54 protein-coding genes are annotated in these 81,753 nt (G+C 46.1%); 31 read left to right on the forward strand and 23 right to left on the reverse strand.

The window, feature by feature from the left end; all coding sequences use genetic code 11:
* Window positions 1–270: 270 nt before the first annotated feature.
* The 3 genes from vapB to NGM62_RS10065 form a co-directional block, all read right to left on the reverse strand.
* A complete protein-coding gene (gene vapB, locus NGM62_RS22195; RefSeq protein WP_390936981.1) occupies window positions 271–480 on the reverse strand; it encodes a type II toxin-antitoxin system VapB family antitoxin in 210 nt (69 codons plus the stop codon).
* Window positions 481–534: 54 nt separating this feature from the next.
* Window positions 535–1,551 carry a helix-turn-helix transcriptional regulator gene (locus tag NGM62_RS10060; RefSeq protein WP_262247718.1) on the reverse strand — a complete coding sequence of 339 codons (1,017 nt, stop codon included), beginning with the start codon at window positions 1,549–1,551 and terminating at the stop codon, window positions 535–537.
* A gap of 80 nt (window positions 1,552–1,631) precedes the next feature.
* A complete protein-coding gene (locus NGM62_RS10065; RefSeq protein ID WP_262247636.1) occupies window positions 1,632–3,713 on the reverse strand; it encodes a peptidase domain-containing ABC transporter in 2,082 nt (693 codons plus the stop codon).
* Window positions 3,714–3,806: 93 nt separating this feature from the next.
* Between NGM62_RS10065 and NGM62_RS10070 the strand changes: the two genes are divergently transcribed.
* A complete protein-coding gene (locus tag NGM62_RS10070; protein ID WP_262247638.1) occupies window positions 3,807–4,448 on the forward strand; it encodes a rhomboid family intramembrane serine protease in 642 nt (213 codons plus the stop codon).
* Here the strand turns inward: NGM62_RS10070 and NGM62_RS10075 are convergent, their stop codons facing one another.
* Window positions 4,449–4,637: a hypothetical protein gene (locus tag NGM62_RS10075; protein WP_262247640.1), complete on the reverse strand. Its 189-nt coding sequence runs from the start codon at window positions 4,635–4,637 to the stop codon at window positions 4,449–4,451. It abuts the gene before it with no gap.
* A gap of 153 nt (window positions 4,638–4,790) precedes the next feature.
* On the opposite strand from NGM62_RS10075, the gene NGM62_RS10080 reads away from it, so the two are divergent.
* The 6 genes from NGM62_RS10080 to NGM62_RS10105 all read left to right on the forward strand — a co-directional run bounded on the left by NGM62_RS10080 (window position 4,791) and on the right by NGM62_RS10105 (window position 7,661).
* Window positions 4,791–5,102 carry a helix-turn-helix domain-containing protein gene (locus NGM62_RS10080; protein ID WP_262247641.1) on the forward strand — a complete coding sequence of 104 codons (312 nt, stop codon included), beginning with the start codon at window positions 4,791–4,793 and terminating at the stop codon, window positions 5,100–5,102.
* Window positions 5,103–5,293: 191 nt separating this feature from the next.
* On the forward strand, window positions 5,294–5,638 hold the full coding sequence (locus NGM62_RS10085) for a hypothetical protein (protein ID WP_262247643.1): 345 nt from the start codon (window positions 5,294–5,296) through the stop codon (window positions 5,636–5,638).
* A 358-nt stretch (window positions 5,639–5,996) separates the two neighbouring features.
* A complete protein-coding gene (locus NGM62_RS10090; protein WP_262247645.1) occupies window positions 5,997–6,665 on the forward strand; it encodes a DUF6266 family protein in 669 nt (222 codons plus the stop codon).
* 61 nt (window positions 6,666–6,726) lie between these two features.
* On the forward strand, window positions 6,727–7,209 hold the full coding sequence (locus NGM62_RS10095) for a DUF5675 family protein (protein WP_262247646.1): 483 nt from the start codon (window positions 6,727–6,729) through the stop codon (window positions 7,207–7,209).
* A gap of 58 nt (window positions 7,210–7,267) precedes the next feature.
* The gene (locus NGM62_RS10100) at window positions 7,268–7,501 is read left to right on the forward strand and encodes a hypothetical protein (RefSeq protein ID WP_262247647.1); all 234 of its coding nucleotides are present in this window, start codon (window positions 7,268–7,270) and stop codon (window positions 7,499–7,501) included.
* Window positions 7,485–7,661, forward strand: a complete 177-nt coding sequence (locus NGM62_RS10105) for a hypothetical protein (RefSeq protein WP_262247648.1) — start codon at window positions 7,485–7,487, stop codon at window positions 7,659–7,661. The genes NGM62_RS10100 and NGM62_RS10105 overlap by 17 nt, the downstream gene beginning before the upstream one ends.
* Before the next feature lie 198 nt (window positions 7,662–7,859).
* On the opposite strand, the gene NGM62_RS10110 is transcribed toward NGM62_RS10105, so the two are convergent.
* On the reverse strand, window positions 7,860–9,107 hold the full coding sequence (locus NGM62_RS10110; protein ID WP_262247649.1) for a glycosyltransferase: 1,248 nt from the start codon (window positions 9,105–9,107) through the stop codon (window positions 7,860–7,862).
* Between the two features lie 320 nt (window positions 9,108–9,427).
* Window positions 9,428–11,032, reverse strand: coding sequence for a hypothetical protein (locus NGM62_RS10115; RefSeq protein WP_262247651.1), 1,605 nt, complete (start codon window positions 11,030–11,032; stop codon window positions 9,428–9,430).
* A 323-nt stretch (window positions 11,033–11,355) separates the two neighbouring features.
* Here NGM62_RS10115 and NGM62_RS10120 point away from each other — a divergent pair, with 323 nt between their 5' ends.
* The 9 genes from NGM62_RS10120 to NGM62_RS10160 all read left to right on the forward strand — a co-directional run bounded on the left by NGM62_RS10120 (window position 11,356) and on the right by NGM62_RS10160 (window position 23,228).
* A complete protein-coding gene (locus NGM62_RS10120; protein ID WP_262247653.1) occupies window positions 11,356–12,033 on the forward strand; it encodes a TolC family protein in 678 nt (225 codons plus the stop codon).
* A 21-nt stretch (window positions 12,034–12,054) separates the two neighbouring features.
* Window positions 12,055–14,202 carry an exopolysaccharide transport family protein gene (locus tag NGM62_RS10125; protein ID WP_262247655.1) on the forward strand — a complete coding sequence of 716 codons (2,148 nt, stop codon included), beginning with the start codon at window positions 12,055–12,057 and terminating at the stop codon, window positions 14,200–14,202.
* 24 nt (window positions 14,203–14,226) lie between these two features.
* Window positions 14,227–15,657, forward strand: coding sequence for an O-antigen ligase family protein (locus NGM62_RS10130; RefSeq protein WP_262247656.1), 1,431 nt, complete (start codon window positions 14,227–14,229; stop codon window positions 15,655–15,657).
* Window positions 15,658–15,770: 113 nt separating this feature from the next.
* Window positions 15,771–16,970, forward strand: coding sequence for a glycosyltransferase (locus NGM62_RS10135; RefSeq protein ID WP_262247658.1), 1,200 nt, complete (start codon window positions 15,771–15,773; stop codon window positions 16,968–16,970).
* Between the two features lie 92 nt (window positions 16,971–17,062).
* Window positions 17,063–18,151 carry a glycosyltransferase family 2 protein gene (locus NGM62_RS10140; protein WP_262247659.1) on the forward strand — a complete coding sequence of 363 codons (1,089 nt, stop codon included), beginning with the start codon at window positions 17,063–17,065 and terminating at the stop codon, window positions 18,149–18,151.
* Complete coding sequence (locus NGM62_RS10145) at window positions 18,138–18,740, forward strand: gluconate 2-dehydrogenase subunit 3 family protein (protein ID WP_262247660.1); 603 nt, start codon at window positions 18,138–18,140, stop codon at window positions 18,738–18,740. Before NGM62_RS10140 ends, NGM62_RS10145 begins: the two co-directional genes overlap by 14 nt.
* 21 nt (window positions 18,741–18,761) lie before the next feature.
* Window positions 18,762–20,285: a lipopolysaccharide biosynthesis protein gene (locus NGM62_RS10150; protein WP_262247661.1), complete on the forward strand. Its 1,524-nt coding sequence runs from the start codon at window positions 18,762–18,764 to the stop codon at window positions 20,283–20,285.
* A gap of 55 nt (window positions 20,286–20,340) precedes the next feature.
* The gene (locus tag NGM62_RS10155; protein ID WP_262247664.1) at window positions 20,341–21,540 is read left to right on the forward strand and encodes a glycosyltransferase; all 1,200 of its coding nucleotides are present in this window, start codon (window positions 20,341–20,343) and stop codon (window positions 21,538–21,540) included.
* A 5-nt stretch (window positions 21,541–21,545) separates the two neighbouring features.
* Window positions 21,546–23,228, forward strand: a complete 1,683-nt coding sequence (locus NGM62_RS10160) for a GMC oxidoreductase (RefSeq protein ID WP_262247666.1) — start codon at window positions 21,546–21,548, stop codon at window positions 23,226–23,228.
* Between the two features lie 7 nt (window positions 23,229–23,235).
* Here NGM62_RS10160 and NGM62_RS10165 read toward each other — a convergent pair whose 3' ends face one another.
* The 8 genes from NGM62_RS10165 to NGM62_RS10200 form a co-directional block, all read right to left on the reverse strand.
* Entirely contained in the window at window positions 23,236–24,126 is an 891-nt protein-coding gene (locus NGM62_RS10165) for a glycosyltransferase family 8 protein (protein WP_262247668.1), read from the reverse strand.
* 135 nt (window positions 24,127–24,261) lie between these two features.
* Window positions 24,262–25,116, reverse strand: coding sequence for a glycosyltransferase family 2 protein (locus NGM62_RS10170; protein ID WP_262247670.1), 855 nt, complete (start codon window positions 25,114–25,116; stop codon window positions 24,262–24,264).
* A gap of 113 nt (window positions 25,117–25,229) precedes the next feature.
* Complete coding sequence (locus NGM62_RS10175; RefSeq protein ID WP_262247672.1) at window positions 25,230–26,690, reverse strand: hypothetical protein; 1,461 nt, start codon at window positions 26,688–26,690, stop codon at window positions 25,230–25,232.
* Between the two features lie 139 nt (window positions 26,691–26,829).
* The gene (locus NGM62_RS10180; protein ID WP_262247674.1) at window positions 26,830–28,170 is read right to left on the reverse strand and encodes a flippase; all 1,341 of its coding nucleotides are present in this window, start codon (window positions 28,168–28,170) and stop codon (window positions 26,830–26,832) included.
* A 25-nt stretch (window positions 28,171–28,195) separates the two neighbouring features.
* Window positions 28,196–37,219, reverse strand: coding sequence for a non-ribosomal peptide synthetase (locus NGM62_RS10185; RefSeq protein WP_262247675.1), 9,024 nt, complete (start codon window positions 37,217–37,219; stop codon window positions 28,196–28,198).
* 5 nt (window positions 37,220–37,224) lie between these two features.
* Window positions 37,225–43,746 carry a polyketide synthase gene (locus NGM62_RS10190; RefSeq protein ID WP_262247677.1) on the reverse strand — a complete coding sequence of 2,174 codons (6,522 nt, stop codon included), beginning with the start codon at window positions 43,744–43,746 and terminating at the stop codon, window positions 37,225–37,227.
* Between the two features lie 192 nt (window positions 43,747–43,938).
* Window positions 43,939–50,514, reverse strand: coding sequence for a polyketide synthase (locus NGM62_RS10195; protein ID WP_262247678.1), 6,576 nt, complete (start codon window positions 50,512–50,514; stop codon window positions 43,939–43,941).
* Window positions 50,515–50,599: 85 nt separating this feature from the next.
* Window positions 50,600–55,885, reverse strand: coding sequence for a non-ribosomal peptide synthetase (locus NGM62_RS10200; RefSeq protein ID WP_262247679.1), 5,286 nt, complete (start codon window positions 55,883–55,885; stop codon window positions 50,600–50,602).
* Between the two features lie 358 nt (window positions 55,886–56,243).
* Between NGM62_RS10200 and NGM62_RS10205 the strand changes: the two genes are divergently transcribed.
* Window positions 56,244–57,158, forward strand: a complete 915-nt coding sequence (locus NGM62_RS10205; RefSeq protein ID WP_262247680.1) for a glycosyltransferase family 2 protein — start codon at window positions 56,244–56,246, stop codon at window positions 57,156–57,158.
* Here the strand turns inward: NGM62_RS10205 and dapA are convergent.
* From dapA to NGM62_RS10230, 5 genes are all read right to left on the reverse strand, one after another.
* Window positions 57,145–58,023 (reverse strand): 4-hydroxy-tetrahydrodipicolinate synthase, encoded by an 879-nt coding sequence (gene dapA, locus NGM62_RS10210; protein WP_262247681.1) that lies wholly within the window; start codon window positions 58,021–58,023, stop codon window positions 57,145–57,147. The two genes, NGM62_RS10205 and dapA, sit on opposite strands and share 14 nt — an antisense overlap.
* Before the next feature lie 93 nt (window positions 58,024–58,116).
* A complete protein-coding gene (ligA, locus tag NGM62_RS10215; RefSeq protein WP_262247682.1) occupies window positions 58,117–60,138 on the reverse strand; it encodes an NAD-dependent DNA ligase LigA in 2,022 nt (673 codons plus the stop codon).
* 13 nt (window positions 60,139–60,151) lie between these two features.
* On the reverse strand, window positions 60,152–60,886 hold the full coding sequence (locus NGM62_RS10220; RefSeq protein ID WP_262247683.1) for a hypothetical protein: 735 nt from the start codon (window positions 60,884–60,886) through the stop codon (window positions 60,152–60,154).
* Window positions 60,887–60,984: 98 nt separating this feature from the next.
* Entirely contained in the window at window positions 60,985–62,022 is a 1,038-nt protein-coding gene (locus NGM62_RS10225; RefSeq protein WP_315975861.1) for a glycosyltransferase family 2 protein, read from the reverse strand.
* Window positions 62,019–62,891, reverse strand: a complete 873-nt coding sequence (locus NGM62_RS10230; RefSeq protein ID WP_262247684.1) for a lysophospholipid acyltransferase family protein — start codon at window positions 62,889–62,891, stop codon at window positions 62,019–62,021. Before NGM62_RS10230 ends, NGM62_RS10225 begins: the two co-directional genes overlap by 4 nt.
* Window positions 62,892–63,020: 129 nt before the next feature.
* Between NGM62_RS10230 and NGM62_RS10235 the strand changes: the two genes are divergently transcribed.
* Entirely contained in the window at window positions 63,021–63,632 is a 612-nt protein-coding gene (locus NGM62_RS10235; RefSeq protein ID WP_262247686.1) for a WbqC family protein, read from the forward strand.
* Window positions 63,633–63,642: 10 nt separating this feature from the next.
* Window positions 63,643–64,305, forward strand: coding sequence for a hypothetical protein (locus NGM62_RS10240; protein WP_262247689.1), 663 nt, complete (start codon window positions 63,643–63,645; stop codon window positions 64,303–64,305).
* Here the strand turns inward: NGM62_RS10240 and NGM62_RS10245 are convergent, their stop codons facing one another.
* Both NGM62_RS10245 and NGM62_RS10250 read right to left on the reverse strand, forming a co-directional pair.
* The gene (locus tag NGM62_RS10245) at window positions 64,306–64,950 is read right to left on the reverse strand and encodes a hypothetical protein (RefSeq protein ID WP_262247690.1); all 645 of its coding nucleotides are present in this window, start codon (window positions 64,948–64,950) and stop codon (window positions 64,306–64,308) included.
* Window positions 64,951–65,028: 78 nt separating this feature from the next.
* Window positions 65,029–65,649, reverse strand: a complete 621-nt coding sequence (locus NGM62_RS10250; protein WP_262247692.1) for a C40 family peptidase — start codon at window positions 65,647–65,649, stop codon at window positions 65,029–65,031.
* Between the two features lie 223 nt (window positions 65,650–65,872).
* Between NGM62_RS10250 and NGM62_RS10255 the strand changes: the two genes are divergently transcribed.
* The 10 genes from NGM62_RS10255 to cmk all read left to right on the forward strand — a co-directional run bounded on the left by NGM62_RS10255 (window position 65,873) and on the right by cmk (window position 78,599).
* Window positions 65,873–68,260 (forward strand): LTA synthase family protein, encoded by a 2,388-nt coding sequence (locus tag NGM62_RS10255; RefSeq protein ID WP_262247694.1) that lies wholly within the window; start codon window positions 65,873–65,875, stop codon window positions 68,258–68,260.
* 79 nt (window positions 68,261–68,339) lie between these two features.
* A complete protein-coding gene (locus NGM62_RS10260; protein ID WP_262247697.1) occupies window positions 68,340–69,170 on the forward strand; it encodes an ABC transporter permease in 831 nt (276 codons plus the stop codon).
* 78 nt (window positions 69,171–69,248) lie between these two features.
* Window positions 69,249–70,412: an ABC transporter ATP-binding protein gene (locus NGM62_RS10265; protein ID WP_262247699.1), complete on the forward strand. Its 1,164-nt coding sequence runs from the start codon at window positions 69,249–69,251 to the stop codon at window positions 70,410–70,412.
* 18 nt (window positions 70,413–70,430) lie between these two features.
* The gene (locus NGM62_RS10270; RefSeq protein WP_262247700.1) at window positions 70,431–72,482 is read left to right on the forward strand and encodes a glycosyltransferase; all 2,052 of its coding nucleotides are present in this window, start codon (window positions 70,431–70,433) and stop codon (window positions 72,480–72,482) included.
* Window positions 72,483–72,499: 17 nt separating this feature from the next.
* Window positions 72,500–73,531 (forward strand): glycosyltransferase, encoded by a 1,032-nt coding sequence (locus NGM62_RS10275; RefSeq protein WP_262247702.1) that lies wholly within the window; start codon window positions 72,500–72,502, stop codon window positions 73,529–73,531.
* 35 nt (window positions 73,532–73,566) lie between these two features.
* Window positions 73,567–74,187: a ribosome biogenesis GTP-binding protein YihA/YsxC gene (gene yihA, locus NGM62_RS10280; protein WP_262247703.1), complete on the forward strand. Its 621-nt coding sequence runs from the start codon at window positions 73,567–73,569 to the stop codon at window positions 74,185–74,187.
* A 24-nt stretch (window positions 74,188–74,211) separates the two neighbouring features.
* The gene (locus NGM62_RS10285; RefSeq protein ID WP_262247705.1) at window positions 74,212–75,060 is read left to right on the forward strand and encodes a UbiA-like polyprenyltransferase; all 849 of its coding nucleotides are present in this window, start codon (window positions 74,212–74,214) and stop codon (window positions 75,058–75,060) included.
* Between the two features lie 130 nt (window positions 75,061–75,190).
* A complete protein-coding gene (topA, locus tag NGM62_RS10290) occupies window positions 75,191–77,521 on the forward strand; it encodes a type I DNA topoisomerase (RefSeq protein ID WP_262247707.1) in 2,331 nt (776 codons plus the stop codon).
* Window positions 77,518–77,931 carry a hypothetical protein gene (locus NGM62_RS10295; protein ID WP_262247708.1) on the forward strand — a complete coding sequence of 138 codons (414 nt, stop codon included), beginning with the start codon at window positions 77,518–77,520 and terminating at the stop codon, window positions 77,929–77,931. Before topA ends, NGM62_RS10295 begins: the two co-directional genes overlap by 4 nt.
* A 5-nt stretch (window positions 77,932–77,936) precedes the next feature.
* Complete coding sequence (gene cmk, locus NGM62_RS10300) at window positions 77,937–78,599, forward strand: (d)CMP kinase (protein ID WP_262247710.1); 663 nt, start codon at window positions 77,937–77,939, stop codon at window positions 78,597–78,599.
* A gap of 14 nt (window positions 78,600–78,613) precedes the next feature.
* Here cmk and NGM62_RS10305 read toward each other — a convergent pair whose 3' ends face one another.
* Window positions 78,614–79,810, reverse strand: coding sequence for a pyridoxal phosphate-dependent aminotransferase (locus NGM62_RS10305; protein WP_262247712.1), 1,197 nt, complete (start codon window positions 79,808–79,810; stop codon window positions 78,614–78,616).
* A 106-nt stretch (window positions 79,811–79,916) separates the two neighbouring features.
* Entirely contained in the window at window positions 79,917–80,303 is a 387-nt protein-coding gene (locus NGM62_RS10310) for a DUF1573 domain-containing protein (protein WP_390937009.1), read from the reverse strand.
* Window positions 80,304–80,480: 177 nt separating this feature from the next.
* Here NGM62_RS10310 and NGM62_RS10315 point away from each other — a divergent pair, with 177 nt between their 5' ends.
* Window positions 80,481–80,894 carry a VOC family protein gene (locus NGM62_RS10315; protein ID WP_262247713.1) on the forward strand — a complete coding sequence of 138 codons (414 nt, stop codon included), beginning with the start codon at window positions 80,481–80,483 and terminating at the stop codon, window positions 80,892–80,894.
* A 446-nt stretch (window positions 80,895–81,340) separates the two neighbouring features.
* Window positions 81,341–81,753, forward strand: a 413-nt coding sequence (locus tag NGM62_RS10320) for an Arm DNA-binding domain-containing protein (protein ID WP_262247715.1), incomplete at its 3' end; no start/stop codon positions are given.

Below are 81,753 nucleotides of genomic sequence, written 5' to 3' on the forward strand. Positions count from 1 at the left end.
ATTGACTTCAAAAAAGAAATATTGGGCTTTTTAAGGGTTGACTATGTAGATAGCGGATGGCTTTTCGTGGATAAGATTAATGATAAGGTGAAGAAGAATCGGTTCAGTCTGAGTGAAATTACCAAAGTAGGTTTACCTCGTATTTTGGAAATTTTTCGTCCTTGGTGACGATAGACAAATCGTCGGCAATGGCCTGACCGATAATCATACGGTCGAAAGGGTCATAATGATGAAAAGGTAAAGAGGTTACTTCCGTGTCCAGCAAAAGATTCATTTCGTATAATCCTCAAAACCAGGTATGGGGTCATCAAAATCTGATTTCATTGTAATCAATCCCTTAGCCTTCCCTACAGTCCTTGGCTTTGCCTTGCTTTTTTTATGCTTCGATTTATATACAAGGAAATCAATAAAATCAGCGACCTCGCTCTTGAGTGATGAGGGGAGGCTTGACAACTTCGTATATAATTGCACGTCTGACATGGCACTAGTTATTTGTTATCACAAAAATGGCTTAAAAATCATTAATTTACAACTCTATTCGCTCGGTATATCCAACGTTTTGAGGTACTCCCGCGGTGATAGTCCATACTGCTTTTTGAACTGCCTGCTGAAAACGCTGGTTTCGGCATAGCCGATGGCCAGCGCGGCCTCGCTGATCGTAAGGTCTTCTTCAACCATGAGCCGGAGCGCTTCAGCCAATCGGCTTTCCATGATGTACGTTTGCAGTTTCTGGCCCGAACCCGCCCGATATCGCGCGCTAAGTGACCTTGCACCCAACCCATTCTGGTAAGCGATTGTGGCAACGGAAGGTATATGGCCTGCTTTGATGTGGTTGTCTACCTGGCGGCGGATCGTTTCAACGAATGCCGCCTGCGCGTCTTGCGCCTGAGCGGTGGCCGGACTACGAGCGAGCCTCACCAGATGGCCCACCGGCGCGGCAATCGCAGCGTCCATCGGCTCACCGTCCAATTTGGGAAGCGACAATAATTCGGCAAGGTGGGGCATTGCCGAGGCAATGGCGGTATCTTGCGAAGTAACACACCGGTCCGCTTGCTTCCGTAAGGAAGCAACGAGCTTTTCAATAGGGTGGGCCTGATCCGCTTGATGGCGAATGAGCCACTTGGCTTTGGCTGCGATGGACACGCTGAGCGTATGAGGCTCGCTGATGTACATGGTTGCTTCCATCTTTGGGCTATATACCTGCACTTGCCTACCCGCGGCCAGCTCAAGTTTGCAGCCTGTACCATCACGCGCGGGCTCGACTGTCAACCGCCCTTTAATCTGGTATAGCCAGTGCAGGTCGCGGTGCAGCGTTTCAATAGGAATGGCGAGCGGTAATGCATCGGGCTGCCTAACCTTGGTCTCCAGCACCACGAGGTATACATCAAAGGCGTCGTATTGTTGCAGGATAGCACCGCCGATTGGAGATTTGAAGTAGCTGGTTTGGTCGTGGGCGTAGGGTACTGTATAAGTAGGGAAAAAGGGAGCTGCCCTGACTTGTACTGCTGCCGGCAACGCGGCCTTGAGGTGTATGTTGATTGTGGGGTGCATCACATCAGTGTTCTAATTTTTATGTCGGCCAGCGCTACGCCGCCCGGGGCATCGCGGGAGGCGCGGCACTGGCCGACGGGTTAATGGATAGGATATAAGGGCTGTCTTTCGTGAATCGGCGTGAGATGGATACGATGGTCGGCAATGGCGAGCGACTGCGGCCGGTGGCTGATGAAAATAACGGTCATTCCTCGGCCGCGGCAGTTTACCAAGCAGCGGTGAACAGCAGCCTCTGCGTCGGCATCGAGTGCCGCCGTGCCCTCGTCGAGTATGAGTACCTCCGGTTGCTTGTAGAGTGCACGGGCAATGGCAATCCGCTGGCGTTCACCCCCGGACAATGCCGTGCCGCGCTCGCCCATCGGCGTGTCCCAACCCAAGGGCAGGGCGTTGACGAGTGCCGTTAACCCGACCTCTTCAAACACGTCGGCCAGTCTGCCTGTATCGGGCAGGTCGGGTGCATATACATTTTCGGCGATGGTGCCATCCATAAAATCGGGCTGCTGGGCAACGATACCCATGCGCCGCTGGATGGTTTGCAGGCTGATGAGGTGCAAAGAGTGGCGGCCCAACCGGATACTGCCGCTTGATGGCGCGTAGCGCTTGGTGAGGAGATGCACCAAGGTGCTTTTTCCCGATCCGCTCTCGCCCGTAACCACCGTGATGCGGCCGGCGGGAAAATGGCAATCAAACCCTTCGAATACCGGCAGCCCGCGGTCGTATGCAAACCCAACACCTTCGAAACGGATGTCGCCGATGCGGTCGGGCTGGAGTAGCGTGGCATGGGCGGTTTCAGCGGGTGGTATGGCCTGCAGGTCCTGCAGGTGGGTGCTGGCCGTGCGTGCGTCGTGCCACGTTTGGCTCAGGTGGGCCAGTTGGTAGGCTGCCCGGTGGAAATAACCGCTGAGGGCATATACGGCCAGCACCTCGCCAAATGTTAGGGCGCCTCCGAGCACCAATGCAGCGCCTGCCCACAAAAGGGCCAGCGTGGTGCCCTGGGCGATACCGTCTGCAGCGGTTTCTGAAAACACACGGTTCAACCCGGACCGGTAATCCGCCCGCAACACCTTATCCAACCGGGCTTCGAGTTTGTTAGCAGCGAGGGGTTCCGTGCCACTGAGGCGGTGTGTATGTATGGTGTGTAGCGTATGGGCAAGCTCGGCCTCAAAATCTGCTTGTGCAGCGATGAGCCGGTGCTGGCTGTGCCGGTTCCACCGGCCGGCGAGCGCATGGACAATAACGTAGCATACCAGTGCCCCGGCAAAGAGTAGCGCCAGCCGATAATGGCTGGTCAGCAGCAGTGGCAGCAGAACGGCAACAGTAAATAGGGGCATGGTGCATTGGATGAAAAGATCGCAAGCAAAGTTGCGCAGCTGCACGGCATTGCCTACACGTGTGAGTAGCTCGCCGGTGCGGTACCGATCGAAGACCGGTAATGGCAAACGCAGCAGGTGGCGGCAGAAGCTACCGATAAGCCGCGCGTCGAGCTTGCGGCTGATACGCAGCAGGAGTGTCGTCCGCCACACGTTGCTGGCCTGCTGTAGGCAGAAGGCAGCCAACATGGCAACGCCAAGCGTCACCAGCAGGCCGGTGGCTGCCCGGGGTAAAATATGGTCGGTGATGGTGAAAATGAAAAATGCACTGGCGTACGAGAATAATGTATAGCAGGCGGTGGCTGCAATAGCCAGGGCCACGGGCTTGCGATGGGGGTAAAGCAACAGCCAAATGCGCCGCAGCAGCGAGGGCGGTCCATCCTGGAGGCCGAAGCCGGCATTGGGTACCAGCAGGATAAGCACATGCTGCCACACTGCAAGGAATGCGCCGCGGCGATGGCGATGGAAATCCCCCATGGCCGGATCCATGACATGGATCCAACGGGATGTTACCTTTCTTACCACCACGTAGTGGGGCAGCCCATCTTGGCCTGCCAGTAGTGCAATGCAGGGAAGCTGCACTTCAGCCAGGTGGTCGTCTGTGGCCCGTATAGCGGCGTGCTCGAAACCGAGCGCATCAGCGGCATACTCCATGTCGGCCACGGTAGCCTGTCCCGGGGGCAACAACAAGCGCACTTCAGCCAATGAAACAGCACAGCCATAGTGTGCCGAAATGGCTGCTAAGCAGGTCGCCCCGCAGTCGTGTTCACCCTGTTGTTGAATGCGTCGCATAACTATAGATTTGGTAGTTTAAAAGCGGATTAATATATTTGTGAAAACGAATCGCTGGTCTTCAGCATCAATTAAAACTTAGGTTACAAACACATGATTCCTCACTTCCATGAAGCGATGGTGAGTTATTTGTTTTTGGCATTGGTATTCGTTACCAGCGTCGTGGGTCTCTTTCATCGCTCATTCTATTATGCCAATATTTTCCAGCCTAGTCAGGTTTTTTCGGGCAAAAGGGTATGGACCTTGTTTTCTTCGGCACTGGTACACGGTAGTTGGATGCATCTGCTGGTCAACGTAGGGTTTTGCCTCGTTTTCATGTCGGAGGTGGAATATATGTTGGTAGATGATTTCGGCCCATTGGCAGGGCGAGGGTATGCCGTTGCGTTGGCGCTTATCATCATAATCACCAGTAACCTGATCGACGGTTTCCGGTTGCGCGCCAACAGCATGTCGGCAACCGTCGGCATCTCTACCCTGGCGTGTGCTATGGCTGTGTTTTATTTCATTTACTTTCCGTTGGATGGAGAAGATACGCCAAGTTATATTTTTCCTTCGTTTAAGGCTTTTCATATTGCATTAGGTCTTGTGGCTACGTTCAGTCTGGCAGCGATTTTTCGTGTAAAAGGAAACCAATTCAGCCACTTAGTCGGGTGCCTGCTCGGCATGATGACCGCGGTCGTTATACGGCCCGCCTTGATTGCTGAAATGGCTTCCTACATATTCACTGGGTCTTGATCAGAGCGCAAACAGAATGCCGCCTATTCCAAATAGATTTATACCGATAAGGAGTTTGCCTGCTTTCCACGCGATGGAATTTGGCCGGCGAGCGCCGCCGTTGAGTAATTCTTTTTCCGCATTGTCAATAAGCATGGCCCCAGTAGGGATGCGCAATGTTTGGTGGTTTTTTACTGAACACTTTTTCATGATAATAAGTTAAATGCCGCCACCATTAGCGACTCTACAAAGGTCTGTTGTTTTTGTTTAAATAATTATTATTCAGGTTGTTGCGGTAGAACTGGCGGTTCTTAATTCAGAACTGGCAGTTCTACAGTTATATCAAAAAAACTTGTTTTAATCATGGAAAATCTCGATAAGATACCCACGGTGGGTGGGCGGATTAAGTATATCCGCGAAGCCAAAGGTTATATGCAGATTGGGGTGGCCATGGGTGCTGGGATTTCACAGAAGGCTCTGTCTAAAATCGAGCTGGATCAAACCAATCCGTCGATTTACCGCATATACCGCATTGCTGAAAGCCTGGGCGTGGATGTGTATACGCTGATTCCGAAGGAGCGATGGAATTCGGCTTATTCCGTTAGCGGCATATTCGGGCATGTGTTGATACGGGTATTGAAATGGACGAGAAAGAGGAATACGAACCGCCGATAGCGCCGCCTCCGGATTTTGTAATCAGAGGATTGCGGGTTATCTTAGTCTCCAATTGATAACCCGCCACCTCATTTGGTGCGGCTGCATTGTTTCCTAAGCTGGGGCTGTTTGGCAGGCCTGAAGGTCGGCCGTTTGCTAGGGCAACGTGGCTGCCGGGCATACAGTTGTGTTGGCCTTTAACAACTACTGTTATGTTAAACCATTTTGAAGAATTTGATGGACGATTGAAGTCCATCGCGGAAAACTTACGCCCTATCGCCGCGGTTGCTACCTACCTCCTAGAAAGTGGCTTACTGGGACAGCTGGCCAATAACCTGCCGGAAATCATTTCTTTTATCCGCCGTAATTTCCCAACGGAGGAACCCAAATTTTTCATGGCTGACGTACTGAAGCACCTGGGTATCAGCGAGCGTTCGTATTACCGCAAAGTGGCCGAGGGTAAATTGGTGCCCCGCAAGTGGGAGGGCCCGGATTTCTTCTACCGAAGCGACCTGGAAGAAGAGCTACGGGAGAGCAAGCGCCGTGGCCGCGTCTGATCGCGGTAGCCTATGCCCCTGAGATGGGCCGGACCTGGCTAAGCCCATGTCCGGGGGATGTCCGATCGGTCTCCGGCTTTTCTTCGGCTGCTTGCCGAAGGGCAGCCGAACCGTTCCCGAACGATTCCCGAAGCAGTCCCGAAGGATTGTCGAAGCGTTGTCGAAGACCACTCGAACAACTGTCGAACAACTGGCAGTAATTGGCAGGAATCACTGCCAATTACTGCCAATTACTGCCAAAAATTGACGAAAGGCTTTTGTCAATCTACGTTTGTGACCAGAAAGCAGCGAATACCGGTATACTGTGGCTTTCATGGAACAAAGAACAGATTAATTAATTTTTTAAATTTTTTCAATTATGGCAGTATTCAAAAAAGGGATCAACGGTGCATTCTCAGGCACCATTGGCAACACCGTAGGCAGCAGCTGGCGCCATATCGATTACATGCGCAGCTTGCCTAAACCCAGTAAGAAACCGGCTTCGCCGGCGCAACTTGCCCAGCGGGCCAAGTTTGCATTGGCGGTCAGTTTCCTGCGGTCGATAAAGCCGCTGCTCAACCTGGGCTTTAGCGACAAGATGAGGGGCAAGCAAACGGGCTACAACCAGGCATTGAAGGTGATGATTGCCAACGCAATAGTGGGTGAATACCCCGATTTCACCATAGACTATGCCAACGTGGTGCTGGCACAGGGCGGACTCAATCCGGCCCCGTCAGCGGTGCTGGAACAAACCGCACCCGGGCAGCTGGCGCTGAGCTGGGAGCCCATAACCAATAAATACACCAGCTTTGCCGACGACGAGGCGGTAGTGGTGGTGTACAATGTTTCCAAGCGCTTCATGAATGTGTACGATGGTATCGAGCGGAGTGTGGGGAGCATGGACATCGCTGTGCCGTCGTCGTTCGAGGGCGATGAGCTGGTAGCATGGGTCTTTATGGTGCACCGCGACGGGGAGAAAACCTCCGATAGTGTATTCGCCGGTACTTTGGTGCTGGCCGGGGAGACTGAACCGGATCCCGAACCGTAATCTATTCAGCAGCGGGGTATCTCTACTCCGCTGCTTTTTTCACCTATTGAGAAATAAAAAGATGGAAACGAAAATAATCCGCGTGGCCCAAGGGAAGGACAGTACCCTGAGCCACCTTTATATCGGCGGCCTGTTCTGCTGCTACTTGCTGGAGGATACCATCCGCAAGAAGAAGATCCCGGGGCTTACGTGCATCCCCGAGGGGGAGTATGGCCTCTCGCTCAACCACTGGGCGGGGATGAACGCCAAGTATGCGCTGAGGTACCCCAAGATGCATGAAGGTATGGTGGAAATCACGGAGATACCAAATTTCCAGCTGGTGTTCTTCCATACGGGCAACTACCACACGCAAACGGCGGGCTGCCCGCTCACGGGGTCGTACTGGCAGCGGCTGGATGGCGACTATCAGGTGATGGGATCGCGGGCTGCGTATCAGTATGCGTACCCGATGTTGGTAAAGGAGATCAGGAGGGGGAATGATCGGTTGACGGTTGTGAATGAAGTGGTGTTTAAGTGGGGGATGGGGGAGGCGTGGCAGCCGTAAACAGTGGTGGGGATGGTTTGGGATATGGAGATATTAGTTAAGCAAAAAAACAAAAACAATGGAAGAAACAACAAAGACGGTCGGTCTTCCCGAAGCGGGGAGGGCGACATTATACGAACGGATCAAGGAAACACTGGCGGTGGCCAGCCAGTTGGTTATCGCCGCACCGGTGAAGCTGCCGCCCAGGGTGGTGGCTGTAGCCAGGTACGTGGCGTTGGCGCTGGGTGTGCTGGAGGCGGTGGAGGGTGGTGTGCGTAAGGATGGAGGGGGAGCCGATGAAAGCGACGACTAATTTCCAGCTGGGCATCGGCACGGGTGGCGGCACGCTGCTCAGCGTGGTGGTCCAGCTGGGTATGCACGATATGCTCAAAACCGCCGTGCTGGCCGCCATCGGCGCCGCCGTAAGCTTTGCGGTAACGTGGGCACTGCAGCGGTGGGCCCGTAAACGGTAGCTATTGATGGCTTGACTTTGACCCAAAGTGGTGGCGGTCTCCTACATTTGTCTCCGACAAGCATAGGGGACCGCTTCATTAAATAGCGGTTTCCTCGTAATAGGCGGCTGCTTCGAAGTATCAGGATTAGGCAGCCTCATCGTAAAAAAAATAGGTAAAATAATTCAAACAGTTTTTATTACCATTATTTTAGATACTCTAGAAATTTGAGATGGCCTGATAGTAGTAGTTTTCCATCTGCTGTCCCAGAATGCGCGAATCGAAATTATGTTTTACATACTCCCTGCCAGCTTTACCCATCGTTGATCTAAGGTTTGGATTGCTTGCCAATAATTCTATTTTGTCACAAAACCCCTCAAGATCTTGTTCTTTCACTATGTATCCTGTGATACCGTTTAGTAAGCCGTATTTCATGCCGCCGGCGTCTGAAACAATTACTGGAAGTTCCATAGCTTGTGCTTCCTGGATAACTAGCCCTTGATTCTCAGCTCTTCCTGAATTTTCAGTTATTCCAGGGAGGATAAATATATCTGCTTGGTTCATTAATTCTATTACCTCATCTTGTGTTCTGATACCCAACAGCTGAACATATTCAGCTAAATTATATTTACTGATTAATCTTCTGATGTTATCATATTCCTCGCCGCTTCCAATGAGTTGAAAAGACAGATTTTTATGGTTTTTGTCGTTTATCAGGAAGTTTGCGATTTCGACAAGAAAGAGACATCCTTTAAGGGCGATTAATCTACCACAGAATAATATTGTTATCGGATTCCTCGGTTTTAGGGTTTTGTTTGGCTGATAGTATTGAGTATCTAGTCCGACTGGTAGTAATCGGATATTATTGATCATAGGGTGTATTTTTTTTAAAAGTGATTTACCATATTCATTATTTACTGTTATAATAGCATTATGCCGAAATAGCCTTTTGTAACGCTTCCGATTGTACGATACTTCATTAGGCATCATGTCATACCCATGGAATGTGGTAATTAATTTACCCGTTTTAAAGAAGCCGAAGAACCTGCCTGTAAAAAATAAATCACTTGCGAAGCCGAAATGAGCATGTATAATGTCATAATCATCATCCACCGCTTTCAATGCTACATACTTAAAGAGCGGTGAAAGTTTGAACACATCATGCTTAAATCGGAATATGTTAAAGGAATATATTGATTTGATATTTAAGTTGTGGAATAATATCTGGGCAAATTTTACTATCTTTTTGATGGGCGATCGGGGGATGTTTAAAAAGGTGGTTCTTTCCAATAGCTGATATTCGGTTACTTTACTATTTATTGGATTAGTAGCTTGGTTATAAGCAAGCAATTTCACATCGTGACCGCTATCCAAGAGAAAAATAAGCTGATTAACAATAAAAGTTTCAGAAATGAGTGGAAAATCCGGGAGAATAAAAAGGACCTTTAACTTTTCTTTTGGTAGCATGAGATTGAATAAGTATTTAGCGCAGTATTGCTTATTTTTTCATGGTTAGCAAAGATACTACTACTCCTTTTTCTTTTCTTGCTAAGTCGGCTGCTATTTCACTTTTGTAGTTTTTCTCCTACAAGTTAAATCCTCTGTTTTTGATGCACCGCAAGTCAGTTAGTGGGGTGAACCAATTACCTCCGTTACGCAACGATGCTCATTCGGTGTTTCGGCGCAGTCCCCCCGGACGAAGCCAGAACTTTTTGGTCCAATGATCCATTATAGACACATATTGGGAAAGTCTTAAAAATAAGACTTAACAACGACTAAATAGGTTGTCATCTAAGCAATTCCACAAAGATCGGCGTTTCTGTCACCGTTAGTTTAATTTTTCCGTTTTTTACTGAAGTGATAACAGATTGTGCTGAAATTGCTTCTGCATCTAACTGATATATCTTAACTTGTTTGGTTTGGTTACCTAAATCCAACTCATAGTCAACACTGCGTCCCTGCTCGTCAGGCACCACCAACGAATAAATTGTCCGATCGTCTAATACATACTTGTCAACAAAAGGATCATCGCTGATAGTAGATTGATAATAGAACTCTCCAAGGATCTCTTTTGCCTGTTGTAAATAATTCCAGGATGGTTTAGTCGTCCATTCGGCACTTTCTTTGTCAATGAAACCGGAAGACATATATTGTGTTGTACTGTTTGCGTTAACATCATGCAGCATGTAAAAGAATAATTTGCTAACACCATTTCGTGCATAAAGTAGTGAGGTACGAAGAATCCAATCGGCCTGTGTAATCAATGCTGACTTATTTTTTATTGGGATCGCTTTCTGGTAACTATTCTGATTGATATCATATCCAGACTCTGTATTCCACACTGGAATACTATTCGTGTGTCCATTGGATAATATCACGAATTGTTGTGCGATGCTGGCTGCATTTGATAGTTCTGGAGCAACCCCCCGTTGCTTAGTTGGATTGTTTTCAGTTTCTCTGTTTCGAGCATAATGATGATAGTTTATCACATCAAAACATAGGTCAATCGTCCCATCTGGTTTTCTACCGCGGTATTTTTCACACCAATCGATTATCTCTTGGACGTAACCTGGATCAGGAGTTGCTATCCCTGCCATTACCACCTGCATATTAGGATCTGCATTCTTGACGCCTACGTCGTGCCCCAATTCTCCTTGGTGACCGTCATAAAAAGCAGAAAGGTTGGCCGCATACTCCGAAGGAGTTTGCCGCGCTACCTTAGTTGGCTTCCATATACGATCCGGCTCATTGTTACATTCGATGTATTGAATAAGCCCAGATCCAATAATCTTTTTGTTGGGATTGTAATGTGGAACTGGTTCTACGTGAACCAAAGAGGGGTCAACGTCCTGATTGCTGCCGTACCTCGCCGCATACTGAAATGCCAGTTTCCCGAAATCAATATAGGATGCGGGGTCCGATAAATCGGCTCCGAAAACGGCCGGCACATTCTCTACATCACGCTTTTCTTCCGGATAAGTTTCCAAAAGCCAGTCAGGTATTGTTTTAATACAGGCGAGAACTGTAATATCGTTTGCTTTACACCATTCGTAGATTTCATCGTATTTCCATCCTCCCCTAGGCGTCGGATTATAACCATATTTTCCCTTTTCTGACTCAATCTGCCGCCAATCCAAGTAATGCCTGACATTAGAGAACGGTTTAAAGAATCGAGAATCTTCGGTTGGATTATTCTGTGATCCGAAATTCCATTCGAACGCATTTACACCGAGCATATCTTTAAATTTGACTTTCGAATGAGGTATGCCAGGCAATTCATTATCGGTGATATCGCCACTTGCAATCGATTTTCTTGAACAATTACTTCCCAAAAGCATCAGTAAGCCCGACAGTAGAATCCAGTATCTTGGGAATGAGAAGGACATTTTCATATAAAGTGTTTATTGAATACGCAAATTGAATAATTAATTCGTAAACGAAATTAATATTTTCATGAATATATTTTTGTCATTTAATGAACGGTATATATTTAGTAACGAAAATAAATTTCTTTAATTATCTTCTTTTTAAAATGCTATTACAGGATGGGAATTCCAAATCGCGTGCCTGAGTCACTTGTTTGTAGTTTATATGCTACAATCGCTAATTATGTGCAATAAAAACCATTTAAGTCAGTCTGATATCCGATACTTTTGTTTTGACTAATATGAAAAACATTATTGAATCTGTCTAAAATAAATAAAAGAAAAAAGGCATGAAATACTGGATACCCATTTTTTTTGTATTTGCGAGCACCGTTACATTAAGAGCGCAGGAGTCGATCATTAGCGAGATCAACTATCCGTATTTGGAGAAGTTGATCGAATCGGCACGCGAGAATAATTTCAGAAAGAAAATATTTGAGGCGTCGGAAGTAAGCTCAAGGGCAAGTGTAACTGCAGCCAAGGCTTCTTACTTGGATATGTTCAACGCCGCGTATTACTACAGACCAAATCAACGTCCTTCAGTTAATGTGGACAACCCGTATCTTGTCAATGGGTTTCAGCTTGGGGTGCATTTAAGTTTATCGACATTGATAAAAACACCAGGGATTGTAAGGCAAGCCAAACAACAGCGTGAGATTTCGGAATTGGAGCGTAAGGAATATGAAGTCACTTTAGAAAATGAGGTCAAGTCCAGATATTACAACTATGTGATGTTAAACAACCAACTCGAAATAAGTACACAGGAGGTTCAGGATAACAAGCTTATTCTTAATCAATTGCAAAGTAAGTTTGAGTTGAACGAAGTGGATTTGGAAACCTATAATTCGGCAAAATCTGCTTTGGCTGGATCCAAGTCTGCTTTGATGCAAACCGAAGTTCAATTCCTAACTGCGAAGGATGCACTGGAGGAAATTATTGGTGTCAAGTTGGAAGACATAACTGATTAAACATTTTAACTATTATCATTCATGATTGACTTTGGTGGTTTATTCAAATACTTATTAAAGCATATCTGGCTTATATTGGTCTTGACACTGGTGGCCGTCGGCGCGACTTATTATTTTACGAAAGACATGCCCGATTCCTATTATTCCGAGGCGCAGATATCTACAGGTATTACCGATCTGGCAAAGATTGACGGAAGCTTGGCATCGAATTACATGCAAATCAGACAGACCTATGATAATATCATGGGCATGATGTCTATGAAACGCGTTCTGGCGATCGTATCGCATATCTTGGTTATCCATGACCTGGAAACACCTGAACATGCGTTTAGACCTTATCCGGAAAATCTTCAAGCACTGGATGAGGCGACTCGTAAACAAATCGTGGATGAATTGAAAGCACGACTTATTTCGGGGCGTGTGATTTTGACTAATACAGATGAAGTGGGAGGTTTTAAGCTTGTCGATGTTGTCGGGTCGCTGGGGTATGATGAGGGTAGCCTACAAGAGGGAATGTCGGTAAAACGTTACGGAGAAAGTGATTTTATCAATGTCGGATTTGTCTCCGAAAACTCCGAACTTTCAGCCTTTATTGTCAACACGCTTACTTCAGAGTTTATTCAGTACTATCATACATTTCGATCGGCTAATGAGACTAAATCCGTTATTCTACTGGATTCATTGTTGCAAGAGAAAGAACGAGTTATGCAAGATAGGAATGAAGCGTTGAAAAACTATCGTGTTAGCAGTGGGATCATGGATGCTTCTTCGCAATCGGCTGCGTTATACAGTCAAATTACGGCACTGGAAAGTCAACGAGCTGATAAGCTTACAGAAATCCAATCGTTGCAAGGAGCAATTAAGGATATTAAAGCTCAGTTGGCTAATCCGAACAACAGCCTGTTAACGTCGCCAGACTCGCGTGTAAACAATGCATTGCTTGAGATAGATCAGCAACTGCAAGCGGCGAATAGAAAGTATATTAATAATAATTTTAACCCAACCGATAAACAACTCGTAGATTCTTTACAACGTAAACGAAATGAAATTGCAGAGATGGGTCTTGGGGTGTTGGGTAACAACGGAGCGATGGAAAGCAGGCGAAGTCTCGAGGCAGAATTAATCCGGCTTGAAACAGCACTCTCGCTCGCCAAGAATGGTATTGCGTCTATCGAAAATGAGCTTGCTAGAGCTAAAGGCCGTCACAGTGCCATGGTTCCGATGGACGCCGGATTACAGAATCTTCAACGTGAAGCAGATATAGCCACACAAGAATACATGGAAATCCTAAACCGGACCAATCAAGCCGGTTTCGTATCGAATGTCGGATTGCGATTGAGTATTGTTGAAGTTGCCTTGCCCGGAGTAAAAATTACATCAAAACGGTTCATTTACATCGGACTTTCTGGTTTCGCGACATTTATGTTCTGTATGTCGGTTTTCACGTTACTGTTTATATTGGATCGCCGAGTGGTGACCAAAGATCAGCTTGCTGCCTTGACGGATGGAAAGGTACTTGGCGTATTGAATCTGATTGACGAATCATATGCCGGAATACGTAGCGTGTGGGACAACAATACCACGGTAGATGCGGTCATGTATAAAGATTTGTTGCGCTCGTTGAGGTTTGATTTGAACACGGAGCTGACTATTAATAAATCGAGGGTATTGGGTATCACCAGCCTTACTCCCGGCGCCGGTAAATCTTTTTTAGCAGTGAGTCTGGCCTATGCATTTGCCGTGACAGGAAAGAAAGTATTATTGATCGGAGAACAAACCTATGATTTCTTTGGTAGTCAGAACGAAACGGCACGGGCCGAGCAGGCATTCGAGCAGTTTTTGGTAAAGCGTGAGATACAGATTGAAGATTTAATTACCACCCTAACACGGAATACACACCAAAATTCTCTCATGGAATTGCAGGATATGGAAAATCTTATGGCGGGATTTGGTTTGCTCCGAAATGAGTTTGATGTTATCATTATCGACACCGATAGTTGTCAGAACCTTAATCAAGTGAAAGAATGGTTGATGTTTTCCGATGTAAGTATCGGTGTCTTTGAATCCGGTAAAGTGGTCTCCAATCGTGAGCGGGATTTAATTAAATACCTCGGAGAACATAAAGGGTTTTTAGGTTGGGTACTCAATAAGGTTAGGTTGAGTGCTTAAACACCATAGCAAATAACAAATACCGTGAAGCAGTTGTTGTACAATATCCAGCACACCAGAAAGACAAAAATTGTGTTAATCCCGGCACTTTTGGGATTAGCGTTGTTAACGGCATACTATACCGTCATCCTAGGTTTGGTTTTTCCAATTGCAATGGTATTATCAGCCTTGCTAGTCATCTGTTTAGCTGTCTTAGTTAGCTATCCAGTCGCTGGTTTGATGGGTACGGTGGTTTATTGTTTTATTCTCCCAATCGTCGGACGAGAATTAATGATAAATTTTCCCTTTGGTATTGGTGTGGAAGTACTGCTGATTTTGACCTTGTTGGTTGCCGTTTTCAATAAGTACAAAACTAATTGGGCCGATGCCAATAACGACATGGTTAAGCTCGTCATACTTTGGTTTATTATCAGCGTACTGCAAGTTGCCAATCCATCAGGAGCAAGTGTGGTTGGGTGGTTTAATGAGATTCGAGGAACTGCATTGAACATGTTGTTGGTGGTTCCCTTGGCGTGTGTAGTAGTGCAACGAGAGAAGCACCTTAATTTATTCCTTTACATTGTGATAGCTTGGTCCGTTTTCGGAGCATTGAACGGCATTAAACAATTGTATATAGGTTTGTCACCGGGAGAACAAGTTTTTTTGGCACAAAATGAAACTACCCACCTTATTCGTGGTGTTATCAGGGTATTCTCCTTCTATACCGATGCAGGGCAATTTGGGGCTTCGATGAGCCATATAGCACTCGTTTCCTGGATATTGGCTATGGGCAGCTTCAAGTTATGGAAGCGGGTATTATTTTTCGGGTTAGGATGCTTGTTATTTTATGGTATGATCATTTCCGGTACACGGGGAGCTCTTTTTGTTTTTTCTGGGGGTTTAATTGGTTTATTCCTGACTAAGAACTTTAAGATGCTTATTGCTGGATTGCTCATATTGGGTATGCTTTTTTCCTTTCTTAAGTTTACGGATATCGGTCAAGGTAGTTATCAGGTCCGTCGACTGCGTTCGGCTGTAAACCCAGAACAAGATGCGTCATTTCTTGTTCGACTTAACTCTCAAATGAAACTTGCAGACTATTTGAAATATCGACCATTTGGAGGTGGCTTGGGAACGATAGGAGGGAATGGGGAGAAATATAACCCAGGTACGTTTTTAGCGTCGGTAGCACCAGATAGCTACTGGGTAAAGGTTTGGGCAATGTATGGAATTGTGGGGCTCATCATTTGGTTCGGTATGAACATGTATATCATGGGTAAATGTTGTGGGATTATCTGGCGCATAAATGACCCTCACCTTCGCATTAAGTTGATTGCGCTCATTTCGGGCGCTATAGGGATTTTCGTAGCCAGTTATGGAAACGAGGTTATCAACCGGACACCTTCTTCCATATTGGTTTTTATATCTTGGGCAATTATCTATAATGCGCCCAAGTGGGATAAACACTCATCATAGCTATGCCGTTTGAATTTTTCGTTATTCCAGGGCTGATTTTATTCGTAGTCGGTTTTCTTCGAGGTAAGAAATCTAACGTTAATTGAGCAAGTGGAAAGAGAAAGGGTACGTAAATGACAGGAAAAAATATTCTGATCGTTGGGCAACAGCCATGGGATTCTGAATTGGGAAGCAACTGTAAGGACATAGCAGTTGAGTTCAGCAAGCAGAACAAGGTACTCTACGTCAATTCACCATTAGATAGGGCTACATCAATCCGAAGAAAGACCGATGCGGATGTAATTTTTAGACGACGGGTAATTGCCGGTAAGGAAAACGGACTACATCAGGTAAGAAATAATTTGTGGGTGCTTTATCCGGATTGCATCGTAGAATCCATTAATTGGTTGGATAATGAATGGGCTTTTGATTTATTCAATAGGTTGAATAATAGGAGATTTGCGTCTGCTATTAAACGAAAGCTTGACGTTGTAGGGTTCGACGATGGATTTGTGCTGTTTAATGATAACGAAATCATGAAATGCTTTTACTTGAATGAGTATTTAGCACCCGATTTATCCATTTATTATTCGAGAGACTTCATTGTCGGAGCGCCGTATTGGAATAAACACGGCCCGCGATTAGAACCACGTATGATAAGGAAAAGTAACGTATGTTTTTCGAATTCGAGTTATTTGACAAATTATTGTAGACAGTATAATTCGAATGTACACTTTGTGGGTCAGGGCTTTGACACCCAGCTCTTCCGTGTCATCGAGGATACCGAGGTGCCGGCAGAGCTTGCGGCATTGGATCGACCGCTTATCGGATACGTTGGTGTTCTTCACAGCAGTAGGCTTGATATAGACGTAATGGTCCACATTGCGCGCAGTCGCCCAGAGTGGACAATGGTTTTGGTTGGCCCCGAGGACAACACGTTTAAGCAGAGTGAACTGCATCGGCTTGATAATGTTGTGTTCTTGGGTATGAAGCCAATGGACCAATTGCCTCGATATATCCAATTCTTCGACGTATGTATAAATCCGCAATTCCTTACACCGTTGACCGTGGGTAATTACCCGAGAAAAGTGGACGAATATTTAGCTATGGGGAAACCCGTTGTGGCTTTATCTACGCATGCTATGCAGCTATTTGCAGATCATACATACTTGGCGCGAAACAGCACGGAATACGTTGGCCTTATCGAACGGGCATTAAAGGAAGATAATGAAGTAATCCGGCAGAGACGGATGGCTTTCGCGGCACGTCATACTTGGGCTGAGTCTGTGGGGATGATGTACTCGATATTGAAAGCAAAGCATCAAATATCATGATTGAAAGCTTATATATATTATGGGTAGTGATCCAAGTTGTTATTGGGATTAATTTGGTGAGCCCGATTATTTTATTGATTCTAAGCCGGTTAATGCCAAAAAGAACAAATAGGGCACGCAAAGACGATGATGGAGATTATGCTATTATTGTAACGGCTTACGAACAAACAGGGATGCTGCCCGCGGTGGTATCGTCAATCCTGAAAATTAGATACAACCGATATTTGGTTTACGTCGTGGCAGATAATTGCGATGTCTCCGAATTGCATTTTGATGATGAACGGGTAATCCTGCTAAGGCCGGAAGAGGTCTTGGCTAGCAATACCAGGTCACATTTTTATGCCATTAACCGTTTCAAAAGAAAACATAACCGCCTCACAATTATCGATAGTGACAATTTGGTGGATTCTGAGTATCTAAATGAACTGGATTTGTATTTCAATCTGGGCTTTGAGGCGGTACAAGGTGTGCGTAAGGCGAAGAACGTGGATGGCCTTTACGCCGGCCTGGATGCGGCACGGGATATTTATTATCATTTTTACGACGGTAGGGTGTTGTTTAATGTAGGCTCGTCTGCAACCTTGGCTGGCTCGGGGATGGCGTTTACTGTTGAACTCTATAAATCGTGTCTGGGCCACCTGGATATTGTGGGCGCTGGCTTTGATAAAGTATTGCAGTACGAAATCGTCAAGCGGGGGAAGCGTATTGCGTATACGGATAAAGCAATAGTATATGACGAGAAAACTGCCTATTCTACACAGTTGGTTAATCAGCGGGCCCGTTGGATAAATACTTGGTTCAGGTACTTCGGTTTTGGGTTCAGTTTGTTGTGGCGTGGTATGACAAGGGTTAGTTGGAATCAGGTTGTCTTCGGGTTTACGTTATTGCGGCCTCCTTTGTTTTTATTCCTCCTGTTGGCTGTTGTCTTTATGGTTGTAAACCTATTCATAAATCCACTATATGCTATGGCTTGGTTGGTGGCTTTAGTGGTTTTTGTATTGGGTTTTTTTGTTGCTCTCTCGGTTTCCGATACTGACCGTCGGATTTACAGTGCGTTAATAGGCATACCGCTGTTTATATTCTATCAGCTGGCATCACTCATCAAAGCAGGTAAGGCAAATGAAATATCCGTGGCGACACGGCATTATCAACGAAAGCAAGTAGAAGATGTGGAACGGTAAAAAGAAGCTGATCAAGCGGAGAGAAGTGCTCATTGCTTTGTTACTGATAGCGGTTAGTGTATGTGTTGGCATCTTCTTCAAATTTTCCAAACGGAGCAGGTATCCGCAAGCGGATTTATCCAAATTGCCTTCATTTGCGGAGAGTGTGGACGAATTGGCAGAAACTATTATCCCGGAGACCGATACCCCGGGGGCAAAATCGTCCGGTGTGGGAGCCACGGTGTTGTTGCTTGTTGAACATTGTTTGGGCGAAGAAGAACAATATGTTTTTTTACGTGGATTGATGGAACTTGATGAATACTGCATGGGCAAATTCGGTAACGTTTTCGCTCGCTGTGATAGTGTGGCGAAGTTGCAGACACTCAACCATTTTGAATCCAGCGCAATGTTTGGAGGTTGGTTTATCACCAAAGTTAGACAACGATTATTCGGTAAACCGTTTATTGTACTGGTTAAGGATATCTGTGTGACGGCTTACTGCCGATCAATGGAAGGAGCAACTCAGGCGCTTGCATACGATCCTGTTCCGGCCCGGTACGATGCATGTACGCAGATGGCAAAAGGACAGTGTTCTTGGGCATTGGTTTAATGTGAAGAGATAAAATGGCTGATGAGAGACATGTTAGCGTTAAGAAAAAAGGCGAAGTATACTAAATGGTTTAATACACGGCACTTGACGGGAGATCTGAAAGCAAAATCAATCAAGGGGGGAATTAACACCATGCTTTCGCAATTTTTATCTTTTGGAATGAATATCTTATCGACGATGGTAATGGCGAGGCTGGTAGCGCCGGAGAGTTTTGGATTGGTAGGTATGGTCACGGCATTTACGGGTTTTGTTTTGATTTTCAAAGATTTAGGTTTTACATCGGCGGTAGTCCAGAAGACCATTATTGGCCAAAAGCAAATCAGTACGCTATTTTGGTTTAATTTAGGCGTTTCGCTAATAATATCATTGATTATTGTTGCTCTAGGGCCGTTTTTAGTGTCTTTTTATAATGAACCTCGCCTTCTCAATATTACACTAGCATTGGGAGGGACGGTAGTTTTGACGGGATCAGTATTGCAACACGGAGCCTTAATGAAACGACAAATGCGTTTTAAAAGGCTTTCGGCTATACATCTGGTAGCTACTGCTATCAGTATCATCATTGGTATTGTGATGGCTCTGTTAAAATTTGACTACTGGGCCTTAATTGGTATCTCGGCGGGATACTCCCTATCATACACTATTTTGCTTTGGGTATTATGCGATTGGCGGCCAAGCTTCAATTTTCAGTTTGATCGGGTGAAAGATCTTTTACGTTTTGGGGCCGGGGTAACGGGCTTCGATTTAGTGAACTATTTTTCACGAAATGCCGATAACGCGCTCATTGGCCGATATTTCGGATCTGTCGCACTTGGGTTGTATGGGAAATCTTATCAGTTGTTGATGTTACCAATCACCCAACTTCGGGCACCATTAAATGCGGTTGCGCTTCCTGCACTGAGCTCATTGAAAAATCAATTTGAACGGTATCGAGAGTTTTATATACGTTATAACTTCACATTGGCATTTATTTCTATGCCTGTGGTTGTATTTCTGATGATTTTTTCCAAAGAAGTAGTGGAACTTATTTTGGGTGAGGAATGGTTGGAAGCTTCACGTATTTTTCAATTATTGGCAGTCAGTGCACTGATACAGCCAGTAGCTGGGACTACAGGCGTTGTTATGATTACCATGGGTTATACCAAGAGATATTTTATTTGGGGAATTGTTAGTGCAGTAGTTACGATTAGTGCATTTTTAATTGGAATGAACTGGGGGGTGGATGGGATGGTCGTCGCCTATGCAATATCGAATTACTTGATGTTGGTACCCACATTAATATTTTGTTTCAAAGGGACACCAATTTCGTTGTCTCATTTTTTTCGCGCATGTATTCTGCCGTTTGCCTTTTCTATTTTTGCTGGAATAGTATGTTGGCTACTCAAACAGGCTTTACCTGATTTTCATCTTATACCTTTGTTGATTCTTGGGTTGGTTGTTGGTTCAGTTTGTTATTTGGTCCCTTGGAGTGTCTCAAGCTATTCGCGTCATAAATTAAAACAGATATTGGAAATTAAACAATTTTTGGGTAGGGAGAGACGATAAAGTAATATTTGGTAGTGCGATTGGGCTTATATGAAAGTAAATAAATTTGAGTAGTATGTCTAAAAAACTTAATTTTATATTTGTTGGTTTACAACGCATCTTTACTGATCGTGAATCTACCGCTACCAGCATTGCCAAGCAGTTAGCGAAGGAACATAATGTGCTGTATGTGAATTCGCCTATAGATAGGCGGTCATATCTGTTAGGTAGTTCTGATCAATTCGTTAATCAACACATAACGCGAATAAAGCATAAGACAGAAACTTTGGAAAAGGTAGGCAACAGCCTATGGGTACTTTATCCGAAATGTATTATTGAATCAATCAACTGGATACCGAACACAATGCTTTTCTCGCTGTTAAATAAAATTAACAACCAAAGGTTTGCAAAGGAAATCAAGGAAACCATCAAATACTTGAAATTCCGAGACTACATTATTGTCAATGACAAGGATATTTTTAGGAGCTTTTACCTCAAGGAGATACTTAAACCGATGAAATATGTTTACCTTGATCGTGATTATATTATTGGAATGGATTATTGGAAGCGCCATGGATCCGTACTCGAACCTCTATTGATGCAAAAATCAGACATTATATTGTGTAATTCGCACGGATTCCGACAGCGTGCTTTGAAGCAGAATCCCAAGTCATATTATATCGGGAATGGTTGTAATATCGAACACTTTGACTACAGGAATACATATTCGATACCTCATGATTTAATGGGGCTGACCGACAAACCAATTGTTGGTTACGTGGGGGCCTTATTGGAAATCCGATTGGATATAGATTTGTTACTGTATTTAGCCGAATTAAGACCAGAATGGAATTTCGTTTTGGTAGGAAGAGAAGATATTGTTTTTCAAAATAGTAAATTACATGCTTTCGATAATGTTTATTTCTTGGGTCAAAAGGACACAGCACTCACTCCGGCATATATAAATTACTTTGACGTGTGTATCAATCCGCAGCTAATCAATGAAATCACTAATGATAATTACCCTTTGAAAATTGACGAATATTTGGCGATGGGAAAACCGGTTGTAGCTATGGAAACAAACGTGATGCGCGAAGTGTTTAGCTCAGTGACTTACTTGGCTACAAATTATCATGATTTTTTAGTTCAGATTGAGAAAGCATTGAATATAGGCGACGAGGCAGAGCAACATAGACGTATAATGCTGGCTCACTCTCATAGTTGGTCATCTATAGTTGAGCGGGTTCTGGATATTATCGAAAAGGACTGTGCCTGACAGGAATGAACGTACGTTCGGATAATAATATGACTTACGATGCCATCGTTATCGGATCGGGCATCAGCGGTGGCTGGGCGGCGAAAGAGTTATGTGAAAGAGGGTTGAAGACGTTGGTGCTTGAAAGGGGTAGGGATGTTAGGCACCCTGTTGATTATCCCACAGCTATGTTAAATCCGTGGGACTTCGACTTTCGCCTAAATAATACCATAGTTGACATAAGAAAGAGTCCCATCCAAAGCATGGGATTTGATGAAAGCACCAAACATTTTTATGTATCAGACGATGAACATCCCTATACCCAGGTAAAACCATTCAATTGGTTCCGTGGTTATCAGGTGGGAGGACGGTCATTGATTTGGGGACGGCAATGTTACCGGTTGAGTGACTTAGACTTTGAGGCTAACAGCAAAGACGGTTATGGTGTCGATTGGCCAATCCGTTATGCTGATTTAAAACCGTGGTATGATTATGTTGAGTCTTTTGTCGGTATCAGCGGGAAGGCTGAGCGACTTCCTCAATTGCCGGATGGGGTTTTTCTTCCTCCGATGGAGCTTAATTGTGTTGAACAACATCTTGCTGATGAAATTAGGAAAACAGGACGGGTGCTTACTGCTGCACGGGTAGCTAATCTTACCAAAGGTTGGAAGGGGAGAGGCCCTTGTCAGTACCGTAATCTTTGTGCCCGCGGTTGTCCGTACGGCGGTTACTTCAGTAGTAACAGTGCTACTATTCCCGCGGCATTCGCCACTGGTAATCTTTCCCTTCGGCCATTTTCCGTAGCTAAGGAACTCATATTTGATGACGACACCCAGCGGGTGTCGGGTGTCCGTGTAGTGGATGCCGTAACACTTGAAGAAGTTGAGTTTTTCTCACGGATTTTGTTTGTCAACGCCTCCACGATCAATACGACGGCCTTGCTCCTGGCTTCAAAATCAAATCGATTCCCCAATGGGCTTGGCAACGATAGCGGTCAACTTGGCAGAAACCTGATGGATCACCATTCGTCTGCCGGAGCAGAGGGTGTTTACCATGGCTTTAAAGATCGGTTTTACAAGGGGAGAAGACCCTGCGGTTTTCTAATCCCCCGGTATCGGAATCTCGAAAAGTCTCCTCCTGCGTCCTTCTTGCGTGGATATCAGGTGCAAGGCGTAGGTGGCCGTGAAGGGTGGCAGGAGCGGAAAGGGGAGCCTGGGTTTGGTAGGGGGTTTAAAGAACGATTGGTGACGCCAGGTGACTGGAAAATCTGGATGGGGGGATGGGGAGAATGTTTGCCCAATTCAAATAACCGCATTACGTTGGATGAAACTCAACCCGATAAATGGGGGATGCCCCGTATAATAATCGATTTTGCATTTGGTGAAAATGAGGAGGTAATGCAGGCGGATATCCAAAGTAGCTGCTCAGAAATGCTTGAACAGGCGGGGTTTCGGAATGTAAGAGTTTTCAACTATGTAAAACCCGGGGGGAGTACCGTGCATGAAATGGGAACTGCCCGTATGGGACATGACCCTGCAACATCCGTACTCAACGGGTTTAATCAGTTACATGCGGTAAAAAATGTGTTTATTACTGATGGAAGCTGTATGACGTCATCGGCCTGTCAAAACCCGTCGTTGACCTATATGGCGCTGACCGCTCGGGCTTGTGCATACGCAGTTGAGCAGATTAAGAATAAAGAACTATAGATAGGGATCAGGAGAATAATTTCCGGAAGTATTTTTTACTTATGTTAAGTGCCAACTGCAATTTTCTTCTGTATTCGCTGATCGGTTTAAAGCCCCGGAAAGGGGTTTGGTTTAGGTAATCAAAAAATTCATTTTTCCAACGTTCTTTTGAGTAACATGACCTGAATATCGGTTTGATGTGAAGGAAGTGGAGAAGATAAGGATTTTCATGTTCAGCAGAGGCGGACCAGTTCCATCGTGGATCAACCATATGCCAGGCATTGGCAAAAACTACATTTAGTCCATATTGATCGGGTAGTATGACGTATTCCTTATACTTGATAAGTGCGTCAATCACTCGACTTGAAATAGATTGTTCGCGCCATCTCTTGGTGTCGATAACCAATACGCCTGAATTGAAATACGGTGTATCGCTTGACAAACCTAATTCCTGATAATTCGGTATCCCCCCCCAAGGACTGGTTACCGTCTTCCCGATGTCTTGTACCGCACCAATAGTGTACTCACCGAGGTCAATGCCCCACAATTCACTTATATCGGTCCGGACAATTGTATCTACATCGATATAAATTAATCTGTCGATTTCCTGGTTTACTATGTACGGGGCAAATATGCGGTAATAAATGGTTGGCGGGAAGCTAGAGCTGTCTGGTGGAAGAGTTAATCCCGGAGGAATAATATTGTTACGATCTATCCAGATTAGGGAAATACGTGTAGGATCGACTGTTTGACGTAATTTTTGCTTATTTATTGTTGAGATATTGTCGTCAATGATGTAAAAATCAATAAGTTCGGTGGTTTTGTGGTTGATGTCAATTGATTTAAGAAGAGCGGCAATCAAAATCGCATAATGATTGTTGCTTGCAACGATAAGGGAAATAGTTTGGTCAGAAATCATTGAACGTATTCGTTAACGTAAGTAGCTGCCTCAGTTCTAATTAAGAAGGATAAAGTTGAAGCTCATTAATCAATAATGGTTTGTAATAAGTTCCCGCTTTGCGGTTCAGTATTTTTAATTTGCGCCTGAATAAATCTAGTTTTTAGAAGTTTTAGTGTCATGTGGGGGCAAGGGGCTGAGCATAGAAGAAAGGCGTTTGAGCTCCTTTTTGATGCGCCTGCCTATTGCCTTAGAAAAACTCCCATCACGCTGTAATGTACGGGGCCTTGTCCATACCCGGGCACGGTTGTTTTTCATTTGTTTTACCTTGCCGAACTGCATTAAGTCAAAGCAGAGACGGCCATCGTCGCCCCATATCTTATACATAACGTAGCCTACTTTAAGCCCCAATTCTTTAACATACCCCATACTGATACCGTATGCATTCAAATACGGACGCTTGAAGTGTCGTACTTCGGCAATTGCATCTTTCATCCGTTCAAGAAAGAAGAGCTTCCAGCGGGAGTAACCGGCTTCAGGTATAAACGAATATCGGCCATATACACACACTACATTGTCTTTCACGAGGACTGCCATCATCTCATCCAGCCAACACGATGGGTAAATACAGTCTGCGTCGGCCAGTAAAATGTACTTGCCTCGTGCTTTCTCTTGTCCTAACTGACGGGCGGGTCCGCAACCTTGTATGGGTTGAAAAAAACTGATAATATCTAACCGATCCAACGTTTCTTGTGTCTTGTCTGTTGAATTGTTATTAACGACGATAATTTCAAATGGTATTTTGGTTTCAAGAGCAGATAGACTTGAGATACAGTTTAAAATGTTTGTTTCTTCATTCCAGGCAGCGATAAGTATGGAAACTTGCGGCTCGGGATGCGCGTGGTGGGCTAATCGCTGGTTTATCTCGTCAAAGATATATGGCGGAATCTCCGCAACAGTCTGAAAGTTGTTATTATGCTGTGTAATCCAATTTGGTGTGGTAAACATCATTGAATAGCGTTTAATACTGTATTATCCAAATGTAGGCGTTATAACAGCTACTCAACATGTAGATGAGACTAAAAATACTGATTTGTAGTACAAGAACTACAGGGGGAATCGCATTATTCGACGGCACCGACGGAGGGAGAGCGGGTATTACGCGACTGGTTATAAAAATCATATGTCACCAGTGTTGTACCTCGCCCTTGGCCCTTCGCTTTGGATGTGCTATTAAGCTTAAGTTCTTTTTCATCAATAATTCCCGCTTCTTTAGATGTACTGAAATACAGGTTGTTTGATAAGGTTAGCGCATCCTTTGCAATAGACATATAGCTGACGAAATTACTTTCGGGGTGAGGGGTGGGTAGGTTGAAAGCGAGGTTGTTGAAGACTTGGCATGTACCGCCAAAAAGCCGATAAGCATCCACGACAACACCGTACCAATCTCGTGATAGATTCAGATTGCCACAGGTATTGTTGAAAATCTTAATATTAGTAAATGTGGTCTTTCCGGCGATCATGCTACTCTCAAATGATTGGACTTCAAAAGCCGAATATTTTCTGGAGTTCACCACGATGTTATTATAAATTTGAGTTTCCATCGGGGTGTTGCCTACGCTGACGCTCCATGCCCGTAACGCGTTTCCCTGGTGATCACTGATGTAATTATTATAGAAGCGGCCATTTCCGTTTAAAAGGAATACTGCATTGTGGTCATCATTCTCCATATTTATATTCTGAAACACATTATGGTGAACATGATAATCTACCACCATACCGATGTTTACCACATTTTTTGCTTTTGGGGCGTTGCGATATGTAACATGAGATATCTCTAGGTTTTTGACTAAACCTTGAATTGTAGAGCCGCTAATCCCACCACTGAAATGGATTAATGCTCCTGTATTGTTAGCCTTTAAATAAGAGAAAGAGATATTATTTGAATAGGAGTCGGGGCTTCCATCATAGGGTGTTTTGTTATTATAAGAAATCACATAATCCCCGATATTTTTAAATTCAATATGTGTAATGCCTATGTCATCGATTGTGCCGTCCAGAATAATTGCCCGGAATTCATTGTCTCTAAACAAGAAGCCGTGCTCAATGCCAGAGTTACCGTTTCCGCGGATATCGACATATGCGACATCAGAAATTAGCATGTGATTACGAAGGCCCACCACCTCAACCAATCCATCGTTGGTGATTTGAATCGGACAGCCCTTTTGACCTTTTAGATTCTTAATTTGGATATTTGTATAGATTCCTCTTTTAATTGCAATAGGAGTGTGGCAATCGTACTTTTCATTGTTTCCATCAATTATGAGCCTCCCATTTGCGTCACCGGAAAGTATAATGCTGGATGTTGGTTCTTGTTCTGGTTCATCAGCTTCGGTTGTATCTTGTTCAGTGTCTGTCGGTGTTTTGATTGTCCCTTCGGTGTCTTCTGCAGGAATCTCCGTTAGTTTATCGGCCGCAATGGCCTCCTTTTCGCACGAAGAAAGCGAAGTCAATACAACGAGGCAACTGATAATAACTATAAGAATTTTACCCAAAGCGCCTAAATCAAGGTGTCCGTATTTCACAAGCAAAAAAAATTTGTAGTAATTTTACTACAAATAAAGATAATTCATTTAACTATTTAAAGTTTAATTTTATTTTTTTACAATAAGGTGTTCAAATTGTCGTCTAACAATAAATGTGGAACCTCCCTCGATCTGAATGTTATTGGGTTTTGTAGAATAACTTGCGATAAATCTCCGGATAAAATAGGATTGCGTATTTCCAGGGGGCCCAAAGGTTTATTTGAAAGAGTTTTTTCAGGTAGTAACGAGCTGTCACGAAGAAAACGATTCTTGCCAGTAGCGCACCATAAACTGCTCCAATCACTCCATATTTACTGATGAGAAAGATGTTTAAAATTATATTAAAGGAGCTAGTGAATAGGACTATCAGGAAATTCAACTTTGTATTCCCCGTGGACTCCAAGATGGTTCCAGTTTGTCTGCTGTATGGTATGAGTAAGCAATAGAGTAAGGTGACTCGAAGAAGGGGGGCGGCATCCAGGTATCTTTCTCCTGCAAATATATGGATGATTGGTTCGGCAAAAAGATAGAGGACTACGACGGCTGGTGTGACGATGGCCAAGATAGAGCCTACAGATTTTTCATATAACAGTTTCATGGCATTCTTTCCTTCAGATTCGAATCGGATGGCGCCCTGAGGAAATACAATCGTTGCCATGGCGTTTGTTGGAATATGCGCCATATTGCTGATTCGATTGGCGATATTAAAGGAACTTACAGCACCAGAAGAGAGCATGCCTCCTACCATCATTTGATCCATTACATTGGAAAACGTTGCATGCAGAGAGGTGGCCATGGTATATTTACCGTAATTTAAAAGTTTTTTTGCCCACCCGAAATCAAATTTGCAGTTAAATGTTAAATGTTTCCGCGCGTAGCACCAAGAAACGATAGCTCCAACTATTGTAGATACGACATGAAACTCCGTCAATTGAATGAGAGTTAGCTCATATTTTAAGACGTATGCGATAACTAGAACGGTCAGAAAGAAAAATTGCTTAAGAAATGATGAGAGAAATAAACTTCTGAAATCAAGATATGCTTGTTCAATGCTGTTATACTGCGTTTGTATTCCGGTGATAAAAAACGATATCAGATATAACAAAAACATGTTGATAAGCACGGGAGCATCCCATATGCGGCTCAAAAAAGGAGAAATACCGACCAATACGAGTGCAAGTATACCGGTCATGCCCATGTTGATGATAAAGGATGTGAAGATGATTTTTTGGCGAGTGTTGTTCTCAGCTATCGAAACATATTTTATTAACGCATTTTGGATCAACTCATTGCGGGCGATTTCCAGAAGTGAGATCGTAGAGAGGAAAAGAACCCACGTGCCATAATCGTCTTTTGATGTTAACCTCACGAGGAAAAAGAAACTCCCGAATCCGATGATAAAATTGGAGATTTGCTGTAGTACACTGACGGTACCGGAACGTATCCAATAACTTTTTACAAACGTCTTATTTATATTCATCAAACGGTGGCTAAGCTACTATTCGTTAAAATGCTACAGCTTCGGCGTGATAAGTATTGAAAGCTTCGTCGAGTTTTTCTTGGAGCTGTTTACTCAATACACTAACCACCGGCTCATGAAATAGCTGTGCATGGGTGCCTGGTACCTCCACGACATCAATGGACCCTAAGACGTTAGGTTCCCACCCGTTTGTTCGAAAATGCGGAATGTAAAAGATTTTTTCTTTAGATCTAAATAATGTGATTGAGCCTTGGTAAGACTGTAAAGTATAATTGTTTAATGCTGTCATATGCTGCTTTCTCAGCAATCTGAATTCCTTGCTTGGTTGGTCGGAAAATTGCTTGTCGGGAAATACCCGAACAATCATATGCCGCAATACGGCCCTGGTATAAAAATACTGGCTTTTCGCATATAGCATAGGATTTTTGGAGATTAAGATAGGCGTCAACAGCATCTTCTTTACATAGTATTTGAATGTTTTCCAACTATCTCCGTGAAGTAATTGTTTGGCGGTTTTGTTGGTGTACGAATCAAATAACCCTAGAAAAGCTACATCCTTACCCATTTTATTCAATTGTTGGGCCATTTCGACAGCGACGATGCCTCCATAGGAATAGCCAGAAAGCGCATAAGGCCCGTCAGGATTGTGTTGCAGGATTTCCTGTATATAGGTTGCTGCAATTTCTTCTATGCTTTGGTATGAGCAATGGCTGCCATCAAGACCTTTTGCTTGCAGCGCAAATACCGGTTGTTCAGGATCCAGATGTTTCATTATATTTTGTAAAAACAGCACGTTGAGGCCGATACCATGAACGACGTACAAGGGCGGCTTCGTTCCATTTGCTTTCATCGGTACTAGGCTTTCATAAGTTGATTTCAAATCATGATTTTCTATTACAGCCGCCAGTTTGGAGATTGTGGGTGCCTCGATAAGACTGCTTATTGGAAGTCTGGGGCCGATTTCTTGCTCGATCTGAATCATCATTTTCACCGCCATTAAGGAATGTCCACCTAGATGGAAGAAGTTATCCAATATACTTATCTTTTCTAATTTCAAGTTGCGCTGCCAGATTTTCGCTAACAATACTTCTACTTCAGTGCGAGGGGCAACGAATCGACGCGCGGTTTGGCCATCATCACTATCGGGCTTAGGCAGCCCTTTTTTGTCTAATTTCCCGTTCGCGTTCAGTGGCAGTGCACTTATTAGCACCCACGTTTTCGGAACCATATAGTCGGGCAATCGGCTACTCAGTTGATCGATAGCGTTTGTTTTATCAAATTGCTTGCCGTCGACGACAACATAGGCAACCAGGCGGTTTTCGTTATTTTCATCGACATCAGTGACAACCGCACAGTGTTTTATTGTGTCTAACGCGAGTATATTGTTTTGAACTTCTCCCAGCTCAATACGGTTTCCACGTATTTTAACCTGGTCGTCCCGGCGGCTCACATATTCGATGTTTCCATCTGGCAACCACCTGACTACATCCCCTGTTCGATATAACTTTCTATGTGGATGGCCGATGATTGGATTCGGAACAAAGACACTATCCGTTAGCGCTGAATTATTGTAGTAACCCGTCGCTAATCCTTCCCCACCTATATACAGTTCACCGGTTACGCCAATGGGGCACTGAGAGAGGTGTTCGTTAAATACGAAGACTGATGTATTCGAGAATGGCTTGCCGACAGGTATTATTGCTGAGTAATCTCGTGCTGGATCCACGATGTGTAATAGCTTACCGATAGTGGTTTCGGTGGGGCCGTAGTGGTTCACTATCGTACAATCAGTGCCAGTGCGAACGATGTCTTTTACCAGCTCATGCGGTAATGCCTCACCGCCGAAAATCAGTAGTTTTTTCGGCAAAAGCATTCCGGCTGACTCGGATAGGTATTTCCAATGGGATGGCACTATCTTCATGCAGTCGATTTGCTGCTCTTCGAAGTATCGACCGATATAATGAACGTCGTTGAATTGTTCTTTCGTGAAAATGTGCAGGGTACCGCCTGTAGTAAGGGACTGGTATAATACCGTATTGCCAAGATCGGTGGAGATGGTATTCCCGTACGAAAAATCAGTACAGGTTTCTAACACCGGTAGATGCTCCCGAAGACCGGCGAAATAGTCGGCAAGTGATCGATGTGTGATACATACACCCTTGGGTTTGCCCGTAGAGCCCGAGGTATATATAATATATGCCAATGAGGACGGATGGGGCAACGTATTGAGCTCGATTATAGGTGCCGCCCATATTTCTGAGTCTGCATTGTCCAGATTCACACATTTCGTGTTCGATAATGTCGCCAATTTGGTTGAAACCGCGAGATCACTTATGATGAACGGAGACTTACAATCTTCAATGATATGCTGGATACGATTGACCGGCAAATCCGGATCGATAGGGACATACGCCGCTCCTGCTTTCCAGATGGCGAGGAGACCGATTATCATTTCTGGGCAGGGCTGTATACACAAGGGCACAGGTGTCTCGGCTGAGAGGCCATTCATCAATAGGTAATGTGCCAACCGTGTTGATTTTTCGTCCAGATCTTTATAGGTCGTTCCCGTGCCCTGAAATACAACTGCGATATTGTCTGGCGTTTTTTGTGCCTGACTAATAAAATCGTCAAGAAGTGTGCGGTTTGCAGGAAAATCACAACGGTGGTCAGACAGCGAAGGGAAAGGATGGGGGAGTGGCAAGCTGTCTTTTATTTGTACCATCGGATTGGCCGAGATGGTGTCAATTAAAATATTCAGCTCATCCATCATCCGTTCAATGGTGTCGGGCCTGTAAAGCTGGGTGTTATATGCCCAATACCAACTAATGGATTTTGCCTTTATATTGAGGTCTATGGATAAAGAGATCTCGAACGTATGGGAGGCGCGGGGATTGAATATAAGCTCTGTGTCCAAATGTTCGAAATGAAGTTTCTCCCCGTCGTCAATACGTATAGTAACGATAAAGGGTACAAGTGGAATCTGGTTTTTTTCTCTACTTATATTAAGTTGTGCGAGTATTTCACTGAAAGTGAGTTGCTGATGGTCGTATGCCTCGTAAATGTACTGCTTTCTTGATTCTAAGTAAGCTGATGTAGGTTGACTAGGTAATATTTTTGAACGGAAGGGTAAAAGGTTTACACAATGGCCAATCATATCATTGTGTCCGTTGATGAATTGCCCGGCTGTCGTGACACCCAACACGACGTCTGGCGAACCTGTGCGGTGATGTAGTAAAATCTCAATAAGCGATATGAGTGTCGACGCCATACTCATACGTGAGCTTCTTGTAATCTCCGTGAGTTTAATGTAACGGTCTTCGCTGGATAAGAAGCTCGTAAAATTACCTCTATACGTTCGTCTTTCGGGGCGCAAGAAGTCCGTTGGTAACGCTAATGTAGGTATGTCGTTTTGATATTGACGAATCCAGAAATCTTGTAGTGACTTATATCGATCTGTTTTAGAAAGATTTATGCAGTTCTTGGAGTAATCACTCATTTGAGTAGGATGTTTTGACGGGAATCCCCTTCCGCTAATCAATGAGTTGTATGTGAGACTGATGTCTTTCAGAAGTGTTTCCAGTGACGTAGCATCACAGATGATATGATGGATTAATAGCGTAAAATAATGTAGCTCTACATCAAGTCGATGGACCATTATTCTGAATAATAGCCCTTGATTCAATTTGAATGGTGTTAAGCCTTCTTTTTCGACATCGGTATTGAATCGGTTTAATTTTTCGTTTTCACTGGGTAATGGCGATATATCGTGATAAGAGAGCGGTAATTTAAGTTGATCTATTGACCGGACAACCAGATACTCGCCATCGTCGCTCACGTTGCTACGTAAAGCCTCGTGACGGTTGACAACATTTGTGATGGCTTGCTGAAATACGTCATAGTCAAATCTTCCCGCGAATTTAATTGACCAAGAATGATTATAGGCAAGGTTGGCTTCATCTCCTCCTATCATACATGATAACCATATTTCTCTTTGAGGCTCAATGATAGGAATTTGATGGGTTACAGCGGTTGTCTTTACTCCATTGACATTGGCGTTAGTGGTATTGCCATTCACGGTTTGTATCTGTGCATCATCTTTACCAATAACAATATGAGTGGGCTCCTCTTTTTTGAGAATAAAAAATGAGGTGAAATCGTGAAGTGTCGAATGTTGGAAAATTCCAGTCATAGGAACTTCTAACCCGGTTTCTTTCTTTATTTCATTAACTAACCCCGGTATTAGCAGGGAATGTCCTCCGAGTTGGAAAAAGTCATCATGTGGCTGTATGTTCTCTGTACCTAATACTTTTTCCCAAATTTTGGTGACATGAAGCTCTATGGATTCTCGGTTTGCCGACTTTGTTTGTCTGTTTTTGTTTTTTGACCATGGCAACGCTTTCCTGTCAATCTTTTTGTTCGGTGTTAAAGGAAACTCAGATAAGAATATCCAATCATTTGGAATCATATAGGGAGGTAGAAACTCCAATAGGTGCTTCTTGATTTCGGAGATAAATCCTTTTTCTGCTAGCAAACCCTCAGCAGGTATATCTCCCATTTCTGTAAGGTCTGAAGGAATTAAGTAGGCCGCTATGCGCTGATCGCCAGTTTGGTTTTCCTGCACAACTACAACAGACTCCTTGATGGGTTCTTGCTTATTTAAGTAATATTCGATTTCACCTAACTCGATTCTAAACCCCCTGACTTTTACCTGATTATCAATCCTTCCCAAGCATTGGATTTCGCCGTTGGGCAATACTTTTCCTAAATCACCTGTACGGTAAATTTTCGTGTTGGTCGATGTTGGGAAAGGTGCGGTTAAAAAACGCTCTAGGTTAAGTTCTGGTCTATTTAGATATCCTCTTGCAACGCCGTCTCCGCCAATGTATATTTCACCCTCTTCTCCTGCAGGAACGATGGCAAGCTGCTCATCCAAAATGTATACCTGGGTATTATGGATCGGCCGGCCGACGGTTATCGGGCTTTCGTCAGGCTTTAGCTGTTTCACCGTCGACCATATTGTCGTTTCGGTTGGCCCGTATAAATTCCAAACTTCATCACATAAATCCATGAGTTTTTCCGCGAGGTCTGTCGGAAAGGCCTCGCCACCGCATAGTGCTTTGATAGGAAGCTTTTGGTTCCATCCCGAGCTGAGCATCATACGCCAGGTAGCAGGTGTGGCTTGTACCACTGTGACGCCGGTAGCTTTTACCGTTTCGAGGATCTGGTAACTATCAAGCCGGGTATCGTCGTCAGCAAGGACGATTGATGCTCCGGTGATCAACGGAAGGTACAGCTCTAGTCCTGCAATGTCAAAAGATATCGTTGTGAGGGCTAAAAGGATATCATCTTTTTGCATTCCAGGTTCATCCTGCATGCTAAGCAGGAAGTTCACCAAGCTTTTTTGCGCTATCTGTACGCCTTTGGGCTTTCCGGTAGATCCAGAGGTATATAGTATATATGCGAGGTCGTTGCCGGAAGTCGAAACTGATGGCAGAGAAAACTGGAATTCGTGTGATCGGCTTACAAAATCAGTTATCAATAGTTCTTTGGTGCTCGACACGAACCTGCCGGCGTATTGAGCTGATGTAATAAGCACCCGCGCTTCGGAATCTTGCAGCATAAACGAAATTCGCTCTGCCGGATAATGTGGATCTAGCGGTAAATAAGTCGCGCCCGCTTTCATTATACCCAATAAGCAGCTTACCAGTTCTGGTGTTCGGTCGAGTGCCAACCCTACAATATCACCTGGAACTACACCATTCTCAGCGAGGTAATGTGCAAATTGATTTGAGCGCTTGTCCAAGGCAGTATACGTCAGCCTTTCATCTTGGAATCTTATCGCTGTATTATTGGGGAATTGCCTAGCTTTCTCTATAAAAAGGTCGCAGACGGAAATATCTTTTGGATGACTCTTGTCTGGTCCTTCCACAAAAGTGAAATGTTGGTTGTCTGGCGACGTGAAGCTGGTTGCTAGATTTCTCAAAATCACATGGGGATTGGCAACAACATCTTCCATTATGTTCTGGAACTCTCGCACGAGTAGCCTTATCGTCTCTTCTTTAAATAAACTTGCATTGTATACCCACTCTAAAACGGGGCTTGCTTTCGTTCCGGATATACTTATGAAAAACTCAAAACTACTGTTCTCTCCGCCATCGAAAAGGTATGTGTTTTCCATACCGATAAAATTGATCCGGTCATTGACTGTTAAATCAGCAAAAAAATCGAAAATAACGGGAACGAATGACGATCTCGTGGAATCTCGACGGATATCAAGTTGCCTCAAGAGGCTGCTGTACGTGATGCCCTGATGCTCATAAGCCTCGATGAGAGCTGCTTTTCTTTTAGCCAAATGGTCTGTAAATGAGAGAGAATCATCGATGAATGCTCTAATGGGCAAGGTGCTTACAGCATTTGCGACCAACGGTTCTCCACCCAATCGGAGGTGGTCCGCAACCGGCATGCCGGTAATGACATCGGGTTGTTTCATATAACGGCTTAGTACGATTTCTAAAATTACTCTCGTACTGATTGCCTGGCTGGCTCTGATTTTTGCGGTAGCTTGCCTAAATGCCTCAAATGTCTGGCAGTCCAAGCCTGTTTTCAGGGTGTTACATTTAAAAGTCTGTTCGGCTGGCCGCGGGAAATCAGTTGGTAGTTCCATGAGTGGAACTTTGTCGCTATACTGCGAAATCCAATACGCTTCGATGCGCTTGTATGCATCACTATCGTAAAATACTTGTTGTTTTTGGGTGTAATCGATAAAGGACGCAGCTGGTGGAAGTTGTGGAGTTACTTTTTGAGCAAACGCAGAATAAAGCTTGCCTAGTTCTTCGGCCATAATGGTGAGGGACCATCCATCACAAATAATGTGGTGTACGCTAAACCTGAGTATGTGCTGTTCATTTGCTAATTTGAATAATGTTACCCTAAATAGCGGCCCATTGGTGAGGTCAAATGGTATCTCGTAGCTTGCTCGGTTAGCTTGTTCGATAAAGCCGACTTGCTCTTCAGCTGCTATTGATGATAAATCTTCTTCAACGACAGCTATTTCCATTCGGTCTAGAATTCCAATTTGGGTTCCGCTTTCATCGCACTTTGCTCGTAAAGATTGATGCCTATCGGTTAACACCTGGATTGCATTTTCCATGGCTCCTTTGTTAAAAGGGCCGTTTAACTGTAGGGAAACGGATAATGTATATGATTTGTTGGCTTCGTCTCCACCTAATACACTAGTGATCCAAATCTCTTTCTGTGACTTGGTCGCTGGTACCCATTGAATGTTAACAATTGAATCTGCAGTTTCTTCCCTGATTTTTTCAGCGACAATCGCTACGTTTTCCAGCGGATTGCCGTCCATGTATTGTTCGACAAACTGCTGGAATATCGGGTATTTAAATACGGTAGTTAATGGGAGCTTCTTGTTCGTGACCTGCTCCATTTTGGCCATCAATTTCGGCAGTAATAATGAGTGCCCTCCCAACTCGAAAAAATCATCGTTGGCTTGGATATCATCTACTTGGAGGATTTCTTCCCAAATACCCACAACGATTTCCTCAAGTGCCTCATTGGCCTCTTCTACTTGACTGTGTATGAGTGGTTTTTCAACGGTTAGAGACTGGGTAGCTGACGGTTCGACCTCCGGCATCTTAATAGACCCAGGGTTGATTTTGTCTACTACAATCGCGTCCAAGGCGATTTCGGGAGATACGACAACTTGTTTTATGAGGCCGTTGAATCCGTCCATCAGTTGTTTGATGGTAGCGGATGAGAACAAATATTTGTTGTATGACCACTCTAGTACAAATTTATCGTCTGAACACCTTAGATTAAGAAAGATTTCAAAATTTTCGAATACCCGTGGATGTGAGATTAATGTGTGTTTGATCCCTGGGAAATCCACATTGGCATCCATATTTGTATCAATGTTGAAAACAACAGGCAATAATGGTAAACCTGATTTCCTTCGCTTTATTTTCAATAATTTTAATAGGGTCCCATAAGTAAACAACTGATGTTCGAAATCATCCAGTAATTGAGGTTTTCTTCGCTTTAGGTGTTCAAGGAATGAAACAGATGATATTACTGAGCCACGAATTGGAAGGAGGTTTACACAATGCCCTATGGATTTCAAATGACCAGTAGCCGCCTGTCCAGCCGTGGGCAACCCAATGATGACTTCAGTTTGCCCTGTCAGGCGGCTCAGATACACCTCGAACGACATTAGCAGGGTGTTTACGAAACTGACTCCTTGCGTGCTTCCTACCTGTTTTAATTTTTGCATAAGACCCGAATCCAAATCAAAGTCGTCCCGTTGACTCTGGTAGGTCTGCATTTCTAGGCGGGGCTTATCTGTAGGTAGTTGAATGGGCTCCGGTATTACCCCAAATTTGTTAAGCCAATAGCGTGTGGTATCTTTATAGGTATCGGTGCCGGCGTATGCATCCATCTCTTGATTATACTGCGACATCGATACCACCGCCGACGGACTGAACGGTCTCCCTTCTAATTTCGCAGTATAGCACTCAGATAATTCTTCTAATAAAACACTAAATGACCAACCGTCGCAAATAATGTGGTGTACGGTGAGTCTCATTATATGGCAATCTTCCGCCAACTTATACAAAAATGTCCGGAAAAGAGGTCCATTCTCCAGATCGAAGGGTTCGCTCACATCTCGCTTAGCCATTTCGATGAGATAATCAGCTTGATTACTGGCTGTTTTGGTAGAAATATCTTCAAAGTCTAAGCTTGTCTGACGGTGTTTGAGTACATGGATTTGTTTGCCATCTGGGCTAAACACACAGCGCAAAGCGTCGTTGCACTCAATGATTTCTTGTAATGCCTGCTCAAGAATGGCCTGTTCCAGGTTTCCTTCCAAACGCAGAGACATTGATTCGTTATACGCACAGTTGGCATCAGTACCTCCGAGAATGCATGCTATCCAGATTTCTTGTTGTGCTTCTGCTATAGGAATCACTTTTTCAATCTCCCCAAAAGAGAAAGGGTCGTGATTAACCGGAATTAAATTGTATGTTAAGTTTTTCATTTTGGCTAAGCAGGAATTACTTTTAGATATTTTTCTGGATTTTTCGTGTCTCGTACAAACCAAGCAGCTGTTCCGTCAATATCTCTCCCTAATCGAGCATGGGGTATAGGTGGGAGCGATGCTTCCCCAAGAGGGTTCCGTACGGCAATAAAACCTGACTTGGTCAACTCGTGCACACTTTCTTCAAACGCACGAATAATTTCGTTTAAATCATCACTGGTATGTGCTGTAGTCATAAAACAGGCGAGCCCACTCCAGATATGGACTCCCTTGCTTCTCATCAGTAGGAAAAGTAGGTCGCTTATGATGGAGTCTTCTTTAAATTTGATTTGCCACAACGAACTGAAGTGCTCAACGACGATGGGGAGCTGGTATGCCTGGCAAATGCTATTGAGCTTTTCGGCTAAAATACGTGTGTTTTCATCTAGTATTTCCAATAAACTTGACCCTTGCTCTTTGAGGTAAGACAAAAAAGCATAAGAAGAAGCGAGTGCAAGCGGGTGACGGAAAAATGAGCTGGAAAAATAGGTTACGCCTACTTCGGGGGTACTTTGATCTCCATATTGCCAAGTACCACCGTCCATTGAATCCATGAACGACTTGTGTCCGGCTATAACTCCGATTGGCAAGCCGCCACCAAGTGCTTTCCCATATACAGCGATGTCTGCCTTTACCCTAGTTAAGCCTTGGGCTCCTTGGAGATGGTATCGGAAGCCCGAAACCACTTCGTCGAAAATCAATACTACATTTAACCGGTTCGTTAAGTGCCGCAGATCTTTCAAAAAAGCCAAGGGGATACCGGCTGGTTTTCTACTTTGTATGGGTTCAACTAATACTGCGGCGAGATTGTCCGCATATTCTTCGATGTAGGCTAATGAGTCTGCAGAGCCATATTCCAGTACAATTACATTCGAGATAGCTTCGGATGTGATACCTGCAAAGGCTGGAAGGGGTTGGTGTTTTCCGGTTCCTCTAATCTGCATTTCGTCCGAATTACCATGGATTGAATCGGCAAAAACAACGACTTTGTCCCGCCCGGTAACGGTACGGGCGATTCGCATGGCCCCAGTTACCGCCTCTGAGCCGGAATTGCAAAATGTCACACGATCAAAGCCTGTGAAATCGCAGATCATTTTACTCACTTTGCCCGCTTTCTCATGCTGTGAGCCGATCTCATAACCTGCGTCTATTTGTTTCAGTAAGGCATTTTTCAGTTCTTCATTCTGGTAACCTAGAAGGTTTGATCCATAGCCACTTACGGTATCGATGTATTTGTTTCCATCGAGATCCCATAAATAACAGCCATCGGATTTCTCGATCACTAAAGGATAGGTTACCTCCTTGACTAAGGGCCTGAATCCACTAACGGCACGGGGATCGGCTAAATGGTCGCGATGTTCCTGCGTGTAAGATTTACTCTGTGCGGTTTTTTGTATATATCGATCAATAAAATTATTCAAAGCGACATGTTGTCGGTCATCCAGTTGAATTGCTCCTTTTGGGATATTACTTGATGCGTCAAACGTCGACTTGCGTTCAATCTTGGTAGTAGGAACCAACAATTCTTTTTTATCCGTCGGTCCTGTTATAGCTATAGCAGGCGATTGCGGGTGGTGGCCTTGTAGTAGCGCAATCTGTTGTGATATAAGGCTAATTTGTTGTGATATGAGGCTGATCGCATCAAGTTGCCCATTTTGAGTTGAATTCGTTTGAGGTATAGCATTGTTCTCTATCGGTTGGGCTTGCGGAGTTGGAACGTTATTTTGCTCTTCTTGGGGTATATTCGTGGCTAGGTACGATGCAAGCAATTCCAAATTCTGGCAATCCTCGTTCAACATACGGAACGTAACGGGAACATTGAAAGCTTTCTTGAGATGCTGTGCTACCTGCGTCAATAGTAACGAATCAAATCCAAGTGCTATAAAGTTACTTGTTAAGGAAGCCTCAGATAGGTTGATACCCGATGCATCTTCTAAAATAGACTTTATGCGCGTGATTAGATGATCTTTTTCCATTACCGTGTTATTTGTTTTGTGAGGAATTGCACTAAGACTTTCCTTGTGGTCCCCCGGAGCCAGCCAAAAGACTTGTTTGTCGTAAGCGTAAGTGGGGATAGTTTTGAGCACTTTAGGGTAATACCCATAAAGTTGATCCCATCGCGGTTCGAAACCACGGGTCGCCAATTGTCCAACTGCTTCGCGGATAGATTGACATTCGTTGTTTGCTGCTTGGGTAATAGACGAAAATACGCGACCGGAGAGTCCTGTACCATGTTGCCTAGTGAGCGTTGACGTGACTTGTCCCGGACCTGCTTCTAAGTATACTGGCGGCGTAAGAAACGTTTTCTCTGCAAATAGAATGGCGTCGGAAAAGCGTACCGTTGAGACAATATGGTCTGCCCAGTAACCCGGGTCGGTAGCTTGATCGTCTAACAGCCAATTGCCTTTTACCGTAGAGACAATAGGTAGCTTGGGGGGCGAAAGTTGTATGTCGGAGATTGCGTTTATAAACGGGCGTTGTATAGGACGCATCATTTCCGAATGGAATGCATGGCTCGTATGTAGGAGCTTGTTGGGAATGTCTTTTTCTTTCAGAAAATTGATAAACTCGGCAATCTGATGCTCCGGACCTGAAACGACACATAGTTGGGGTGCATTGTTTGCCGCGATAGATAAGCCTTGGGGGAGGATGGTTCGGATTTTTTCTGCCGAAGCTCGCACAGATAACATGCTGCCTGTTGGTACTGATTTTGATAATTTTCCCCGTATAGCAACAAGCTTGAGCGCATCTTCGAGTGAAAAAACCCCAGCAAGATGCGCGGCAACGAACTCACCTACACTGTGCCCGATGAATGCTGTTGGTTGTATACCCCAACTCATCCAAAGCTGTGCAAGCGCATAAGACGTAACAAAAAGGGCCGGTTGGGTATAATAGGTGTCACGTAATAATGCGGAAGCATCGTCGGACGAACGTTCGGTAGCGGGGAAAAGGATCGGGCGGATGTCTTCACCCATTTCTTTCTTCAGGAGGTCTGCACAGTGGTCAATAGCTTCTTGATATACGGGCTCACGCTGGTACAAATCGCTCCCCATTCCGATATATTGGGCTCCTTGTCCTGGGAAAAGGAAAACTAATTGGTCGGATTGTTCTTTCAATTCATGTTGTTGAAACTGCCCTGTGCGAAGCTGATGGATTAACTGAGTATGATCTACACTTGCAACCGAGAAGCGGTGTGAGAACCTTTCCTGTGTCTGCTGAAGCGTGTATGCAACCTCCTCTGGTTTAATGAGTGGATTACGCTCAAGATAATCGGCTAGCTTTTTGGCATAGGTTTCACCCGATTGGCTTGTTTGTGCAGACCACGTTACCACGATAGGTTGGCCTACAACAGCTGGGGGCGGCGTTGTTTGTGGCGATGTAAAGGGTATTGCGCTTAGAATAACGTGCGCATTCGTACCACCGACACCAAATGAGCTAACCCCCGCGATGAATTTCTTGCTTGTATCGATCTGAGTTAGCGTATCGTTGACCTCGAAAGGGCTGTTTCCTAAATCAATATTCGGGTGTGTACTTTTAAAATTGATGGTAGGAGGTATGACGCCATGGTATAACGCTAACGCTGTTTTAATCAGCCCCGCCACACCCGATGCGTGGGTGAGGTGGCCCAGATTGCTTTTTATCGAGCCAATCCGGCAATATTGCTTTTTTGTTGTCTCTCCGAAGGCCATTTTTAGGCCAAGCAGTTCAATCGGGTCACCGATCGGTGTCGCCGTTCCGTGTGCTTCTATATAGCCGATATCATTTGGGTCTATGTCGGCATCGTCAATTGCCATGCGGATGGCATGCGCCTGCCCCTCTGAGGAGGGAGCCATGAAACTACCCTTGCCGCCACCGTCGTTGCTGATGCCGACACCCTTGATGACGGCATAGATCGTGTCGCCGTCAGCTTGTGCGGCTTCGAGCTGCTTTAGTAACACAACACCTGCACCGTCACTAAAAACGGTACCTGTAGCGTCGGCATCGAAGGTCCGTGTGTGCCCGTCTTTGCTAAACATCGCTCCGTCTTCAAAAAGCTGCCCGCTATTGATGGGTATCGTGATGGAGACGCCTCCGGCAATGGCCATGTCGCATTGCTTACTACGGATAGATTCCACAGCTTGCGCAACCGCCACCAACGATGTGCTGCAAGCGGTATTTATGGCAACCGCGGGGCCGTTGAGGTTGAGTTGGTAGGCCACACGGGTTGGGATATAATCCCGTTCGTTTAACAGCATCGTTTGGAATTCTCCAATCTTGGAGATTTCTTCCGGATGGTGGCGTACGTTATTAGCAAAGTAAGTGGCATTACCTGAACCGGCATACACACCTATGGTATATTGGTCCTTTTTGACGAGATAGCCCGTTTGTTCCAAAACATCCCGGCAAATCTCCAGGAATATCCGCTGCTGCGGGTCCATGAGTCTGGCCATTACGGGCGTGATGCCGAAAACTGCTGCATCGAACCACTCGGCCTCGTCGATTATGCCGCGTGCCTTGACGTATTCCGGCCTATTGCGTAACTCGGCAGGGATGCCCGGGTCCAGTTCATGATCTTCGAAAAAAGTGATCGTTTCCTCTCCGGCAAGTAACACGTCCCATAACTCTTCAACATTTTTTGCACCCGGGAAACGGCCGGCCATGCCAATGATGGCGACCGCACGATCTATACCTTCTTTTTGTGATGTCTTTGATCTGTTGATGGGTGAAGTTCGTCCATTTTGGATATAATCAGCCAATTTTTGGGGTGTCGGGTATTGGTAGAGGTCGACAATCGGCAAGCGATAGCCCCTCGTTCTTTTGAAATTGGAGACAAATTTCATGGCTAGCAGGGAGTTCCCGCCCAGTTCAAAGAAATTATCCGTGCTGCGAACCGACTCCAGTCCCAAGATTGATTGCCATGAACTTTTGATGTCCTTTTCGGTCTGATCCTGGGAAACTGTAAGCGGATCTGAAGTGGAGTTTTGTTTTCTATTGGGAATGGGTAACGCTTTACGATCTAATTTCCCGCTAGCCGAAAGAGGAAGTTCTTCTAGATGCATGTATTTGTCAGGCATCATGTAGTCGGGTAGCTTTTTCTGTAATTCCGTCAAAATGAGTTGCTCATTTGTAGCCTTGTCATCCCCGGTCCAATAGGCCACAAGTTGCTTTCCGATAAATTCATCCTCCCACACCGCTACACAACATTGCCTGACGCCCTGAACGGCTACCAACACCTGTTCTATTTCGCCTAGTTCGATGCGGAAGCCGCGTATTTTCACTTGATTGTCTATGCGTCCTAAATATTCGATTTCGCCGGAAGGAAGCTGCCGTGCAAGGTCCCCAGTCCGGTAAATGCGCCCTTCGTCAAAGGGATTCGGTATGAAGCGATTTGTGGTTAACTCCGGTAAATTGAGGTATCCGCGGGCTACTTGTACCCCTCCAATGCATAATTCTCCGGTTTCCCCGGTTGGAAGTAGGTTAAGTTGGTTATCGACTATATATAGGTGCGTATTCGCGATTGGCGTGCCAATAGTCACCGTTTCGAAATGATCAGGCACTTCCCAGCAAGTGACATCGATGGCCGCCTCGGTAGGGCCGTATAAGTTGAATAGCGGTACATGAGGCAGTTTCTCTCTGAATAGGGAGATTTGATGTGCTGTAAGTGCTTCTCCACTGCATAGCACGCGTTTTAGCTTATTATTTAAATGCTCGACGGAATCGAGTAAAAATATTTCCAGCATGGAGGGAACGAAATGAATCGTCGTAATATCGTATTCGACGATAGCACGTGTTAAGTATTCACTGTCTTTATGTCCCCCGGGTGCAGCGAAGGCTATGCGTGCGCCAACCAAGATAGGCCACAGCAGCTCCCATACGGAAACGTCAAAGCAGTAGGTCGTTTTTTGCAGAACGGTATCGTGGGCAGTTAACTTAAAATAATCCTGTGCCCAAAGCAATCTATTATATAATCCACCATGTTCGTTCATGACTCCCTTGGGATTTCCAGTGGAACCGGACGTGTAGATTACATAAGCCAAGTCCCCCGGTTGAGGAAGCTCAGGTAGATTGTGTGTTGGGAATGACTGCCAGCCGGTTGTTTGGTCTTCTTCTAATGCAATGTTTTGATAGTGTACGTTGTTATTGCCGCTGTCTACGAGCCCCTCATATATTCCCGGCGTTGTCAAAACGATAGGCATCGCCGTGTCTTTTAAAATATATTGGATACGGCCTGTTGGATATTCAGGGTCTATAGGTACGTACGCACAACGTGCTTTTAATATAGCCAGGATACTGATAAGCATTTCGAACGATCTTTCGAGACAGATGCCTACCATCGTACCTGGCGTTATGCCATAATCAATCAAGTAGTAAGCTAACTGGTTTGATTTTTCGTTCAGTTCTCGATAGGTGAATTGTTTCTGCCCGACCAACACGGCAGGGGCATCAGGAGACTTGAGTGCCTGCTCATTGAATAGGTGAATAATCGTATCGTTTTTATCGCTTTTCATATATCAAATGCAACATCCCAAAATTAGGTATAATCAAAAGTATTGCGAATATTCGTTTTTTGCAGTACTTATGGCCCTCCATTTTTTCATTTGTAGTGGTTATGCTACACCTGTTTTCGGGCATAGCATATCCTTATCCTTGCCGTAAGGTGGAAATCAATGGGTGTTGGATGGTGCGTATGTCCTATCTAGTTAGTTTGCTTGGATTTGCAAGAACTTTTTAGGATTTTTCTCATCTGCTATAAACCATGCGGGGTTGCCGTGCTTGTCTTTGCCAAGGCGCGCATTGGGGATTGGAGGAATGGATATGTCATCGGTGGGCGCGATGGAAGTGGTAGGTATAAACCCTGCTTCAACCAACTCTTTGACGCATAATTCAAAGACATGAGCGATACGTTCGATATCTTCATCAGTATGTACCGTGGTCAGAAAACAGGGGAATCCATCTTGGATATGGATGCCACGTAGCCGCATCGCCGCAAACAATAGCTCGCTATAGGGATATTCTTTGTGATATTTTACCTTCCAAAGCGATCCGAAATGAGCGACGTATATGGGTACTTGATAATAGTGGCATATCGAATTCAGTTTATCTACCAGTATTTTTGTCCGCCGATTGACAGACTCCTGCAATTGGGGCCCCTGTTCTTTCAGGTACTCCAGCGAGGCTTCCGTGGTAGCCAGTGCAAGGGGGTGCCGCACGAATGTGCCTGCAAAGTAAGTTACGCCTGCCTCGGGTATCGAATCATCGCCATATTGCCAAAAACCTCCATCCAATGCGTCCATAAATGGTTTACGGCCGGCAATAATCCCGATGGATATACCTGCGCCCGCTACTTTTCCATAGGTTGCGATATCGGCTTGGATGTTAAATAGCCCTTGGGCACCCCGTGGGTGGAAACGGAATCCGGAAATGACCTCGTCGAAAATGAGTGTTGTGCCAGCCTCCGCAGTGATGGTACGCAACTCTTTGAGGAATTCCACAGGTACAAATTCGGGCCTGCGGCTTTGGATGGGTTCAACCAGCACGGCGGCTAATTCGTGCGCCCGATCCCGGATGATTTGTAATGATTCTTCCGTGCCATAATCCAGGATTAGCATATTTTGAACTGCCTCGGGCATAATACCGGGTGCTGCCGGATATGTCTTTAACTTTTTTGTGCCACGTGCAATGACTTCGTCCATGATGCCGTGGTATGAATTCGTGAATGCTACAATGGTAGACCGGCCGGTAACGGTACGTGCGATACGCATAGCACCCAGTACAGCTTCAGATCCGGTATTGCACAGCGCGGCCCTGTCAAAGCCCGTAAATTCACATACTAATTTGCAGACTTTCCCAGATTTTTCGTGTTGCGGGCCTATCTCGTACCCTTCTTCGATTTGCTGTAAGAGGGCTTGCTTAACTACATCGGGTTGATACCCCAGGAAATTGGAACCAAATCCATTCAAGACATCGATGTATTCATTGCCGTCAATATCCCACAATCGGGAGCCTTTCGATTTATTCACCACTATGGAATAGACAATCTCCTTGGTTTCGGGCTTGAAACCCGATACGACGCGGGGGTCTGCCATGTGCCTCCGGTTCTCTTGTGTATATGTTTTGCTTCGATTGGTCTTCTGGGTATATTGGGTTATGAAGGTGCTTAGGTAGGCTTGCTGCCCATCTGTTAATCCCAGTGACGTTTTTTCAATACGAGCGGTTGCACCGAATGGTTTTTTTAACTCTACGGATTCTTCGGGAGTAAGTGCGCTCCACTTTTCTTGTGGGGTGCTGGCATCTCCGGTTGGTACTGCCTGTTTAAGCGGTGCCGGATTGTGGGGCACGCCGGCCTGGTTTTGTTGGAGGACAGCTATCTGTTGGGATAACAATGCAATCTGTTGGAAAATGAAACTAGTAGTGTTTGCATCAGTTACCCCCGGGGTTATCGGCTGCTGTACAGGTGCCATGGTGGGTTGGTTGGTGTCGCCGGCGCCGGGTTCCAATGTCTTATCCAAATACGTTGCAAGCGTATCTACGGTCCCGTAGGTTTCACTCAGTCCCCTGAACGTGACCGGAACGCCGAATTCCTTTTTTATGGTGAGGGCCAACTGGGTAAGCAATAGGGAATCAAGACCAAGTTCCATGAAGCTTGTATGGTTCGCTTGGGGATTGATCTCAATACCAGTGGCCTCTTCAAGTAACGACCGTACTTTATCTTTGAGTGCTTCTTTTTTGTCCATGATGGCTGTAGCGGTGTTTTGATAAGTGATGGGTTGATTATTTGCCTCTTCCATTGGTTTTGCTGCTGCCGCTGGAAATAGCCAATATGTTTTTCGATTGAATGCGTAAGTCGGCAATGCAGTAAAGTTGCCGGGTGAAGGGGCCAAGGCTTTCCAATCCAGGGGTATGCCTGATGCCCATAAACTACCGACAGCTTTATACAGTTCGCGGTGTGTATCTACCGCTTTTATACCGCCGATTGCCTTGGATATGAAGTGGCTGCCGTGCTGTTTCGCTAACGTAGCGGCAACAGCTCCCGGGCCTACTTCAAGGAAGACCGGGCTGATTTCCTTCTCGAGGAAAATCAATGCATCTGAAAACTTCACAGTGGCCTGTACATGGCGTACCCAGTATTCGGTGCTCGTTGCTTCATCGTCTTTCAGCCAGGTGCCAGTTACGGTGGAAACAATCGGCTTATTGGGGGTGTGGAGTGTGATGTTTTTAAAGGATTCCCTGAACTCGTCCAATATGGGAATCATCATATCCGAATGAAACGCATGGCTGGTTTCCAACGGCTTGTTGGCAATTCCCAGGTTGTTGAGATGAGCGGAAAACGCCTGGATCTTTGGGGTTTCGCCCGCTACTACACATAGTGATGGTGCATTAATAGCTGCCATGGATACGCCGGCCGGCATCGATTGGGCGATATGGCTGGCTTTATCCCTGACCGATAGCATGCTCCCGGCGGGAAGGCCGGAAATCAATTGCCCGCGGATAGCCACTAATTTCAGTACATCGGCCAACGAAAAAACACCCGCTAAATGCGCAGCAACAAATTCACCGATACTATGGCCAATGAACGCCGTGGGTATTATCCCCCAACTTATCCATAGTTTTGCCAATGCATATTCCGTAACAAACAGAGCCGGCTGGGTGTACTTTGTGTTTTTGAGATTTTCCTGAGCGTCCCGGTCTACGGCCTCCACGAAGATGATATCCCGTATATCTTCTCCAAGTATATCAAGGAGTACCGTACTGCATTCATCTACGGCTTCCCTGTATACGTTTTCACGGTCGTAGAGTTCCTTGCCCATATTCAGGAACTGGGAACCTTGCCCGGGGAACATGAATGTGATTGCCCCGCTGTGTTTACCAGCCTCATGGATCTCCAAGGGGCGCGTCTGTAGGCTGTTGACCAGATCACCGGTATCGGAAGCCACAATGGAACTCCGGTATTCAAAGTCCTGTCGCCGATGCTGCAGCGTATAAGCGATGTCCTGTATCGGGACATCGGGGTTATGGTTGATAAATTCCGCCAATCTGTCGGCATAGCGCTGCAACGAAGTTTCGTTTCTGGCCGATAGATTGATAATATGCAGATCGGAAGGGCTCCCGGTGCCTTCCTGTGGAGTCAGTTGGTCTGCGCCGGTTTCATGTGCTTCGAGAATGACATGTACGTTGGTTCCTCCTACACCGAAAGAGCTAACACCCGCAATTCGTTTTCCATTACGTGGCGACCAGTCGTTAAGTTGGTCATTGACAATAAACGGGCTTCCACTGAAATCAATTGCTGGATTAGGCTCACTGTAATTGATGGAAGGGACCAGCTTTTTATGATGGAGCGACATGGCGGTCTTTATCAGTCCGGCAACACCTGCAGCATGCGTGAGGTGGCCCATATTGCTTTTTATGGACCCAATTCTGCAGTATTGGGCTTCTTCCTGGCTGCCGAATGCTAACCGTAATCCTTGGATTTCTATCGGGTCGCCCAAAGGCGTCGCCGTTCCGTGGGTCTCTACGTACGAAATATCTGCGGGGTTCACCTGGGCGTCACGGATGGCCATGCGGATGCAATTGGCTTGCCCTTCAGCATTCGGGGCTGTAAAACTACCCTTTACGCGGCCATCGTTGCTGATACCTACACCCTTGATTACGGCATATATGGTGTCTCCGTCTTTTTCTGCTTGCTTTTTGTCTTTCAGAACCACTACGCCCGCACCATCGCTGAAAAGCGTGCCCTGCGCATCGCGGTCAAACGGCCGGCAGTGGCCATCGTTGCTTAGCATGGCGCCTTCTTCATATAAATGGCCGCTGTTAATCGGGCAGGTTATCGAGGCACCGCCCGCCAGCGCGATGTCGCACTGGCCCCGGCGTATGCTTTCAACGGCTTGGGCAACGGCTAGTAACGATGTTGAACAGGCAGATAACACCGTGACCGCCGGTCCTTTCAGATCGAGTGAATAGGCAACCCGGCTGGATATATAGTCTTTGTCGTTAGCGGTCAATACTTGCATTCCACCGGCTCTTTCAATCGATTTGCCGTTGGCTAGTACATTATTGGTGAAATAGGTGTTGTTGGCACACCCTGCATATATGCCGATGGATCCACCGAATTTCTGGGGTACGTATCCGCATTTTTCCAGTGCCTCCCAAGAAATCTCAAGAAATATGCGGTGTTGCGGATCCATTAGCTCCGCTTGCTTGGCATTGATGCCGAAAAATGACGCATCGAAGTCTGTGGGATTGTTGATGATACCTCTCGCCCTGACATAATCGGGCGACAGCCGATCTGCCGAAGGAATCGATGGGTCCAATTCATTTTCGTCGAAGAATCGGATTGTTTCTTTCCCGTTGACAAGGACGTTCCACAACTCCTCCGTGGTGTCGGCACCGGGGAAACGACCGGCGATGCCGATAATGGCAACATCGTTATCGGGGCTTGTTGCCTGCTTTGCCGTTTGGATTTCGTTAGTGGCGTAAGCGTTGTTCCCTCCATCGAGGAAATGGGCTAAGTGTCTTACCGTAGGGTACTGGTAAAGACGGAGTACTGGAATGTCTAAACCGGCTCTCCTTAATTCGATAGTGGTTTTCTGTGCCAATAGCGAGTTGCCCCCCAGTTCGAAAAAATTGTCGTCCCTTCCGACCCGCTCGACGTTCAGCAGTGATTTCCAGATGTCTGCAATCGTATGTTCCGTCTTATATTTTACCGCAGTATATGTGGTGCCCGATAATTGGGATGCATAGGGAAGGGGTAAAGCGTTTTTGTCTACCTTACCATTGCTGGTTAGCGGGATAGCGTCGACTTCTATAAGAAATTGAGGAACCATATACTCAGGCAACCGCCTGCGTAAGTATTTATTGATTGTCGATTTGTGTAGCGGTTGCTTAGCGACATAGTAGCCGATAAGTTGGGCGTCTTCATGTCCCGTTTTTATAGCAGAGACAATACCGCGGCTAATCTCAGGAATCTGTTGCATGGTATGCTCGATTTCTCCGAGCTCTATCCTGAATCCTCTGATTTTTACTTGGTTGTCTATTCGTCCGAGATACTCCAATGTGCCATCTTCCGCTTGTTTGACCAGGTCTCCGGTCCGGTAAAGTCTAGTGCCCTCTTCGCCGAAAGGGTCTTGGATAAATCGATCAGCCGTAAGTTGTTCGAGATTGAGGTATCCCTTGGCTAGACCGTCGCCCCCCACAAAAAGTTCTCCCGCGGTATTGGGCGGTAGTGCCCTTAAGTTTTCATCTAATATACGGGTATATAGCGTAGGTATCGGTTTCCCAATAACACTGGTCGTGTTATCAAGATGTTTTTCTTCGATTTCTTGATAGGTTACGTGTACGGTTGTTTCGGTGATGCCGTACATATTAATAAGACTACAACCCGGATACCAGCTGTGCCAGGGCTTCAACTTGGCCGGGTTGAGGGCCTCTCCGCCGAAGATGACATACCTTACATCCAATGGGAGGGGCGATGATAATGCCGATATTTGATCTTGGAGGACATAGAATGCCGAGGGCGTTTGGTTCAATATGGTAACGTGCTCGTCGGCCAGTAATCTTGCGAACTGATTAGCATCACGTGTGGCATTTTTCGGAACGATGATCAATTTTCCTCCGAATAGTAATGCGCCGTACATCTCCCAAACGGAAAAATCAAAGCAAAATGAGTGGAACATCGTCCACACGTCATTTTCGTTGAACTCAAAAAGTGGGGTATCGTTTACAAACAGCCTGACTATGTTCCGATGGGTAATCATGACCCCTTTGGGGCGCCCTGTCGACCCTGATGTATAGATGATATAAGCTAGGTTGTTGGCGGATAGTAACGTTGCCGTTTCGGGAAGTGTTTTTTTCTGATTAAGGTACGAGTCGGAGATTGACAGATTGACCAGCTTGATTGCCTCGTCTCCAGCATTACTGATGCTCTCAATAAGTCCGATGCTATCACTGGAACTCAATACGATGTTAGCCTTTATATCGGCTAACATATATGCGATTCTGTCTTCAGGGTATTCGGGATCGATAGGTACGTACGCTCCGCCGGCCTTCAGTATAGCCAATATACCCACAATCATTTCCAAAGACCGATCCAGGCATATTGCTACGGGCGTTTCCTGTTTTACGCCGCTTGCAATTAACAAATGGGCTACTTGGTTAGATAGCTCGTCTAACTCGCCGTATGTAAGTGATTTATCATTGAAAGATACCGCAATGCGAGATTGTGATTGCTGAGCTTGGTGACAAAATAATTCGATTATAGTTTTTGGATACCTATTCTCCATTATGAATTTATCAGGTCTTCTGCGTTATTGTTTTCATCAAAATTACACTTGATATTCAATATATGCGTACTGATGTTGCCATCATTTATACAACTGTAGTATATGTGCTACAAAAGAAAGACCTTTCATAATCCTCCCACACCTTATTCACCTGCGCTTGCAGCTTTGCCGCGATATCCGGCATTACATCGATGGAAAATATGTTCAAATGGGATACATCGATCGGCACGATTACCAGATCTTTTTGGATAAATTGGCGCCATCCATTCGTGTCCGGGTGGGGCACATACCTTAAAAAATTGACATAAGGACTTTTGAATAAACAGCAGGTGGCTTTAATGTCCTGGGGTTTAAGTTTATATTTTTCCATAGCAAATAGGTAATCGACATGTCCTTTACTCATTTGCATCTTCTTTGGAACAATTGATTTAAATGACCGGTAACTTATTTTGACTAACAAACCATATAGTACGCTCACCGAAAAAAATGCAGTGGCGTAGATTAACGTCCTCGTTCGCCCGAATTGTTGATGTTGGGGTTTGAATTCGTTAATGGATACTTTGAGCCAGTGTAGGAATCCCCTTGGAGTAGATCGGTTTGTAAACGAGGCTTTGTTTATAAAGGTATCGAACAGACCAAGCATCGCAACTGTTTTTCCTTTTGCTTCGAGTTGCTTTGTGACCTCGAAAGCAAAGATTCCGCCAGTGGAGTAACCTGTTATCATGTAGGGCCCTTCTGGCGTGTGTTTCAATATTTCATTCACATAGTGTGCAGATATTTCTTCAACTGTTTTGAATGGCTTGCTTTTGCCACTCAGTCCCATCCCTTGAATACCGTAAAGCGGTTGGTCGGGGTCTAAATACGGGAGTAAGCTTCGTACGAAAAGGATATCCAGTTGCGCACCGTGTATCACATATAAAGGGGGTTTGGAGCCCTCTGTCCGGATGGGGATCACACAGTCCCATTTTGACGGATCGGCCTTTTCGTCGATGATTTTTGCCAGCTTTTCGATAGTTGAATGTTCAAACAGTGCAGATATCGGGAGGCGATTTCCTATTTGACGTTCGATGGCCAGCATCACCTTAACGGCGATTAAAGAATGCCCGCCCAGTTCGAAAAAATTACTGGTTACGCTGATTGCTTCGATTTCCAGGAGCTCTGCCCATATCTTGTGTAACAGCAGTTCGGTTGGCGTAGTGGGAGCTTTGTGATGTTCCGTTACGTGATCCGCTAACGCCGCTACAGGATTCGGTAGTCTAGCACGGTCGATTTTCCCATTTGCAGATAGGGGAAACCGGTTCAATACAACGTAAAATGTCGGAACCATGTAATCGGGTAGCGTTTCCTGTAATGTACTTTTCCATTGCTTGATCTGGTGCTCCGGAAATTTAATTATTTGGACCTCATCCTCGGTTTGCCAAGCAGACGTGTCATTTATTGGTTTTTTTTGAAGTTGGGGCTTTTGTGGTACCATATTCAAACCGGCAGGGATGAACACGGCTTCAATGAAACCGTCGGAGCCGTCAGAAGACCACCTGACGTGGGCGGTATATCCTTGTTGGTCGCCTAGGGCCCAAAGATCGGACGGATTTACGCCGGATACCGGAACCGACTGCATCTGGTCTTTTATTAACTTAACAGGCAGACCGTTGTCCGATTGATTGACTAATTGCTGTAAGGTGAAGTCACGGCTCAACCGGCTGTTTGGTATCCGCGTAACACGTACGATTTGGCCGGTATGTGTGGTTAGCTGCTGCTTTAGCAATTGTATATCCGATTGCGCATCCCACTGAAGTTCTACTTCCGGCGCCACAACTTGTGGTGCGGCATCGCCAACGTACAACCAGATGTCATAGTGGCATTTGGTCCCCTCATTGAGGTAGTTGCCACCACGTATCTGGATGTCTACGGCAGTTATTGCTGGGATTGTTTTAGGCAGGTTATAAAAGTACTCAGGGTCTACACTTAACTCTTCTTCTTTCTTGATTCGGAGTTCGGTCACATCCCGGTATGCTTCCACTGTGGTGTCATCGCTCGTTATCGCGAGTTGATCGAGGTAGAAATGCATAGCAACCGTACCGATGGTTTGCATATCGCCGATATATATGCAGCCGCCCGACTTCAAAGCCGATGCAGCTTTCACGATGACATTTTCCAGGTATTGTAAGCTGGGGAAATACTGGGCAACACCATGCAGGAAAACTAGATCATAGGCACTGGGTTCAATTCCGGTGAAGTCATCCGCCATGGCTGTATAGGCCCTGACGTGTTGCCACTTTTCAGGGTGGATGGACAGCTTTTCGTTCAGCTTGTTGATTGCAACGGCTGAATAGTCAGTGGCAATGTATTCTTCAACATCTGTTCCCAATGCAAAGAGCAGGTGCCCACCCCCGGTACCCAATTCAATGATTCGTTTGGCATTTAGGGCTTTTAAACGTTTCAGCCCTTCATTGGTCCACTCAACCCCTTGTTCTTCGATATCTTCGCCCTGGTAATATTGGGAAACGATGGCGAGATCTAAATTCTGATCCAGCAGTGGCAGACTTTCTTCACTTTTTATACCCAGTGTGTATAAATCTTCCCAGCGATCTTTCCACAGGGAGGCATCGTTTGCATCGGGTATGATATATCCAACTAGGATTTTGTCGCCCTTTTGGCTGTCCATCGCATGCACCACAACATCTTTTATTCCATTTAACTGGGCTAGATTGTGCTCGATTTCCTGCAACTCTATGCGGTGGCCGCGGAGCTTGACCTGGTGATCAACCCTGCCGACATATTGGATTTCACCATTTGGTAAAAGTTTACCCAGGTCGCCACTTTTATACATCACGGTGTGTGATTTACCATCGGTGGGTAACGGTATAAATGCATCGGCGGTAAGTGCCGGCTCACCATAATATCCGTCACTTACGCAGTCACCTGAGATATAAAGCTCACCTATCTGGCCCTGGGATACATTACGCATGCGGTCGTCAAGTAGGTGAATTGTAGTGTTATTCAGCGGCTTTCCCAAGGTTATGGGGTCATCTGCACTCAGGATTCGCTTGCTTAAAACCGCGACTGTTGTTTCTGTCGGCCCGTAAACATTCCATAATGAGGAGCAGCGTTCCAATAGTTGAGCCGCTAAGGCCTGCCCGAGGGGCTCGCCGCCGCTTTGCGCCGTCATGTCCAAACGGGTGCTCCACCCCGAATCGATGATCATTTTCCAAACCGTGGGTGTAGTAGCCATCCACGTGACTTGATGGGCAGTCATCAATTCATGGATACGGCGGCCATCGCGGATTGCCTCGTCATCGGCGATGATAAGCTCCGCTCCGGTGATGAGTGGCAGGAATAAGAGCATGGCGGCATCAAACGATATCGGTGTGATAGATAGGAACCGGTCGTCGGCTACCATGCCGGGTTCTTCCCGGGTGCTGGTAAGGAAATTGACAAGATTGGCGTGCGTTACCTTTACTCCCTTGGGCTTTCCGGTCGAGCCGGACGTGAAAATAATATAAAGCAGATCGGCACCCGTAAGCGTTATATGGCTCGATTCCCCGTGATAATCCCGTGACGACGCCTCGATTTGTTCGGTGGTGATGGTCTCGCCTGCGGCGTAACTAAATTGCTGATTGACGATGGCTAGCTTTGCATCTACCGTATTGAGGAGCTGTTCGATTCTGGCCTGTGGTAACTGTGGGTCGATAGGCACGAATACACCTCCAGCCTTCATGGTTGCGAGCAGCGAAACAATCAGATCAATGCTCCGAGAAAGGACGATGCCAACCCGATCCCCCTTTTTTATACCACGATCGATGAGAAACTGGGCATATCGATTAGATTGCAACTCCAGCTCTTGGTAGGTCATGCGTTTATCACCGCAGATCACCGCCGTTTTTCCGGCATGTAGCTCACTAGCTTGTTGGAACATCCCATGTACCGTCTGCGACTTATCGGATGTAAACCCGGTGTTGCTTAGGTAGTCAGTAGCTACTTGTTGACGGGCGTCGATCATTGTATAGGAATCGATACGATGATCCGGTTGCTTCAATACGTTTCCCAACAAGTGGAGAAAGCCCTGGGCCATCCGGTCGATGCTGTCATGTGCAAACAATCCGGTATTGTATGACCATTCCAACACATATTCGCCTAATGATTGGGTTAGGTTAACCGAAAAATCGAACACATCAAATTTTCTGGGGTTTGATAAGGTCGTGTAATCCAGCCCTTGGAAAACGATTTTTTCACTGATACCGAGGTCTATATTGAAAATGGTGGAGATTAAAGGGAGCGTGGATTTTTGTCGCTTGATTTTTAACGCTTTCAAAATAGCACCATACCCAACAGACTGGTGATCGTAATCGTCCAGTAATTCTTGCTTCCTGTTGATGAGGTAAGCGGAAAATGACAGTGTAGGGTCGACCGAACTCCTGATTGGCAATAGATTAACGCAGTGGCCCACTAAGTTGAAGTTTCCTGTTGCCAGCTGTCCCGAGGTTGGTAGCCCGAAAGCGAACTCCCGTTGCCCCGTTAGTTTGTGGAGATAGACTTCAAAAAGCGCAATTAATACATCCACCATGCTGGTGCGGGTCGATTGCCCTAATTGCTTTATTTTATTGACGGTATCTTTTTCAATGCGTATATCCTTCCTATAGCTAGCATGGCTGCGTTTGGCCGCTGGCGAGTAGTCGAATGGGAGGCGAATTTCAGGAATATCGTGGGTATATTTCTCAACCCAATATGATAGCGATGTTTGATAGGCTGAACTACTTCTGTGTCCTTTTATTTCTGATGCATAATGGCTGAAACCGGTTACAGGTTCCAATGCTGCGGGCTCACCGGTTACATAGGCGGTATATAGTGCACCCAGATCTTCTAAGATGATTCCAAAAGACCAGCCATCACAAATGATGTGGTGTGCCGTAAGCCTGATATGGTGCTCTTTTTCGGTTAGTTTAAAAATAGCTACCCGGAATAGCGGGCCATTTTTCAGGTCAAAGGGGGCTTGCGCATCGTTAGTTCCGTAATTTTCGAGGAATTTCGTTCGATCCGCATCTGTGTACGTAGATAAATCTTCGTAATAAGGGGTAATGGTAGTTTCGCGATGAATGCAGAGGTATTCTCCGTCTCCGCTAATTGTGGAACGTAGCGCCTCATGCCTGTTGGCAACTCCTTGCAATGCGTGGAACATAGCATCTTGGTGGAAACTTCCATGTAGAATAAGCGACAGCGACTCGTTGTATGAACAATTGGCTTGTAAGCCTCCAATAAGACAAGCAGTCCAGATTTCTTCCTGAGATTCTGTTAGATGTACAATTTTTTCAAGCTCGCCCTGTGCAAAAGGGTCGTGGTCGACTGTGAATGTAGTATAGTTATGACGCCTCACTGAATATGGCCTAATGTCCCTTAAAATTAATCATAGGTGTTAAAAAGTAGACGATGATCTCTTGTTTTTAGACAAGAAAACATCGCTTGCCTCGCTCCAAAGTTAAATCGGATGGTTAGATATATACGATTAAATCTGGCGACATTTTTTGGTTTGTAGCATATATGCTACAAATAGCTGTTATTCCAGCTGTTAGCTAATAACGGTTGATTTTTTGTTACACGATTAAGGTTAAAAACTTGTAGCGTAACCGCTACAACTAGTGTTAATTACGAGTTATGGTGTCTCGCAGTGAGTCGATACTGAAAAAAAACGTGTAGTTTTGCCGCTCTTTTAACATGATTTTTGTTGTAAACAAATGACTTTGTTGTCGGTAATAACTGTCAATTTCCACCAAGAAAGCGTTACGCTCGATTTTCTTCGTTCGCTAACGCAGTATGCTAAAGATGAGGATATTGAAGTCATCGTCGTCGATAACGGCACAACAGAAGACCACGGAGAGCTGTTTCAGTCGGTATGTCCCGCAGTCGTATATGTACGTTCTGCAGAAAACCTCGGCTTTGCCGGGGGCAACAACCTAGGAATCCGACACACCACGGGGGATTACCTGCTTTTCCTGAATAATGATACCGAGATCACGCCGGGATTTATTGGAACACTCCGGGATGAGCTTGGCCGCCATCCCGATATCGGATTGCTCTCGCCCCTCATTTTATACCATGAGAACAAACGTAAAATCCAGTACGCGGGATATTCGCCGATGAATTATTTTACCGGACGCAACCAAGGAATCGGTGTGATGGAGGATGACAATGGCCAGTATGATAACCTGACCACTGAAACGGGCTATTGCCACGGGGCTGCGATGATATGCCGTCGAAAGGATCTGGACAGGGTGGGGTTGATGCCCGAAAATTTCTTCCTGTACTACGAGGAACTGGACTGGTGCGAACTTTTTAAGCGGGCGGGGTTGAAGATAGGCTTTACCGGAAAGGCAAAGATTTACCACAAAGAATCCATGAGCGTAGGGAAGGAGAGTCCGTTAAAGACGTATTTCATGGTGCGCAACAGGTGGCTCTTCATCCGGCGGAATGCGAAGTGGCCAATCGCACTTTTCTTTAGTTGCTACTACGTGGCGGTAGCCATCCCGGTGCTTATCATTAAGTACTTGCTTAAGGGCAGGCTAAACTTGGTCTCGGCAGCGTTGCGGGGCGTGCGGTGGAATCTCACGCACTCCAAGAACAGCAAAGATTTGGGAATTACGATAGCTTAGCTAATTCCTCGCGGATTGTTTCTGCAAGCTGGCTGCTTGCTTCCGCTAAGGGGAGTCTTACCGTGGCGTCACAGATACCCAACTGGTGCAGCATTTCTTTCACTCCCGCGGGATTGCCCTCTGCAAAGCAGAGTTCCGTAATCCGGATCAACTTACTGTGTATCTTACGGGCTTCTACAAAGTTGTTTTCCAAACAGAGCTTCGCCAATCGGGCTACGTCGGCCGGGAGGGCATTGGCCACGACCGATATGATGCCTGCGGCGCCCAGTGCCATCATAGGCAACGTGGCCGGGTCGTCGCCCGAGAGGAGTAGGAATGCCTCTGGCTTGTCGCGCATGATCTTGCTGAACTGATCGAAATTGCCGGAAGCTTCTTTCGTGGCCACGATGTTATCCACCTCACGGGCCAGCCGTGCCGTGGTTTCGGGGCTTACGTTGCTGCCGGTGCGTCCGGGCACGTTATACAGGATGACAGGTAGGGGAGACGCTGCTGCCACAGCTTTGTAATGCCGGTAAATACCTTCTTGTGTAGGCTTGTTGTAATAGGGGCTCACCGATAAGATAGCCATGTAACCGGGCTGGTCGAACGCCTTGAGGTTATGTATCACCTCTGCGGTATGGTTACCACCGATGCCGGCTACCAGCGGGAGCCGGCCACCCACCACCTCCGCGGTAAACTTCCATACGGCCTTTCGCTCATCTTGGGTAAGGGTTGCCGTCTCGCCGGTTGTGCCCAGCGAAACGAGGTAATCCATCCCGCCTTTGATCTGATGCTCGATAACCCGCTCCAGACCTTCAAAGTCGATACTTCCATCCGAATGGAATGGGGTAACCAATGCTACCCCTGCGCCGTATAGCTCGTTCATGCTATGTTTTAAATTAACTACTATTTAGGTGGGCAAAATTAGTGGAAATAAATGATTTTACCGCATCTTGTTTGCGAATCAAATAACTGCCCCTTAATTGCCGATGAGTCGCAGTAACTCCGCCTCTGAAATGATCGGGATATTCAATTTTTCGGCCTTGGCCAGTTTAGATGGGCCCATTTTATCGCCCGCTACGAGGTAATCGAGCTTGCCGGAAATGCTGGACAGCATTTTGCCGCCATGCTTTTCGATGAGGGCGGTCAGTTCCTCGCGGCTGAATTGCTCAAATACACCCGAGATGACGAATGTCTTGCCCGACAGCGAATCGCCAAGGCGCTCCACCACTTTTTCTTGGACAACTAGCTGCAAGCCATGGTATTTGAGTCGTTCAATCTGTTCGCGGTGGGTACTGTTGGCGAAGTAGTCTGTCACGCTTTCGGCAATCCGTTCCCCGATTTCGTAGACCGACTCGATTTCCTCTTTGGAGGCCACTGCCAGGTTATCGATTGTTTTGAAGTGTGCGGCGAGTTTCTTGGCAATGGTTTCGCCCACGTATCGGATACCGAGCGCAAACAATACCTTCTCAAAGGGCTTCTCTTTGGATTTCTCGATACCGGCCACCATATTGTCGATGGATTTCTCGCCGAAGCGTTCCAGCTTCTTGAGGATTTCCTGCTTGTCTTTCAGCGTGTAAATATCTGTGATGTCGCGCAGCAGGCCTTGTTTGTAGAAGGTGTCTACGGTTTCATCACCCATCCCTTCGATGTCCATGGCTTTGCGCCCGATGAAATGTTGCATGCGTCCAATGATTTGCGTGGGGCAGCCTTCGTCATTCGGGCAATAATGTACGGCCTCGCCTTCGCGGCGGATCAACGCGGTGCCACACTCGGGGCACGCTATAGGATACACGATGGGGGTGGTGTCGGCCGACCGCTTGAGCAGGTTGACACCCATTACCTTGGGGATGATTTCGCCGCCTTTCTCTACGAATACGGTGTCACCGATCCGCAGGTCGAGCCGCTCGATCTCATTGGCATTGTGTAGGCTGGCCCGTTTTACGGTGGTGCCTGCCAGCAATACCGGCTCCAGGTTGGCTACCGGGGTTATCGCGCCGGTGCGCCCCACTTGGTAGCTTACCGACAGCAGCCGGGTTTCTACCTGCTCTGCCTTATATTTGTAGGAGATGGCCCAACGGGGCGACTTAGCGGTAAATCCGAGTTCTTCTTGCTGGCCGTAGTCGTTTACCTTGATTACAATGCCGTCGATGTCATAGCTGAGGTCATGGCGGGCCATGTCCCACTTGGTGATAAACGCCAATACTTCGTCTATGGTGGTGCATAATGCGGTATGTTCGCACACATGGAACCCCCACGATTTTACGGCCTCCAGGCTATCCCAATGGTTGCTGAAAAGCCGGTTACGGTCGTCGCAGTAAAGGAAATAGAGGAAGCAGTCGAGCGGGCGGCGCGCCACCTCGGCAGAGTCTTGCAGTTTGATGGTGCCGGCGGCGAAGTTACGCGGATTGGCATAAGCCATCTCGCCATTTTCGATACGCTCGTTGTTGAGCCGTTGGAATGCCGGCCGGTGCATGAAAATTTCGCCACGTATTTCGAATATGTCCGGGTATCCGTTGGTACGCAGCTTATTCGGGATTTTCTTGATGGTGCGAACATTGGCCGTGACGTCATCACCCTGCACGCCATCGCCGCGGGTAACGGCTTGTTTCAACAGGCCGTTTTCGTAGGTGAGGCTGATGGATAGTCCGTCAAACTTCAATTCGCATACGTATTGGAAGCTATTGCCGATGGCTTTGCGTACCCGCTCGTCGAAATCGCGTAGCTCCTGTTCGCTGTAGGTATTGCTGAGCGACAGCATAGGCCAGCGGTGCCGTACGGTTTGGAAGCGCTGTGTGATGTCTCCACCTACTTTCTGCGTGGGTGAATCGGGGTCCAGAAATTGGGGGAACAGGCGTTCCAATTCTTCCAATTCCTTGAGCCGCTGGTCGAAATCGTAGTCTGAAATGGAGGGATTGGCCAATACATAATATTGGTAATTGTACTCGTTGAGTTCCCTAGTAAGCTCTTCGATACGGATTGCTGCTTCTGCTGGTGACATGGCAGCGAAAATACTATTTTTTACCCATTTTATCCCATAGCTCGTAGATGGGATTGCCGGTAGAGCTCAGTCCGGAATGGTGCCAGGAACCGTCCTCGATTTTACCATCGAACGAGAGCGAAGCGCCTACGCGGTTATCGTCGCGCGAGAAGAACTCGATGTTTTCGGTGTATTTTCCGTTTTCAAACGTATAGGTACCTCCGCCGGTGCCGGAAAACTCGCCTGTTTTGATATTGATGGCCACCCATTGGAAGCGTGTACCGCTCAGTATCTTCAACGTCCGCCGGTCGCGCAGTGGCATCTGGTTGATATTGTCGCCCTCCTTGCGGCCGGTGATGCGCCATACGCCGGCCATTGGGCCCTCGTTGGCATCGACCCGCTGCCATGCTACGGCAGTGCCCGATAGGTTCGTGGTCAGCTCATTTCCTGCATTGATGTCGAATACGGTGCTTTTGCCTACCCACGTATCGTTCGGCTGGTCGTTGGCTGCCTTTTCCGTATCATACTGCCATGTTACCGTAAGCTTGCCATTCTCTGCGACATAAGTGCCGCCCCGCGTGGATATGAATTTCTTGTTTTTCACGTCGAATACGCTATGGGAAAGGTAGCCATCTACAAAAACGGCGGTTTGCTGGATATCACCATGTTGGGTATGCCATGCGCCCGAGAGAGCGTCAGACTGATGTGCATGGACCGTAAAACTCACCAATACGGCAACTAGTAATGTAAGGACTGCGTGTCTTTTCATGGTTTCACTTTTTTGGTTCAACAACGGATTGAAGAAATAACCTTATTTTACCGAAGATAACAACTATTCCCACCAAAAGTTGGAGTGTAGCCGCTATTTTACAAAAAGCGCCGTGGGTCGAGCTTGCTGAAGACATGTTTTCCGTGTGCATAAAACGCCCAGATGAAGCTCCCGTGGTAGCGGCCGCGGAGGGGAGGAGGGGTGCCGGCATTGCGGCGCCGTTTCTTAGCCGTCTTGAAAATATCCATGAAAAACCGCTGGTGTGCTCGGCTGACCGCCCAAGCATCGCGGAACTTCCCCAGGGTCATAAAGTGGATCAGCGCAGCCAAATCAAACCACATGCGGGCAAAAATGACCCACAATGCCCGTGAGAACGACAGGTTCTTTTGCAGCATGAACAGGTTATTTCGGAAATTGAGGTACGTTTTCTGCGGGTTGCTCGCGGTTAATGTTCCACCACCGACATGGTAAATCACGGACTGCGGGCAATATCCGATGCGATAACCCGCTTTTTGGAGGCGCCAGCACAGGTCTACCTCTTCCATGTGCGCGAAGAAATCGGCATCAAATCCGCCCGAAAGCTCCCAATGCTGCTGCTTGACGAAAAATGCTGCGCCGCTGGCCCAGAATATGTCACACGGGTCGTCGTACTGCCCTTCGTCTTTTTCCAACACGTGCAGCATGCGCCCGCGGCAGAAAGGAAAACCGTAGCTATCGATGAATCCGCCGGCAGCACCAGCATACTCGAAATGGTCGCGGAGATAGTACGATAGTACTTTGGGCTGGGCAACGGCCATATCAGGATTGTTCTCCAACATTTCTATCACCGGCCTAATCCAATCCGGAGGTACCTCCACATCCGAATTGAGTAATACGAAGTAATCGGCTTCTACCGATTTCAGCACTTCGTTATAACCACCGGCGAAGCCAAGGTTGCTTTCATTGCGTATGATGCGGATGGTGGGATATACCGTGCGTACAAATTCAACAGAATCGTCGGTCGAACCGTTGTCGCCGACGATGAATTCGATGTTCGGATAGTCACTATTATATACCGAAGGGAGAAATTTTTCAAGGAAAAACCTTCCATTCCAATTGAGTATAACGACAGCTACTTTTGGGTACTGGTTCATCATGTGACTCTCCTTTTCCAACGTCTGTGCGACCACAACCATAGTTCGGGCTTGCGGCGAATGATGTCTTCCGTGAATTTATTGTGGATATCGGTGATGCCGTGCTCCGGTATCTCGGCGGGCTCTTCAACCAGTGTGGTGAATGTGCAGCAGTAATAGCCCCGCTTTATGCGGTCTATATGACAAAAGACGACGGGGAACCCGGTGGCTTTGGCAATTTTTTCGGCGCCTGTGTATACCGGCGTGTCTTGGTTGAGGAAGCGGATGAAGTAGTTTGAGCTGCTGCGCCCCGGCGTTTGGTCGGCTACAAACATGCTGACATGGGGGCGGTCTCTGAAGGCTGCAATTTTGCGTAGCGTCTGCTTCATGGGCACCATGATGGCTCCGAAGCGGCTCCTTATCGCGTTGTAAACGGTGTCTACGGCTTTGTTGCGCAGCGGCTTGTAAATAATCAGTGTGGGGTGTTCGTTAAATAAACTCAGCCTGTGGATTCCCAGCTCCCAGTTGCCATAGTGGGCGGTGACACCGATGACCCCCTTGCCGGCACGGAGGTGGCGATTAAGTTCTTCGGTCTGTTGGAGCGTTATCCGTTTCTCTACGGCAGCTGCCGAGATGCTGCGCATTTTGATGGCCTCTACCAGCAGGTCTGGTAGGAACCGGTAAAATTTTTTGGCGATCTCCAGCCGTTCGTTCTCACTTTTCTCCGGGAATGCATTCTGTAGGTTTTTGAAAACCACCTCTTTACGGTAGCCGATGATGTGGTAAAGCAGGACATAGCCTAAATCAGACAGGATATACAGTGCCCAGAATGGCAGCAGCGAGAGCAGATAAATAAAAAAAGACAAGACGGAAACACGTCGCATGTTGGCCATTGATGATGCACGAAACCGCAAACTTAGATAAAGTTACGTTTAAATGCAATTTAATAGCACGACATAAAAAGAATGTTCCACTTGATTTTTTGACTACTTTTACCGCATAAATTGATATTGTTGCAATAGATGGACAATCCGCTTATTTTACCAGCTTGTTATCTGCCTCCCGTTTCTTATTTCGGGGTGCTGTACGCGATGCCGGCACCGATATTGCTCGAACGGCATGAGCACTTCCCGAAACAAACTTACAGGAACCGGGCATCCATTTGCTCGGCCAACGGCAAGCTGGATTTGATTATCCCGGTACAGCATGGCAGCAGAAACCACACGGCCATGAAAGACGTACGGATCAGTTATGGGGCCGACTGGCAGCGCCTGCATTGGACAAGCCTGCAGACCGCCTACCGCAGCTCTGCCTATTTTGAATATTACGAAGATGACTTTGCTCCGTTTTATCACCAGCGGTTCGAATGGCTCTTTGATTTTAATGAAGCCCAATTGGCGGTATTGCTCCGGTTATTGAAAATCGAAAAGGAAATTGGCCATACCACGGGTTACCGTGATGACTACCCGCCGGCAACGGATTTCCGGCAGGCTATTCATCCTAAAAGGACGACGCCGGGCCACGATAGCAAGCCCTACTACCAGGTGTTTGAGGCCAGGCACGGCTTTATCGCTGACTTGAGTATTGTGGATTTGCTTTTCAACCACGGGCCGCAAAGTAGGGGGTATCTTTAATATCAAGGTTATGGAAATAATGCGTAGGTATTACTTGTTTTTTGTGGCGCTGCTATCCGTTGGGAGTGCAGCGGCCCAGTCCAGTACGGACTCGTTGCACCTCAGTAAGGTTTACGTAACCAGCGGAATGGGGTGGGGGTTTGCATTAGGCGAAACCAGCGATGTGCTGCAAGCCAAGTTTTCCAATAGCCTGGGGTTGGACATCTCGTTGGCAAACCCTCATTATTTTTTATATCCCTCCTTAGACTTCCTGACATTCCGATACAACCAACAGCTGCACGATTCTGATTATGAGTATGATTTGGACCATGGGCGCAGCAACTTCTATAACCTTAATCTGGCGGGTGGTATCCGTAAGCAACTGGATAAGCTGAATATTTACGCTTTTGCCGGGCCCGGTATAGGTGTGGTGGTGGAGCCGCGCGCAGCCGTTTCATCGACTGCCAGCCGGGTAACCATCGAGACGGCTACCCATCTTACGCCTACATTTCGCGGGGGCATAGGTGCCGATTATAAAATCGGCGGCTTTTTCCTGTTTATAGAAATGGGGTGGCTGCATAATTTCCGGAAAATGCAACAGCGTCCCGTCAATGTGCTGCCGGTATATGGCGGGCTGAAAACCGATGTAACCAAACTAAAGGATAATGTAGCGCGGGTAATCGGGATCGAGTAGCTATTTTGCCGAAATACTCAGCTCAACCACTTCCACATCAATGGAGTTGAACAGCTTGTGTGATGACTGTATCTCCGCCTCGGGCTTGATTTCATCTAACGTACGGACATCAACACCCCGTTGTTTCACGATGTCGAACTTGCCACCCAAGCACGGATAATTGGTTTCGATATCGCCACCGTTGAACCCGCGTATGATGGCAAACCCGTCAATGCTGTTGTAGAAGTTTGTCATTGTTACGGGCATAAAGTTATTGTACTGTTTTACCTCATCAAGCGTAGACCCTACGCGTAGCCCTTCAGCGGTCTGGTAGGGGCCGAAATTGTTCGCGACGGCAATTTTTGTGATGGTGGTATAGGGTTCTTGGCTTTCTGCCCAGTAAACGGTAATCTCCTCGGCCTCATTGGGGAACACTTTGGTGGTGTGTACGGTTTGGCCATTCACATCAGCAGTTCCATTTTCAAGGTTAGTGGCCCCCACAGCGCTATCTAAAGCGGCGTACGAGTAATTCATCTTTACGGGACCGATGCCGTCACAGGTAATGGCGTTGGGGTCGGCCGCGGGGACTTCTTCGTGTTGTTTCTGGGGTTGTTGGCATGCTGTGGCGATGAAGGTTACAAAGACCGTATACAGTAATTTATTCATGACTCGATAGTTAATGTTTGCGAGGGCTAAACTAATGAAAGCACCGTAGCTTTCAAAATGGAGGGTGTGTCTTTTATGCTAATTGATGGTTCCGGCGCGCGTGAAATATTTATAATACCATGAGTCGTGGAGATCGCTGATGATGACACCTTTGCTGGTGGATACATGCACGAATTTGTTGTTGTGGAGGTAAATCCCCACGTGATCGATATCCCTGCGGCCAAACGAGAAAAATACGAGGTCGCCCTCCCGCAGTTGCCGCTCATACTTTCGCTTGACGCGTTGGGCCATGTCTCTGGATGCTCTCGGTACCGACTTGCCATATACTTCTTTCATGACGAGACCTACAAAAGCCGAGCAGTCCAGTCCACGGTGGGTAGTCCCGCCGGTGCGGTGCGGCACACCCATCCAGTCGTCGATGAACTGGTAGAGTTCGGGACGGTTCAGGTCACGGGCATCTACCCCTAATACCGAGGCATAGCTTTCGAGCAATTGTTTCCCCGCCCGCACGTCTCGCGGCGCGGATGAGGCATCGGTAATAATCGTCCCTTTCGATGTGTGCTTCCGTGAAACGGGTGCGTGTGCCTTATCAGGCGGGAGAGCGTTCTTGCGGGTTAGGCATCCAGTCAGGGTGAACATGGCTGCCAACAGACAGCAGAGGAGACCGACGGGAACCCGGGATGTTGCTTGTGAGCTCATTGTATGGGACTAAGGTACATATTCTGTTCAATTATATGCGTAAATTCCAGCATGATTGTATGGCTAACGTATGGATGGCGTTGTTAGTGTAGTGAAAAGGCTACGTATTTGATTTTTTACGTGTAGCGGCTGTACAACATCTTATAATCATAGATATCTTCGCGTATTATAATTGGAGACCATGGCTTAAATTAAAATTCCTTTAACATATAGTTAACAACCTATGGTGCGCAACTATTTGATTTGTATTGCTCTGTTAATAGGCAGCCTTCTGACTAAGGCCGATCCCGTCGAGATAAGATATTATGCGCCGAGTGCCACGCATGTAACCATGGTTTGGGGGATAAATTATTGGAATTTAGCTGAAAATAAACCGGTTGGTACAACTATTCAGGATAAAGTGATGTACTCACCTATGGTTAAGGATGGAGATGATTACGTTTTAAAACTCGATATTCCAGATAGTTGCTCCATTGAATATATGTTTCAATTTGAAAAAGAGCAACGCTTTTTCCTTACAACAACGCATGTAGAGTATTGGGACTATAACCAACTGGCAAATGAGCGTTTTTACCAAAGCAAAAGTGATGGTAAGGTCGTGACGGTGTCAACCGATATTAGTAAATTGAAACCTTACAAGTACGTTTCTCTACTCAAATATTCGGTCTTGTGTTTTTTAATTTTTTCTACGCTGGCATTACTTCTTTTTTTTACTGAAAAATTTATTCTAAAAAAAACGTCCGAGCCGCTCAATCCGGTGGCCTTATTTTTTGCAATTCCTATTACGCTTTTAGTTATATCAATGGTAATTAGAATAATAATCATTGATGAGTTAGGCCGATTCTTAGTTTCGCCGCTAATTGGTTTACAGTTATTATTAAAAGCTTGCCTGCAGGATTTTATATATACCGCTATATTGACCGGCGTATTTGGGGTTTTATTTCTTATAAAAAAGAATAACCCGCGTCCGGTATTATGGATGTTTGCGGGTTTTGCAGTCCTGTCTATAATCATAGGAGCAGCGAACATCAAAATAACAGAGCTGTTGGGAATGCCTTTTAACTACAGGTGGCTATATTATTCTGATTTTTTAATGAGCTCTGATGCATCGAGGGCCATAAGCGGTCATATTGATAGCAGTTTGTTACTTGCGTATTTAATTATGGTTGTTGCCGCAATCCCAGTAGTTTGGCTTCTCTACCGATTATTGTCGCAGCGTCCATTTATCACAACGCTATTTTTAATACTAGCTTTTAGCACCGCTAGTTTTACCAAAACCAATTTGACACTCGATACTGGAAAAACGGAAAATCCTGTTCTTTACTTTGTTTCCTCCTTATTTGAACAAAATGGTCTGCCGGCCATCTATAATAAAAACATCGACATTGGTCAATTTACCAAGAAGAATGAGAATGTTTTAGAAACACAATATGCAGCAGTATTTAATGAACACGACATAGAGAATGTTATCATTTTTATAATGGAATCGGCATCGGCTGAATGCATCACCCCCTACAATCCTAACTATCAATCCACACCATTCCTTGATTCCATTACGCATTCAGCTGTATTATTTGAAACGGCCTATGCCCACGCTCCTGCAACAAATAAATCGATGGTATCTCTTCTTTGTGGTAGTTACCCTTACCTATCTTATAAGTCCATCACAGCAGAAAAGCCTACTATTAAATGGCCGTCAATCACTTCGGAGCTCAAAAAGTCAGGGTATAGAACTTCATTTTTTAACTCAGGTGACAATCGTTTTCAGGGAGCCGATTCTTTTCTAGCATCTAGAGATATAGATAATATACAGGATTTCAGACAGAATTCTTGCGACGTACCTGTCTTTTCGAACCCCAAATATGCGGATGAAAATCTTGATGGGATGAGTGATGCCTGCCTGCCTATCGTGTTTTTTGACTGGTTGGAAAGAGATCAATCTGGCCCGTTTTTCTCAATGATGTGGACCTACCAATCACACTATCCTTATTACACAACAAATGAAAGAATAAATTTCAATACCAATAACGAGTCGAAAGAAAGGTACCTGAATGCGTTACATGATGGAGACAAGACATTGCGGGAGTTGGTAGCGGGGTTAAAAGAAAGAAATCTCCTGAATTCGACCCTTATTGTTGTTTTAGGGGATCACGGCGAAGCTTTCGGCCAACATGGACAGACTTCGCATGCAGGGGGAATATTTGAAGAGAACCTTCGCATTCCTTTAATTTTCATTAATCCCCGGCTTTTTAATGGCGAACGACGAACCACGGTGGCGGGTATTAGTGATGTGGCACCCACGATTTTTTCTATTTTAAAGAAACCCATTCCAAATGAGTGGCAAGGAGAAAATTTATTCAGTAAAAACAGAAGGGAAAAAGTGTATTTTTTTACTCCATATTCAGATTGGCTTTTCGGCTGCAGGGAAGGCGATTATAAGCTTATTTACAATGCGACGACTAACGCGTCTTATTTATATAATTTAAAAACAGATCCAGGTGAAACGGTGAATATTGCTGGTAACCAACGAGATTATACGGAGCGATTAACTAACGATTTAAGCGCGTGGATCGAATATCAGAAACAGCATGTAAATTCATACTTGAAGTAACCTGATCTAATAATACGTTTGTATGCTGAAACATTAAATCGTCAGCTATTCGGCCTGTAAATTGAAAAAATAGAGAACAATGTGGGATTGGGAAGTTAAAAGAAAGCAACGTTGGTTTCGGCTGGGAATCCGCGAATTATTCCATTACAAAGACCTGATTCTCCGGTTTTCCAAGCGGGATTTGCTTGCTGGCTATCAACAGACTTTGATAGGGCCCCTTTGGATAATTATACAGCCTTTGCTCACGACGTTGACCTACGTGCTGATTTTTTCCCGGGTTGCGCGTATTGGTACTGATGGTGTCCCGCCTCTTTTATTTTATTTACCGGGTATTATCTTGTGGAATTATTTTTCAGAATGCTTGAATAGCACGATGAACACGTTTCAGCATAATGCGCATATCTTCAACAAGGTTTTTTTTCCAAGATTAACTGTACCGGTAAGCCAGGTGCTGACCAGCAGCTTCCGGATGATGATTCAGTTGCTGATCTTTTTCATCATTTACGGTATTTATATGTTTAATTATGACCTCAGTGTAAACAGCGCAACGCTACTGCTTCCCGTCAGCTTACTGTTGTGTGCAGGCTTTGCTCTGGGCGCTGGTTTGATTATCAGTATAGCGACAGCGAAATACAAAGACCTGGATGCGGTGGTGCAATTTGCGTTGCGCCTATTCATGTTCGCGGCACCGGTGGTGTATTCGAGTACCATTATTCCAGAGGAATGGAAATGGCTGTTTTGGCTGAATCCGCTTACACCCGCTATTGAAACAGTTCGGTATGCTTTTTTTGGGTCTCCAGCATTGTCTTGGTCGGCCCTTTTAATTTCGATGACTAGTGTTATGTTTCTGCTCGTTATTGGTTTGGTTGTTTTTAAACGAAACGAAGTACGGGTAATGGATACAATATAAAAGACCATGAGCGACATTTTGATTCAAGCTGAGAACATTTCGAAAAGATACCGCTTTGGTGTTTTAAACGCGAATTCGATGAAAGAAGATTTATTGCTTTGGTGGCGACGTAAACGAGCGCGCCAAGCAGCTGTTGATCCGAAAGCCGATTCGCACTTCTGGGCACTCAAGGATATCGGTTTTGAAATCAGGCAAGGTGATGTGGTAGGGCTTATTGGCAAGAATGGTGCTGGCAAATCGACGCTGTTGAAGATTATTTCTCGCATTACACTGCCCACATCTGGCGTAATACGCGGAAAAGGGCGTATTGCCAGCTTGTTGGAGGTAGGTACAGGGTTCCACCCGGAATTGACCGGACGAGAGAATATTTTGCTGAATGGCAGCATCTTAGGGATGACAAAAAAAGAAATTGAAAGTCGATTTGACGAAATCATTGATTTTTCTGGTGTAGAGGCTTTTTTGGATACCCCGGTGAAACGGTATTCAAGTGGGATGTATGTTCGATTGGCTTTTTCTATTGCTATCCACCTCGATCCGGATATACTGATTTTAGATGAGGTGTTATCGGTAGGCGATTTTGATTTCCAGCAGAAGTGCCTGGCTAAGATCGAAGACATTTCGAAGAAGCAAGGGCAGACCATTTTATTTGTTAGTCATAATATGCAATCTGTCAAGTCTTTATGTAATACAGCACTTTATCTGGAGAAAGGAAAGTTGATCGCACAGGGCAATGTGTCATCGGTGGTATCCAAATACCTGCTTCGTGAAAATGTATATGTACATGGTCAGAAATTCACCGATAAACACGGTGCCCCCGGAAACGACGTTGTCCGAATCAGTGAAGTAGAAATCCGCGCAAATAACCATGCGGTTTCAGGTCCAGTCGATACACAAGCCGAGCTTGCATTCCGGGTTTCTTTTTGGAAACTGGGTGGAGGATCTTCATTAATCCAGGTCCGCATAACGGTGATCAATTTCCTAGGGGAGGGGGTCTTCAGTAGCATATCCGAAGAAAAATATCTACCGGGTGGCATTGCCGAAAGTATATGCCAGGTACCCGGTGGCTTTTTGGCCGGTGGGTCATATATTGTCAATTTTGCCATTTTAGCAAATTACCATCAGGTATTGTTTGAGTACAATCAGGGCCTTAGTTTTGAGATGAAATCGTCAACTGAACCTTTAGCGGGTGCTGGAAGGTGGCCTGTACCAGTGTATCCCAATTTTCCATTTACTCTCCATTAACCCATTTAGTTTGGCAGTATGTTTAAACCTTATGAAATACAACATATCCAAATAAGCGACGTCAAAACGTTTGCACCCCCAGTTGGAAAACACTATCTGGTGTTTTGGTATAATCAATATCCGCTTGGGCATATTTGGTACGAGAACAACTTGGATCAACCGGCTTTTGAGACAGCGATTATAACGGCAATATCACCTGCTCTGAATTATTATCTGAAATTGGTTGATTCTAGTGCCGAATTCGATTGGCAGAATGGATTGTTTACGGATGACTTTGGGTCTAGTGAGTTGGATCGTACATTGGCAAACATGACGGAACCGCCCGCGCTAACACAAACGATCACCGTGGTTATCTGTACTCGTAATAGGCCCAAAGAACTTAGGCAGTGCATCGAACAGCTTAAACGATCCAACGATCAGGATTTTGAATTATTGGTCGTTGATAACGCGTCGGATACCGAAGAGACGGAGCGTATAGTATCGGCCTTTGGAGATGTTAAGTATGTCCGGGAGGATCGAAAAGGATTAGATATCGCTAGAAATACCGGTGTTAAAAATGCAAAGAATTCCATAGTGGCGTTCACGGATGATGATGTCGTGGTCGATGTTGATTGGATTACACGTATCAAGGAGGGTTTCGCAAACTCTCAGACAATGGCCTTAACTGGGTTGACAATCCCTTTCGAGCTATCCACAGAAGCACAGTACCTATTCGAGCGGGATTGGGGCTTTAATAAAGGTTACTTGCCCCGAACGTTTGATAAGGGATACGTAAACAGTTACCTCGATGTAGGAGATACGCCCCCCGCCTGGGATGTGGGAGCAGGGGCAAATATGGCCTTTAGAAAAGACGTTTTTAAGGTGGTCGGCGGTTTCGATGAACGTTTGGACGTGGGAGCGTCAGGCTGTAGCGGAGATTCGGAGATGTGGTATCGGATTATGGTGGAAGGATGGAATTGCGCATATATACCGCAAATGGTAGTCTATCACCAGCATCGGAAAACGATGGCGGAACTAGATAACCAGCTGTACTATTATATGAAGGGTCATGTCAGCGCATTATTGGTGCAATACGAAAAATACGGGAATGGGGGTGATTTGAAGCGCGTGAAGAAATACCTTCCGGAGTGGTATTTGCGCCGTGCGTTATCTTTCGTGAAAAGAGGATGGTTCAATAGTTTGTGGTCCCTGATTAACAACGAAGTAAGAGGTTGTATTGCTGGTTGGAAGTATTACCATAGACATTCGATCAACCCAGATACGCCGTTATTTGAGTTGCCCAACCAGGTTTCTATCGATCAGCGAGTGACACGTGGACAGGTCACAGTTGTGGTGACCTGTTACAATTATGGGCAATATCTCGATCAGGCGATTCGAAGTGTAATGAACCAAACCTATCAGGGTTTTCAATTGATAGTGGTTGACGACGGTTCCGAAGATAATACCGCGGAGGTTTGCGCCGCGTACCCGAATGTGGAATATGTTCATACCCAACGCGTGGGCGTATCGATGGCACGGAATACGGGAGTATTGTTTAGCAATGGTGATTACATACTGTTTCTGGATGCAGATGACTGGCTTTACCCCAATGCATTGGAGTTACAATTGTACTATCTAAATGAATTTCCAGACATAGCATTCGTAGCAGGTGGATTCGATCGGGTAGATGAACACGGTACCATCCTTCCCGAGCAGCCGGAATTGAAACAACATTGGGATAAATTTTATCAAGATTTATTGATGGGTAACTTTATTGGTATGCAGTCAAATACAATGTATCGGAGAGAATTGTTCTTTGATTTTTATTTTGATTATAGATTAAATGCGTGTGAAGATTACGATCTTAACCTGAGGATTAGCCGGTATTTTCCCGCATTTGCTCATACGCAAAAAATTGCAGCATACCGTATTCATAAGGGAAGTGTGAGTAATGATGTTGACCACATGAGAAAGCAGGCGCAAAAAGTCCTAAATAAACAACGTCATCTTTTACGGTCTGATGAAGAACTGGGTGCATTTGCTCAAGGGGTAAAGAACTGGGATGCATATTATTATAAGAACTCTTACTGAAATTAGTCTAGCTTGTTATGAACTTGGAAAGAACTCCGCAGGTACCGCCTAAAATCAACCGGTTGCTTGATAACGACGAGCGGGTGGTATGGTCCGTAATGATACCGGTATATAATTGTATTAATTACTTGCAGGAGGCCTTAGAGAGCGTATTGCAGCAGGCGTTTTCACGCGAGGAAATGCAAATCATGGTCGTTGACGACCATAGTACGGACGGAGACGTGGCGTCTCTCGTCCGTAGGGTCGGAAAAGGGCGTATAGGGTATTTCCGAAAAGATAAGAATAACGGTAGTCTCCGTAATTTTGAGACGTGCATTAATATGGCAAAGGGGAAATACGTTCATATCTTACACGGTGATGATAAAATTTCCCCAGGCTTTTATATCGAGATGCAACGGCTTTTTGATGGATATCCAGAGATAGGGGCATGTTATTCAAATTTTAATCATATCGATGGCGGTGGCAAAGAGATCTTGCCGTCAGAATTATTGCAAGACGACAGTGGTCTAATTGCCGGCTGGCTAGAGAAAATTGCACAGAGAAATCTGCTTCAACCGCCAGCAATTGCTGTGAAGCGTGAAGTGTACGAACGGTTAGGTAGTTTTTTTGCCGTCCATTATGGCGAGGATTGGGAAATGTGGGTGCGGATTGCTGCGCATTATCCGGTAGCCTATTCACCGAAGCTGTTAGCGCATTATCGCGTCCACTCAACTAATATTTCGACTAATGCTATTTTGTCCGGTCAAAATATTAAAGATATTCAACGAGTTATAGACATCATCAACGGTTATCTGCCCAAGGAGAAAAGACGAAAGTTACGAAAAATAGCAACAAAGAACTTTTCCAGTTATTTTGCGACACTGTCTGATAAATTATACCATGAGCATTACCACCGACGAGCAGCACTGATGCAAGCATATTTAGCACTGAAGATGCATGTGAACGTAAATACCGTTAAGCATGTAGTGAAAACGGTCATCAAATGTGCCATTGGGTACCGACAAGTAAAGCGACGGAACCTAGGGCGTCTCATCTTTAGCAGGAGATAAGCGATATATATTGCAGATTTTACTAAGTTTGCGCCATGGTGGTAAAGACAGCGACATTCGTGTGCAGCAATACCCGTGTGGACAAGTTGCCGCCGGCTAATCTGCCGGAATATGCCTTTATCGGCCGCTCGAATGTGGGTAAATCGTCGCTCATCAACGCCCTTACGGGCAAACGCCATTTGGCTAAGACCTCGCAAACACCGGGCAAAACCCAGCTGATCAATCATTTTTTGATCAACGATGCCTGGTACCTGGTGGATCTGCCGGGTTATGGTTTTGCGAAGACGTCGAAAACGAATCGTTCGGCGTGGGAGAAGTTTATCCGCCGGTATCTATCGGTGCGTGAAAACCTGCAATGTGTTTTTGTACTGGTAGATAGCCGCCATGAGCCACAGAAGATAGACCTGGAATTCTGCCGTTGGCTTGGCGAAAACGGTATACCCTTTTTGTTGGTCTTTACCAAGGCCGACAAGCTGTCGCTCAGCAAGGCCAACACAAATGTCGAGCTATTCCACCGGGCACTGCTCGAATGGTTTGAGGAAACGCCGTTGCATTTTCTCACCTCGTCCGAGACCCGGGTTGGTTGCGAGGAGTTATTGGCCGCTATCGATGAAATCAACGCTAACTTTCAGCCGCTCGACTCAATAGACCGTTGATGGCCACCTTATGAAGAAGTTTGTATGAAGAAATATTTTTCACTTGTCCTTTTTGCCCATAGTGTTTTCGCCCTTCCTTTTGCTGTTATCGGTTTTTTCCTTGCTGTACATACCACCACGGCGGAATTCAACTGGCTGAAACTGCTGTTGATGCTGGCTTGTATGGTTTTTGCCCGTAATGCTGCTATGGCTTTCAACCGCTACTTGGATCGTGATATCGATGCGGCCAACCCGCGTACGGCTATGCGCGACATCCCGGCAGGCCGTATCAGCGCCAACCAAGCACTGAGCTTCACCATGGTGAACGCCGTATTATTTGTGGCGGCCACCTGGTTTATCAATCCGATATGCTTTTACCTGTCGCCGGTAGCCCTGGCCGTAGTGTTGGGCTATAGTTATACCAAACGGTTTACGCCCCTTTGCCACCTGATATTGGGGCTTGGGTTAGGGCTGGCACCATTAGGTGCTTACCTGGTGGTAACCGGTACGTTTCACGTCGTCCCTGTATTTTACGCCTTTGCCGTTTTGTTTTGGGTAGCCGGTTTCGATATTATATATGCGCTGCAAGATGAGTCGTTCGACCGCGAGCATCGCCTTAATTCCATCCCGGTTTGGCTTGGCAAGCGCAATGCACTATACGTATCGAGAGCCTTCCATGTGCTCTCTGCCGTCTTCGTGACGTTACCTATGTGCGTAATGCCGTTCGGATGGTTTTATATTGCCGGGGTGGTTTTTTATTGTGCGTTACTCGTTTACCAACACCGCATTGTAAGCCCTACAGATCTTAGCCGGGTAGACCGGGCGTTCATGACGACCAACGGCGTGGCGTCTGTGGTGTTTGCTTGCTTTTTCCTATTGGACTTGATTTTTTGACCCACGGTTGATTTGCCATTTGGTAAACAACTCGCGGTGTTCCTTTTAGCTAAGGACCCCCATTTTACACAACCCATTTTTATTGCATATAAAACAAATTTATCTAAGTTTGCAGAAATCCAAAGAATCAATGGCGAAAAATTTACTGATTGTAGAGTCACCGGCGAAAGCAAAAACAATAGAAGGGTATCTTGGCAAAGATTTCCTGGTGAAATCGAGCTATGGCCACATTCGCGATTTGGTAAAAACCGACGATGCAATCGATACAGCAGATAATTTTAAACAACGATATGAGGTGCCCGCCGAAAAAAAGGCGGTGGTTAGTGAACTGAAGAAACTGGCTAAGGCTGCCGATACGGTATGGCTGGCATCGGACGAGGACCGCGAGGGAGAAGCTATTTCGTGGCACCTCTATGAAACATTGGGGCTAGACGAGGATAAGACCAAGCGCATTGTATTTCATGAAATTACCAAGCCTGCCATACTACGTGCTATAGAAACGCCTAGGAGCATAGACTACAATCTGGTGAATGCGCAGCAGGCGCGCCGGGTGCTTGACCGCTTGGTGGGCTTCGAGCTCTCTCCGGTGCTGTGGAAAAAAGTGAAGCCTTCCCTTTCGGCCGGGCGGGTGCAATCGGTGGCGGTACGCCTCATTGTGGACCGTGAGCGTGAAATCAACCGGTTTGACGCAGAAGCTGCATTCAAAATCACAGCTATTTTCCATACCGGCAATGCCAAGGAGCTTTTCAAGGCGGAACTGCCCAAGCGATTTGAGGATGTTGAGGAAGCCGAGCGTTTCCTTACAGACTGCATCCAAGCGGAATTTGTGGTTAACAGCTTGGAGACGAAACCATCCAAACGTAGTCCGGCAGCGCCGTTTACCACCTCGACCCTCCAACAGGAGGCCAGCCGTAAGCTTGGGTTTTCGGTAGCCCGTACCATGACCGTTGCGCAGCGCCTGTATGAAGCGGGGCGTATTACCTACATGCGTACCGATTCGGTGAACTTAAGCGATACGGCATTGCAGGGTGCCGAACAGGAAATCAGATCGGCGTATGGCGATAAATACCATAAGCGTAGGCAGTATCGTACAAAGTCGGCAGGTGCTCAAGAGGCACACGAGGCCATCCGGCCGACCTATTTCGACCGGCATACCATCGAAGGCGACAGTGCTGAGCGCCGGTTGTATGAATTGATTTGGAAACGGGCGATTGCCTCACAGATGAGCGAGGCGGAATTTGAAAAAACGACAGCCAGAATAGGCGTTTCTACCCGCGAGGAAGAGTTGGTGGCCAATGGTGAGGTGATGCGGTTTGATGGCTTCTTGAAGGTTTATTTCGAATCGACGGACGAAGAGCATGAGCTGCATTTGGATGGTGATACTGACAATGCGCTGCTGCCGCCGCTGCAGCGCGGGCAACAGGTGCAGCTGAAGCAACTGTTAGCTACAGAACGTTTCTCCCGTCCGCCGGCACGATACACGGAAGCCAGCTTGGTGAAAAAACTGGAAGAGCTGGGTATAGGCCGCCCGTCTACGTATGCGCCTACCATATCTACGATACAGAACCGCGGCTACGTGGTTAAGGAAAGCCGCGACGGGAAACCGCGTGATTACCGTGTCTTGGAATTGGCGCAGGGAGCCATTTCAAAGCAAACGAAAACCGAAATAACGGGAACCGAAAAATCAAAGCTTTTCCCAACCGATATTGGAGTAGTGGTGAATGACTTTCTGGTTGAGCATTTCAATGGTATAGTCGACTTTAACTTCACCGCCAAGGTGGAGAAGGAGTTTGACGAAATTGCGCAGGGCATGAAAGATTGGACAGCGATGCTGCACAATTTTTATGGACCGTTCCACCAGGAGGTGGAAACAACGACTAAACATGCCGACCGGGCAACGAATGAACGGGAGCTGGGTATAGACCCCGAGTCCGGAAAGCGGGTAAGCGTACGCATAGGGCGATTTGGACCCATGGTACAGATCGGTTCGCCTGATGATGAGGAGAAACCAAGATATGCAAGCCTTCGCCCCGGCCAGATGATTGAGACCATTACCTTTGAGGAAGCACTCGATCTGTTCAAGCTGCCCAAGAAGATAGGCGAGTTTGAAGATAAGGAAATGACGGTCGCCGTCGGAAGGTTCGGTCCCTACATCCGGCACAACAACGCCTTCTTCTCATTGCCCAAAGGAATGGACCCGCTCGATGTAACTACGGAGTCGGCGATTGAGATCATCAAAGACAAACGGCAGAAGGACAAGGAGAAAATCATCAGGGTTTTTGAGGAGAACGCGGATGCACGTATAGAAAACGGGCGGTGGGGCCCATTCATACGTTTCGGTAAGCAGAATATCAAAATTCCCAAGGGGACGGAAGTGAACGATATTACGTATGAGGATGTGGTAAAGTGGGCCGCTGAGGACGAGAAAAAGCCGAAGAAAAAAGCTAGAGGAAAGAAATGAAAAAAGACCTACCGCTGAATGTCGTCGAGGATATCTCCATTGCGGTGGTGCTGGAGGGTGAAGCGCCTACCGGTAAGACATGGAACGTATACCTGATCAATGAAAAAGAAGAACCGATCAAGAATGTGATGGTTAGTTCAAAAGGATACGGAATCAAAGATGAGAAAGAGGTGAAAACGTCTGTCCTGAGGCATTTTATCGGTGATATCGATCCGCATGATTATGCCAGGATCGAGGCTATTGACGAGCAGGTATTTGGGCTCACCAACGAGTATTGGCTCAGTTATTATATCGATGGCACCATCTACGATAAGAAATACATCTTCCTACCGGAAAGCATAATCGACGACAATCTGATCAAAGTTCCGGTATTGAATAAACCCGGGGTGCTCATTGGTGGACAAAACTGACTTTAATGGCCACGACGAATAAAATCATTGCGATTGATGGCTACTCATCCTGCGGGAAGAGTACGCTTGCGAAGGCTTTGGCAGAGCGGTTGCATTACCTTTATATCGATAGTGGCGCCATGTACCGGGCGGTGACGTTATATTTTTTACGACACGCTGTATCGGTACGGCATGAAGAGGAGGTTGCGGCGGCACTGCGCCAGATACATATCGACTTCCATATCGAACCGGGGAAAACACGTATTTTCTTGAACGGGGAGGATGTGTCTGACGAAATCAGGCAGATGCATGTTTCCGATTATGTAAGCGAAGTGAGTGCCGTTAAGGCCGTTAGGGAGGCGATGGTGGCCCAGCAGCAACGGTTGGGGAAGGACAAAAACATTGTGATGGATGGCCGTGACATCGGTACTACCGTTTTTCCGGAGGCGCACCTCAAGATTTTCATGACCGCCGACCCGAAAGTACGGGCGGAGCGACGCTACCTCGAACTGAAGGCAAAAGGCGAAGATACCACATTGGAGGAGGTGTTTGAAAACCTGGCCCATCGCGACTATATCGATACTACCCGCGATGAGAGTCCGCTGGTCCGCGCGGAAGACGCCATCATATTAGATAATACCGACCTCAACCAAGCGGAGCAGCTTCAGTTCGTACTCGATAGGCTGTAGCCGTGCAAGAGGCCTCATTGCCGGCCGGGATAGGCAGCTAAGCCTTTTTCAATACAGGTCAATGCCTTTTTTAAATCACTTATATTCAATACATAAGCCATTCTTATCTGATTTTTTCCGGCATCTGGTGTGCTGTAGAATCCGCTGGCTGGGGCCATCATAACCGTTTGGTTTTCGTAGCTGAAATGCTCCAGCATCCACTGGCAAAAGCGGTCGGCATCGTCTATCGGGAGCCGGGCCAACACGTAGAATGCGCCTCCGGGGTTTGGGCAGTATACGCCAGGAATCTGGTTCAAACCCGCTACCAACGTGTCTCTACGTGCGTTATACTCTTGTTTTACCGCATCGAAATAGTGTTGTGGGGTGTCCACAGCCGCTTCTGCCGCAATCTGTGCTACAGCCGGGGGGCTGAGGCGAGCCTGGGCGTACTTCAGTGCGGCCTGCCATAGGTCGTGGTTTTTGGTGATGAGGCAGCCAAGCCGCGCACCGCAGGCACTGTACCGCTTGCTTACGGTATCCAGTATCACGGTGTGTTGCTCGAGACCCTCTAGGTGCATGGGCGAGACAAACTCGTGGCCGTCATAGCAAAATTCGCGATAAGCCTCATCTACCAGGAGGAATAAGTCGTGTTTGATGCATAAGTCGCGCAGTGCTTCCAGCTCTTGGCGCGAATAGAGGTAGCCCGTAGGGTTATTCGGACTGCAGATGGCAATGGCACGTGTCTTTTCGGTAATGATTTCTTCAAAAGCCGCGATGGGGGGCAGGGCGAAGCCATTGTCGATGTAGGAGAGGATGGGCTTTACCGTGACACCTGCAGAATGTGCGAAGCTGTTGTAGTTGGCATAAAACGGTTCGGGGATGATGATTTCCTCACCGGGGTTGGCGCAGGCCTGCATGGCTATCATGATGGCTTCCGATCCGCCGTTGGTTACCAAGATATCGCTGGGTTCGATCGAGTAGCCCAACTTATTGTAATATCCAGCGAGTTTGGTGCGGTAAGAGGCCGTGCCCTCCGATGGGGTGTAGGCCCATACTTTGAAATCAACGCTGCGGATGGCATCCAGCATCCCCTGTGGGGTTTCGATATCGGGCTGCCCGATGTTGAGGTGGTACACCTGTTTGCCTTCGGCCTTTGCCCGGTCGGCATACGGGGTTAGTTTACGAATTGGTGAAGCCGGCATTTCGACGGCCTTTATGGATACTTGCGGCATGTCACTGTGCGATTTAGGGTACAATATTACGGATAGCTTTTGACTTAATGCAACAAAAAAACCGCTGTGTATAGCGGTTTTTTTTATTTGTGTGATTTATGGTCTGTTAGCCTGTGACTTCCCCTTTGATATACAGCGTTTTCACCGGGGTCTTCGTATTAGAGCGGACGGTGAAGTTTTTGGTAAAGGGTTGTTTCGCGGCAGCATTGAATGTGACCGAAATCGTGCCCTTCTCGCCTGGTTTTACCGGAGTTTTGGTAAACTCGGCGACAGAGCAGCCACAAGAGGGCTTGACTTCACTGATGATGATGGGCTCTGCGCCCACATTCTCGAATGTAAACACATGGGTTACAGGTTTTCCCTGTGGGATTTTGCCGAAATCGTGTGTTTCTTTGTCAAACTTAAACTCTGCTTTGCTGCTTTGCTGCGCAACAGCACCGGTGCAAATAAAAGCCACCAATGCAACACATATTGTAATAATTTTTTTCATCATTGATCTCCTCGTATTAAGCAAATTTATCATTTTAAGATGAAAAGGTCAAAAAATGTTCCAAAAACATTGGACTGGGGTCTTTCATGCAGACCCGATGCCCGTGGCGATCTGCCGTATACCGGATTTTCCGACGGGGTATGACATTTTGAACAATAATATATTTTGTACATTTAGCAGATGGAAGCAAAGATTACTGTATTGACATTGGGCGTTGCCGACCTCGAACGAGCGGTGGCCTTTTACCGCGATGGCCTCGGCTTGCCTACCGAAGGCATTATCGGTGGGGAGTTCGAATATGGGGCGGTGGCGTTTTTCCGCTTGAAGGCAGGGTTGCAGCTGGCCTTATGGCCCAGAAAAAGCATTGCGAGGGATACGGGACTTCCGGTGGCGTCAGATGCGCCGGGAGGGTTTACCATCGGTCATAATGTCAACAGCCGGGCCGAAGTGGACGAGGTGATGGAACAGGCAACCAAGGCGGGCGCGACCATCCTGAAGCCGCAACAGGATACGTTTTACGGTGGCTATGCGGGCTACTTCCAGGACCCCGATAGCCATGTGTGGGAAGTGGTGTACAACCCGGGGTTTGGGTAAGGCATTTGTCAAATTAAGAAAAATAAATTCCCACTCTCATTTCTTTTTTCATTTTCTGCTTTTGTCTGAGCAGGCTCACTTGGGAGTGATTTCAAGGGATTGGCTGCGCCGCGCTGACCCCCGCACTCGAAGGCCGCAGCCATCCCTTAGGGGGGAGGCTTCACTCAAAATGAAGCCATTCGCTACGCTCATTCCTTTTTTTGTTGAACCGGCGTCGCTCAAGCGCGCTTGGTTCGCCTGTTAAACAGAAAAACCCGACTTTCGTCGGGCTTCATTTTGGGTGGCGGAGAAAGAGGGAATATAACCCATATATAAATAGAGTGTGATAAAATACTATTATTTTGATTTATTGGTAGTTATGTTTTTATTAAGTCGATTAAATACCTTAAAATACTATATGATAGTATCAAAATTGGGTGTATATTTGGGTGCTATTACAAATAACTATGACTATAAAAAGAAAGATAACTATTGCTATTGAAAAGAGAAAGAAAGATGGTGTATTAATCACAGAGAACGTTCCAATTCGTGCAAGAGTGGTATATAATGGTGGCCGTGTAGAACTCTTTACAGGCTACCGCATTGATGCTTCTAAATGGGATGAAGCAAAAGAAAAGGTACGCAATGGGTGTACCAATAAGCTAAAACAAAGCTCTTCCGAAATCAATACAGCAATACAGGAGCTATCTACTACGATTGATAGAATCTTTAAAGAGTATGAATTGAAAAACGAAGTACCTTCTTTTGAACTCTTAAAAGATGAAATAAAACGCTACTCAGATAAACAAACCATATCAGCAACAGAAAAGAATCTCGGTTCTATGACGATTTGTATGGCTAAATTAGCTGATCAACCAAA

Origin of the sequence: Parapedobacter soli (genome assembly GCF_025460835.1) — a bacterium.
Taxonomy (GTDB): domain Bacteria; phylum Bacteroidota; class Bacteroidia; order Sphingobacteriales; family Sphingobacteriaceae; genus Parapedobacter; species Parapedobacter soli.

What these genes read in the sequence shown, in the direction of transcription:
- vapB (WP_390936981.1), bottom strand. Translation starts at nt 480, where the DNA reads ATGTCAGACGTGCAATTATATACGAAGTTGTCAAGCCTCCCCTCATCA.
- NGM62_RS10060 (WP_262247718.1), bottom strand. Translation starts at nt 1,551, where the DNA reads ATGCACCCCACAATCAACATACACCTCAAGGCCGCGTTGCCGGCAGCA.
- NGM62_RS10065 (WP_262247636.1), bottom strand. Translation starts at nt 3,713, where the DNA reads ATGCGACGCATTCAACAACAGGGTGAACACGACTGCGGGGCGACCTGC.
- NGM62_RS10070 (WP_262247638.1), top strand. Translation starts at nt 3,807, where the DNA reads ATGATTCCTCACTTCCATGAAGCGATGGTGAGTTATTTGTTTTTGGCA.
- NGM62_RS10075 (WP_262247640.1), bottom strand. Translation starts at nt 4,637, where the DNA reads ATGAAAAAGTGTTCAGTAAAAAACCACCAAACATTGCGCATCCCTACT.
- NGM62_RS10080 (WP_262247641.1), top strand. Translation starts at nt 4,791, where the DNA reads ATGGAAAATCTCGATAAGATACCCACGGTGGGTGGGCGGATTAAGTAT.
- NGM62_RS10085 (WP_262247643.1), top strand. Translation starts at nt 5,294, where the DNA reads ATGTTAAACCATTTTGAAGAATTTGATGGACGATTGAAGTCCATCGCG.
- NGM62_RS10090 (WP_262247645.1), top strand. Translation starts at nt 5,997, where the DNA reads ATGGCAGTATTCAAAAAAGGGATCAACGGTGCATTCTCAGGCACCATT.
- NGM62_RS10095 (WP_262247646.1), top strand. Translation starts at nt 6,727, where the DNA reads ATGGAAACGAAAATAATCCGCGTGGCCCAAGGGAAGGACAGTACCCTG.
- NGM62_RS10100 (WP_262247647.1), top strand. Translation starts at nt 7,268, where the DNA reads ATGGAAGAAACAACAAAGACGGTCGGTCTTCCCGAAGCGGGGAGGGCG.
- NGM62_RS10105 (WP_262247648.1), top strand. Translation starts at nt 7,485, where the DNA reads ATGAAAGCGACGACTAATTTCCAGCTGGGCATCGGCACGGGTGGCGGC.
- NGM62_RS10110 (WP_262247649.1), bottom strand. Translation starts at nt 9,107, where the DNA reads ATGCTACCAAAAGAAAAGTTAAAGGTCCTTTTTATTCTCCCGGATTTT.
- NGM62_RS10115 (WP_262247651.1), bottom strand. Translation starts at nt 11,032, where the DNA reads ATGAAAATGTCCTTCTCATTCCCAAGATACTGGATTCTACTGTCGGGC.
- NGM62_RS10120 (WP_262247653.1), top strand. Translation starts at nt 11,356, where the DNA reads ATGAAATACTGGATACCCATTTTTTTTGTATTTGCGAGCACCGTTACA.
- NGM62_RS10125 (WP_262247655.1), top strand. Translation starts at nt 12,055, where the DNA reads ATGATTGACTTTGGTGGTTTATTCAAATACTTATTAAAGCATATCTGG.
- NGM62_RS10135 (WP_262247658.1), top strand. Translation starts at nt 15,771, where the DNA reads ATGACAGGAAAAAATATTCTGATCGTTGGGCAACAGCCATGGGATTCT.
- NGM62_RS10140 (WP_262247659.1), top strand. Translation starts at nt 17,063, where the DNA reads ATGCCAAAAAGAACAAATAGGGCACGCAAAGACGATGATGGAGATTAT.
- NGM62_RS10145 (WP_262247660.1), top strand. Translation starts at nt 18,138, where the DNA reads ATGTGGAACGGTAAAAAGAAGCTGATCAAGCGGAGAGAAGTGCTCATT.
- NGM62_RS10150 (WP_262247661.1), top strand. Translation starts at nt 18,762, where the DNA reads ATGAGAGACATGTTAGCGTTAAGAAAAAAGGCGAAGTATACTAAATGG.
- NGM62_RS10155 (WP_262247664.1), top strand. Translation starts at nt 20,341, where the DNA reads ATGTCTAAAAAACTTAATTTTATATTTGTTGGTTTACAACGCATCTTT.
- NGM62_RS10160 (WP_262247666.1), top strand. Translation starts at nt 21,546, where the DNA reads ATGAACGTACGTTCGGATAATAATATGACTTACGATGCCATCGTTATC.
- NGM62_RS10165 (WP_262247668.1), bottom strand. Translation starts at nt 24,126, where the DNA reads ATGATTTCTGACCAAACTATTTCCCTTATCGTTGCAAGCAACAATCAT.
- NGM62_RS10170 (WP_262247670.1), bottom strand. Translation starts at nt 25,116, where the DNA reads ATGATGTTTACCACACCAAATTGGATTACACAGCATAATAACAACTTT.
- NGM62_RS10180 (WP_262247674.1), bottom strand. Translation starts at nt 28,170, where the DNA reads ATGAATATAAATAAGACGTTTGTAAAAAGTTATTGGATACGTTCCGGT.
- NGM62_RS10185 (WP_262247675.1), bottom strand. Translation starts at nt 37,219, where the DNA reads ATGAAAAACTTAACATACAATTTAATTCCGGTTAATCACGACCCTTTC.
- NGM62_RS10190 (WP_262247677.1), bottom strand. Translation starts at nt 43,746, where the DNA reads ATGAAAAGCGATAAAAACGATACGATTATTCACCTATTCAATGAGCAG.
- NGM62_RS10195 (WP_262247678.1), bottom strand. Translation starts at nt 50,514, where the DNA reads ATGGAGAATAGGTATCCAAAAACTATAATCGAATTATTTTGTCACCAA.
- NGM62_RS10205 (WP_262247680.1), top strand. Translation starts at nt 56,244, where the DNA reads ATGACTTTGTTGTCGGTAATAACTGTCAATTTCCACCAAGAAAGCGTT.
- dapA (WP_262247681.1), bottom strand. Translation starts at nt 58,023, where the DNA reads ATGAACGAGCTATACGGCGCAGGGGTAGCATTGGTTACCCCATTCCAT.
- ligA (WP_262247682.1), bottom strand. Translation starts at nt 60,138, where the DNA reads ATGTCACCAGCAGAAGCAGCAATCCGTATCGAAGAGCTTACTAGGGAA.
- NGM62_RS10220 (WP_262247683.1), bottom strand. Translation starts at nt 60,886, where the DNA reads ATGAAAAGACACGCAGTCCTTACATTACTAGTTGCCGTATTGGTGAGT.
- NGM62_RS10225 (WP_315975861.1), bottom strand. Translation starts at nt 62,022, where the DNA reads ATGATGAACCAGTACCCAAAAGTAGCTGTCGTTATACTCAATTGGAAT.
- NGM62_RS10230 (WP_262247684.1), bottom strand. Translation starts at nt 62,891, where the DNA reads ATGGCCAACATGCGACGTGTTTCCGTCTTGTCTTTTTTTATTTATCTG.
- NGM62_RS10235 (WP_262247686.1), top strand. Translation starts at nt 63,021, where the DNA reads ATGGACAATCCGCTTATTTTACCAGCTTGTTATCTGCCTCCCGTTTCT.
- NGM62_RS10240 (WP_262247689.1), top strand. Translation starts at nt 63,643, where the DNA reads ATGGAAATAATGCGTAGGTATTACTTGTTTTTTGTGGCGCTGCTATCC.
- NGM62_RS10245 (WP_262247690.1), bottom strand. Translation starts at nt 64,950, where the DNA reads ATGAATAAATTACTGTATACGGTCTTTGTAACCTTCATCGCCACAGCA.
- NGM62_RS10250 (WP_262247692.1), bottom strand. Translation starts at nt 65,649, where the DNA reads ATGAGCTCACAAGCAACATCCCGGGTTCCCGTCGGTCTCCTCTGCTGT.
- NGM62_RS10255 (WP_262247694.1), top strand. Translation starts at nt 65,873, where the DNA reads ATGGTGCGCAACTATTTGATTTGTATTGCTCTGTTAATAGGCAGCCTT.
- NGM62_RS10260 (WP_262247697.1), top strand. Translation starts at nt 68,340, where the DNA reads ATGTGGGATTGGGAAGTTAAAAGAAAGCAACGTTGGTTTCGGCTGGGA.
- NGM62_RS10265 (WP_262247699.1), top strand. Translation starts at nt 69,249, where the DNA reads ATGAAAGAAGATTTATTGCTTTGGTGGCGACGTAAACGAGCGCGCCAA.
- NGM62_RS10270 (WP_262247700.1), top strand. Translation starts at nt 70,431, where the DNA reads ATGTTTAAACCTTATGAAATACAACATATCCAAATAAGCGACGTCAAA.
- NGM62_RS10275 (WP_262247702.1), top strand. Translation starts at nt 72,500, where the DNA reads ATGAACTTGGAAAGAACTCCGCAGGTACCGCCTAAAATCAACCGGTTG.
- yihA (WP_262247703.1), top strand. Translation starts at nt 73,567, where the DNA reads ATGGTGGTAAAGACAGCGACATTCGTGTGCAGCAATACCCGTGTGGAC.
- NGM62_RS10285 (WP_262247705.1), top strand. Translation starts at nt 74,212, where the DNA reads ATGAAGAAATATTTTTCACTTGTCCTTTTTGCCCATAGTGTTTTCGCC.
- topA (WP_262247707.1), top strand. Translation starts at nt 75,191, where the DNA reads ATGGCGAAAAATTTACTGATTGTAGAGTCACCGGCGAAAGCAAAAACA.
- NGM62_RS10295 (WP_262247708.1), top strand. Translation starts at nt 77,518, where the DNA reads ATGAAAAAAGACCTACCGCTGAATGTCGTCGAGGATATCTCCATTGCG.
- cmk (WP_262247710.1), top strand. Translation starts at nt 77,937, where the DNA reads ATGGCCACGACGAATAAAATCATTGCGATTGATGGCTACTCATCCTGC.
- NGM62_RS10305 (WP_262247712.1), bottom strand. Translation starts at nt 79,810, where the DNA reads ATGCCGCAAGTATCCATAAAGGCCGTCGAAATGCCGGCTTCACCAATT.
- NGM62_RS10310 (WP_390937009.1), bottom strand. Translation starts at nt 80,303, where the DNA reads ATGATGAAAAAAATTATTACAATATGTGTTGCATTGGTGGCTTTTATT.
- NGM62_RS10315 (WP_262247713.1), top strand. Translation starts at nt 80,481, where the DNA reads ATGGAAGCAAAGATTACTGTATTGACATTGGGCGTTGCCGACCTCGAA.